Here is an 81,707-nt window from a genome sequence, read left to right as displayed (position 1 = left end):
ATTAATATTTGGCGCTTACCATTAACTTACACCTCCCTTTAAAATGACTGCATTGTAGCATAGAATCATTAAGTTTTTTCATGGTTGTAAAAAATCGCCCATGTTTTTGTCAAAATTAGACTTTTCATTTTGCATAAAAAAAGAGACTCCTAACAAGTCTCTTAGTTTTTAATCCGCGACATATACAAAAGAACCTGAACGCAAAATCTATTGGATGTATAATCTATTTTAATTTCTCCTCCATTGTCAATCACCACTTTCTTTACATTTTCTAATCCAATACCATGTATAGCAAGTTCTGTCTGCGTTGTCTGCAGTCCGTTTTTCTTTTCCAAAATTTTTCCCGAATAGCTGTTTTCTATAAAGATTAACAGCAGCTCTTGTTTTATTTGCATTTTTATAGTTAGTTGCTTTTCTTCCGATTTACTGGCTTCTCTTACTGCATTATCTACTAGATTCCCTAAGATCACGCAAATATTAAAATTATTCAAATACAGATCTTCCGGAATATTTATCTGAACATCTACCTGGTTCAGCGTCCTGTTTGCTTTCTGCAACATATAGTTCAACACCCCGTCTATTTCCCGGTTTCCTGTGTTTGAATATTCCTTTGGATTGAGCATAAATTCTTTCATGCCGCTTAAATATTTTATCATATCGTCATCATTATTATTTTTAGCCATTGCTGATAACTCAATAATATGATGTTTTATATCATGTCTTAGTGCCTTCACCCGCTCTTCCGATTCCCTTGCTACATCCAACTGATAAGAATAAACTTCCAGCATCTGTTTAAATACCTGCTCATTCATACGAGCAGAATAAAATTTAAGTAATGAATGATACAGATAAAAAATAAGAATATTAATAAAAAGAAGTGCCAGTGATGCAAAAATAACAATTCCTTTTATTTCATGCACAACAATAATCAGATAATATATATATGCAATACTAACAACAGGCACCATTAAAAGTGCAACCATATTTAATGCCGGTAATGTAATTTCTTTTTCGGGTTCTGTTGTCCTCTGGATAATAATTGCAATAAATAATAAAGCAAAGCTGGTAATACATTCATATACCTGATTCACCGGCTGTCCCATCGTATATTTTGTTAAAGATAAAATGACAATGCTGTCAACCAAAGCATTAATCACATATATAATAAATACAGCCAAACATTTCTTTGTTTTCTTTATGCGGTATGGAAAAAAAATCAAAAAAAGACTTGTAATGTTTGACAAAATATTCATAGCCGGAGAGGAAAATAACAAGCTTATCGCACTTGTCCATGCCCAGCCTATAATATATAAAATAGAGACATGCTTCCATACACTCTCTTCTTTTTGCACAAAAATACCAACAAAATACTTCAATGCGTAAAAACGTAATGCATTTGCCAGTAACGCTATAATACCATTAAATATTTTTAAACTCATCTGCAGCACTCTCCAAAATCTTTCTTCGTACATCTGCACGATTGATTTTACTTATATTTAGTACATCTCCATTCAGCATTTTTACCCACTCGTATGTAAATTCCTTTACATAATTTTTATTTACTAAATACGATTTATGTATTCTTAAAAAAACATTTTCTGGAATTCGTTTTTCAATCTCATTCAATTTTCCATAAAATGTTCTGATCTCTTTTTTCATTACAATATTAATTTTTCTTCCAGTACTTTGAAAATACAAAATATCTTTATACGAAATGCGATATGTACTATTTTGAGTTTGGAACTCAAATCCCACACTATTTTTTCCCGATATACGATAAATATTATCCAAAACATGATATATCTTCGCCGCTTCTATGGGCTTTACCAAAAAATCAAACGGGCGATTTTGAAAAAGCTGTAATGCATAATTTTCCTTTGAAGATATATATATCAAAAATATATTCTCTTCTTCAAGAACCTCTCTTATATATTTGCCCACCATAACTCCATCTTTCCCTGGCAATTCTATATCCAGAAAAAGAATGTTTATTTTCTCTCTTTTCAAATAATCCAACAAAGTATCTCCAGAATAAAAAACTTCTGTCACAAGTGAAACGCTCTTCTCTTTCGCATATTTCAGTATAATCTCTTCTAGCTCGGAACATGTGCTTTTTTCATCATCGCAAATTACAGTCTTCATTATTTTTCCCTCCTGAAAGTATAATACTCTCTCGGTATCATTCATGCAAGTCATCTCCCTATATTGTCAAGTGATTCTCCCTTTAAAATAAAGGTTTTTCAAGTTACTATCTCAGATAAATGAGCCAAGGAAAGGGGCATTTCTCTGTATCTGGTACGAAAATAGCTGGTTTTGGGTACACGAAGTAAAACGTCTTTGTATTTCGTCTTACATGGCCTTGTGTATACCCATCCATCTATGGCAGCGTACCTCCCGTGTCTACCAGGATCTCCCGCGTCTCCGCCGGGTCCTCACTTCCTTCGTCCCGCCTGCCCATATCCAGGGTGTCGGCTTAGCTCCTTTGCAGGGTCTTGCCCTATGGTGATGATTTCTGCCGACTACTGGCTCATTCTTTGTGTTTTATTTACTGACTTCCGGCACTCTTCCTCATTCCGGCACCTTGCGGCGGACGTTTCCCCGTAAATGATTCCCCGTACCTTTCAGCTGTCCTGTCACAGCTGAATTCAACCCACAGCACTGCATGGACTCAATTCAACTGTGACAAGCATTGATCAACGGTTACTGGTCTGTTCTCTTATGCTGCCTGTATCTGTGGCCTGCGGATATCCCCCATCATTTTCTCCGGGTCATAATCCACCCCTTTGGTCAGTATCACATAAAAGATCCTGATCACTTTGCACGCGACGGCCACCACGGACTGCATCTTCTTCAAAGGATTCTCTTTGCGTGTCCGGTAATACTCATGGATCTCTTTGAACTCCGCATTCTTCCCGATCAGCGACAGCGCCGCCTCATACAGCACATATCTCAGACGTTTCCTGCCCCTGTAACTGATCCGGCTTTCCCCTTTGTGCTTTCCCGATTCATTTGCCACAATCGCATACCCTGCCAGCTTCTGCAGCTGTTTCGGATCTTCGAAACGTCTGATATCTCCGGCTTCTGCAATAAATCCGCTGACGGTTAGCAATCCGACTCCCTTGATTGCCATCAGTTTATCGATGTAAGGGATCTCTTTTAGCTTTTCTTCTATCATTCCAAGCAGTTCTTCCACTCTTGACGCATATACATCCATGTCATTCAGCAGGTTCCTGAGTTCTATCCTTGCCGCTTCCGGCGCTTCCTTACTCCCGATGCTATGCTCCGCAGCCGATACCAGGGTCTTTGCCCTCTTCATTCCGGCGCCCCTCAGCTTTGCGCCCCTCCAGATCCGGTTTATACCTTCCACACCCAGTTTCCGGATATCCTCCGGCAGCGGCGCTGCCTGCAGCACGATCCTTCCGCTGACCGCCTTGAAATCCCTGTAAACGTCTTTATACTCCGGGAAATAGATGGAGAACCATCTGGCGATCCGGTTTTTGGCTCTGGTAAGCTCTTCCTGTGCCTGGAACCGCATGTTTGACAAACTCCTGATCTCTGCATAAACGCCGGTCGGTATATATGGATAAGAAAAACGTCCTTCATTCACAAGACTGGCGATCGTCTTTGGATCTTTACGGTCATTCTTATTGGGATTATTGTCGTCCAGTTCTTTCGACTTTTTTACGTGATGGGGATTTACATGCACCGGCCTCATCCCATTGTCCTGCAGGAATTTTCCCAGGGCGAACCAGTAATGACCGGTTGGCTCCATACCAGGAATCACAACGGATTTGCCATTTTTCTCTAAAAGATTCTCCACCCAGGCTTTGAATGACAAAAAACCTGCTTCGTTATTGCTAAATTCAAAAGGCTTTTTGGTGAATTCATAATTCCTCCAGTCGAAAGCACGGGCAAAATAAGTTTCACTTCCAACATCAATACCAACAATTAAAGTTTTTTCAGTAATGGATGCAATTTTTGCGTTTTGTGTGTTATACTTCATTTCGGATACCTCTCTGTTTAATAAGATTTTTACTAACCGGCAAAGTCAGCAAATCTTATTTTACTCTGAGGTATCTTTTTATCAACCACCTTTCTTGGAATTCCCTATGTTTGTATTATACAGGAAGCTCCTTTTTAACCTTCATTCAAAGCTGTCTTTAGATATTTATGGTATATTTTAAGCAAAATCATTGTCAAATAGATATTTAAAATCGAATAAAATTATTTTAAAACACTTACAATATGTATAGGAGGTGTCATGAATGAGGAAACTGATTTTTCAGCATTTATCAAAAATAGAATTACTGAATTACGTTGTCAAAAAGGAATCTCCGAATACACTTTGAGCTTAGCAATCGGTCGTTCGCAAGGATATATACAATCAATTAGTTCTGGCAGAATATTACCCTCTATGAATACTTTTTTAGTTATTTGTAAGTACTTCGATATTACTCCTACTGAATTTTTTGATCCATCTTTTCAGAACCCTACTTTGTTACATTCTATTATTTCAGATATTAGTAAATTTTCTGAAGAAGATTTATTATTACTTTCATCCGTTTTAAAGCGACTAACAAGGAATTAAATTCTATTATCCAATAGATGAACAAGAATTAACTTTATTTTAATCTTGCTCACCTATTTTTTCTGGTTTATATATATTTATAAGCAGCAATTTTTCAACACTATAGAGCAAGTTTCGCCTGCGTAACTCAAAACTCACTTCGTAACTTTTGCTTACTGGCAAACTTGATGGGGATTCCGCTCCCCATACCCTCGGCTTCAGCACATTTATTTAATGTGTTATCATTGCTCCTGTGAAAGACAGTCGCAGCGTGATCGGTTCCCATCACGAAAAAACAACATCTTAAAAATATTCATTTTGTTCTCTTTATGTTCTTTAAATCGGCTTATAGTATGAATACAAATTTTAGTAGAAAGGGATTTTATGGCTAGACCGAAAAAAGAAAAGGAACTGAGGCGCACCCATCCAGTGATGCTCCGCTTCACAGACGCAGAGTATGAACGTCTCCTATTCTATGCAGAAGCCGCACGGCTTCCTCTTGCAGAATATATCCGAAAACAAGTTACAGGAAAACCAGTAAAAGTAAAATATGAAATTGTGGCAGAGCTACCGGAATTGAAAAAGCTAATCGCAGAGTTTGGCAAAATCGGAAGTAACCTTAATCAGATCGCCCGCCATTTTAACAGTGGCGGTATCCATTCACAGGAAATGCGCAAAAGAATTAACCAGGGAATTTCTGACATTTATGAGATGAAGTACGAAGTTCTGAGAATGGCAGGAGACTTTCTATCCCACCCTCCGAGCGATAGTGCTGTTACGAAAGGAGATTTTTTTCATGGCAATCCTGAAGCATATCGCTAGTAAAAATGCGGATTACGGGGAGACCCAGCGCTATCTGATGTTTCAATATAACGAGGATACCATGAAACCGATTCTTGATGAAAATGGCAGACTAATCCCCAGGGAGGAATATTATCTGGACGGCATCAACTGTGATTCCTTTACCTTTGATATGGAATGTAAAGAACTAAATGCACAATACCGTAAGAACCAGACCTTTGATGAGATCAAATCTCATCACTATATTTTAAGTTTTGATCCGAAGGACACGGAGGAAAGCGGATTGACCGGAGAACGAGCGCAGCAGCTCGGTCTGGAGTATGCCCGGAAAAATTTTCCCGGCCATCAGGCTTTAGTCTGCACTCATACAGACGGACACAATCAGAGTGGCAACATTCATGTGCATATCGTTATCAATAGCCTGCGGAAACATGATGTGGAACGTCAGGATTTCATGGAACGGCCATGCGATTCCCGTGCTGGCTATAAACATCATCTTACGAATGATTATCTTTCCTATCTGAAACAGGATGTGATGGATTTGTGCCACAGAGAGCAACTGCACCAGGTTGACCTGCTCTCTCCTGCGGAAAGGAAAGTCACTGACCGAGAATATCACGCACAGCGCAGAGGGCAGAAAAAGCTGGATACATTAAATCGGGAAATGACTGCCGGCGGCATCACACCACGCAAAACGAAATTTGAAACCCAGAAAGATTTCCTCCGAAACGCCATTGAGGAAGCCGCCGCTTCCGCCCGCAGTCTGGAAGAATTTCAAAAGCAGCTTTTAGACAACTATCATATTTCACTCAAGATCAGCCGTAGGCGGTTCAGCTATCTCCATCCGGAGCGTGGGAAATACATTACGGGCAGAAACCTGGGAACACGGTATGAAAAAGAATATCTGCTGTCTGTATGGGAGAAAAATTCCAAATGCCACCAGAACCTGTCACCTGAGCCGGATACATCCGATAAACCATCTGCCTTTGCGAATCAGAACGACCTGCCTGCTTTCGTCTTTATCAAATCCGAACTCCGGCTTGTGATTGATCTGCAGAATTGTGCAAAAGCGCAGGCAAATTCTTCTTATGCCAGGAAAGTCCGGTTGTCTAATTTACAGCAGATGGCGAAAACAGTGGCCTATATTCAAGAGCATGGTTACGATACGGAAGATGATCTGAAAGCCGCTTTTGATGAGGCACAGGCACAGACCACCGAGATGCGAAAAACACTCCGTTCTACGGAAAAGAAACTTCGTGAGGTCAACGAACAAATTCATTATACAGGGCAATATCTGGCTAACAAATCAGTGTACCGGGAATTTCTTACCTGCAAGAATAAGAAGAAGTTCCGGCTGGAACACCAGACGGAGATCACTCTGTATGAAACTGCCCGGAAAATACTGAAAGAACATTCAGAAGATGGAAAACTGCCTTCCATGAAACTGTTGAAAGCAGAAAAAGAAAAGCTGGCTGCACGGAAAAGCAGCCAGTACGAAGCATACCGAAACCTCCGGGAATATGAAAAGGAACTGCATATTGTCCAGACAAACATCGACACATTTCTGGGGAAAGACCGCTCCCGGCAGACAGCGCAGGAACGAGAAAGTACACGCTCCTAAATCTCTGCCTTATATCAGAAGGCCCACTGAGATTTTTCTTTACTCCGTGGGCCTATCCTGTGTATCCTTTTTCAGTTGTTCGATTTTCTTGATATCTACATAGTGAGTCGCATATGCTTTCTCAATCTCTGGCTTTCCGCTCTTGCTGAAACGGAGCAGGATCACCGGCCTGTGTCCATGCTTTTTCTTTACGCCCCACCGCTTATAATAGCAAAAAGACGGCTTCAATCCTGTCTTTTGCGCATATCGCCGGATCTGCCCCATGATTACAGAAAGCTTCCGGAGATTGCAGGTGCATACCTGCTCCAAATACGGGATTTTCCCGAAACGCCATTCTTCATATTTCTGTTTTGGCAGTACGCCAATCTCCATCAGCACATCCACCGGTGCGGCATAGCCCCGCCGCTGGCATTGGTGGTAAACCGCAGCATGGGCTTTCCTGCTTAATTCACTATCTTTCAAGCTCACACTCTCCCATCCGGCCATTCTTTCAACTAGAGTTCATTGTAACACGAAATCCCATTTCTTCCCACAACAACTTCCTATTCCTTCTGATCCGGAATGGTATATGCTTCCACGGTGATTTTATTCCCATCCGGTTCTATCTCCACCCAATAATTCTGTATCCGACAGCCCCGGTGCCAGTCCTGAAGAGAATAGATTTCCAACGTTTTAAAATCCACCAGGCAGAGCGGAACTGCCTCTTTCTTTTCGTATTTCCATTTGCGGAACTCCAAAGATTCCAGCACTTTATTCAAGCATTTCTGACAGAGATGTCCCCGGATTGTCTCTGTTTTCATCTGATAATCCTACGGAAGTGTTACCTCTATGGAAGCCATTGTGCCTCGGAAATTACTTTCTGTGGAATAAATAATTTCTCCGGTATTTCCAAAACTTGTCGAAGTTCCATCTTCTCCATTCACTTCGTTTCCGTTTTCGTCATGGCATTTCAAGCGAAAGTCCAACACATACCAGTCATTAAGCGAAATCAATCCTATCGTATCAAATTTCCGGTAATAATCTATCAGACTGTAATCGCTGCTCCCGCAAAGATAACAGCTTCCCTGATCCTCAAGTGCGGATTGGACTCCCTCATAGCTGACATTCTCCATACCTCCGCTTCTGAGCCACTTTTCATACAGTTCATCCTTAAAATACACCCCCAAAAGCAACAGTACAAACCCACCGATCATCAGCCAGAACAGCCCCGCCCTGATCCGGTAATATTTCTTTTTCCCTTTCTCCTGCATCCTGTTTCCCCTCCCAAAATTTAGTGTACTTAAAACAAGTCCATTTATCACATCATATCACTACCTGTACTTAAAATGTACTTATCCTAACGAACTTATTTTGTACTTAAATGTACTAGACAGGAGGTATTATGGATAAAGATAAACATATCGGTTTACGCATTGACTCAGAAACGCACAAGAAGCTGAAAAGCCTTGCAGAGTTTGACGGACGCTCCATGAATGGTGAGATCCTATATCTGATCCGCCAGGCTATCGCACAGCACGAACATAAACATGGTGAATTAAAGTAAGCATTTCTGTATTACAATTTCCGTTATCATCTTCAAAAGTGGACTCATTCTAGTCCCATTGTATCATTCCATGCCGATAAGATAAAGGAAAATCGGACTCATTCTAGTCCACACAAGGAGTTTTATCGCATGGAACAAAAAATCAAGCAGACTGGTATTGACATTGGCGGGAATATCCGCCGCATCAGAAAAGAAAAAGGAATTGGACAGACTGAACTTGTCCGTATGCTCCAGCTCCAGGGCTTGAATATGACACGGGAAACGCTGGTAAAAATCGAAAGAGGAATCCAGCATATCACAGGGACACAACTCCGAGGCATCCGGGACTGCCTGGAGACAAGTTATGATGAGCTATTGAAATAGAGACTTCAATTTATGCATATGGTTCTCCCCATTTCATCATATTTTAAAAATAGTTCATTGCTATTTTTTGAAAAATCGACTATACTATGGATAAGAAAATAAGAAAGGAGTAGATGCACATGGCAACACAGAGTATTAAAAAGAACATTGTAATCCATGACAAAGACTCCGCCGCTGCTTTTGTGGAAGCACTGGAAAAAGCCGCAGCTATTGCGACAAAGCCTGCTTCCCGTAATTACAGCGTAAAGGAATTAAAAGGTACAAAAAATATCAAAGCTTTTTTCGGAGATAAATTATAATGGATTATATAGAGCTGAATCTTTTAGAAATGCTCGACACATACGGAGAGGATAAGCTACAGTCTATCCTCTCCCGTTTCATGTGTCCCCAAAATATAGATGTGGAAAATTTTATACAAACAAAGGCGATTGGCTTTGCCAGACAGCGGCTTGCAATGACCTATCTTGTTTTTTCTGATGAAGAATCACCTGATCTCGTTGGCTATTTTACACTGGCAAATAAATTTGTTTCTATCAACGGAAATGTACTAAGCAAAACTCTCCAGAAGCGTATAGGAAAGTTTTCACAATATGACAAAGAACTTGACCGTTTTCTGGTGTCTATGCCTTTGATTGCACAGCTCGGCAGAAATTTTAATCCTGCCTTATCTGCCTCGATACCCGGACAGGAATTATTATCTATTGCCTGCAGCAAAGTCCGGGAAGCTCAGTTTATTATCGGTGGGAAAGCTGTTTACATAGAATGTGCCAGCAATCCAAAATTATATGACTTTTATTCCGCTTCCCAATTTGTCCAGTTTGGTCAACGAGAGAGAGATACAGACGAAATTGCGGAAAGTCCGATATTGGTACAAATGCTAAAGTATTTCAGAGATTAAAAAAAGAGGAAGATGCCTGCCCTCCCGGCAAAACATCTTCCCTTTTCTATTTTCTTCTCCGCTCCATTTCTTCTTCCGTCGCCATCTGCGGCACAGGCTTCCCGCTCTTTCTGGCAATCTCCTCTTGCTTCAGATGGAGCCGATCCAGCACAGAAATCCGTCCTCCAATCTTCCGAGGCTTGTTCGGCAGATTATTCATACGCCCATCAATCATGTTGTAATTCTGCTCTTCCGTAATCTCGGCGCTGCGCAGATATTCCCCGTTTTCGTAGGCTTTCTGCCAGTTTTCCATCACCGGCTTTTTAGTTTTCTCCGGTTCCGGCTCTTTTGCTGGCGGGTGCAGGTACTCCCAAATCTGCTGTTTTACTGTCCCGTCAAAGCCGTGGAAAACATTGTCTGCCACCATATTCCCCGCACTGTCCAGCACCACATTGGCCGCCTGCGCCCCGTAAACGGTGTGTTCCATGAGGAAAAATTCCCGCCCGTCTATGATGATACTGTCATAGGCAAGCCAGCTTCCTTCTTTCCCCTCAATATGAAAATCTGTTGTATCATAGGAAATCAAGGCACTGGAGGAACCCAGGCGGTGAAAACCGGCAAGCACAACAAAGCCTTCTTTTTCCACATAATAGGCTGTGATCTCGCCACCGCTGTTTAAGACCAGCACATCACTGACGCTTAGGCTGTGGCAGGCAGATCTGCGGGGCGGATGCTCCCCCAGGCGCTTCCGGATCGTGTCCGGCGTATCCCCTTTCTTCATCCGTCCCAGGTAAACCTGTTCATAGTTCGCATACCGCACAGGGATATGCTGCTCCTGCAGCGTTTTATAAGAGCGGTAGCGGATCATCCGGTTTTCCGGGATATTCTTCAGTTGGTACAGGGCAAATTGGCTGATCTCCATCACGCTTCCTCCGCCGGTTCCTGCGCATAGGTTTCCAGATCCATCCCTGAGAACTCCTGATCCGTGAGCTGCTCCATTTTCTTCAGCGTACTGTTGACAAGTGCAAGCATCTCCCCATCTTCGCTGATAAATGGAAGCACCCGGCGGATTTCCTCCATGGTTCCGGTACGGGTATCCTTCTCAAACACAGCCATAACAAAATATTCCTCTTCCTCAAATCGTACTCTCATAACTCCGGTTCTCCTTTCCTGCGCCCCTGGGCTATCTTTTCAGTTTTCTCTCCCTCTTTTTGTACCTGCTGTTCCTGGGCTTTCTGTTTTGCCTGCCTCTCACGAAGCGCCGCAAGGACAGACTGGCGCACCCCGGCAGGCTTCGATGCTTCTGGTTTCTGTACCATATTCCCCGGTCTGTCCTGTCCGCCCGGTTCTGCCGCCGGCTCTGTCTGCACCGGCTCTTTCCTCTGTTGCTCCTCTGCCAGCATTTTCTCCAGGTCTGCCATGGCTTTCTGCACCAGGGGGCTTTCCTGATAATGGGGAACCAGGTCAATCGCATCTTTCGAGATGCTCCCGGCCCGCATCAGTTCATAATCCCCGTCATACATACTCCCGTCCTCCAGCCGGAAGCCGATCCCTTTGATCCCGTTCATCCGCTCCGCCGGGATCTCTTTGTATTTCTGAAAGGCTTCCCTCAGTGTCAGGTTATCGTGATACTCTCCCATCACAGGGAACTCCATGCACTCTGCCACATAGAACGTAATTTTTGCTTCTTCCACCTCCGGCTCATACATAACTTCCGCCCTGCCCGTCTCCTGTGCCTGCTCAATTCTTGTTAACAATTTCTTTGCATTTTCTACATCCTCTGGAAGATCGTCATTCTCCCCCTCGGCAATCTCTGCCACCCATTTCCGTATGGACTCTGCTTCTCCGGAAACAAGATCAGCATAAATCATTTCCACATTTTCTTCCCTGTCCTCAACTGTATCCCGGTATTCATACAGATCAAATTCGTTTAGAAACTGATCAATATCATATGCCAGCTTCTTCAATTCTTTATCATCCAGATATTTCTCCGCATTTTTCATATATTCTTCCATAGTATAGGTTCGATTCTCAGATACTGGGGTAATATCCAGCGGAATCCCTACAATCGCCATTCCAGCTTTATGAAGGGCCGAGAAAAAATCATCTTCCCGGATATTTCCTGTGTAGAAAAGAACCACATCCAAATCAGAACCATTGTTGTATAATCCCGCTCTTGTGCGGCTGCCATAAACACGGGCAGCGTTTAGTTTTACTTCGTCCTCCAGTCCCATATCCTCAAGCTGTGCCTGTGCGTAACACAACACCGTTTCCTCTATTGCTGAACGGCTCATATCACCCAGCGCTTTTTCTTTTTCTGTTATACCGGAAGTTAGTGGCATTTCTATTTTCCCTTGTATTTCTCGCTGCCCTGCCTCTGTTACTGCCTCCATAAAGTCGTTCCAACAAACCACATGACACTGAGCTAACATAATCTTTTCTTCATTAAGGAGAGCTTCCACCGCCTCTTGAATAGAAATATCCGTGTTCTCATAAGATCCTCCGTCCAGTTCCCGGTATTTCCGATCATAAAACGTATAATCAAACCAGCCCTCTGCGGATGTCTGAATATAAAAGTAACCTTTCATCGATGGAAGTTCATACACGATATTGGTATCTTTATTATCAAGATAAAACTGCGCATGGTTATACGCATCTGCCACTTCATCATTTATCCATTTTCCATCCAATGAAGCCTTTTTCACATCCTCCACATTTTCAATCCCATTCTCACATTTGAGCAGCGTCATTCTGGAAGTAACAGGCTCCCGGCTTTCCATCCCCAACCGTTTGTCCAGGTGGTTTGGTAACAGGTGATATGCCTGGATTGCTTCATCCAGGTTTTCAAAATACTGATATTCCCGCTCTGCTTTGTCACCATAGGCGTCATTCACCACATAGAACTGCTTGATAAACGGCTCTGGCACTTTCTCATAGAGATATTCTGTGATCGCTTCCATAGCACCATCGTCAAATCCATGCTCCAGATCCTCCGCCACCAGCTTCCCGTCTGCATCCACAATAATCCCTGCCACCGTATCCCCATACCCGTCATGCTCCATCCGGAAGAAAGTCTCCCCGGCGATTTCCTTCACTTCTGCCGTGTGCCAGGTGCCAAAATGCCCCTCTACCAAAAGCCCTTTTGTCTCCGGGCCGATCTGTCCGGCCTGTTTTTCTTGCTCCTGTTCCCCCATTTCTTTCCGGGCAAGGCCGATAAAACCGTCCATGACTGCCGGATGGCTCGTCACCACATAATCGGCATTGAGATCCATCCCACGGCTGATATTCTCCGGGATTTTGAAGCGATCCGCCCATTCCTTAGTCTCTTTTGAAAACCGCCCGTCTGATCTGAGGTGCTGGACGGTACAGGCCAGCACAAAAGACACCCGTTCTGCCCCGTATGTTTCCACCACATCTGCCGCAGCTTCATGGGCCAGATGATACCCGTCAAAGTGGCTGTCAATCGCTTCTTCAATCGCTTTCTTACAGTCCAGGTTCAGCTTCCGTGAATCCAGGTAAGCGTCTGCGTTTCTATGTTCCATAGCGTAAGTAAGATCCGACAGATAGAGCGGCGGATATTCTTTTATCTGGCTTTCCAGCAGTTTCTTTCTCTGTGCATCAAATTCCGGAAGCTCTTGATACCCAAAGCTGTCCACATAGTAGGCGGTCAGCTCCTTATCTTTTTTCAGGACAACCACATCACTCACCGACAGGGAATGCCCGGTATAGTCTGCCGGATGGTCTGTATTGAATTTTGTATACAAGGCTTCCAGGGTATCCCCTTCCTGCAGTTCATCTCCGTAAACGAACTGATAATCGGCGCCGTCCACAGTGATGCCCTGTTCCTGCAGGTAAGCCATTCCCATAAAACGATAATCCGTCCCGTCCCTGTCCTCACGGAGCTGATAAATCCCATATCTGTCCTGTTCGCTCTGGAAAAGCGCTGTTTCCTGATGACGCTGGGCTTCTCTCTGGATTTCCTGCATACGTTCTACCATCTGATCAATAAACTCTCCGGAAACTCTGCGAATCGTATCCATAGAAGTGCGAAGCTCTTTCATATCCTTATCACTACTCCATCCGGCAATATAGGGAAAGGAATATTCTGACGTATCCAGACCGAAATACTGGCAGACCGTATAGGCCACGCTTTCCGCTTCTACTTCCCTTGTCAGCTTATCTTTTTTCTCGCCCATTTCCTCCATAACGTCCCTGTCATGGAGCTTTGCGTGGGTAACTTCATGGATACCGGTTTTCATGGTCTGGCTTTCACTCATGCCATTCTGAATCACGATTTCTTTATCTATACTGCTGTAAAATCCCTTTGCCCCGCTCTCAATCTCGTCAAAACGGATCGGCACCGGGGAAATATCCCGGATCGCCTGCATAAATATCTCATAGTTTTCCACACTTCCCATCAGCTCCGGCGTAGCCAGTTCCGGAAGCGGCTCCCCGTCAGTCTGGGATACATCAAATACCGTAGTGATCCGGAAGCGTGGGATTGTATATTCCACTTCCTCCATCTCCGGCGTCCCATCCGGCTTCAGCACCGGCTCCAACGTCGCCGGATCAATCTTCTCCACTTCTTCCTTTTCCCGGATCGGCGCAGGGGCAATGATCTGGATGCCTTTCTCCCCACGCTTCACCTGACGATGGAACTTTTTCTGCCATGCCTGATAACCAGCCACTAAAGTTGCATCCGGTTTCTGCAGATGGATCAGGAGCGTATTGTTAAAGCTATAACTGTGGAATTGGGACATGGTTTTCAAATATTCCATGTACATTTCTGATGTGAAAATCTCTTTGACGCCCTGCTCCAGCCGCTGGGTAATCTCCTTCATTCTTTGGTTCCTGTCCTTTTCTGCCATACTGTCCTCCTTAAAGCTCCCGCCGCCTGCCACAGCAGGAACAGCCTGTTTTTCTTTTCTTTATAATTGCGGTTCTACCTTTCTCTCATGTTTTCCTATTTTCTGCTGTCCGGCAGCAATCCGCTCCTGGGCTTCTTTCAGCTTTCCAAGCACTGATGGCCTGCGGGGGGTGTCCGCCACAACCGCTTCCTCCGCCACTCTCCCGGCATCATTTATCATGCTTCCCGGCTGGTCTGCCGCCACTGTCCCGTCCTCTGTCCCAAGCACTTCCGCTGGGCCTTTCTCGTCCATGTTCAAAAGGGAATTTAACTCTGCCAGACGCTCCGACTTCTCCGCCAGCTCCTGCTCTCTCTCAAAAGGCTTTGCCACTTCTTCCTTCGCTGTCTCCAACTGTTGCTGTAAGGTTTCCAATTTCTGCTGTGTCTCTGCCGCTTTCTTTTCAATGCCGGACAAGGCGTTGCTGATCCTCTGCAGGTTCCCCAGGGCGTCCTTTCCAATCTCCACTTTATAGCTGCACTGGCGTTTCAGCGTCACCATATATTTCTGGTTAAAGCTGTCAAACTCCGCACTCATCTGAAAACCGTAAAATTCCCCGATCTGCCCGGAAGTTTTCACCGCCTTTAGTCCGGCACAGGCAGCAATCAGCGCTGTGCCGGACTCTTTCCGGTCAGTGTATTCTTTCCCGCCAACCGTCATGGAAAACTCGTCTTTTTCTCTGCCTTTTTCCAGAAGCGGCTTCACCGCCTGGAAGTCTGCTTTCAGCCCCTCCAGCCGCTCTTTCGCCGCTGTGATCTGCAAGGGATAATTCTTCGCTATATCCGTCTCCAGACGGTATTTCTGGCTGGTATGGTTGGCTTTCATCAGCTTTAACTTGCTCACCTGGATGTCCAAATCCATCTTTTCCTTGATATAGGGATTTCCAGTGGCCAGGGCTTTGATCTCCGCATAGGACAGCGCCGCATCGTCCACATCCTCACAGGCACGGACAGGACTTTTGCTTGTCATGATCTGGCTGATGAATTTCTGCTTATTCTCCAAAATCTGCCACATATAGGCATCGAAGGTGTTTTCCGTCACATACCGGAAGATCTTTACTTTCTTATTCTGGTTTCCCTGCCGGAGAATACGCCCCTCCTGTTGTTCCAGATCTGCCGGTTTCCAGGGGCAGTCCAAATGATGGAGGGCAATGAGCCTGTCCTGGATATTTGTGCCTGCCCCCAGCTTTGGCGTAGATCCAAGGAGGATGCGCACTTTCCCGGAACGCACCTTTGCGAACAGTTCCGCTTTTTTTGCCTCTGTACCTGCTTCATGGATAAAAGCAATTTCCTCCCTGGGGATACCTTTTGCCACCAGCTTTTCCCGCACGTCATCATATACATTAAAAGTGCCGTTATTCTTCGGTGTGGAAAGGTCGCAGAAAATAAGCTGGGTAGAACGCTTCTGTGCGGTTTCCTGCCAGATGTCAAAGGCATTTTTTACACAGCGGTTTACCTTGCTGTCCGGGAAATCCGGGAGCATATCGTTGATGAGCCGCTGATCCAGGGCGCACTTTCGTCCGTCATTGGTGATCTTGAGCATGTTGTCCTCACGAGGCTCCACCAGGCCGGAGCGCACCATCTCCGCCCGGTCAGCAAAGGTACTGACCAGATCTTCCTGCTCTGGACTGGGCTTCAGCACCTCATTGATATACTCCGCTTCCGGCACCGGAAGGTGGAGCATATCCGCTGTCTGAATGTCCGCTGACTCTTTAAACAGGGAAATCAGCTCTGGAAGATTAAAAAAACGGGCAAACCGTGTTTTTGCACGGTAGCCCGTCCCTTCCGGCGATAATTCAATCGCCGTCACTGTCTCCCCAAAAGCGGCGGCCCAGGAATCGAAATGCCCTAGCCCCATCGCCTGGAGGGTGTCATATTGTAAGTAGCGCATAATGGTATAAAGCTCCACCATACTGTTGGAAACAGGCGTCCCTGTGGCAAACGTCACCCCACGCCCGCCGGTGATCTCATCTAAATACTGGCACTTAGCGAACATATCTGAGCTTTTCTGTGCGTCCGTCTGTGCGATCCCCGCAATATTCCTCATTTTTGTATAAAGAAAAAGGTTCTTATAAAAATGGCTCTCATCCACAAACAGCCGGTCTACCCCAAGCTGCTCAAACGTTACCACATCATCTTTCCGGCTCTGGTCGTTGAGGCGCTCCAGTTTTGTCTCCAGGTTCTTCCTGGTCTTTTCCATCTGCTTTACCGTATAACGGCTCCCTTCCTGTTCCGCAGCTTCCTCTATAGCCATGGTGATCTCGTCGATCTGCTTTTCAATGGACATTGCCTGCCGCTCCCTGGACAGGGGAATCCTCTCAAACTGGCTGTGCCCGATAATGATAGCATCATAATCCCCGGTGGCGATCCGGGAACAGAACTTCTTCCGGTTGGCCGGCTCAAAATCTTTCTTTGTCGCCACCAGCACGTTGGCGTTTGGATAAAGCCGCAGGAAGTCGCTTCCCCATTGCTCGGTCAGGTGGTTCGGCACCACATACAGGTTCTTCTGCGACAGTCCCAGCCGTTTGCTCTCCATGCCGGCGGCGATCATCTGGAAGGTCTTACCTGCGCCCACGCAATGGGCAAGGAGCGTGTTATGCCCGTAAAGGATATGGGCAACGGCGTTCTTCTGGTGGGGCATCAGCGTAATCTCCGGCGTCATCCCGGCAAACTGGATATGGCTGCCGTCATACTCACGGGGCCGGATACTATTAAACAGCTCATTGTATTTCCTGCACAGCGTCTCCCGCCTGTCCATATCCCGGAAGATCCATTCCTTAAATTCCTCCCGGATCATCTCCTGTTTCTGCTGTGCCAGCATGGTTTCTTTCTTATTGAGGACTCGCTTTTCCGTGCCGTCCTCCTGCACTGTATCATAAATCTTTGTGTCCCGCAGGTTTAAGGCATCTTCCAACAAACGGTAAGCATTGGCCCCCTGGGTGCCATAAGTGGCCGTCACACGGGGATTGCGGTAGTCCGCATTTTTCCCGCTCACATTCCACTGGCCGTTGACCGGGGCATACTTCACCTCGATCTGCCGTCCAAGCAGATAATCCGGTGTGCCAAACAGTTCCCCCATAAACTGGGTGATATACGCCGGCTCGATCCAGGTAGCGCCAAGGCGCACCTCGATTTCTGACGCATCCAGGTCTTTTGGCTGCACCCGCTCAAGCGCCTGCACATTGATGGCATATTCCGGATGATTTTTCGCAAATGTTCCGGCTGTCTCCAGCTTCTCCCGCACATTTCCGGACAGGTATTCATCCGAGGTCTCCCAGCTTTCTGTCACCGGGTTTTTAAAGATCACCCCGGCCAGTTCCTCCGTCACTTCTTCCTCCGTTTTCCCGGAAAGCTGTGCCATAAAAGGCACGTCCACTTTGGCCCGTTCCCCGATAGACACCGCCAGGGCTTCGCTTGCCGTATCCACGGATGTTACCGCCTCCGGCTTCCGGATCGTCCGTTTGGTAAAGATGTCGGCTTTCCGTTTCAGGTTCCCTTCTTCGTCCAGGATCTCCAGGGAAGAGAGCAGGCAGTAGCTGCTGTCCTGGGAAAAGGCCCGCTTGTTGGCATTGCTGCTGATCAGCCCGTATCTCCCAGTAAACTTATCGTATGTCTGATTTAGCTTTTCCTGAAGGGCATGGACTTTTTCGTCACTTCCGTCCTCTAGCTGGCACTGGAGAAGCTCCTGCGTCAAGTCACGCAGCTCAATCATTCCCAGCACACGCTCCGTTGTCATAGCCGGCAGCTCCATCCGGTTCATCCGGGAATTTTCCCGGTAATACACAACACCGTCCACGTTGGCAAAACTGAAATTTTTAATGGACGGGTCTGCCGGGATGGACGTGTCAATCTCCCCTAAATCAGAATCCTCCAGTTCCATTTCCGTGATCGTGCCGTGGATATGACTGACCGCTTCCTTTAACTGCTCTCCAAGGTCTGCACCTGCTATGGGCTGGCAGACAAGCTGCGGCCCATAGGGGCCGGAAACGATCTTCTGCTCCCCCAGCACCATCTCTGGATGGTTCTGGAAATAGCGGTTGACCGTAATAAAGTTATAGGAGGTTTCTCCCTTGTCATTGGTATATTCTTCCCGCAGGATCTCATCCGTCTGTACCCACTCCGGCACTTCCTTCCCAAGTATCCGGGGAGCGTCCAGTTTCTGCAGGAACAAAATATCCGTGTTCATCCTTGTCCCGGCATTGGCCTGGAACGCATTGTTCGGCAAACGGATGGCTCCCAACAGGTCGCACCGCTGGGCGATATATTCCCTGGAACTTGCGTCTTTCTTGTCCATGGTTCCGCCGCTGCTCCCGTTGGATGTGACAAAAGCGATCACCCCGCCGGGGCGCACCTTATCAATGGTCTTTGCGATAAAATAATCATGGACAAAAAATTTCTGCCTGTCATAACGCCGGTCTATGAGCTTATAGCCTCCAAAGGGGATATTCCCTACCGCCACGTCAAAAAAGCCGTCCGGGAACTGGGTCTTTTCAAATCCATTGATGGTAATGTCTGCTTCCGGGTAAAGGAGCTTTGCGATCCTGCCGGAAATGCTGTCCAGCTCCACGCCGTACATCTTCAGGTTATCCATGCCCTCCGGCACAAGCCCCAGGAAGTTCCCGATCCCGCAGGACGGCTCCAACACATTTCCTTTCTCTAAACCCATATTTCCCAGGGCTTCATACATAGCTTTGATCACAACCGGCGGCGTATAAAAAGCGCTTAACGTGGATTCCCGTGCCGCCTTGTATTCCTCCGGGTCAAGCTCCGTATACAGTTCAATAAATTCGTCCGCCCAGGCTTCATTCCGTTCTTCAAAGGCTTCCTGCAGGCCGCCCCAGCCCACATAGCGGGATAGGACTTCCTGTTCTTCCGGTGTGGCGCTTGTCCGCCCTTCTTGCTCGATCTGATGAAGCAGCCGGATAGCGTCCATGTTGGCACGAAACTTATCTTTCGGACTCCCGGTTCCAAGGGCATCATCGGTGATACGGAAATTGACCGCCCTTTCCTGCCGTTCTGCAGCCGGGGCCGGCTCCTTTTTCTCCGGCTCCAGGGGGATATGGTAATACTGCCGGATGGTGTTGATGGTGTCCAGGGACATCACTTCTGTGGTAAGGTGCGAAAGCTCCCGCTTTACCACCGCCTGATTGTCCGTCTCCAGACGTTCCAGTACGTCAAGAATCAACTGCATCTGTTCCGGGGAAAACTCCGGATTTAAAACCGGCGCTATATCCTGCCCTTTTTCAGCAGCGGCATAAATCACATCCATCTGCTCCGGGGAAAACAGTTCAAAAGAGACGCCTGCCTGCTCCATAGTATCCTGAATGTTTTCTTCCATGGCGGCATAGGCTTCGTCCAGTTCTTCATCCGATAAAGTTGCCCCCGGCTGTCCCGGCTTTAAAATCTCTGCTCTCTCTGGCTCCTGTTTTTCTGGTTCTAATTCCGCTTCCTGCCCTGGTTCATCCATTTTCTGTGTCTCCAGAACAGGTGTGTGTGTTTCCTCCTCATTCTCTGCTGCAGTTTCCGGAAGCGTCTCCGCATTTTCTTCTTTCTCCGCCGCAGATTCCGGCGCTTCCGGCTCCTCTATGCCATCCCCCATAAAATCAAAAAGGGACAACTGCTGTCCTGTCCCCTCGATTTCAATCGCTTTCTTTTTCTCCGGGAAAATCGTATAGGTTCCCTCTATATAATCATGGATCACCGAGAGCGTCTCCGCCCGCTCCTCATACTCCGGGAAATCCAGTGGCAGGGCGGCAAGGGCAGCGTCCATCTGCGACACAAGCCTTTCCGCTGTCTCCGGTTCTTCTAAAATCCCCGGCAGGCGTTTCCTGGCATCTTCATTCAGCAGATCCGCCTTAAATGGGCGTTCGATTTCCTCCGGCATACGGGAATAAAAACCAATGACCCTCCTGGCCAGAACTTCCCGCTCATAGGCCGGCATACGGGAATAATCCCCGGCTTTCAGGTACATTCCCTGATCTATGAGCTGCTGGACACGCTTTGCCGCCTGGGGCCATTTCAGCAGTTCCGTGGCTGCTGGCTTTAAATAATCCCCCCGGCAGAGTTTAATGCCTTTCCCGTCATAGTCTGCATGGGAATCATCCGCCCCGCTCAAGGCGTGGCTGCACCCGCCGATCCCATACTGCTCTTTTAAGAAATCCGCCTTTTCCTTTGCAGTTTTCTCCTGGATAAAAAACGCATAAGTGGAAAGCCGCCCGTCAGAGTATGGGCCGCCCCTGGTGAGGAAAACGTCAATCTCATCCTGGGTAATAAAAACCTCATGTTCCTGCCACTGAAATTCCTCCCTGGCCTGGTAAGGAATGGCTTCTTTTGCAAACTTCTGGAACTGTGCCGCCACCTTATCCGGGCGATACCAAGGGAAACGCATCAGCTCTTTGTCCATCTCAAAAGCTTCTGCCAGTCCTGCAAGCCGCTCATTTAAGTCTGCCAGATACTCCGGCTGGTCTAACAAAGCGCTGACTTTTTCTGTTGCCTCCGGGAAACCGCCCCGGAATGGCTCCGTATCCGCAAATACTAATTCCGCTACCCCCTCCGCAAGGTCACGCTCCATATAAAGAAGGGTCTGGGCATGTTCTTTCAGGGCGTTATCCCTTGCTGCATCCAGTACAGACTGCGGGGCATATTCCCCTTGCTTTAATAGTTGTTGAATCCTTCCAGACACATCCTCCCAGGACAAAAATGTTTTATCCAGAATCCGATCATGTACCGTATGCCCCACGGCAATCTGCATCCCCAGCTCGTTATACCAGACAGAATACTCTTTCCCGCCGATCACAAGCCCAATACCGCCCGTACCGTATTCCCGGCGCACAAAATCCGTATATTCCTCCGGCGTCTGCTCCATCATAAAATTATAAATGATTCGCAGATGGCTCCTGTCACGGTTGCCGCCTTTTCTTAAAACTTCATCAATCACATCTGCTGGGATCGCTGTCTCCCCGGCATACAAAGCAGCCTGCCGTTCCTCAATGGTGCGGATCTGCTGTTCTACCGTAGGCAGTTCGGGCAAAGAAAAAGCAGAGGCTGCTTCTTCCTCTGCTTCACTCAAATCCTGTTCGGTTGTTTCTTTGCTTAGCTGTATACCAATTCCGTCAGCACGGTTTCCTCCGCCATCTGTGTCAGGCTGTTCATGTGTGCTGTCCACGCCATCTGATCTGTCTCTTTGTCTGGAGCCGGATACTTCATAAGCAGCCTTTCCATCATGTTCTCCATCCGATTCTGCGCTGCCTGCTCGATCTCCTGCAGGTGGCTGTCCAGCTTCCCGCTCATCAGCAGGCTCTGGTACAGGTTCTTCTTGTATTCTTTCAGGTATGTCCTCCGCAGCATCCCGTATTTCCCGATGGTCTGCGGTTCCTCCTGAAGCGTCAGGTTCGGAAACAGGTAATCTCCCTTGCGGTGATAGGTCAGTTCCATTCGTTTTCCCTCCTTCATCATTTTCACTTTCACGAATTAACGTGTTAAATTTATTATAAAGTACTTCCTTCTTTTTTGCAACTGTTTTTTCTGGTTTTCCATGGGATTCTTCCGCCTGCTTTCTCCATTCTTCCAATTCCGCCTGCCGGATCGTCCGTCCAATATCACGGAGTATCGGTTCCACAAGCTGGCTGGTGGCATTTCCCAGGAAAGCCAGGACAGACAGATCATTATAATCTGTAATGCTTGAGAAATCCGCTTCCTCCAGGTATTCCATAGGTTCTAACCCACAGCGCCGTGCCAGGGAATAAAAAGCGCTGTTTGCAAGAAGGGTACGGAACTCCACCCGGATGGTATCGTCATCCAGCCCTTCCAGGAATGTACCGGGGATGGCATACCCTATGCCGTCCATGGCTTCCTCCAGGCTGTCAGCTGCCATCTCCTCCGCAATCTGCCGCAGCGCTGCAGCCAGGTCAGAAGCCCCGTCTCCATCCAGCCCATAAGTATCTGCCAGATGGTTCAAAATCATTTCCTGCTGTTCTTCTTTCATCCGCCACAGGTACGGCGTCTTGCCGCCCCTTACCGGGTGGGTGTCTGATACGTCAAATACATACCGCAGGGCACGCCTCGGCCCGGTGTCGTCGATCAGGGCGATCCCCTTCGCTCCCCGGTTTACCCACCGGCGCATCTTCTCATTCCACACTTCCAGCTCCGCACAGGCCGTTGCGTCCGGACGCTGGGCGTGGATCAAAAGAGTATCTGAGAACGGATAGCGGTAGAGTCTGGAAGCCGTGTCCAGATACCCCATCCAGTCCCGTGGGGAACCGCTGACTTCTTTTGCCGTCTCCCGTGCCAGGAAACGGATGTCATTGATTTTTGCCATGTAGATCCTCCTGTAAATCATAAATTATCCCTGTATGGCGCTGGCTGGGGCGTCTGCTTCATACAGGTAAAAACTGTCTTGCCCCTCTTGTATAATCCCGCCCTCCCCGGTTCCCTGCCGGGGAGGATTTTCATTTTTTGTTTTTCTTTTTCGGGAACTCCAGGCGGAAACTGGCTTTTCCTTCTTCCGTATCCAGGCAGAGATACGCCGCAAAGGTTCTTCCCTTCTTCTGGGAATACAGATCCGGCACATACGTCCGCCCATCCTTTAAAAGCTCCGCCGCCATCTTTTTATCCATCCTTTTCTTCATCCCGGACAGATACCGGTTCTCTTTCCAGAGGGCAAAGGCACACTCACGGCTGCCACAGAAGAAGTTTCTCTTGCTTTCATAGACCGGGCTGCCGCACACCGGGCAGACGCCGATCTGCTCTCTGGGATAAAAACGGTTTTGCTCCTCCACGGACAATTCCCCGCACTCCAGAAGCATCCGGTCAATCAGTTCCTCAATGCCGTCCAGGAACTCCTGTCCGGGAAGCTCCCCTCTTTCAATCTGGAGCAGGCGGTTCTCCCACTCCGCAGTCATGGCGGCTGACCGCAGATACTCCGGAAGCACCGAGATCAGGTCTGCCCCGTCCTGGGTAGCCAGAAGCTGTTTCCCTTTTCTTACGGCATAACCAGAAGATACCAGTTTTTCAATAATGGACGCCCTGGTTGCCGGTGTGCCAAGCCCTTTTTTCTCTGTTTCCGCATCAAACTCCCGGTTTCCGGCAGTCTCCATGGCAGATAACAGGGTATCCTCGCTGTAGGGTTTCGGCGGTGTTGTAAAATGCTCGGATACGCTTACCGTAACCGGATGGAACGTCTGGCCTTCTACCACATCAGGAAGGAAAAATTCCTCCCCTTCTTTCCGGCTTTTTACGCCTAAATGCTTACGGAACTCTGCTTCTATCGCTTTCCATCCTATTTGCTGAATGACTTTGCCTTTTGCCGTAAATATTTCCCCGGCACAGGATACAGTGATCTCTGTTTCCTGATAAATGTATTTCTGCGCCCCGGCACAAAGCAGCCGGACACTGATGAGCTGAAGGATGTCCTGTTCCCCTTTGGACAGCTCCTGCAGCTCATATGCCTTTAGCTCTGCCGTGGGGATAATCGCATGGTGATCTGAGACTTTGCTGTTATCCATCATGCGCTCTACGTCCGGCTCCAGCGGATAGAGAGAAGAAAAGCCATATTTCTCACACGCCATTGCAACCGCCTGCCGTGCAGTCTGCCCCATATCCTCTGTCAAATACTGGCTGTCTGTCCGGGGATATGTCACCAGTTTTTTTTCATAAAGGCTCTGGGTAAAGTCCAGTGTCTCCTTTGCCGTATAGCCAAAATAACGGTTGCTCTCCCTCTGGAGCGTGGTCAGATCATACAGCTTCGGCGGAGAAACAGCCTTTTCCGTTGATACGCAGGATTCCGCCACGGCTGTCCCGCCCTCACAGGCTTCCTGCAGCCGCCGGACTTCTCCGGTGTCAAACAGCTTCTCTTTTACCGCCTCCAGCCCGCCGCAGTCGAAATGGAGGTTATAGTATTTCTCTTTCTGGAAATGGGTGATCTGCTCTCCCCGTTCCACCAACATTGCCAGGGTAGGCGTCTGTACCCGTCCTACTACCAGGCGTTTAAAATATTTCGTGGTGTAAGCCCTGGTAGCGTTCATCCCAATGAGCCAGTCCGCTTTCGCACGGCAGACCGACGCTTCGTAGAGGTTCCGGTATTCTGCGCCGTCTTTCAGGCAAGAAAATGCCTCCCGGATAGCAGAATCCTCCATAGAACTGATCCAGATCCGCTTGATGGGCAGACGGCTTCCGGACAGTTCATAAACCCGGCCAAAAATCAGCTCCCCCTCACGTCCGGCGTCACAGCCGTTGACCACATACTCCACATCCTTCCGGTTCAGCAGCTTCTTTAAGACTGCAAACTGCGTCTTTTTATCTTTCGCCACAGCCAGCCGCCATTCATCCGGCAGGATGGGAAGGTCAGTAAATTCCCACTTCTTATACTTTTCCCCATAGTCCTCCGGCGGCACATACTCCGCCAGATGCCCCAGGCACCAGCTCACCAGCCATCCGTTTCCTTCCAGATAGCCTTCCTGACGCTTCTTAGCCCCTAATACTTTCGCATAGGCCAGGGCCACGCTGGGTTTCTCCCCTAAAACCAAATACATCGGATACTCCTTTCCGGCTTTCGCCTGTATGAGAAAGGGCAGCCAATTCCCTGGCTGCCCCCTTCTAATACCTTTGCTTTCATCAACACTTATGCTTTATTATTTTCTTCCTCTGTGGAACCGTCCTCTTCCGGCTGATCTTCATTGACGTAAGTACCGCCGTCATAGAACTCCAAGTCCTCCCCGTCCTCCTGAGACTCCTCTTTCTTCGGCTTCACAACCTTAAAATAATAGCCGGCTCCAATCGCTCCCGCAGCCAGGACGCCAACTGCCAGGAGCGCCCCGGTATTCCTGCCGTCCTCCTCTTTCGGCTGTACCGGTTCTGATCCGGTTTCGCTCTCCGTCTCGCTTTCTGCCAACGCTTCCGTCTCCGGGATCACCACCTGAGGCACTTCTTCCGTCTTTGTCTCATCCAGAAACTCCGCCAGATCATTTTCATCCACCATGGAGAGCATATAGACATTTTCCGTATTGCTGGATCGGTCTAGCACTAAAAAGAACGTGTTTCCATTTTTTGTCTGTATCGTCAGAAATTCTTTCGTTCCATCCCCCGTCTTATCATCCAGCACTTCCCCGTTTCCCGGAATGGAAAAAGGCGTTTCCCCGCCCTGTGTTTCCTCCTGGGGCGTCCCTTCCGTCTGCCCCGCAGCCTCCTGCTCCGGGATCACTGTCCCTTCGTTTTCTGATATCGGTTCTGTGGCTGCCTCTGTCTGCTGTGGGTCTGGCACATAAGCAAAAGCTGTCGTGGCGGTGGAGGAAAAGATGCCTCCCGCCACCGCAAGCGCCATTACCCAGCGGTTAAATTTCTTCATGCTTCCTGTCCTCACTTTCCGGCGCTGTCTCCTGCGCCTTTTCTTCCATATCTTCTTCCGGCTCTATGCCGTCTTTCCCGTCTGTTTCTTCTGGCCCCTCTGCCATGATGGGAATAGAAACTGTCCCATCCTGAATCCCTTCCAGAAGCTCTAACATCTGGTGGCTGTCCAGCTTCATGGAGCGGATGGTTTTTATAATCTCCTCATTCTCAAGCTGTTCTGCCAGCAGTTTCAGTTCTTTTAAATGTTCCTGCCACTCGTCGATCTTCTTCTCCGTTTTCTGGATCTCATCCAAAACCCGGTGCAGCTTCCGGTTCATGCCTTACACCTTCCTTCTAAAAAAAATTTATCCATGGATGCGTCCAAAGGCCAGGAAATGCTCCTGCCAGTAGGACGATGCTATACTGGTATACTGGATAGGGTTCCCGCAGTGGATCATCATGTTATCGCCCACATAGATCCCCACATGGCTTGCCCCCGGCGTATCGTAAGTCCCCTGGAAAAAGACCAGGTCTCCCGGCTTTGCTTCCGACGTGGAAACCTGGGAACAGTATCCCATCAATCCGTCTGTAGTCTGCCTGCCGATATTCCAGCCATTGCCGCAGTTATTGATCACCCAGCTCACGAAGCCTGAACAATCGAAACTGGTAGACGGGGAACTGCCGCCCCACACATAGGGATACCCCAGATACTTTTCCGCCTCATGGATCATGTTGGCAAATTTCTGGTCGGTCAGGGCTTCTGCCGGAATCTCATAGCCAAAATCACCACCCCCGCCTGGAAGGGTTTCTGTATCGAACAGATAATCCCTGTTTCCATATGTGCCGTTATACAAGTCATACCGGCCTTCCTCATTCTCATCCATCAGCTCCCGCAGCACGGCGTCCAGCCCATGGTTAGTGAGTGTCACATCCAGACGGTTCACTTCCTGTGTGGTTGTCACTTCCACTTCCTGGCTTCCATTATCGTCCGCAATATAAGCTTCCCAGGTCTGGTGCCCGTGGGCAGATGCAGCGGCATGGTCGCTGTAATATACATCAAACTGTACCCCGTACCGGGCGAAAGCACCCGTATCCTCCACCACATACTCTACGCCATTCATAATGACTTTTGTTCCTATTGGCACAAAAGGATTAGAAGCATCCACGGCAATGGTATGGTTGGCTGTGGGATAGACACCACTTGCCGTAGGACCGCCGGCCCATTGCCCGCAGCAGATAGAACAACTGCAGTAACCGCTGGTTACGACCTGCCCCAAGGATTCCCCCACCCGCACCATTTTTGTTTCTGTCACGGTTTCCCGTGTGCTTTCCGTGGCAATGCTGTACTGGCGCTGAAAAATTTCCTCCACTTCATCCTTTACCTGTTCATAGGTAAATTCCCCATATTTTGCAGAAAAGTAAGAAATCAGGTGATACGGGTTGTGAGAGATTTCATCAATCTGATAGCGGTACTCGTCATATCCGGGATAGCGGCTTTCCATGCTGTTGATCTGTTCGTTCAGCGCCGCCTCCAGCGCAGAATACGCATCCTCCACTGCATAAATATCCTCGTCCGTACTCCCATAAGTGGTACTGGCAATGGTAGAAGCCGCTCCACCCTGGATGGAAGCGCCGCAGCTTGCCATCAGGGAAGCGATCATCACAAAGAACAGCATGGCTGCCGCCGCAATGCCCAGGATGCCTTTACTCCTTGCAAACACAGAAGAAGCCACGCTCCTTGCTTTAGAAGCAATGGTCTGCGTGGCTTTTACTGTCCCTGCCGCTGTCTTTTCTCCTTTTTTCGCTGCCCGGTACGCTTTCTGATACTGGCGTTTCTGCCAGAACTTCTGCAGGATTCCCTTTTTGGCCTGCTCTGCGCTCTTTACCGCCTGCGCTGTTATCTCACCGCCTTCCTGTGCTGTCTCATACAGAAGGCTTCTTGTCCCCCTTTCAAGGTAACCGGCTTCCTGAAGGCGGACGTTTCTCTTATGGAGGCCACGGCTTGTCCGGTGCATGGCATAACGGAGGGCGCTTTCTGTCATCAGCTCTGCCCGGTGGACTCCTTCCACGGCAGTGTTTTCCTGCTCTGCTTCATGGGTTTTTCCATGGACGTAAACAGCGGCGGAACCTGCCGCCGCTGAAACTGCCTTCTTTGAAATCCCCATACCGGCCCCACGCACCATGCCGTTTCCTTCATCCCCAAAGGATAAACGCTTCGCCTTCTTCTGTTCTTTCTGGATCTGCTCCCGTTTGGTTTTCCCTTTGATCTCCTCCCGGAAGTCCTCCATGGCGGCGGCATCCTCCGGTTTCCCTCGCCCTTTCCGGGCATACTCCTGCACCAGCTTTTTCTTCCGCAGGTGGGAAACCTCTGACACGGATTCCAACAACACTGACGTATCGGACGGATGCCCCCGGATGTTTCCGGAGCGGAAGGACTGCTCCCGGATACTGTCATGGGCGGCAGATGCCGGATTGTCCTCCCCGGCAGGCTCCGTCTGTCCCGGTTCTGCCGTATTCCCTGTCACAGAACCGGGAAGGATTGCAGGATTAGTTCCGGCTAAATCGCCTGTCTCTACGTTCTCCCTGCCGGCGGCATGAGGAGAAATATCCACTGGCCGCCCTGCCTCCGTCTGATTCTTTAATTTCTGCCTTCGTTTCCTGCCCTCTGATGGTTGCTCCGGCTCTTTCTCCTGCCGGGAGAAGGAAACATCCTCTGCCTGTTTTAGCAGTATCCGTTCCTCCCGCTCCCGGTGGCTGACACGGACAGTCTCCCCATTGTACAGGTTTTCCTCCGTCAGTCCGTCCCGGTTCATCTTGCGGACAGTTTTATCCCTGGCTTTGTATTCCTGATCCTGCATATACAGTTACCACTCCCCATTCTTTTCAAACACTGTTAATAATTCTTTATCATGATCTCCAGGTAATCTCCCATAGTGCTGCAAGAAGCCATGTTGTTCTGCCTTACCATTGGCACAATAGAGAATTGTTGATACAATGTCCGGATAAAAGGACAATCATTGTATGTCAGTAAAAATTTTCCTTTTAAACTTACAAGAACCTCTTTTAGCCGCAAATGGTCTTTTTCACTGAAAGAATCCCTATAATACTTTTCTGCTTGAAAATATGGTGGATCAAGATAGAAAAAGGTATCTTTTTTGTCATAAAGGATAAGCAGTTTCTCAAAGTCCATCTGCTCAATCACAGTATTTTTCAATCTTTCCTGAAACTGTTCTAAATTTCTGACCGTATTAACCAATGATACCCTTGCTCCGCTGAAATCCTGCAGCTTTGCCCCGAAACTACATTTAATTAGCACAAAAAACCGGGCTGCTCTCTGTATATCCGTCAAGTCTGGATTTTGATAATTGTGCAAGGCGTCCTCAAAAAATTCACGGGAAACAAGGCACCACTTTAGTTCCTCCTGCAGTGCCTCGCCATGATATTTTATGCACCGGAAAAGATTTACCAGGTTATGGTTCCTGTCGTTATATACTTCCACTCTGTTGTCTCTTTCTCTTGCAAACAGCAACCACGCAGCTCCTCCAAACACTTCCACATATCTTGTGTAGTCTTCCGGAAACTCTGCTAAAATCTGTTTTCTTAGAAGTCTCTTTCCGCCTACCCATTTAATACAACTGTTCATTCCGTCCGCTTCCTCCCTTCCTGTTGCTCCAGGTCAGATACTTTGGTTGTCATCAACGAATACAGACGCAGGGACTTATCGAACTTGTCCTTAAAGGGGATAATGGTGCTTCCATAAAAGATCAGCCCCTCTCCCTCCCCGCTGTTCGTCACATAAGATAGCTGATGAGGTGATATGTTGAGCTGTTTCGCTAAGATCTGCCGATCTCCCGCTGCCTGGTTAAGCATATAAATAAAATCCGAGTTTTCAAAAATGTTCTCAATTTCCCGGCTGGCAAGCAGGTCTTTAATGTTCTGTGTGATGCCTGTGGGAATGCCGCCCCACTTACGGAAACGCTTCCAGATCTCCACGGAATAAGCTGCTGTCTGCTCCTCTTTTAAAAGAAGATGGAACTCGTCTATATAGTACCGGGTAGACTTATGCGCCGCCCGGTTGACTGTCACACGGTTCCACACCTGATCCTGAACAATCAGCATCCCCAGCTTTTTCAACTGTTTCCCCAGGTCTTTGATATCAAAGCAGACGATCCGGTTGTTCAGCTCCACGTTGGTACGGTGGTTAAATACTTTTAAGGAACCGTTGACGTAGATTTCCAGAGCTGTAGCGATCCGCTGTGCCTGCACTTCTTTCTGCTGACGCAGACAATCATAGAGATCCCCCAGAATGGGCATATTTTCCGGCACCGGCGCTTCAAAATATTTCTGATACACCAATGGTAAACAGCGGTCAATCACCGACTTTTCCTCCGCTTCAATCCCGTTGCGGCTCCCCATGATCAGCTCACACAGGGATAGGATAAAATCACTCTTAAATCCCAGCGGGTTATCATCATCTGAGTAATCCAGGTTGATGTCCATGGGATTGATATAGTCATGGCTTGTGGGGGAGATATGGATTACCTGCCCACCCAGGGCATTGACCAGGGGATAATATTCCCCCTCCGGATCTCCGATAATAATATCGTCCTGGGTAACAAAAAAGGCGTTAGTAATCTCCCGCTTTGCCGAAAAGGATTTTCCAGAGCCAGGTGTTCCCAGGATCAGGCCGTTTGGATTTTTCAGCTTCTTCCGGTCAACCATAATCATGTTGTTGGAAAGGGCGTTCAAGCCATAGTAAAGGGATTCCCCTTCCATAAATAATTCCTGGGTTGTGAAAGGCACAAAAATAGCCGTAGATGTGGTGGTCAGCGCCCGTTTTATAGGGATCAGGTTCAATCCCAGCGGGAGACTGCTCATCAGCCCCGGCTCCTGCATATAATCCAGACGGCGCAGGGAACAGTTATATTTCTGCGCAATGCCCGCCGTCTGGAATACCGCATTGTCTAATTCCTGCTTCGTCTTTGCCGTATTCAGAAATACAATCGTCACCAGGAACATCCTCTCATTTCTGGACTGGAGATCTTCCAGGAGGCGCTTTGCTTCCCCGCCGTAAGTATTCAAATCCGACGGGATAATGTCCATATCGTATCCGGAACGCACTGCCTTTTTCTGCTCCTCGATCTTCATCCGGTTAATGTCCGTCACCTTGCTTTTCACCAGTTTGATGGCTTTCATCTGGTCTAAAGACTGGATATGCAGGTTGACGATCAGGTTCCTGTCCATATCCAGAAATTCCGCCAGCATCCGGTCAGTCAGCTCCGGGGCCAGGATCTGCAGGTAGGACACTGCCCCGATGGTATTCCCCATCATAAAATCTTTCCCACTCTTAAACAGGAAACTTGTAGGGGCGATAAAGTCCTTTGTCCCCATGCCGGAACGCATTACCTGGTCGAAAGAAAACTGGAAAGGCACTTTCTCCTCCGGGTTAAATGTCTCGTACATGATCTGCAGACGCTCCCGGCCATCCAACGGGTAAGCGGACACGCCAAGCACTTTGAAGTTATTCAGGATGTCTGTCTCGATCCGCTCCAGCTTCGGCTTTGCCTCCCGGATATTTTCCGCTTCCACGCCAAAGGTAATGTACTTCGTCCGCACCAGGCCGTTATTGCCTTTGGCAAGCTGATTTTTCAGCATTTGTGCGTATTCCATGCGCACATCATCAAAAGCGTCATGCCGGGGCTTGATCTGGATGACCGATTCAAATTCCTTCATGTTGCTGTGGTGGTTGATGAACGACAACTGGAAATGGATACTGCTGTCAAAGTAATTGAGGAAATCACACCAGTTTTCAAAAATAGCATTTTTGTCCTCATTCTGTGCCAACTGATAGTTAATGTCGTAAAAACGGATGGTTTTGGAATAATATTTATCCTGCACCCGGCAGATTCCATCCCTTGCCATTTCCCGGTAGGGAATGGACTTCTGGGCGGACAGACGCTTCTCCTCTGCCTTTTTATCTGCTTTCTTCTTTGCCCCGTTCACGGTACTACTCACAGCTTTCTGGCGGGCAGCATGTTCCGGATAGGGCTTTCCCGGTCTTTGGACACCCCGCTCAACGGATGCGCTTTTCTGTCGCTGCGCAGGCTTGCGTTTCTCTCTTTTTTCTGCTTTCTTCCGGGCCTTTTCCTCCCTTGCTGCCTGCTTTTTTGCTGCTTTCTTTGCTTTTTTCTCATAGCGGGACAGCCTGCGGTACTTCCTCTTTCTCCGCTTATCGACTACGATTTCTTCTCTTTTTCCCAAGATGATCCCCTCCTTTCCTGTCTTTCCAGACAGTCTCCGGCGGCTCCATTTCATAAAAGTTCTCCACCTCATACCTGCGGACAGCAGGCTTTAAGAATTTCACCGTCACGATATTCCACAGGATTTTCTCCAGGGGAAGCCCGTCTCTCTCATACATGGCAAACATAAATGCCGGAAGCATGAGAAGCACCATGCCGGTGGCGGCGTTGGTGGTTCCGATCCACTCCCGTGTGAGAAAATAAAAAGGCAGCCCGATGGCCGCCGCTGCTGACAGACAGATGAGCTGTCTTTTTGTCAGGTTCAAGACTACTTTGTTTTTTACTTTCGTCAGGTCTTTTGGTACACTGACAAACGCCATAAAATCACATGCCGGAGAAACTTATCCGCTGCAGTCTGCACATTTCTCCGGCTGCTCCTTTCCTCTGTTTTCCTGCAAATTTTCCATATCCAGGGAGCTTTCTACTTCATTTCCCCATACATCCCATCCACCGGACTGCCGCCTTGCAAACAGTTCAATCCGGGGAAGATCCCCCATCAGTTCTACAATACGCTTCCTGGCTTCTTCCGGTTTCTTGCTATGCTCCTGCAAAGGGCTGACAATAAGCTGGAATACTTTTTTTGATATTCTTTTCGGCTTTCCTCTTACTGCCAAAAGACAGATTTCCGCATTGGATCGAGTCCAGTATCCTAAGCCAAAGAAATACCCTTTTCCTGATTTATTCTGCTTGATCCAGACAAAGGCAACTGTCTTGTAGCAAAATCCCCATGCTTTGATTACTTTGAACGCTTCTGGTAATTGAGGGAATGTCACCCACAAAAACAGCGCACAATCCTTATCGCAGATTTCCTGTACCGGCAGACTGCAGATTTCTTCTATCCCCATTGTAGAGTAATGATTCTCCGCAACTCCCTGCCCTTTTTTCATCTCATATCGCCATGGCGGATCGGCATAAATAATGTTGTATTTCTTCTGTTCCATCCCGTCGCCTCCTAATGCGCATTGAAGATCGAGCGGCTTAAACTTGCCGTTTTCATCAGGCTGAAACAGAGAATTACCGTATAAGCCGCTATTCCGAAAAGGGCTGAGTGCATGTTGTCGGAGATTTCAATGGTAGATACCAGCACCGCATAAATGCCGACGCACACCATCATGAAAAATCCCTGGAATCCCAAGGCTAAAAGCCCACGGAAATAGTTGTTTCCCACCTGCCCCCATTCCCGGTTGGAAAGGGTGGCAAAGGGGATCGGCGCAACCGAGGTGTAAAGGTAGATCTCAATCATACGGCCATACAAAATGACCGTGATCAGGACAGATAAAATCTTCATGCACAGGCTCACCAGCATACTTTCCAGGGCAAGCACTACCAGCTCCCCGATGTTCATAGATTCCATCGCCGTCTCCATAGCGTCCAGCATGGTTTCCACGTTGATCGCTGTATCGGAACTGATCACGCCTCCCGCCGCATTGACCACATATTGGCCCACGTCAAAGACAGCCATAGTGATCGTAAACGTATTGGATACCATCCAGACCGCTACCCACATCTTGAAGAAATACTTAAAAAACATCCAGGTGTCAATCTCGTGCATGTTATTCTTTTCCGTCAGCATGGTAATCAGCTCATAACACAGGACAAAAGTAATAATCATCCCCGCAATGGGAATGATCACCGAGTTAGAAAGGTTCTGTATCAGGCTGAAAATACTGCCGTTCCACCCCTGGGGCGTCTGTCCAACCTGAGACGCAATCTGCCCGGTCTTATCATTGACATCGGTAAACATTGTCGTCAGGTTGGACGTCACCATCCCGGTCAGGAGATCCCTCATCCAGTTCTCGATTGCCTCAAAAATGCCATCGAACATACATGAGTCCCCTTTCTACATCAGAATAGCCCTCCAAGCAAGGGGATCAACTGTGTTCCAATGAGGACAACCCCACCTCCGGCCATGAGCTGCTTAATTCCCTGTGACTTAGCCCCTGGATTGTCATTTCCGTATCCCTCCAGCAAGTTAATAACGCCCCATACTGCAAGGCCGGCTCCAATAGCCACCACAAGTGTCTGCAAAATAGAAATTGCCGAGCTAAAAAATGCCATATGCTACCTGGAAACCGGATTCCTTTCTGTCTTACCGGCAGAGACAAAAAAAGAGCCGCCATCTTTCCATAGCCGCTCAAATCTTCCGGGAATCCGGTTCCCTTATCCTTTCTCTTTTATTTTGCTGTTTCATTTATAATCTGTCTCTGCCTGCCGCTATCTTTTCCCGGCTCCGCCCGGATCGGCGGCCATAAGTGTATGATTTTTACCAGCGGCAGAACAGTCTTCCTTGACTTCACCAGGCGCATTTCCCAACATCCTTCAAAATAATCTTCTGGAGAATCCGGCCGGGAAAGCGCACGGACAATAGCCGCCAGAACATCAACCGCCTCTGTAAAAAAATCCATAAACTCCCCTTTCCAACTTTGCGACATTGTGTCGTAAAGTTCTGATGCTGCAAACTTTGCGTCATGGTGTCACAGAGTCCGTCGCTGCCTCCAATCGATCCATGACTTCTTTTAAAACGGAATATCTCACGCCAAATACATACCGGGCGAAATTCTCCAACTGTTCCTGACCATATTCCCCCAGGGGCATCCGGCGCAGTTCATACCAGACCGCCCGCTTATAATAAGGGAGATCTGAAAGATACTGACAGCCGATTTTTGCCTGCATTTCTTTAAATAAATCACTCATTCACTTTCCTTTCCCTCTACTTCAAAGAGGTCAAATGCCTCTTTCATCCGCAGTTTCAACGTATGCTTCATATACGCCTCCACATCAAAACTGTTCTTTTTGTCATAGTCCGACAACAACTTATATCTCTTGTGCCGGGTAATATCGAACTTATCGCTGAAAAACGGGCGTACTCCACGAAGCTGCAGGATACACTTATTCCCGTCCATCACGGCAAGTTCATCCCGGCTCATCAGTTCTTTTCCGGTTTTCTGATAATTTAGGCCGTAAGACCGGCTCTGCCCACGGGTATCCGAGGTGTTATAAAGATCAATCGTTTCTTTCCCCAGCGTCTCTGAGATTTCCTTTAACGTGGTGCCCTCTTTGCCTCCCAGGAACAGCATGGTATCGCAGTTGCCGAGAATTGTTTCTGCGGCATCCTTATAAATGGTCTTTAACTGGCTCTGGGACTGTAGAATAATAGAAGCCGAGATTTCCCGGCTCCGGATGGTTGCGATCAGCTTATCAAATTTTGGAATCTGCCCGATATTGGCGAACTCATCAAGCAAAAGCCTTACATGATAAGGGAGCCGTCCCCCATGCACATCATCCGCCCTATCGCAGAGCAGGTTGAAAAGCTGGGTATACATAATCGCCACGATAAAGTTAAAAGTATCATCCGTGTCAGAGATAATCACAAACATGGCTGTCCGCTGATCCCCCAGCATATCCAGTTCCATCTCATCATAACTGGTCAATTCCCTAAGCTCCGCTATATCAAAGGGGGCAAGCCTGGCCCCGCAGGAAATAAGGATGGATTTTGCTGTCTTGCCCGCCGCCAGCTTATATTTCTTATACTGGCGCACAGCGAAATGCTCCGGCTTCTCCCGTTCCAGTTCCTCAAACAGTTCGTCCACGGCATTTTTAAATTCTTCATCATCTTCCCTGGCTTCCGACGCATTGATCAGCTCTAAAAGCGTGGAAAAGTTCTGCTCTTCCGCCGGCGCTTCATAGTAGATATAGCCAATCAGTGCGCAATACAAAAGCCTCTCGGCTTTCACCCAGAAATCTTCAGAAGATTTCTCGCCTTCTCCTTTGGTATTTGCAATGATGGTATTCACCAGTTTTAAAATATCCTTCTCACTGCGGATATACATGAAGGGATTGTAGTGCATACTTTTCTTGAAATTGATGGTATTCAGCACCTTGATCCTATACGGTTCATACACTATCTCCCCGTTTTTATCACGCTCCGGCTTCCCATCTTTCATCTTCGGGGAACCTCTCTGCAGCATCTTCCCGCATTCCACCAGGATCGTGCCTTTCGGGTCAGTGACTACATAGGAAACATTTGGTGTCATCTGCATTAAATTCGGCTTCACATAAAATCTGGTCTTGCCGGAACCGGAGCCGCCAATTACAATCACGTTTTTATTTCTGGCATACTTTGACAGCTTCGGACGGCTGTTCATGGTAAGCCGCTCTGTCTGCGTTAAAAGGATATTGTTCTCAAAGACCGGATCAATGAAAGGCGCTATATCCTTCTGCGTCCCCCACCGGGCGGAGCCGTACTCCACGCCCTGCCGGTATTTCTTTGCATTTTTCCCTTTCAGATACACCGCCAGCTTCACAAGGACAGCGCCTATAACGCCAATGCAGAGATCCTGGGGATGAAAGCTGGGAAAGACGTTCTGAAATGCCAGGGAAAAATTCAGGAAAAGCACCCCTAACTTTTCGATCAGGGAATCCCCGACACAGTACCGGTACAGCCATGCCACCTTGTCTACGAGATAGAATACAATTCCATAGGGAAGGTTCCGGATCAGGAGCCGTTTCCAATCCACAGACGGCAGATTGCCCTTGACTGTCTCTGATAACTTCTTCCTGCCTTTTTCCAGAAACAACGTTACTGTTTCTTTTACAGACCTGTTATTTTTCCGTTTTACAGTTTTCTTCTTACTCAATGCTCCGGCCCACGCTCCTTCTGACGGTTCTTCTCCCGCTCCCGGTGCTTTGCCTGCCGCTCTTTTGCCAGGGACAGCTTTTTCCGGACAGATATTTTCTTACTCTTTTTTAACTGCCAGCCTGTATATTCCTTAAACGCAGCCGTCATAGACGCTTCATCTTTTGCCCCAAAAAACACATAGTATCTGGGCGGCTCCATGGAACAGTCTTTTTTCAGGCAGTAATCCACCTCATATTTCCGGGCATATTTCTCAAAGGATTTTATATTCTTATCCGTAATCTCAATATTGGAGAGTTCCTTCTTTTCCGCCTTAAGCTGTTCCATGCTGATTTTTCCACGGTAAGAAATACTTTTATCCGGATCTCCCTTTGCGGCAGATTTCTCCGCCTGCTGTTTTTCTCTCCTTTCAATTTCCTGCAGATATTTCATCAAAACATTTTTTAATATCCGGGCAGAAATTTTTCCTCCGCTGATACACAACGACACAACCTTTTCATTGACTTCATCCTGCATATCGGATCACCTTCTTTCCCTTACTTTTATCGGCACTGCCGCAGATCCAGAAGAATCTTCTGCAGGCAGTAGCCGATACAGGGGGAGTGCTGTCCATAAGGGCAGACCTTACAATCTCCAAGCATCCCATTTTCTCTGCAGATACTATCCTGTCTTTCTTCCGGCAAAAGATAATAACAGCGCTTCTTTGTACATTTCTGTTTCCTGCTGTGCCAAAAGTAACAATAAGCACAGTCCTGGGGCTTATCCGGCGCATATTTCCCTCTATCCGTTTTCCCCGTCTGCATCCTGCCTGCCTTTCCATTCCAGTTCTTCCAGGAGCCTGTCCTCTCTTGCACCGACCAAAATACAGCAGTACAGTCCAAATAAGAGCAGGAACACCAGTATCCCACCTGCAGCAATCAACCATTTCATTTCTATCCACCTCTTTTTCAACTCAAAAAAGGGCGCTCATGGAAAGCCCACGGCTGTCCACAAACGCCCAATCCTATCGTATCAATCCTGTTTCTTTTTTCTTGCTTTCATCCAGACAACGGCGGCAATGGCCCCCGCAAGACCCAGACCGCTGGAAATCATAAGCGCCGCAATCGGTGTGTGATCCCCGGTTTTCGGTGCATCTACCGTGGTTGTCGGTGTTTCCGGCGTCTCCGGCGTTTCTTCCGGCTCCGCCTCATCTTTCATCACAACTTTCTGAATCTCACCGGTATCTTTTACTTCAAACTCTACATCCTCCGCAATCAGATAACCTTCCGGTGCGGATTCTTCATGGAGTGTGTACTTCCCAATGGGGAGCATCTCGATATAATGCGGTTCCTCCGTGGAAGTCCAGCTCTCTACTACCTCGCCATTCTCGTCCAGGATGGTGAGCTTCGCTCCCGGCAGCTCCTTCCCGGCAATATCTGTCTTAGAAATCTCTACCTTTGTCACATCATCTTTCATCTCGATCTTCTGGGCTTCGGCGGTATCCTCCACAGTAAACTGGATGCTCTCCGCCGTCACATACCCCGGAGCCGGAAGCACTTCCGTCATGGTATAAGTCTGTCCGACCACCAGCTCCTTAATGATATGCGGCTCTTTGCCGGATACCCATTCATCCACAACTTCGCCATTTTCATCGGTTACAGTCAGCTTCGCTCCCTCCACTTCTTTTCCATCTGTCAGGGAAGTTTTGGTAAATTCAAAGACGGTCGGTTCATCCTCAAAGATAAATTCGTAAGAAACTGTCGCTTTATCAGAAGATTCCGCTGTAAAAGTAAACTCCTGCACCTCGTCTGTGGTGGCAAATCCCGGAGCCGGGGAAGTCTCTTTCACTACATAGGAAAATCCAATGGGCAGATCCGCCTCAAAAGTCAGTTTTCCATCCTCCCCGGTTGCTTTTTCCTCGATCACGGTTCCCGCTTCCAGAACCACATCCCCGTCTTTATTGGTAATATCCTCTTTTGCGGAAAGGGCAAACACAGCGCCCTCCAGTACCCGGTCAGTATCCTTTTCTTTCTTCAGGACAGATACTTCCGCCTTCTGGCGGTTATTCTGCCAGTCTCCATTCCAGGTAACTTCCGCTGTCTCCTGATCCACATAGGTCAGGTCAATTTCCCGGATTTCCCCGTCCAGCACATAGCCTTCCGCAGTCTCCTTTTCTTTCACATAGTATTTTCCAAGGGGAAGGCCAGACAGCTTCGCAATGCCTGTTTCATCTGTGGTAATCGTGGCAATCAGCTCATCCTTCTTATAATAATCCTCGCTCTCTCCGTCTGCCGCTTTGATGTCCTCCAGGGCATATACCTCAAAGGTTACATCTTTTAAAGCGCCGGTGATATATTCAAAGATATGGCTGATCCAGCCGCCAATGGTATCAACAAGTGTCACATCTTCCAGGAACTCGCCCTTCTTATTGATGATCAGCGTCCCTTCCGGAACATCGTCTTTCATTTCCACTTTCTGGATTTCCGCTGTATCCTCCACAGTAAAAGTGATTTCTTCCGCTTTCAGATACCCATAAGGGGCCAGCTCTTCCCGAAGCGTATAAGTCTCGCCTACGGTCAGCCGCTCAATCAGGTGTTCCTCTCCTTTCACGGAAGTCCAACTGTCTACGATATTCCCGTCTTGATCCAGGACGGTCAGTTTTGCGCCTTCCAGCTCCACGCCGGTTGTGAGATCCGTCTTTTTCACAGAAATCTTTGTCGGCTCATTTTCATATTCAGAGGCCAGTTCCACCACGGGAATCTCCTGCCCCTGATACTCTGCAGTCACTTCTACCACTTTATCGGAAGAAATATACCCGTCCGGTGCGGCTTCTTCTTTGATATAGTAGCGGCCAAACGGTAAGTCATTCATAAATACAGCTTTGCCGTTTTCATCAGACAGCGCTTTTCCAATCAGCGTGTCCGCTTTCACAATCACTTCGCCGTGTGCCAGAATATCCTCTTTGGCATACAGCCCAAAGACTGCTCCTTCCACAGTCGCCTGCGTTTCCGCATCCTTTTTCACTACGGATACTTCCACTTTCTGGCGCTCATTCTGGAAAACAGCTTCCTGTTCGATTACAGGCGTCTCCTGGTCTTTATATGTAAAAGTCACTGTCTGCGCTTCCCCATTTAGTACAAAGCCCTCCGGGGCGGTAGCTTCCACAATCTTGTAACTTCCAAGAGGAAGGTCAGTAAGATATGCTTCCCCATTTTCATCGGTAGTCACAGTTCCCACAAGCTCTCCGGCAGAGTATTCCAAGATACGGTTCCCCTCTGCGTCTTTCTGGAAGTCAGCGGTATAAATGTCCTCCGCAGCATACACCTCAAAGACTGCGCCTGCCAGGTTTTCTACTTCATAAACAAAGTCCTTGCTGAATCCGTCCAGGACTTCGCCCTGTTTTACGATTTTCAGCTTTCCTTTTACCGGATGGTTTTCATAAACCGCCTCAATCACCACATCCCCGGACACCGGGTCGATCTGGTAAGCGGTATCGGAATCCACGGCAATTTCAACATAGTTCTCATTCAGTGTATATCCGTAAGGCGCTGTGACTTCCTCAATCCGGTAATGCCCGATTTTTAAATTCTGGGGCAGGATCAGGTAGCCTTCCTCATCGGTGAAGAATGTCTTGTGAACCGTTGTTGTAGGATAGGTTGTCACCTGCTCAACGTATTCCTGCTTATCCAGATCATAGATCCGGAACTCTGTACCTTTGTGAAGCACCGGTTTTTTCGTCTCATCATCCTGCTTGATGATCTTCAGCTTTGCTTCAAATTCCTCGTCCAGAAGCACCCGCCATACCTGTGGCGTAGTTGGATTATGCTCTGTAATCCGCACGATAAAGTCGTCCACCGGCTTGTAATTATGGGGCGTGGTGGTCTCCCGGACAAGGTATGTACCATAAGGAAGGGCAATACTGCAGGCATATCCTTTCTCGTCCGTAAACATTTCTGTCGCCCCGTTCTCCCCGATCACCACCGGTTCTGCGGAATCGAAATCATAGCTGCCATCTTCCTTTACTGTAAGGTCAGAGAGCAGGTAGACGGTAAATCCGGCCCCAGACAGGAGATCAGCGTCTGTCTCCCCATTATTGGCTGCCTTGATGATCTCAAAAGGCTGCTTCTTTACCTGTTCCAGTGATACACACTCCCGCTCCACGGTTGCGGTCAGATCTCCTTCATAGCTGCACACAAGATCATGTTCACTCTCATCTGCCAGATACCCCACGGGAGGCGTGATCTCTTTGACAAAATACTCCCCAAGATACAGGTTTTCTACAGACGCTTCCCCGTTCTCGTCCGTGGTCAGCGTTGCCACCCGCTCGCCGGCTTTGTAGATCACCCCGGTTGCTCCATCCGGGTGTACAATATCTTTACGGGCATACAGGCCATACACTGCATTTTCCAGTGTGGCATCCCCTTGTGGAACTGCCTGGTTCGTCTCTGCGTCTTTTTTCTGCAGCTTGATCGTGGCATTCACACGCTCATTGACAAAGGTATGGGTAAATGTCACTTTCGCTTCGCTGTCATTGGTGTAAGAGAAAGTAAAGGAGTATACATCCTCCTGATTTCTCACATACCCTTCCGGTGCCTGGATTTCTTTCACATCATAAGAAAATCCAATGGGCAAATCCGCCGTAAAGACAGCTTTTCCGTCCTCTCCAGTCACCGCTTTTTCAATCAGCGTTCCCTTCGATACCACAACACTTCCATCTGCATTTTTAATATCGCTTCCCGCATACAATCCAAACACGCCGCCATCCAGAGGATTTAAGGTGTCCTTGTCCTTTTTTAATACAGAAACTTCCGCTTTCTGCCTGTCATTATGGAAGGTACTCTCGCTGAATACAGTTTCCACGTTCTGTCCGGCATAAGACAGTGTTACCGTCTTTTCCTCCCCGGCATTATAGAAATTCTCCGGGGCCTGCACTTCTTTAATGACATAAGTTCCAAGATGGAGGTTTTTCAGCACTGCGGCTCCGTCGGAATCTGTAGTCAGGTTCGCTTTTACCAGATCCCCTTTACTGTAGACTTTCGCTCCATAGGCTGTTACAATATCTGCTCCCGCATAGACGTTATACACAGCGCCCTTCTGCCTGCGGCTTTCATAACGGAAGGTTACACCATCATCTGTTATATCCGCTCCGGCCAGCACTTCCCCTTCTTTATAGATAGTCAGTTCCCCAAGCTGCTCCTGATCTGGAACTGTAACAGAAGTCTTCTGGTTTGCCACCAGGTTCACGTTATAAGAAGAAGTATTCAGGCGGTATCCGGTTGGAGCCGTGATCTCTTTTAAGTACACAGTATTCTGCGTCTTAATGATTTCTGCTACAGAAGAACCGTTTTTATCCGTTGCCGGCATCTGCGTGATCAGCTTTGTACAGTCTTTATCGCTGTAAATGCCAAACACAGCTCCAGCCAGCTTTGCGTCCGAGTGCTTAGAATCTACCTTAATCACTTCCACCTTTGCCAGCTCAATCCACTTCACCGAAAGGCTCACATACTTCTCATCTTCTACGCCTTCTCCAAACACCAGTGCCAGATCCTGTGTGTCACTTCCTGTCGTAATCTTATAGGCAGAATAGTCTTTGGTGATACTTCCCTGCATCTTTGCTGACCAGGAACCGGACACATCCTGCGTCTGTGTCAGCGGGGCAGTCAGGTAAAACCGGGTGCCTCCGGAGATGGTGACGTTTGCCCCCGCAGCACTGGCTTTTCCAGTACTGACGTTATGGAGTTTTACCCCATCCGGCAGATCCAGGGTAATCGTCTGCTGGCTGGATGCCTTGAACGTGATTTCTTCTGTCCTCTGCTGTTCGCCGTCCACATAGGCACTTACATTAGCATTGGAAAAGGACATCTCCACATCCGGAATATCCGGCTGGCTCACAGCATAGTTATAAAGTTCCTTTGCCAGCGCTTCCCCGGTACTGTTGGTTCCATAGAAGGCATCTACGCTTCCATTCGCATAGGAAGCTGCCAGATGGGTAACAATAAACCTTTTTCCGGCAGAAAAATCGGTGTGGTAGTGGTTAAAGAAATACGCTGATCCGGCCGCTTCCGTTCCGTAATAACACACCTTTGCCAGTTCCCGGTTTCCTTCCAGTTTTGTGATCTGGTATGTGCCGCTCCCCGGCCCCGGTTTTGACGGCTGGATACAGTAAGCTGTCGCCGTCACGTTCCCAAAAGACACGGTAAAGGGTGCTGTCACATAAGAGCCAAGCCCATAGTCTGCATAGTAATAATAGCTTCCCTGGGTAATGGTGACAGACTGTGACGCCCTGGCCGCCTGTGCCATGGGAGCCTGTGCCGTAAAGGTAACGCTCTCACCGTTTTCCAGTCCCTGAATATCAATGCCCTGATCCTCCGCCTGGAGAAGCACTTCCCCCAGCGTCAGTCCGCTTTCTTCATCTACTGTTTTCTGATCTTCTGTTTCCTCTAACGCCGCATCCAGAGCGTCCTCCGGCAACACTTCTGTTCCCTCCGGCAGTCCTGTCTCCGTTTCCTCCATGGTTTCTTCCACTGGCTCCGTCACTGCCTCCGTTGCTGTCTCTGTCTGCGGCTGTGGATCTGCGTCCCCGTCCTCACTATCTGGTTCTTCGCTCTCCCCGCCGGTTCCACTGCCGTCTGCATAGCTCTCCGCCTGTTTCTCCGCCACCGGCTCTTTTACAATAATGTTTCTGCAGATATGGTAAGACGGATGGCCGCTTAACGGCTCCACAAAATAGACCACTTTGTAAGTATCTGCGTGGTTCCCGTCAAAATCCTGCCCGGCTTCATTTTTTGCTTCATGGAAAGTCACCCGGACTTTTTCATCATGGATTTCCAAGCCGGAAAAATCCGATTCCACATCAAAACTGCTTCCTGTTTCCACTTCATAATCTTCCGCTGTTACCACTTCTTCTGCATCCAGATACTCCCGCACCGTCTCCAGTGCCGGATACTGTGCTTCATATCCTGCCGGCTCCGGCTCTGCGGCATAAGTAACCACCGGCTGTACCACGGAAGTCAGGATCGTCAAAAGCGAAAGCAGACCGGAAAGTATCCTTTTTCCTTTCCCTTTCATCAACTAAACCTCTCTTTCTTTGTTCCTTGACAGTCTCACTGTGTCCAAAAAGTTCTCCTTACTTTTATCTGTCCATGGCTCCTGTCCTCCTTTCCCCAAGTTGCGCTGATAACAGCACATGAATACGGAGAAGCCCATCAAGGGCTTCCCCGCATGGTATCTGCTGTTATCCAGCCTGCACCTGGCAGGCTGAAAACTTATTTCTGAGCGTTACGCCTGTTCTCTCTCCAGACCCGTTCCTGCTCCGGTTCACTTTCCGCAGCGTTTTCTTCGGCAGGGTACGCAAAAAAGGCATACTCAGCTGCCGGGTATCCGTCTGGACAGGCAATGAAATTTTCAAGGTTCAGCGAAAGGGGAAAATAAAAGAATGTGTCTTAGAACTTCGCCCTCTCACCAATAGGAGGTTTCAGAGGGGAAAATATAGGTTTAAATTTAAAATTTGAGAAATTAATCATAAAAAAAGACCCACGCTAAATCGCATGAGCCTATATAGCATAATTCATTATATCCTCAAGTTGAGGAATTTAGCTTTGTTTTGCAAAATATACTTTTTCTCCATCTTTCAAGTTTTTAACCAAAAAACTAATTTGCATTTTCTTGATTCTATCAAATCCTTCTGTATTTATATTCTCTATACATTGTCTCAATTTAGGTAATAGCATACGTTCTTCCTCTAAAGCCTCCCCTAAAATACCTCTTGTATATAAATTTATAATACAACTTCTAAATGCCTGCAAATCTTTTGACGTAGCTGCTTCAATTCGCTCACATAACATATCAAAATCTAATTCTCTGAGGAAACCTCTAGATGAACAAATTTCATTTTTGTTATGAAAAACATAGTTTTCTATTTTTTCTCCCCATCCTTCTTTCATAGTTAGGTATGAATCTAATGTATTTGAATAATTATTTTGAAACTTTTGATCAATATCATTCTGTAAATCTGTTACTATCCTCTGATATTTATTTCTTCTGTCCCCCTCATACATTACTCCATAACCATTATCAATTTCTATATAGCGAGACAGCTTAGATAAGCTAATTTTCATATTTTCAATCATTTTTATTGTATTATCCTCTGGGAAACCATGCTCTTGCAATTCAAGGAAACGATTAATGATTCGAGGATAGTCCTTAACATCATATGCATCATTTTCCAATCCTTTTAAAATTATATCTATTTTTTTCTCAATTACTATATCTGTTAGCTCATACCAGTGGGAATCTAGTTCAGCGAATGCTTCTTTCTCTGGACTACTTTTTCTAAGATATTCGTTTGCAAATAATTCAAACATATCTTTTATACGTCCATCTTCTAATATACTCTTAATAATAAAATCATCTACAAATCGAAACGATAATTGATTCCCCAAAATGTCAATACTTCCTATACTTTTAAAAGCATATTCTTCTGTGCCTTTCCACTCGTATTTATAATCTCCATTTTTGAAGGAAACACTTATTTTAAATGAATATTTAACTATATATTTTAAGAAAGCCTCTCGTCCCTTATCTTCTAACTGTATGAGTTTTTTATATAACTGATTTATTTTCGATAAAAAGAACTGGAATGTTCTTATGTTAGCGTGTGCTTCATTTATCATATATTCTTCAAAAAAAGCTATATCATCATATAAGTATTTTTTAAGGTTATCATCCAATTTTGCTGAAGTAATAAGTTTTTTAAAAACAGTCTGCAAATCTGGCTGGTAATAGATTGTTACTCCAATTAATTTTTCTTTTACTTTGTCATATAAATTATCCTCTACGAATAGTTTCTGAATTCTATTTTTTACAGTCTCTATGTCCACAGGACTTGTATTTTCATTTTTCCTTTCCGAATTCGAATATTGATTTATCACTTCACTTTTTTGATCTTTTTCAAATAGAATATTATTATGAGCCGCCACCAGATATTTCAACTCTTGATTTGCAGAACTTACCCCTTTACCTATTTCTTTTTGATTTGCAACAATAATAACTTTCATATTCTCATGTTCCACAAACGAATTAATGTACCCTAAAATTTCATTTGCCGGGCAATCACATCGCTCTAAATCATCAAAAATTAAAATACTCTCTCTTATTGACATCAGTTTTTCTGTTGTTTCTGTTATTTTTTTTAAATTAATATCAATTCCTTTATTTTTCAAAACATCAAACACTACTGGAAGCATCGTAGTGATAGCTTTTGTTCTTTTTTTCAAAACCCTTTTTGCTTTTCCAGATTTTGCTATGAGGCTTTCCATAAATAGCTGCTTTGTTACTTCGTCTAAGGATTTTATTCCATATAGAGAGATATATATAACTTTTCTCTTCTTATAATCTCTCTCTGATTGCCAACGATTATTCTCATGTGTCTCTAATGCTTTATAGAGTCTTTCTTGAATAAAGTATGTTTTACCACATCCCCATTCTCCATCAATCATTACGGCATAGTTATATAAAGTTTCGTCAACATAATTTATTATTTCCTTAACGATATCATCATCCGTTAATTTCATATTTTTCACTCTGTCTACCATGCAATTCTTCCCCCTTATGTTATAGAATAAAATAATTCTATCACCCTTTTACTAAGAATTATATCCCCATTTTATCCAAAGAACCTTCTATAATGCAACAGCCACTTTGCGACACCGTGTCGTAAAGTGGCTGTGCTGTATTCTGGCAGGAACCTTTTAGAAGTATCCTCCCATGATCCCCATCGCTTTCAGTTTTTCGTTCAATTCCTTTAAAATCCGCTTTCTCCGGTTGGCAATGGTTTTCCGGCTGCACCCGCAAAGCTGCGCCGCTTCTTTTACCGTCACTTCCTCAAAAAACAGGAGATACAGAAGGTAGGCGTCTGCCTCCGTCAGATCTTCTATCACAGAGCGCAGTTTTTCCACACAAAGCTCCCGGATCACCATCTCTTCCGGGCTGTCTGCCCTCCCATCTGGTAGAACTCCTTTCTCCGACAGGGCTTCCAGGCTAAATACGCCGTATTTCTGCTTTTTCTCATTCTGGTAGCGCTCCCGCCGCCGGGACTGATACCATTCCAGATAGACCTCCCTGGTGACTTCCACCACAGTCCCATCCCCGGCACAAAGAATATAACATTTCCGCTCCTTTGGGCGTTTCCCTCTCATACGGCGCACCTCCCGGAACGGACTTCTTTACCGGAAAAGATTTCTTCCTGCCCTTCCCGCATCCGCCGCAGCGCCGCCATAAGCGCCTGGGAAACCGCAGGCTGGGAAATTCCCAGTGACCTTGCAATCTCCCACTGGGTTTCCCCGTAGTAAAAATACAGGATCACAATATCCCTCTGCCGCTTTGTCAGAAGCCCCATCAGCTCCAAAATCTGTTCTTTTTCAATCAACTGCTCCAAAGGCGGCAATACCGGGGAAGACAGGAAAAACCATTCCTCGGAAACCGCATGGTAAGAAACGACCTTTCCTTTCCGGCTTGATTCCCGGTTTTTCATCAGACGATCCTCTCCCTCTAACATCAGGCGCACATACCACTCCCGTTCCTCAAAGAAAGCGGCATCCACAAAAATCTGCCGTCCGTGGCTCTCATAACAATAACTGCCGCAGCCATGTACGGAGAAAACTGTAGTATACTTCCCTACCCGGTAAAGCGCCCAGCCTTCCAAAAACACCAGAAGCTGCACATCCCCTCCATTTTCCATGCTTACCACTCGTTTCCCATGCTCCAGCAAATGCCGGGCCGTTGGAGCCTTTTCCTCTTTCTCCGGTTGTTTTACGATCCACTTTAAATCCTGTAATGTCACCATAACAGCCACCTTTCTGCCCGCAGGCTACGGGCGGCCAGATGGCAGCGCACAGGAATCCAGGTAAAAGGCAGCAAAAAAGGTTTCCGGCACACCCGTTTTTTTTAACGGGAGCCTGAAACTCCTTCTGCCGCCAGATTATCTCTGCGTCTATGTACTTACCGGTACTGCCGGATCGGATCTTTTTCTGGTTCCGTTCGGTTCCGCTTTTCTTCCAGATTTTTTACCCTGTCCTGGTTTTCTTCCATCAGGATCGAATAATCTCCCATAGCATCATAAGGACAGCTTCTCCGGTAAATCAGGTTTTCTTCCCTGGTCAATGTTCCTTCCCTCCTTCCACAATTCCTGTGTCTGTGTTTCCAGTGTATCAGCCGTGCAGAAAAAATCCCTTAGCAGATATGGGGAAATTGCAGCCGGTTCCCCTCATATCTGTGGAACTTTCCATCCGTCCTTTCCCTCCATCCCGTCCATTAGGGCTTTCATGGTTTTAAGCACAATCTTCTGTTCTTTTGGTTTCAGCCGCCGGATACGGGCAGCCGCTGTTTCCACCGGATCATTCTCTTTTTCCTTTGCCCTTCTCCCCAGCAGTTCATCAGCGTCCGTGTCCAGGACTTCCACCAGCTTTGCAAAAATCTCCACGGACATCGCCGCCTGCCCTCCCTCGATCCGGCTCACTGTGTTGACACTGATACCGGCTTTCTCCGCAAAAGTCTCCTGGGATAAATGGCTGTCTTTCCTCTTTTGCCGTATGCGTTCCCCCAACTGGATCAGCCTCTGCGATCCCGCACGGTTCCCCAACACAGTCCCTCCTTCCATGATAGATTTTCACTTTGCGACACCGTGTCGCAAAGTGCCCCTGCCATAAAGACAGAAAAAAGCAGCCAGGTATATGGACTTAGCTGCTTTCGTAACTCTCTCATTCACTTGTTCTTCTTCTGTAAAATTTCACACGGCTTTTGCCCTCATAAGCCTTGAGATCCAGGCGAAAACCATTTTCACCAGATAAAAGGCTGCCATCAAAAGACGCCAGGCCAGGACAAACCCGCCAATCACACCGCCGACCAGCAGGTTGAATACAAACATCCCTACTGTACCGCCAATATCAAAACCTTTCGGGATGATCCACAGGAACATCTTATGTACGCCAAAGGGAATTCCCATAAATATCCACAATTTCAGGTAATCGCACTGCCCGTTCTCCACACAGAGGGGATAGAACAGCGCCGCCAGGATTGCCGCCGCCCCTACCGGAGCAATCACTTTTCTGAAAAACTCATACATCTCAGCCACCTCCGTACAGATCATGGTTCACTTCCGCCTGGTAGTAATGATTCATCGTCATAGACGAATTATAAAGTGTCGTCAAAAGATACGCCCGGATATTCGCCACTTTGGACGTATTCCGATGCAGGCTGAACAGGACATACTCGATATGGGAATACGTCAGCTTTAAAAACCGGCTCTTAACCACGGATACCGGCTTGTCTGCCCCTCCGATACGCACCACAGTATCATCCGGCAGCATCAGGATTTCCACCATCAGCTCAATAAGCTCGCCCACGTCCTCTCCTTCGCCTTTCTCTACAAAGCCCTCATAATCCACATTTACCCGTAAGATTTCCCGGTAGGTTTCCATCCGCTCCATCATATCACTGCTAATAGGGTACACTTCGCCTGCGGAGAGGGATAGATTAGATTGGATAGGATCAGTCTCACTATAATCAGTCTTGTTAATATCAGTCTTATTACAGTTTGATTTTGGAACTTCTTGAGTTTTGATTTTCATACTTCCAGAAGTTCGGTTTTCACATTTCTTGAAGTCTGATTTTGGAACTTCTTGAAGTTTGGTTTTCATACTTCCAGAAGTTTGATTTTCATACTTCTGGAAATCCGATTCTGGAACATCCTGAAATCCGCTTTTCATACTTCTTGAAGTTTGATTTTCATACTTCTGCATATTTCCGGCATTTTCCGCCTCTATTTCTTCACTTTCCGAGTCCAGGCACTCCTTTATCATAAAGTTTTTCACATAGATCACGTTAGGCTTCCCAAGACCAAGCCGCTTTTTCTCGATCAGACCGATCCCCTTTTCCGAGTCCAGTTCTGCAATATTTTTTATCGCTTTCTGACGCCCGCAGCCCAAAAGTTCCATGATTTCTTCCACAGTAAAAATAATATATACCCGATCTTCCTCGTCAAACCAGCGGTTCTTAATGCTAAGGCTCATACGGTCTAACATCAGACCGTATAAAACCTTTGCTTCACAGGAAAGGGATTTAAAACATTCTGCGGTAAACAGCACTTTCGGGACACGGTAAAAGCTATACTGTTCCGCTTCCATTCCACGGAAATAATCAAACTGTATTTCCTGCATCTGTTTCCTCCTCCTTTTCCTGTTTCCATTGTTCCAGAAGCGAATAGATCACTTCCTCAATCTGCGTTTTCGTATATGCCGGCGGGAAGTAATCCCGGATCTTCTTTGAAGAGATCGTTACGCTCTGGCCGCCGTTCTCTTTCTTTACCAAAAGCGCATAGATACTTCCTTCTGACAATGTTTCTTCCTCACTCATAGCTTTGAGCTGTCCTGCCTGTGCCGGAGATGGATAAGCGCCAATGTTCCCCGCTGCTCCCAGCACCATCTCCTGTTCTTCCGGCTTCAGAAAGGATAAGCGTTCCCCGGCTATCATCGCAATCTTGCCTGTATCCAACAGCTCCAGAAGCCCATCAATCAGGCTTGCAAGCCGGATATATCTCTGCACTGTCCGTCCGCTGTCCCCGGCTTTCTCTCCCACGACGTCTGCCGTGTGTTTGTCTCCTTTGCTTCCCTGGTGTTTCAGCGCCTCATATTTCATCTTATAAGCCCTGGCTTTCTCGCTGGGCAGAAGGTTTTCTCTCTGGATATTGGTGTCTACCATCAACACCGTGGCAGCGTCATCGTCCAGATTCCGGATAATCACCGGCATTTCTGCCTTTCCTGCCAGCTCGCAGGCCCGCCATCTCCGGTGTCCAGCCACCACTTCATATCCATCAGCGCAAGGACGCACAATCCCCGGCTGGATTACGCCGTGCTGAATGACACTTTCCACTGTCTCCTGCATTTTTTCATCATCCAGTACCTTAAACGGATGGTTTTTAAATGGCCGGAGCTGGCTCAATGGAACAGTGGTATAAGTTCCCTCCACATTGTTATCTTCTGCTTCAAACAGTTCGTCATAGGAAGTCAGCCTGATCTTCTCTGCGCTCTTACTTTTCATCCCCTAGCACCTCCCCGGTCAGATAGCGGTATCCCTCTGCCACAATCCCTTTCGGATCGTGAAGATAGATACTCTTTCCCTCCGCTGTTGTCTCCGCCGCCCGCACAGACATCGGAATACAGTTCTCGAAGATATGGATGTTATTTCCGTAAACCTCCCGGATCTGCTCAGAAATATCCCGTGCGAAGTTTGTCCGGCGGTCAACCTTTGTCAACAGAATCCCCAGAATGGACAGCCTGGGATTCAGCCGTCTATGTACCTTGCCGATAGTCTTGATAAGCTGCTGCAGACCTTTTACCGGAAGATAAGCCGCCTCCACCGGGATCAGCACACTGTCCGCCGCTACCAGGGCATTGATGGTAATCATTCCCAAAGAAGGCATACAGTCAATCAGGATGTAATCATAGTCTCCTTTTACTTCGTCCAGATACAGGCGAAGTACCTGCTCCCGGCTCATCACATTTACAAGGGAAGTTTCCAGTCCGGCAAGCTCAATATTGGCGGGGATAAAGTCAATCCCTTCCTCATGGTGGATAATCCCCTCTCCCGGTTCCACATCCTCGTCATTGATAACCTTCTCCATGATATTGACTAAGGTTACATCCAGTTCATCCGGCTCCCGGATGCCTAAACTCACTGCCATGCTGCCCTGGGCATCCGCTTCTACCAGAAGCACCTTTTTCCCGGCTCTTGCCAGACCGATACCTAAATTTACACACGTCGTTGTTTTTCCGACACCGCCCTTTTGGTTTGCGATTGCGATAATTCTGCACATATATCTTACCTACCTTTCTTCCTCTTTCTTTTCTGTCTTTTCCACTTCCGCATAGGAGCGGAAATATCGGTTTGTCCCTTTATTAGAAAATATCTCTGACACCTGGAGAACCCGGATTTCCGGGTGTCTCTCCAGAAGCCGTTTAAACCAGCGAATATCCTTCACGGTTCCCTGCAGCCTAATCTTCAGCATAAAACATCTCCTCCCAGTCTACATAGAAGCAGTAATCCGGATAGCGGATCTTAATCGCTTCCCAAAAATATTTAGCATCCCCTGTGCAGAATATATCGCTGACGGAATAAAGCCGTGTCTCTGTAATCTGTCCCTCTGTATCGTCATATTCATCCGTTGTAGGCGTCCCATCTGTATAAAGATTAAATGCAATACGGACAATCTTTTCGCTCCCGCTGGTCTGCCAGCCTTCCTGCAGACACTCCGGCTTTATAAATCCCGTCTCAAAGTCATAGATCCGGTTTACATTACACCTGGTATCTTCCGATAATCCCAGGCAATAGACCAAAGCCTTATGGTACGAATCCTGATACCGGCATTTTGAAAGATAGGTGTTGTAAAATTTTTCGTGTTCCTTGTTTTTGAAAGTGATTTTTCTTTCCTGTTTTGCTCCTGTCGCTGTGTTCTTTGCCATTTGTTTTTCCTCCTGAATTTTAAAATTTTGTATAAAAAATAGGGACACTCTGCTGCAAGTATCCCTATCTTCTATCAATGTATTGATAGCTCTATATTCACTTTCATAATCCAGGATTTTTTGTGTTCCCCGTACCGAGGTCTAAGGCAACCACAACGGTTACTTTGTTTACAAGTACCTTTTCCTTGTGATTTTCCTCTAATCTGTTGAAACTGAAAAAGTCAACAAAGTGCGTAAATTCAAGGATTTCTAGATATGTTTCCTTTGTAGTCTTACCACAGTCTCCACATGATAAGTCCCCGGGAATAAATCCACGCATCCCATCCGTTCTACCTGATACCCTCTTCCCTGCAGCATCTCCAGATCCCTTGCCAGACTGGTAGGCTTGCAGGCAATATATACCATCTTCTCTACGCCGAATCGGATGATCTTCTCCAGGGCCTTGGGATTCACGCCGTCTCTTGGCGGATCCAGCACGATCAGATCCGGCACTTCTCCCAGCTCATCAATCACTTTTAACACATCTCCGGCCCAGAAGGTGCAGTTTGAAAGGCCGTTCATCCGGGCGTTTTCTTTTGCCGCCTCCACGGCTTCCTCCACGATTTCCACGCCGACCACTTTTTTTGCCACAGGGGCCAAAATCTGTGCGATGGTGCCGGTACCGCTGTACAGGTCAAAGATCACCTTATCCTTTGTCTCGCCGATATAGCTTCTCGCCTTTTCATAAAGGACTTCCGCCCCCAGCGAGTTGGTCTGGAAGAACGAAAAAGGCGTGATCTTAAAACGAAGTCCTAAAAGTTCTTCATAAAAATAGTCCTGTCCGAATAAAATATCCGTCCCTTCGTCTTTTACCACATCCGCCACACTGTCGTTTCTGGTATGCAGGATGCCCGCGATCCTTCCGGAAAGTTCCAAGGATCTGAGCGTTTCCACCCATCCCTGACTGTCAAAATGCCCCAGGAATTCCTCCTGCGTTGTCGTCACCAGGTCGATCAGGATCTCTCCTGTTTTCACAGCCTTTCTGACCAACAGATGCCGGTAGAATCCCGTGTGACGCATCCGATGATAATAGGGAAGTCCGCTGTTTTTCGCATATTCCAGCGTGCAGGAAAGGATTTTCCGGAAGTCTTCATCCACGATCCGGCACTCCTGCACGTTTACGATATCATGAAAACTGCCCCGCTTATGCATCCCAAGCACCAGGGGGCCATCCTTATACTCATCCCCGAAGGAAAATTCCATCTTATTGCGGTAGGCTTCTTTCCGGGGACTTGCCTGTATCCCCTCCCAGATATAAGGCCCGTCCACTGCCTCATCCATCATGGCTTTGATCTGCCCTTCCTTCAGCTTCAGCTGCTCTTCATAGGGAAGATTTTGATACGTACAGCCTCCGCATTGTCCGAAATGAGGACAGCTTGGGGGAATCTCTTTTTCAGAAGGTTCCAGCACTTCCAGGATCCGCCCCTCCGCCTTTCCTTTCCGGATCTTATTCACAGAAAAGCGTACCTTCTGTCCCGGCACGCCGTTTTTTACAATCACTGTTTTCTCTTCTTCCGGCAGATAGATCTTTCCTTTATTTGGAAACTCCACTGTCTCGATCCTGCCTTCGTATACCTGCCCTTTCTTCATCCATACTCTCCAATTCTATTTCTGATATTTCGCATTCAGGATAGTTCCATCCTGCTCTACCTTGATATGTTCCAGGCTCTTTACATACTGATTGAACTGGGCATATCCATAATCACTGATCTTAAAATCCTTATACTTCTCGTAAACCCGGTTCCCAAGCGTGCTGAGTTCAATCCCGCTCTTTCCCGCTTTCCTTACCATGGTAATAACATAATTATCGATATCCGCCTTGCGCCCCTGATCCTCTCTTAACGCCACTGAAACAATGTGTCCCCTCTTTTCCAGCTGGATCCTCGGGAACTGCTCCAGGAATTTGGACAGCATATTATAGCCATAGCTTCGCACGTCAAAATCCGGGTACAGGCTGACCAGACGGCTTCCCACCTCTCCAAGTCCAGTTCCTTTATTATTGTCCTGATTCTCAATGATCATATCGATCACGGCATCCTCGATCTTTGAGGTGCTCAATCTCTCATGCTGATCTCTTGTCTTTCCTGATCCCGGCTCCTGTTCATTGAGCAGGTTCTCCAGAATAGTGAACTTGTCACATGCCTTGCGAAACGGCTCCGGCGTCTTATTTTCCCCCATGCCGATCACCATCTTTCCGCTTTCCCTCAGGCGGCTTACCAGCCTGGTAAAATCGCTGTCGCTGGACACGATACAGAACCCGTCCACATCATTGCTGTACAGAATGTCCATAGCATCGATGATCATAGCCGAATCTGTCGCATTTTTCCCTTGTGTATAACTGAACTGCTGGATCGGCGTAATGGAATTGCTCAAAAGCTGCTCCTTCCAGCCGGAAAGCTGTGTGCTGGTCCAGTCTCCGTAGATCCGCTTATATGTGATCACCCCATATTTGGAAAGCTCTGTTAAAACTGGCTTAATGTATTTTACTGACACATTCTCCGCATCGATCAAAAGCGCAAAACATTGTTCTTCCATATATTTCCTCCAAATAAAACTCTCTGCCAAGATAAAAGCAGGTAGGTTACCCTTTCTTACACAGATGGGCTCCCAACCTGCTCTCTATTGCATCTTAGACTGTTACCTTCTTATACCTGGTCATCATCATTGAAGAAGTCATCATCAAAATCGTCCTCAAAGTCTTCTTCAAAATCCTCCAGGTAATCCGGTGTAAAGAAACAGTATACTGCGTAAGCAATCGCCGCAACGGCTGCCACAGCTCCAACGATGGCAAGTACCCAAAGTACCGTCCTGGACTGGCTGCTTTCCTCCTTTTTATTGATCAGTTCATTCAACTTTGTTGCAGCAATGATATCCTCTACCTTACTCATGCTCCCACATCCTTTCTTCTGCTGTCACAGCAAGTTCATTAATTAAAATCATTATATCACTAACATTTTCAGATTACTATAACTTTATGCCAAATTAGTCAATTTTCTGTAATTTTGCAAATGCGGCAAACATCTTTTTTGTGCCTGGGCCGTCAAAATCCACGGTCACTTCATAGTCTCTGCCGCCTTCTACCATCGCAGTTACCGTGCCTTCTCCGAATTTCACATGACGCACCCGGTCGCCCACCTGGTATCCCGGGCCTTCTCCTTTTGGTGAACCAAAGCTTCTGGCCGCTCCCGGCTGTACAAAAGCTTTTGCCCGAAATGCCTGTCTGGCCTGCTGATAAGCGCTTGGCTTTCTTTCTTCCTCCGGCTCGGGCTTCTGGAAAACGGCTCCTGTAGACAGCAGTTCCATCGGGATTTCCTTTAAGAAACGGGACATCTTGTTATACTGCGTCTCTCCCCGGATCATACGCCGCCTTGCACAGGTCAGCGTCAGTTCTTCCTCCGCCCGGGTAATCCCCACATAACAGAGCCTTCGCTCTTCCTCTACCTCTTCCGGATCGTCTGCCGTAATGGTCATGTAGCTGGGGAAGATTCCGTCCTCCATCCCCGCCAGGTACACATGCGGGAATTCCAGACCCTTCGCACTGTGGAGCGTCATCAGCACCACATAGTCATTCGATTCATCCAGACTGTCGATATCCGCCACCAGCGCTACCTCTTCCAGAAATCCATTCAGTGTGGCCGGTTCATCCCGATCCTCGCAAGTCTCCTCATAGGCCGTGATCTTACTGATCAATTCATCAATATTTTCAATCCGGCTCTCTGCCTCTTCACTGCCTTCTTCCTTCAGGCTTTCTATGTATCCTGTTTCTTCAAGGATTTCCTGCATCAGCTCCGAGATCGTAAGCTCTTTTGCATCTGTTTTAAAATGCTCGATCAGCGCCACGAAGGACTCCAGTTTAGAAGCCCCGCGCCCGATATTCGGGATCAGATCGACCGCCCGGAGCGCTTCGTAAAAGCCGATCTCCCGGCCGGAGGCATACTCCTGGACACGGTTAATGCTGGTAAGGCCAATCCCTCTCTTTGGCACGTTGATGATCCGGCGCACCGCCAGGTCGTCTCTTCCGTTGTCGATGGTTTTCAGATAGGCCAGCAGGTCCTTGATCTCCCGTCTGGCATAGAAATTGATGCCGCCCACGATCTTATATGGAATATTTGCAGTCACAAACTTCTCTTCAAACATACGGGACTGTGCATTGGTCCGGTACAGGATCGCATGATCATTATAAGCCGCCTTCCCGGACTCTACCCGCTCCCTGATATCCCCTACGATATACTCTGCTTCATCAAACGCCGTATCAAACTGGCGCACGTTGATCTTGTCACCCTCACCGTTATCCGTCCAGAGGGTCTTGTCCTTTCTCCCGTGATTGTGGCGGATCACCGCATTGGCAGCATTTAGGATGTTGCTGGTGGAGCGGTAGTTCTGCTCCAGCTTGATCACCTTTGCATCAGGAAATACCTGTTCAAAATCCAGGATGTTCCGGATATTGGCCCCGCGGAATTTATAAATGGACTGGTCGTCGTCTCCTACCACACAAAGATTCCGGTACTTGGCGGATAAAAGACGCACCAGTTCAAACTGCACCGTATTGGTATCCTGGTACTCATCCACCATGATATAACGGAACCGCTCCTGATAATAGTCGAGCACGTCCGCCTGGGTCTGAAAGAGTTGCACCGCTTTTACCAGAAGGTCGTCAAAATCCAGCGCATTATTGGCGCGCATCTGCTTTTCGTACTCCTCGTACACCGACGCGATCTTCTGCCGGCTGAAATCTCCCTGGGCCTGGATACGGAATTCCTCTGGCGTGACCAGTTCATTTTTCGCCTGAGAGATGGCCGCCAGAAGGGACCGTTCCCGAAAAAGCTTCGTATCAATCTGTAAAAGCTTACAGATATCTTTCATCAGTGTTTTCTGATCGTCAGTATCATAAATTGTAAAATTGGTATCAAATCCCAAAAGATCGATATGCCTTCTTAAAATCCGGACACACATGGAGTGGAAGGTGCTGACCCAGATGCTTTCCGATCCGAAGCCCACCAGATTATCCACACGTTCCCGCATTTCTCCCGCCGCTTTATTGGTAAAGGTAATGGCCAGGATATTCCATGGATTGATCCCTTTTTCCTCGATCAGATATGCGATCCTGTGAGTCAGAACTCTGGTCTTTCCCGATCCCGCCCCGGCAAGAATCAAAAGCGGCCCCTCCGTGTGAAGCACCGCCTCTTTCTGCTGTTCATTCAATGTATCGTAAATGCTCAACTTTTCTGTTTCCTTTCTTGTTCCTGCTGTTTCATAAATTCATGTTCTTTTTTGATCTCCTCATAGAGGGCCAGACTGTCCCAGTCACGATTTGTCTGGGTCACCATCGCCTTTAAGTCTACCCGGACCTTCTCCTTTTTCATCAAAAACAGAGCTCGGTCCAGCATATCCTCCGTCTCTGCATGGATCACCAGCATTTCCTCTGAAACTCCACCCGCGTCCGGACTTTCAGAAGGCTCTTTTTCTAATGCCGCTTCTTCCTCCGTACCCGCCGGACTGATGCCAATCAATGTCCCAAGCGGCAGCCGGTATTCTTCTGCTGTCACATGACGGACTTTATATCCCAGGAATCCAAAGATCATCCCGATCTTCTTTCCTTTTGGAGTTCCTTTCAGATTGTAACATAATACTACTGATTTCATAGGTTTCGACTCCCTTCCTCAAAAAAGTCTGGTTTCATTATATGGGTTTTAATATAGAAGTGCAAGCTTCAAAAATTAAAGAAATATTTCTTGTCATATAGTTATGAAAACTATATAATGATTATGTTGAGGTGATTTTATGACGATTGACACAAAAGATTTACTAAACAGTATTTTATCCAGTATTTCACGGATTGACTATATCAGACCGAATGAAATTCCAAACATTGACCTATATATGGATCAGGTCACCACTTTTATGGAGGAACAGCTGAAACGGACCAAACGGTACGAGGAGGACAAGATCCTGACCAAAACCATGATCAACAATTACGCCAAGAACAATCTGCTTCCTCCCCCTGTGAAAAAGAAATATTCCAAAGAGCATGTTCTGGTGATGATCTTTATCTACTATTTCAAAAATATCCTTTCCATCAAGGATATTGAAAGCGTCCTCACTCCTATCACAGAGAAAACCTTCGACAAGGAAGAATCTCTGGACATGACGTCTGTCTATGAGGAAATCTGCCAGATGGAGAAATCCCGCATCGACGATCTGAAAAAAGATGTCACAAATTCTTATGAACTTGCCATGGACAGCTTTTCAGAGCTTCCCCCGGAGGAAAAAGAATATCTCCAGCTTTTTGCTTTTATCTGCAATTTAAGCTTTGATGTATATGTGAAAAAGCAGATCATCGAGAAAATGATCGATGATCTGGCTGACGCTGACAGCAGTGCGAAAAAGAAGAAATAAGCCCGGCTTATTTCTTCTTTTGTACTCTTAAGAATCTTCTTTTTGGTTAATGCGTTCAAATACCATGTCATAACCATCGTTTCCATAATTCAGGGAACGGTTGACACGGCTGATCGTTGCAGTAGACGCTCCTGTCTTGTCCGCAATCTCCAGATATGTCTTGTGCTCTCTTAACATTTTTGCCACTTCAAATCGCTGAGAAAGAGACAGCAGTTCATTGATCGTACAGATGTCCTCAAAAAAAGTGTAACATTCTTCTTTATCTTTCAAGCTCAGTATTGCAGAAAACAGATAGTCCACTGCTTCTGTCCTGATCTTCTTACTCATAGCATACTCTCCTTTGTAACAGATTCATTACTGTTACATTTTAACACAGTGAATTTTTAAAGTCTATACCTTTTTCCTGTGTTTTAACAGGGAAATCAATTTCCCGTAAGAAGTATTTGCCACCAGCTCTTCCGGAAAAGCTGTCTTCCTTACCAGTTCCTCTGCAAAAGGATATTCTGCAATGTCCAGATCAAAATGAGCGTCACTTCCGAACACCACCATGGTTCCTTCCTTTTTACAGGCTTCCAGCATCTTCAGACAGTTTTCCGTGGTATTCGCCCGGTATCCGTCCGGCCTGAGAGAAGAGTTATTGACTTCTAAAAGGGTGCCTGTCCGCTTTGCCTCTCTTGCCAGCACTTCATAATCTGCAGGAAATCTGCCATCATCCGGATGCCCGATGATATCTATATATGGATTCTCCATTACAGAAAGATACGCCTGCATCACATTTTCCTGGATCCTCTCATCCTTGAAGCAAGGCGTGTGCAGACTGGCGATGGCTATATCCAGATCCCGGATGACGCCCTGGGGAAGATCCACATTTCCCTCCCGGTCCATGATATTCAGCTCTGTTCCCAGCAGCAGATGGATATTGTAAAGAGTACGGGGAACCACCCGCAGATTCTGAAAATAATATAGTTGGCAGGATCCCGGCATTTCCGGGGCGTGTTCTGTGACTGCCAGGCCTTCCAGACCTTTCTCCGCCGCCATGGCCGCCATCTCCCGCAATGTATTATAAGCGTGTCCGCTGGCCAGAGTATGTGAGTGTGTATCAATTCTGATGTTCATATGTCTGTCCTTCCTTTTCACATTTCCAAAAGTTTCCGCAGTTGCAAAACTCATTATAATGCATAGATTTTCCTTTTTCTACATATTTTAATGTTATATTTTTATGAAGTTTTATCGCTATATTCCACAAAACAGGAGGAGTTTTCATGAGAAAAGACAGAAAGAACCAGGAAATCATAGACGCATACGATTACCTTTCCAATGCTGCGTCCAGTCAGGACCTGACCGGCCTGATCCCGTCCGCCCCCTCATCCGCCGAAGAACTCGAATCCTACGAAAAGCTGTATCATTTTCTCCCGCCTGGCGGAAATACATCAGCCATCCATCCCGAATCCGGCGTCTGTAAAGAAGGCGAGAAAGATGATAGAGTATAGGGATCCGCCTCTACAGGGCAAATTCACCAAAGAAAGGAACCGATCATATACTAATCAAAAACGGAGTTTTGATTATGCCTTCTATGAATCTGGTTCCCGTAAACGGAATCATCCTTAGTATTACTCCTTTCGGAGATGACTGCTGCGAACAGCAGGTCAGCATCCGCACTTCGAATGGCATCAACCATTTTATCGTTGGTCCCGAGACCTATGTGATCAATAACGTCCGTCTGCGGCCAGGCATGAACGTGACCGCCCTCTACGACGCAGATCAGGCCGTCCCGCTGATCTATCCGCCCCAGTACCGGGCTGTGCTGATCGGCCGGCGGAATCCCAGCGAAAATGTCTATGCCGGCTATTTTGACGAAAATCTAATGTCCGCCGACGCGTCACTTCAGCTGAACATCGACAATTCTACCAGCGTAGTGACCGCCAACGGCCAGACCTTCCAGTGCTCTCCCGGCGGGCACACCCTCGTCGTATACTACAGCAGTTCTACCCGGAGTATCCCGGCACAGACCACGCCGCGGAAAATAGTGGTGGTATGTTAAAATGGGGACGTACACTTGTTGCACAAGTGTACGTCCCCATTTGCGTTAGTGGGTGTCCCCATCTGCATTTCCCTATGTCCCCAATCGCAAAAGCCCCTGTCCCTTTAAGCGCGGTTCTGTGCCTCTACCAGATGCAGTGCGCCGTAGCGCTCCCGGAGCTTGGGCTTTTCGATCTTTCCGGTGGCGTTCCTTGGCACGTCTGCAAAGAATATCTTTCTTGGCCGTTTATACCTGGGCAGCTTTTTGCAGAAAGTATTAATATCTTCCTCATCGCAGGTGACTCCTGGCTTCAGCGCAATGATCGCTGCCGAGATTTCACCAAGCCTGTGATCCGGCAAACCGATCACAGCCACATCATGTACAGCCTCATGGGTGCGGAGAAAGTCTTCGATCTGTACCGGATATATATTCTCTCCTCCGCTGATAATCACATCTTTTTTGCGGTCTACCAGGAAAATGAAACCATCCTCGTCCTCTTCCGCCATATCTCCCGTATACAGCCACTCTCCATGGAGAACCTCTTCTGTGGCTTTCGGATCGTTATAGTAACAGACCATGACTCCCGGGCCGCTGACAGCCAGCTCCCCTGTTTCTCCGGGTTTCACATCATTTCCGTTCTCATCAATGATCCTTGTCTTCCAGCCGTAGCCGGCTTTCCCGATGGCTCCCACCTTGTGGATATTTTCCACTCCCAGATGCACGCAGCCCGGGCCGATGGATTCACTCAGTCCATAATTGGTGTCATACTGGTGGTGAGGGAAATATTCCTTCCAATGTTTGATCAGACTGGGCGGAACCGGCTGGGCGCCAATATGCATCAGTCTCCACTGATCTAACTGGTACATGTCAAGATTGATCTTACCACTGTCCAATGCCAGAAGCAGATCCTGCGCCCACGGTACCAGAAGCCACACAATAGTACACTTTTCTTCTGAAACAGCCCGCAGGATAAACTCCGGATTGGTTCCTTTTAAAAGCACTGCCTTTCCCCCGGTCAGAAGGCTTCCGAACCAGTGCATTTTTGCTCCGGTATGATACAGCGGAGGGATGCACAAAAACACATCGTCCTTGGTCTGTCCATGATGATTCTGCTCTGTCTTGGCAGAATGCATCAAAGCCTGATGCGTGTGCAAGATCGCTTTCGGGAATCCCGTAGTTCCCGAAGAAAAATAGATCGCCGCATAATCCTCATCCGTCACGTCGATCTTCGGCGACTGACTGGAGCAGTTTGCAGAATGCATCGTATAATCCTCCGCAAAGCCGGGGCACCCGTCTCCTACGAAAAACAGCAGCCGATGCCTGCTGATCTCATCGGCGATCTCTTCGATACGCCCGATAAACTCCGGTCCGAACACCAGCACGTCAACTTCCGCAAGCTCCACACAATATTTGATCTCTTCGGCAGAATACCGGAAATTTAACGGCACTGCCAAAGCTCCTGTCTTCAAGATCCCAAAATATATCGGCAGCCATTCCAGACAATTCATCAGAAGGATCGCTACTTTATCACCTTTGTGCACCCCACGCTCCAGCAAAAGATTGGCAAAGCGGTTAGCCTTTTCATTAAAGACATTCCAGGTGATCTCCCTTCGATAATAAGATGCCCTTACCGGTTCGATCAGCTCATATTCCTTCCATGTAACTCTCCGGGTCTCCGGCATCTCCGGATTGATCTCTACCAGCGCAACATCGTCCCCGTACAGCCGGCAGTTCTTTTCCAAAATATCTGTGATAGGCATAAAAAAATCCCCTTTCTGGCTCATCACTTTAGCACGTTTAATCGCTAAAGTAACTATACCTTTTTTGAAAGGGGATGTCAACCATTATCTTCTATTCTGCTGCTCTTTCGGCATATTCGGTAGTAACCAGATCTTCATACGGCGCCCGCTTTGTCAGTTCGCCTGCTTCTTCCAGGATATCCTGCAGAAGCTCAAAGCTTTCTTCTTCAAAGATCAGATTTTCTTTCCACGTATCCTGGTCATAATATCTGGTCACGATGGTCGTGATCGTTTCCAGATCCGTCTCCGTAAACTGGGGTTCTATCACCTTAGCGATTTCCTCTGGCGCATGGTTCTGTACGTAGTCCATTCCCTTCTGCAGTGCGTTGGTGACTCCCTGGATAATCTCCGGGTTCTCCTCGATGTAGCTCTGCTTCGCAGAAAATGCCGTATAAGGCACATAACCGCTGTCCGTACCTAAGGAAGCCACGACAAAGCCCTTGCCTTCATTTTCAAGACTGGTAGCATTTGGTTCAAACTCAACCGTAAAATCTCCTTGCCCTTCTGCAAAAGCCGCCGCAGTAGACCCGAAGTCAATATTCTGATCAATCTCAAGATCCGCCGCCGGGTCAATCCCGTTTTTCCGGAGAATATACTCAAACACCATCTGCGGCATACCGCCCTTGCGGCCTCCAAGCACATTAGTCCCTTTCAGATCCTCCCATGTAAAATCCGGCATCTCCTCCCGGGCCACCAGGAAATTTCCTGCCCGCTGGGTCAGCTGTGCAAAATTCACCACATAATCCGCGGCTCCTTCATTATAAGTATAGATGGATGCCTCCGAACCCATGAACCCGATATCCGCTTCTCCGGAAATGACTGCAGTCATCGTCTTGTCTGCGCCAAATCCACACACCAGATCCAGCTCAATTCCTTCCTCTTCAAAATATCCCTCCTCTATCGCCACATACATCGGCGCATAGAAAATAGAATGGGCCACTTCGTTTAAGGTGACTTTGGTAAGTTCCTTCTGCTGGTCAGCCGAAGCCTCAGAAGTCCCGGCGCTGGCTTTCCGCACCTCCTCATCTTCGGATTCCCCCGTGCCGGAACATCCGGCTGCCAGGGCAAACATCATCACCACCGTAAGGCAGATGCCCAGTAAACGCTTTTTCATATGGATCCTCCTTATGACTCTTAACGATACCAGTATATTCATAAAGAGAAGGATCCGTGACATCAGGCGTTTTCCACACTACAGGCAAACAGCCATTCACAGCTGATACCAAGTCACTGCATGATCCGGTGAATCTGCCGGTACTCTCTTGGCGATATCTGATAAACCCGCTTAAAGGCTCTGGAAAAATGAAGTGCATTCGGATACCCGACCAAAGCGCCGATCTCACTGATCTGCCGGTCTGACGTCGTAAGAAGCGCCGCTGCTTTAGCCATTCGGTAATGCACCAGAAATTCCTGGGGCGACTGTCCGATCACTCCTTTGAAGATTTTCCCAAAGTAACTACGTTCCAGCTGGCAGTTTTTTGCGATATCCTCTACTGTAACATCTTCTTTATAATGTGTCTCAATATATCGGATAGCTTCTTTCGCATAGAACTCGCTCAGTTTTCCGTCCTGAGGTGCTCTCCTTGTACTGGAATACTGGATCATCCGGTCCAGCAGCAGATAAAATTGCCCGATCAGTGACATAGAGGAATGATCCTCACTGAAAACAAAATGCCTCAGCTTTTCTTCAATTTCCTTTCCATGCTCCTTCGTATCCGGAACATAGACCGGATGTAGCTGAGAAACGCCCATCGCCTCCACACATTCTCTGGCCCTGAGTCCTGCAAATTCAATCCACATATAAGTCCATGGTTCCTTCTCATCCGCCATATAAGTATTTACATACCCCGGCTCTATTATGAACCCGGAACCTCCTTCAAGCGAGTATTCCTGCATCTTGTCCTTCTCGTCATTGGCACGCAGCGTTCCCTTTCCTGAAACAACATAATGAAAAAGATAGTTATTCCTCACATACGGCCCGAATGAATGGAGAGGTTTGCACTGCTCAAACCCATACTGCATGATCGTCAGATCAATATAATGCTCATCCTTGAAAATAGAAAACCTGACCTCACTCATAAAAAGTCTCTCCTGCTTTAATCATTATACTTTTTAACCAAATTTTAATTTGCAATTTATCAATTTTTCACAAAAATCTTTCAATATACACTATTATATACCATAATGCGTTTATACTTCAACTATATACTGTAAAAAACGCATTTGGGTAATATCGAGACACATATATACATTTACCGTTTTTTGTTAAAATGCTATCATTTTAAATAGCTTATAGCAAAATCTTCATGCAATTTGTACACTGCATGGGAAAAGGAGAGGTGTGGAATGAAAAAGAAAGTGATTGCTGTATTTCTCGTATTGACAGTACTCCTCAGTATGGTTGCAGTTGCCGGATGCGGCAGCGATTCTTCCTCTGATGGAAAAACCGAAATCGAGATCATACAGTACAAAATGGAAGCAACAGACTATTTTGACGCACTGGAAGAAGAATTCAACGCAACACATGATGACATTCATCTGACCATTGATTCTCCAAATGATGCGTCAACCATTATGAGGACCCGGTTTATCCGCGAGGATTACCCGGATATCATCGGTATCGGCGGAGATATCAACTACTCCTATTATGTAGATGCTGAGATCCTGGCTGATCTGTCCGACTGGGACGGCATGGCCGATATCAAACAGTCCTATATTGATATTGCAGAAGGACTGGAAACCATTCCGACAGACGGAACCTATATTGCTCCTTATATGGCAAACGCCGCCGGAATCCTTTACAACAAGGATATGTTTGAAGAACACGGCTGGGAAATTCCTACTACATGGGATGAACTGATCTCTCTTTGCGAGGAAATCCAGTCAGAAGGCATCCTTCCCTTCTACTTTGGATTCCGTGACACCTGGACCTGTCTGGCTCCATGGAACGCCATTGCAGTAGACCTGGCACCGGCAGATATCTGCAAGCAGGTTAACCGGGGAGATGCAACCTTCACAGAAGCTTACCGTGAAGCAGCAGAAAAATATATCCAGCTGATGGATTACGGCCCGGACGACCCTGCAGCATATGGTTACAACGATGCTTGTACCGCTTTTGCAAACGGTGAAGCCGCCATGTATCCGATCGGAAGCTATGCGGTTCCTCAGATCCAGTCTGTAAATCCGGATATGAATATTGACTCCTTCGTAATGCCTGCTAATGACGATCCGGACGGCAACACTTTGAACTCCGGTATCGACCTTGGCTTCTGCGTAACTGCAGCCTGCGAAAATAAAGAGGCCGCTTACGAAGTGCTGGATTTCTTATATGAAGATGAAAATATCCAGGCATACATTGATGACCAGAACTCTATTTCCTGTAAAGAGGGCGACTACGAGCTGGCTTCTATGCTGGATGGCATGACCGAATACATTGAATCAGGCAATATGACCGACTACCAGGATCACTACTATCCTTCCGAAATGGCTGTCGATGCAATCCTGCAGACATATGTTCTCAACAAAGATACCGATGCTTTCCTGAAGAGATTCGATACTGACTGGCAGCGGTACAACCGTGACACCATTCGTACCGTACAGGAATACGAAGAAGAGCATGGCAGTTTAGAAGAATAGGAAAGGAGTGGGGATGAAATGAAAAGTAATAAAAAACGTACATATTTACTGATCACAATACCGATCCTGGCATTATTTGTATGTTTCAACACAATACCTTTGATCCGTGGTATTGTTTACAGTTTTACAAACTTCAAAGGATTTGGAACTTATGACTGGGTAGGGTTCAGAAATTACATGGATCTGTTTACTGATTCCCGCATCGGCGGCTCTTACCTGTTCACCTTCAAGCTTGCGATCGTAGCAACGATCCTTACTAACGTGATCAGTCTGATCCTGGCACTGGGACTGAACAGCAAGATTCGGGCAAAGAGCTTCTTCCGGGCAGCTTATTTCCTGCCGAACGTACTCGGCGCCCTGGTTGTAGGCTATATCTTCCAGTACCTGTTTACTTACATTCTTCCTGCACTGGGAGAGATGGTCGGAAGTCCGACATTGAGCCAGAGCCTGCTTTCCAACGAAAACCTGGCATGGTTCGCCATCGTTATCGTATGCTGCTGGCAGAATATTGCAATGAACACCATCATTTATATCTCCGGTCTTCAGACAGTTCCGGAAGATGTATATGAGGCTGGCGATCTGGACGGAGCAACCGGCTGGAAACGTTTCCGCCACCTGACCTTCCCTCTGATCATTCCTTTCTTTACCATCAATATGGTTCTGTGTGTAAAGAACTTCCTGATGGTATTCGATCAGATCATGGCTATGACCCAGGGAGGTCCTGCACAGAGCACTGAATCCATTTCCTTCCTGATCTACAACAATGGTATGAAGGGTGGAGCGTTCGGTTACCAGAGTGCCAACGCGGTAATCTTCTTCATCGTGATCGTAGCAATATCCGCGGCACAGATGAGTATATCCAGTAGGAAGGAGGAGCAGTTATAATGAAAGCAAGAATTGGACAAAAAACAAACTGGCCCGTAGTAATCCTGCTGATCCTGGGCCTTAGTACGATCATATTCCCGTTATACATGGCAATCGTGATCGCCTTTAAACAGCCTTCCGAGATGACCAACAGCATTTCCGGTATCCTGTCACTCCCGTCAAGCTGGAGCTTAAGCAACTTTGCCGAGGCTATGGAAGTCACCGACTTCTGGCACTCCCTTGGCAACAGTATTATGATCACCGTTGTGACTGTTGTACTCTCTATCCTGATCCACTCTCTGATGGGCTATGCGATCGGACGGAACCGTGCACACAGTAAATTCTATAAATTTGTATACTTATTTATCGTAAGCGGTATGTTCGTTCCATTTGCGATCCTGATGATGCCTCTGGCAAAACAGACCGCTGAACTGGGACTTGCAAATTGGGCTGGCGTTATCATCCTTTATGTGGTATTCTATATGCCGATGAACGTGCTGTTGTATTCCGGATACCTGGTAAATATTCCGATCGCACTGGAAGAAGCTGCCGAGGTAGACGGCGCGACCACATGGGGCACCTACTGGAAGATCATCTTCCCTATCATGAAGCCCATGCATGCAACAGTTGCCATCATCACCGCTTTGGCTGTATGGAATGACGTTATGACACCTTTGATCATCATGGCTGGTACCGGACAGAACACACTGCCTCTGGCACAGCTTAATTTCCAGACTCAGTTCGGAACCAACTACAACCTGGCATTTGCTTCTTATCTGCTGGCGTTGATCCCGATCCTGATCTTCTATGTGATCTGCCAGAAACAGATCCTGAACGGCGTTGTAAACGGTGCAGTCAAATAATCAGATATCAAACTTTGAAATGAGGACAAACTTATGGCAATCTTACTTGACAGCGAAAACAACGTTTTCACATTGCAGACAAACCATAGTATGTACCAGATGAAAGCAGACAGGTATGGAGTTTTACTCCATACCTGGTTTGGCGAAAAGGGGAAAAATTTTGATTACTCCTATCTGATCACCTATGCAGACCGTGGTTTTTCGGGAAATCCTTATGATGTAGATGATGAGCGTACCTACTCTCTGGATGCTCTCCCTCAGGAATATCCCACATACGGAAGCGGCGACTACCGCGGAAGCGCCCTGAAGGTACGCTATCCGGACGGGACTACCTCCTGTGAACTGCGCTATGTTAAGCATGAAGTCCTGGAGGGAAAATATTCCATCCCCGGACTTCCCGCGATCTATCAAATGCCCGAAAATAAAGCAGACACCCTGGTCATTACGCTGGAGGATACCCGGAAGGTGTTCTATGTACACTTGTATTACGGGGTCATGGAGGACCTGGACATCATCACGCGCTCTGTCCGTATCGAGAATCACAGCGACGCCCCCATTTACCTGGAAAGTGTGCAGAGCACCTGCGTGGATTACCTCCACGGGGAATTTGACCTGCACACCTTTTACGGACGTCACGTAAAGGAACGGAATTACCAGCGCGCGGCAGTCCATCACGGCATCCAGTCCGTGGGAAGCACCAGGGGCATGTCCAGCCACCAGTACAATCCTTTCCTGATCCTGTCGGACAAGGATACGACAGAAACCTCTGGAAACTGTTACGGCTTTTCCTTCCTGTACAGCGGCGATTTTATTGGCAGTGCAGAATTTGACACCTATAACCAGACAAGGCTTTTGATGGGAATCCACCCCGGGAACTTCCAGTACCGGCTGGAGCCTGACGAGACCTTCTGTTCTCCTGAGGTGGCTATGACCTATTCAAATAAAGGTCTGGAGCATCTGTCCCATACCTATCACCGGACCTACCGCAATAACCTGTGCCGGGGCAAGTTCAAAAAAGCCCGCCGCCCTGTCCTGTTAAACAGCTGGGAAGGCGTATATTTTGACTTCAACGGTGAAAAACTGCTCCAGATGGCAAAAGATGCCGCTTCCATGGGTATCGAACTCTTCGTCATGGATGACGGCTGGTTTGGAAAACGTGACAAAGACGTATCCGGCCTTGGTGACTGGTTTGTAAATGAAAAAAAGCTGGGCTGTACCCTGGGTGAATTATCGGAACAGATCCATGCCCTGGGGTTGCAGTTCGGTATCTGGTTTGAGCCGGAATGTGTCAGCGAAGACAGTGATCTGTACCGCGCGCATCCGGACTGGGCCTTAAAGGTTCCGGGCAAAGCCCCCACCAGATCCCGCTATCAGCTGGTCCTGGACTTTTCCAGAGCAGACGTGCGTGACTATATTTTCAAGCAAATGTGTCAGGTCCTGGATTCCGCAAGGATCGAGTATCTGAAATGGGACTTTAACCGCAGTATCTCAGATATTTACAGCGCAGTCCTCCCGGCCGACAAACAGGGCGAGGTGGCTCACCGCTTTATCCTGGGACTCTACGATATGCTGGACAAGCTGGGAAGACGCTATCCCAACATGCTGATAGAAGGCTGCTGCGGAGGCGGTGGACGATTCGACGCCGGTATGCTCTACTACTCCCCGCAGATCTGGGGCAGCGACAATACCGATGCCGTTGAACGGCTGACGATCCAGTACGGTTCCTCCTTCTGCTATCCGATATCAGCCATCGGCTCTCATGTATCCCAGTGCCCTAACGAGCAGACGGGGCGGTATACCCCTATCAATACCCGGGCTACTGTGGCCATGTCCGGAACATTTGGGTATGAGCTGGATGTGAACCATATGACGCCGGCGGAAAAAGAAGTGGTGAAAAGCCAGATCTTTGAATTCAAGAAATATTATGACCTGATCCAGTACGGCAGATATTATCGTCTGACGGATCCTATGAAGACCAAGGATTACCACTGCTGGCAGTTTGCCGCCGAAGATAAGAGCGAGGCGCTTCTGTGCGTGGTGGCTCTTCAGATCCGTCCAAACGGCCCTGGATGCTGGACAAAGCTCCGGGGACTGGATCCAGACGGCATTTACGAGATCAACGGAGAAGAATATCCCGGTGATGTGCTGATGAATGCCGGTATTCCACTTCCAAAGGCTACAGAGGAATACGAAAGCTTCCGGATCCATATCCAAAAGAAATAAGCAGAGTATCCATAATAGACAAAAATAAGACCAGCGCCTGTGAGAATAACCTCACAGGCGCCGGTTTTGTTTATACTCTATTCAGCATTATTTTGTTTCGTACCCGATCCCGCTTCTTGCCATCGCATCCAGATGGTCGGTATGTAACAGCATATGCGCTTTGTGGGATACAGGCTCTCCGAAGTATTCCTCGTAAAGCTTGATAATATCCGGATTCTCATGTGAGAACCGAAGCTTTGCATTCTGATCCAGGCAGTAGAGGTTCTTTCCTCTTTCAAACGCCCACTCTTCTCCGTCATGGATCGGCTGTCCGCCACCGCCTACACAGCCTCCCGGACAGGCCATAACTTCTACAAAGTCATACTTCACTTCACCGCTCTCAATCTTCTCCAGCAGTCTTCTGGTATTTCCAAGGCCGCTGACTACAGCAATCCGAACCGTAATATCGTCGATGGCAAGCTCTGCTTCCATAACCCCGTGGTTCTCCTGGAATCCAGGGCTTCTTACCATCTTGAACGCGTCTGCCGGCGGATTTTCCTTTTTAATAATATGATATGCGGTACGGAGCGCTGCCTCCATAACTCCGCCGGTTGCTCCGAAGATCACACCGGCTCCAGTGCCTTCCTGCATCGGACGGTCGCTTTCAATATCTTCCAGTGTCTCCGGGCTGATATGTGCGGAACGGATCATTTTCACCAGTTCCCTGGTTGTGATGACTGCATCGATATCATGTCCTGCATACTCTCCATAGAAGAGTTCCATCTCCCGCTCGCCTTTTTTTGCCACACACGGCATGACAGACAACGTATAGATCTTCTCCGGCTCCACACCCAGTTTTTCTGCGAAATAGGTCTTCATAACAGCGCCAAACATCTGCTGCGGGGATTTTGCCGTTGAAAGCTGTTTTACCAGATGCGGGTACTGGGACTTGATAAAGCGGAGCCAGCCCGGACAGCAGGATGTAAACATCGGTCTTTCCTTCAGCTCTCCGGAAGTAAATCTTTGTACAAACTCGTTCGCTTCCTCCATGATCGTAAGATCTGCAGAGAAGGTCGTGTCAAATACATAGTCTGCTCCCATCTTTTTCAATGCATCCAGGATCTTTCCAACCGGAGCATCCTCAAGCTTAAGCCCCAGCTCTTCCGCCCAAGCGGTACGCACAGCCGGCGCTACCTGAGCCACTACGATCTTTTCCTTATCTTCGATCGCCTCCCAGACTTTTTCCGTATCGTCACGTTCACGAAGCGCTCCCACCGGACAATGTGTGACACACTGACCGCACAGGGAACAATCCGCCTCTTCAATATTCCGGTGTCCGGCCACATTAACACTGGTTCTTGAACCGGTTCCTTCCACATCCCATACACCTAAGCCCTGCACCTTCTCACATATCTGGATACAGCGCATACACTGGATACATTTGGAGGAATCCCTGATCAGCGGGAAATTCTTGTTCCAGGGAGTTTTCTTTGGCTCAAGCTTAAACGGAATATCAATAATGTTTAAGTCATTTGCAATTTTCTGCAGGCTGCAGTTGCCACTTCTTGCACAGGTTACGCACTCGCAGTCATGCTGGGACAGGATCAGTTCTACCGTCGTTTTCCGGTCCCTGCGGACCTTCGGACTGTTGGTATAGATCACCATTCCTTCCTCAGCTACATTGTTACAGGAAGTAATCAGTCTTTCTTTTCCCTCCAGTTCCACTACACAGACACGGCAGGCCGCGATTTCATTGATTCCTTTCAGATAACATAACTTCGGAATCGGAATGCCATTTATTCTGGCAGCCTCCATAATGGTAGTGTTTTCTTCTACAGATATCTGTTTTCCATCTATTGTAAGATTTACCATATCGTCTCTCTGCCTCCTTTAAATATACCGAATCCGAAGTGATCACAGCGAAGACACCTGGACGCCTCCTGCTTCGCTTCTTTTTCTGTCATGCAGTTCTCCACGCCATTAAAGTCGCAGACTCTTTCGCATGCCTCCCGCTCTGTCATGTTGACTCTTCCGCATGGTGTACGGTCATGAAGGCTTGCTTCCGGAATATCCACGTCACAGGATATCTGATGATGATATCCCAGATATTCGTCAATATTTGCTGCAACTACCTTGGCCGCCGCAATTGCTTTGATTACGGATGCAGGGCCGCTCGCACAGTCTCCTCCCGCGAAGACGCCAGGCATATTTTCAAAGGCTCCCGTGCTCTTGGTCACGATTTTTCCGCGTTCAACCGGGATACCCGCCTCTTCAAAGTGTTTGGTCTCGATATTCTGTCCGATTGCTACAATTAATACATCGCAAGGTATGTAAATATCCTCTTCTCCTGTCGGGCGGATACTTGCACGTCCGTTCTTGATCGCACTGACCATCTGCGGTGTCACATAGATACCGCGGATATGATGATTTTCATCCACATCCAGGGACGCAGGTGCTTTCAGAGTCTGTAATTCAATCCCCTCTGCCACTGCTCCTTCGATCTCATCCGGAAGTGCAGTCATATCTGCCACTCTTCTTCTGTATACAATGCTTACCTTCTCGGCTCCCAGACGCTTTGCTGTACGGACCGCATCCATAGACACGTTTCCGCCGCCGATAACAGCCACCTGTTTGCCGGTCAGATCCATGATCTCCTGCTTTCCTACATTCCGCAGGAACTGTACTGCCGAAAGGATTCCGTCTGCATCTTCTCCTTCCAGCCCCAGCTTCTTATCCGTGCTGGCTCCGATGGTGATCAGTACTGCGTCATACTGGTCTCTCAGATCCTGAATGGAGATATCCTGTCCGATCTTCAGTCCATATTTCACATCTACACCGGTCTTCAGGATCGCATTAATATCATCATCCAGCCGCTCCTTCGGCAGACGATAATTCGGGATTCCATATCTGAGCATTCCCCCAAGCTTCGGAAGCATCTCGTAAACGGTTGCCTGATGTCCCATCAGCTGTAAGTAATAAGCTGCGCTCAGGCCTCCCGGACCTCCGCCCAGAACCGCAATCTTTTTGCCTGTAGAAGGTGCACATGCCGGCGGGTCTACCTCTCCTGCATAGTCTGCCGCCATTCTCTTCAGGCCCCGGATATTGATAGAATCATCCACCATATTCCGGCGGCATCTGGCCTCACATGGATGCTCACAGATAAATCCGCAGGTTGTCGGGAACGGATTGTCCTTCCGGATCAGCCGGATCGCATCCGCATATCTTCCGGCGCCTACCAAAGCGATATATCCCGGAATATCCACATGTGCAGGACATAAGGATACACAGGGCACCGGCTGGCTGTATGCACAGGTACACCGGCCGTTCTGGATATGCTCTACATAATCATCTCTGTATCCGATCAGTCCTTTATAGACCATATTGGCTGCCTCATACCCGATGGCACAGTCTGCAGACTCCATGATAGACTTTGCCGTCTGCTCCATCACATCCAGAGTCTCCATGGTCGCCTTTCCTTCCAGTACGTCCTTAATAAAATGGTTCAGCTGCCCAAGACCGATCCTGCATGGCACACACTTTCCGCAGGTCTGTGCATGGCACAGTTCCAGAAAAGCGCGGGCCATATCTACCGGACATAATCCCGGAGGGCTGGATTCGATTCTTCGTTCCAGGTCTTTATACAGACCCTCCATCACGACTTCCGCTCTCTTCGGCAAATCGATTTCCAATCTGCTCATACATTTTCACTCCTTTTCACTCTCTTATGACAAAACATTGACAAACCATTTTAACTGACACGGGCGCAGGCTGATATCAGCCCACGCCCCGCACCAATCACTTATTGATAAAATTTCTCGGTCTGTATTCATTGCTCTTCGGCAATTATAACAGATATCTATGCTAATCGTCAACATTTTCTATCATTTCTAACCAAAAGCTTTTTCCATCCCCCCGGAAATCTATGGCAAAATCCTCTGCAATTGTCGCTGCAACGTCCGAAAAACTGTGCCTTATTCCCAAATCAACACCCTCTTTCAGTTGTTTTCCATAGCAAAGGCAGGGCACATACTCTCTGGTATGATCTGTTCCCGGAAATCCGGGATCACACCCATGATCTGCCGTTATGATCAAAAGGTCTTCCGGCCCGAGCTTTCCCATCAACTCCGCAATCTGTCCATCCACATCATTTAATGCTTCCACATAGCCGTCCACATCGTTGCGATGTCCGTACAGCATATCAAAATCCACCAGATTTACAAAGCACAGGCCTTCAAAATGCTTCTCTGCCAGGTCAAGAGTACGCTCCATATTTTTGCGGTTCCCTTCATTCGGATAGGAGTCGGTAAGTCCCCTTCCCGCAAAGATGTCGGATATCTTTCCCACGCCGATAACCTCTTTTCCCGCCGCTTTCAGTGCATCCAACAGAGTTTCTCCCGGTGGCTCCAAGGAAAAATCATGACGACGCACCGTTCTTGTGTATTCCGGATATTCTCCGGCAAACGGTCTGGCGATCACACGCCCCACGCCATGCTCTCCTGTCAGCAGCTCTCTTGCGATCCTGCAGCAGCGGTACAGTTCTTCTACCGGCACTACATCTTCATGTGCGGCAATCTGGAACACACTGTCCGCCGATGTATAGACGATCAGCTTCCCTGTGCTGACCTGTTCCCTGCCGTAGTCCCTGATCACTTCTGTCCCCGAATAAGGCCGGTTGCACAGTACGCCTCTTCCTGTACGCTTTTCAAATTCACGGATGATCTCCTCCGGAAATCCTTCCGGATACGTCGGAAGGGGCCTTTCCGATATAAGGCCTGCGATCTCCCAGTGCCCTACCGTTGTATCTTTTCCCGCGGACTTTTCCTGCATTTTCCCATAGCATCCTATCGGTTTCCCTTCCGGGTGCTGAAACGAAGTTCCCTGAAGATGCCGGAGCCCCAGGCTCTCCATCACAGGAACGTTAAGTCTTCCGCTCCTCATACAGGTTCCCAGGGTATCACATCCCTGATCGCCAAAAGCCGCGGCATCCGGAGCCTCACCCGCCCCCACGCTGTCCAGCACGATCAAAAACACTCGCTTTGCCATTTGCTGACCATCTCCTTTTTATATTGACTGCCATTACCGATCCTGGCTTTATTTACAGATCAATCTTTCTGTCCTTATAGTAATAAACCTCATCCCGCTCTCCAATGGGACGAAGGATACGGCAGGGATTCCCCACCGCAACCACATCCGCCGGAATGTCCTTTGTCACCACACTCCCGGCGCCAATTACCGAATTATCTCCAATAGTGACTCCCGGCAGGATAGTGACTCCTGCGCCGATCCATACATTTCTTCCGATATGGACCGGTATATTGAACTGATAGACCTCTTCTCTCAGTTCAGGTAGAATGGGATGTCCTGCCGTCACGATATTGACATTCGGACCGATCATCGTATAGTCTCCGATATAAATTTCCCCGTCATCTACAAGGGTCAGATTAAAATTAGCATATACATTTTTCCCCATATGCACATGATATCCGCCCCAATTAGCATGGAAAGGAGGCTCCAGATAAACACCCTCTCCGATCTCGGCAAACATTTCTTTCAGCAGCCTTTCCCGCTCTTCCTTCTGAGACGGCCGGGTATGATTATAATCGTATAGTCTCTCCAGGCAGATTTTCTGCTCTGCCACGATCTCTTCATCCGTGGTTAAATAGAGTTTTCCTGACATCATCCTCTGCTTTTCTTCTTCTGAGCTAAACTGTTTTCTCATGACCGTCCTCCTGCTCCTGATTCCCTTTTACGATCTCTTCCTGAATAATCTCTTCCAGCTTCCTTTCCTGGGATTTCGCCTGGCTTCGCCGGATATTCAGAACTACGTTGACCCCCAGCGGATTGACTGCCACCCCGGATACCCCTTCCAGAATGATGTCCGGCAGCTTGGCCGCTTCAACAACAGAGACGCGGAACTTCTTCTCTTTGTCGAACTTACGGAATTCCGCAATATCGGTAAATACCGGCTGATACACCCTTCCATCCTTCTGCTTTAATACCGGGATGCCTTCTTTCTCATGAACAGCTACAAGATAACGGCCCTTCTGAAAATGAGCCAGCATCTCCTCATTTAATTCCTGTAGTTTCCCGGTCATTTCCGTTCCTCTTCCAGGTTTTCTGTGCTCCTGGACAAAGTAAAGGGCGGTCAGATGCATCTGTGGATTTTCGACCCTTGCCTTCCCTTCCGGCACATCCGGTCTTCTCACCAGTTCATCCAGCTGGATCCTGATCTCGCCTTCTGTCCCCTCATCCACCAGGAGTGCATTGACCCCCATAGGAAAGAGCCCTGTATAAAAAGGCAGGAACATCTGATTCTTCATCTCAATGAGCTGGACCTGCTCTCCGGCTCCTGTCAGCTTCTTAACTCCTTCTTCGGCAGCTTCCTTATCAAAATACAAAAGCACCTGATCGTCAAACGTCTCCGGATCACAGGCTACAAAAGGCATCCTGGAACATTTGGAAAACACCAGATAGATGCTCTGCGAAGTTCTTAATTTCATCAAAGTTTCTTTCTTATCAGCTTTCATTTGGTTATGTCCTTTCCGCGCCATCGGCACTTCGTTCTTTCTCCATCTTACCACGCCGGCGCGGGATGTTCAATCCTCTAACGCAGGCTGGGATTCAATCGGGGACACCCTGCTTTGCGATTGGGGACACCGGCAAATGCGATTGGGGACGTACACCTTTTGCAAAGGTGTACGTCCCCAATCATATCGCTTTCAACGCCTCCAGCGTCGCGTCCAGGTTCTCCTTATGCCAGTTTCTCATGAAAAGTCTCTTCCAGTTTTTGCTGCCTTCATATCCCAGCAGCCCGGAACTGCGGAAATCGCTGAGTTCTTTTTGCTGTGTCGACAGCGTGATCCTGCCGCCCGTCGTATCGATAAGCAAGTGATAGTTCAATCCTGCCGGTTCTACCTCTATCTTTTGAATATCTGAAAATGGGATTGACATTGTGACTTCTTTTTTCAGTCCCCACGATATCTTCCCATATGGCACCAGTACTAATTCCTCCCTGCAGATCTGCAGTACAAAAAACTCCTTGGCCTCTGTAAAGAACTTTATGATCGCATCGCTTAGATTCGACGAGGCATAGGATACCACAATGCTTCGGTTCTCTATCGGCTCATATCCTGCTGCTTTGATGATTTCCCAAATATTTGTCTCTCTTGGCATTTCTTTCTCCCTCCAGATGCTCTGATGATTTTTCTTTCTGAATTATCTCACATCTTTCTACGGCAAAGAAAAAAACTGCCCAGACGGCAGTTTTCATGCCTGAACGGCCTTAAGCCGCAGCAGTTCTTTTTTGGCGCTCCTGGAAAACCAACATTCCTCACCATTTGTAAAGATCACCTTCCGTTCTTTCACATTCAGACATTTGATCTGACGGACATTGGCCAGATACGCCCGGTGCACCCGCACAAATCCTCTTCCCAGACTTTCTTCCAGTTCCTGGATACTTCCGGTAAAATCAATCCGTTCCCGCAGCCCGTGTAAAATGATGCGGTGGCTTTTTGCTCCTGTCTCAAAAAACAGAATTTCATCCACCGGAATATGCCGCACGGTATCCATGAACTTTACTGTAAAATATACCCGGTCATCTTCCTTTTCGTCCTGCATCCGCTCCACCACTGCTGCCAGGCATTTCCGGATCCCGGCAAACATTTCTTCCGGGTTCTCTTTTACGATATAGTCCAGCGCTTCCAGCTGATAGCGGAATGCCTCAAAGGCCAGCTCTCCAAAAGCCGTCACATAGATCAGAAAGCCTCTGGGATCCATCTTCCTGATGGCCTGCCCCAGGGTAAATCCCGTATACTGTTCGTGCTTCAGATCTACATCCAGGAAATAGATTCCCCTGCGTCCGCTTTTTTGTATTTCCTCAAGAAGCTCTTCCGGTCCGGCACACGCTGCCGCCACCTTCATATCATAGCCCTTGATCAGGATTTCCTTTTCCAGCTCTCTGCGGATTGCAGCTCTGATCTGCGGGTCATCATCACAAAGATAGATGGGAACCATAGGTTTTTCCTCCTCTTTTCATGATCTTTAATTCCTGTATAAAATATCCATCCTCCTGTCTGGTAAAGGAAGCTACATTCTCATAACGTTCCACGATCCTTTGGAAGCTTGTAAGACCGGTTCCTCTCCCTTCTCCTTTGGTGGAATAGCCATCTTTCCATATTCTGGAAAAAGGAACTTCTTCTATCACCGGGTTTCGGATCATGATTCGGACCACCTCTTCCCCCTCTTCAAATACCGCTGTCACCTCTCCATCCTCCAGAAGTTCGGCCGCTTCCGCCGCATTATCCAGGAGGATACCTGCCGCCCGGCACAGTTCCCGCTCCGGAATCCCGGGATGTTCAAACGGAAACGGGACTTCCAGCCGAAAAGGAATCTCTTTCTTTTGAAGCTCTGTCATTTTCAGGATCAAAAGCCCTTTAAGTTCTGTGAGCCCTACATTCCCAATCTGGGAAATCTGAAAAATCTGCCGCCCTACCTGCTGCTCGAAATCGCCGGTTACTTCGGAAATAAATTCCTGCACCGCCGTCAGATTGCCGTCCCTTGCCTGCAGGCTCGCTCCTGCCATCATATTTTTAAAGTCATGCCGGAACAGGCGTACTTCCTTTTGCACAGACTCCAGGTTCTGGATATAAAGCTTTTGCTGGCTTAAGTTTAATTTCTGCTCCTCCAGCTTTCGATCCTGCATTTTACATCGGAACATATAGTTGAAAACACCATAGATCAGCAAAAGGAGCAGTATGGAGACCATAGGATTTGAATTGTTCAGGACCATATGCTCATTTGAGATCTCCACTGCCAGATTTCTGGCCGCCGGAATCAGAAAGAGCAAAATTTTGCCTGTCTTTCCTCCGCTGTCTTCCGAAAGAAATCCTGCATATTCTTCAAAGAGCCTGCTTCTTATGATAAACCACACCACAAACACCGCCGGGATCAGAACGCCTATGCACTCTCCTGTCATATATGCCGCAAGATCCCCCGGTACTGTCAGATCATAATTCCCAGTCAGGAAAAATCCGGTCAGCTCCTGGAAGGTTCCGTACAAAAATACTGTCAGAGCCGCTGTTGCAAAGGCGCTGCCCCACCTGACACGATAGATATGCTTCATTGCCAGGGCCCACCCTGTCACCTCCAGATAAGTTTCCAGTATAAAGGCCCCGAAATACCCGACCAGATCCTGCAAAAACAGCCATGTAGCCGGAATAGCCACAAATAAAATGTAAGGGTTCAAAAGGACTGCTGCCCTTTGCAGATCCGGCTTCCTGTAAAGGAGAGCCCCTGTCAGAGCCAGATTGACCAGATAAGAAGCCAGCAGGATCGGTACATTCATGAGAAAAGCTGAAATAAATGTAAATTCCATCGCCGTTTATTCCTCTGATAAAGATTGCAGATATTTCTGTGTATAGGTACAGACTGCAAAACATTTGCCACACAGGTCTGTCCGGATGCCCGTCCGCTCATACATGATCTCCAGCTGCTTCTGGTAACAGGCTTCTGCGTCCACGATCTCTTTTCTCGGCATGCCAGCCTCCCACAGAGTCCCTTTCAGCGCCTGCGCCGGACAGTGTTCCACACAGGCCCTGCATCCGCCGCACCGGGATTTCAAGATAGGCTCCTCTTCGCCAAGGGGCGCATTGGTAAGCAGAGAAGAGATTCTCACTGCCGAGCCATACTGAGGCGTCACCAGAAGGCAGTTTTTGCCGATCCATCCAAGGCCCGCCCGCGTTGCCACCGTCTTGTGGGGAATAGGCGAAATATTTTCTTCATTTACCACCACCCGGTCTGTGGTCTGCGCATAAGCTTCATAGCCCTGCGCTTTCAAAAATGCTTCCCCGGCCGTCACGATCTGATTTAACTTTTCATTCAATGTGCCATATAGATGATAGTATTCCTCCGTAGGCCCATCCTGCAGGTCCAGGATCACATTCCCCGGCAAAGCTACAGCGACCGAAACTCCGGTCTGAAACTGGCAGTTCTTCACTCCCTTCAGGCTTCCCACCCCTGCCAGGTCAGCACCTTTTTCAAACAATATCTTTTTTAATTCCTCTGTCAGATTCATAATGTCCCCTCCCCTCTTTTCTAGCTTTCCAGGAGATTCCCTGTAAATTTCTCACGGATTTCCGGAAATATCCTGACAGGCTTTGGGTTTTCCGGATGATCTCCGATCATCTTTTCCATCCAGACCACATTATACCAGCGGCCGAACTTGTACCCGCTGTCATGGAACTCACCTGCCAGGCGAAATCCCATGTGTTCATGGAACTGTACACTGTTCTTTGTCAGATACTCATCCTCTGCCTTTGGCCAGCTGATGCAGGCATTCATATTCAGGATATGCATTTCCTTCAGAATCTCTTCCATCGCCTGATACAGCCGTCCACCAATGCCCTGCCGCCTTATTTCCATATCCAGATAAATGGACAGTTCCACAGACCAGTTATAGGCCGCCCGCCGGGCAAAGGCAGATGCATAGGTATAGCCCAGGATCCTGCCGTTTTGCTCTGCAACGATATAGGGATATTTTTCCAGAGTCTTTTCAATCCTGCTGCGGAATTCTTCCACCGAGGGGACTTCATACTCAAAAGTAATCGCCGTATCCGTCACATAAGGCGCATAGATTTCCACCAGGCGTGCCGCATCAGATGGCCTGGCGGTACGCAGCAGGATCTGTGTATGATCTTTTGCTTTTTCAAAGAGCATTTCTTCCATAATCTCTCCTTTGATCTTCTGGACTTAAATATCAAAACTTTCCGATTTCAGATCACAGTAATGTCTTCCTTTTTCTGCTGTAAATTTTAGCACACAGTAGTCTGGATCATCAACGCCTTGTTTGTAAAACATGGTATCGCCGGAGCGCCAAATCTCTTTCTTGATCTCCGGATCCTGCAAAACCTCCATCTTTCCCGTCAGCATCAGTCCTTCATACCGGTACCGGCTTCTCTGATAAAAATAAATGCTTGCCTTTTCATTTTTCAGAAATTGCTGCGCCCGCATGGAAGAAGTATTGGTAGAAAAATAAAAACAGTTTCCTTCGATCTTTCTAGGCATGAACATGGCTTTGATGTTCGGAAATCCTTCCTCGTCAACCGATGCCACAAAAGCCGTCTTTTGCTTTTGAATAAATGCAGTCATTTCTTCCTTCATCTGAAATCCCTCCTATTTTTTCATTCTTAATTACAGTTCTTTGTCAGCGTCTTAAGTATCCTTGCAAGGAAGCTTTCAAATTCTTTTTGTTCCTGCTCCGAAAATCCCTGGTAAAACAACTGGTTCATCTGCTGGGACACCGCTTCATACTGTTCACGCATAGACTGTGCATAATCCGTAAGCGAAATAATGGTCTGCCGCCGGTTGCTGGGGTTCGTTTCTCTCTCTACGATCCCTTTGCGGACCATTCCATCCACTACGACGGATACTGTGTTTTTTGCCAGAGAAGTCTGTTCACTGATCTC

The 81,707-nt window shown here is 47.6% G+C and carries 74 protein-coding genes (1 of these 74 running past the window's edge); 14 read left to right on the top strand and 60 right to left on the bottom strand.

The genetic code is table 11. The features are described 5' to 3' along the window. Positions 1 to 161: 161 nt before the first annotated feature. The 3 genes from BKD12_RS07960 to BKD12_RS07950 form a co-directional block, all read right to left on the bottom strand. Positions 162 to 1,472, bottom strand: coding sequence for a sensor histidine kinase (locus BKD12_RS07960; RefSeq protein WP_083262897.1), 1,311 nt, complete (start codon positions 1,470 to 1,472; stop codon positions 162 to 164). Continuing rightward, positions 1,420 to 2,142: a LytR/AlgR family response regulator transcription factor gene (locus BKD12_RS07955; RefSeq protein WP_070088796.1), complete on the bottom strand. Its 723-nt coding sequence runs from the start codon at positions 2,140 to 2,142 to the stop codon at positions 1,420 to 1,422. Before BKD12_RS07955 ends, BKD12_RS07960 begins: the two co-directional genes overlap by 53 nt. 574 nt (positions 2,143 to 2,716) lie before the next feature. Continuing rightward, positions 2,717 to 4,003: an IS110 family RNA-guided transposase gene (locus tag BKD12_RS07950; RefSeq protein WP_070088779.1), complete on the bottom strand. Its 1,287-nt coding sequence runs from the start codon at positions 4,001 to 4,003 to the stop codon at positions 2,717 to 2,719. A 258-nt stretch (positions 4,004 to 4,261) separates the two neighbouring features. Between BKD12_RS07950 and BKD12_RS16480 the strand changes: the two genes are divergently transcribed. The 3 genes from BKD12_RS16480 (at position 4,262) to BKD12_RS07940 (ending at position 6,989) form a co-directional block, all read left to right on the top strand. Then, positions 4,262 to 4,588 carry a helix-turn-helix transcriptional regulator gene (locus tag BKD12_RS16480; protein ID WP_083262895.1) on the top strand — a complete coding sequence of 109 codons (327 nt, stop codon included), beginning with the start codon at positions 4,262 to 4,264 and terminating at the stop codon, positions 4,586 to 4,588. A gap of 363 nt (positions 4,589 to 4,951) precedes the next feature. After that, positions 4,952 to 5,389, top strand: coding sequence for a plasmid mobilization protein (locus BKD12_RS07945; protein WP_070088778.1), 438 nt, complete (start codon positions 4,952 to 4,954; stop codon positions 5,387 to 5,389). Then, positions 5,364 to 6,989, top strand: a complete 1,626-nt coding sequence (locus BKD12_RS07940) for a relaxase/mobilization nuclease domain-containing protein (RefSeq protein WP_070088777.1) — start codon at positions 5,364 to 5,366, stop codon at positions 6,987 to 6,989. Before BKD12_RS07945 ends, BKD12_RS07940 begins: the two co-directional genes overlap by 26 nt. Positions 6,990 to 7,028: 39 nt before the next feature. Here the strand turns inward: BKD12_RS07940 and BKD12_RS07935 are convergent, their stop codons facing one another. From BKD12_RS07935 to BKD12_RS17240, 3 genes are all read right to left on the bottom strand, one after another. Beyond that, a complete protein-coding gene (locus tag BKD12_RS07935) occupies positions 7,029 to 7,451 on the bottom strand; it encodes a hypothetical protein (protein ID WP_164496680.1) in 423 nt (140 codons plus the stop codon). A gap of 80 nt (positions 7,452 to 7,531) precedes the next feature. Beyond that, on the bottom strand, positions 7,532 to 7,789 hold the full coding sequence (locus tag BKD12_RS17245) for a hypothetical protein (protein WP_083262894.1): 258 nt from the start codon (positions 7,787 to 7,789) through the stop codon (positions 7,532 to 7,534). 9 nt (positions 7,790 to 7,798) lie between these two features. Beyond that, the gene (locus BKD12_RS17240) at positions 7,799 to 8,239 is read right to left on the bottom strand and encodes a hypothetical protein (RefSeq protein ID WP_083262893.1); all 441 of its coding nucleotides are present in this window, start codon (positions 8,237 to 8,239) and stop codon (positions 7,799 to 7,801) included. A 131-nt stretch (positions 8,240 to 8,370) separates the two neighbouring features. Here BKD12_RS17240 and BKD12_RS16465 point away from each other — a divergent pair, with 131 nt between their 5' ends. The 4 genes from BKD12_RS16465 to BKD12_RS07915 all read left to right on the top strand — a co-directional run bounded on the left by BKD12_RS16465 (position 8,371) and on the right by BKD12_RS07915 (position 9,793). Further along, on the top strand, positions 8,371 to 8,532 hold the full coding sequence (locus tag BKD12_RS16465; RefSeq protein WP_083262892.1) for a type II toxin-antitoxin system antitoxin: 162 nt from the start codon (positions 8,371 to 8,373) through the stop codon (positions 8,530 to 8,532). Positions 8,533 to 8,661: 129 nt separating this feature from the next. After that, a complete protein-coding gene (locus BKD12_RS07925; protein WP_070088775.1) occupies positions 8,662 to 8,895 on the top strand; it encodes a helix-turn-helix domain-containing protein in 234 nt (77 codons plus the stop codon). Between the two features lie 119 nt (positions 8,896 to 9,014). Continuing rightward, the gene (locus BKD12_RS07920) at positions 9,015 to 9,194 is read left to right on the top strand and encodes a hypothetical protein (RefSeq protein WP_070088774.1); all 180 of its coding nucleotides are present in this window, start codon (positions 9,015 to 9,017) and stop codon (positions 9,192 to 9,194) included. After that, entirely contained in the window at positions 9,194 to 9,793 is a 600-nt protein-coding gene (locus tag BKD12_RS07915; protein WP_070088773.1) for a hypothetical protein, read from the top strand. Before BKD12_RS07920 ends, BKD12_RS07915 begins: the two co-directional genes overlap by 1 nt. 46 nt (positions 9,794 to 9,839) lie before the next feature. On the opposite strand, the gene BKD12_RS07910 is transcribed toward BKD12_RS07915, so the two are convergent. The 37 genes from BKD12_RS07910 to BKD12_RS07740 all read right to left on the bottom strand — a co-directional run bounded on the left by BKD12_RS07910 (position 9,840) and on the right by BKD12_RS07740 (position 58,107). Continuing rightward, positions 9,840 to 10,694 (bottom strand): YodL domain-containing protein, encoded by an 855-nt coding sequence (locus tag BKD12_RS07910; RefSeq protein ID WP_070088772.1) that lies wholly within the window; start codon positions 10,692 to 10,694, stop codon positions 9,840 to 9,842. Beyond that, complete coding sequence (locus tag BKD12_RS07905; RefSeq protein ID WP_070088771.1) at positions 10,694 to 10,924, bottom strand: transposon-transfer assisting family protein; 231 nt, start codon at positions 10,922 to 10,924, stop codon at positions 10,694 to 10,696. Before BKD12_RS07905 ends, BKD12_RS07910 begins: the two co-directional genes overlap by 1 nt. Continuing rightward, positions 10,921 to 14,640 carry a DUF3849 domain-containing protein gene (locus BKD12_RS07900; protein ID WP_070088770.1) on the bottom strand — a complete coding sequence of 1,240 codons (3,720 nt, stop codon included), beginning with the start codon at positions 14,638 to 14,640 and terminating at the stop codon, positions 10,921 to 10,923. Before BKD12_RS07900 ends, BKD12_RS07905 begins: the two co-directional genes overlap by 4 nt. A gap of 60 nt (positions 14,641 to 14,700) precedes the next feature. After that, the gene (locus tag BKD12_RS17560) at positions 14,701 to 22,992 is read right to left on the bottom strand and encodes a helicase-like domain-containing protein (RefSeq protein WP_070088769.1); all 8,292 of its coding nucleotides are present in this window, start codon (positions 22,990 to 22,992) and stop codon (positions 14,701 to 14,703) included. 130 nt (positions 22,993 to 23,122) lie between these two features. Next, the gene (locus tag BKD12_RS07890; RefSeq protein WP_070088768.1) at positions 23,123 to 25,204 is read right to left on the bottom strand and encodes a type IA DNA topoisomerase; all 2,082 of its coding nucleotides are present in this window, start codon (positions 25,202 to 25,204) and stop codon (positions 23,123 to 23,125) included. Positions 25,205 to 25,293: 89 nt separating this feature from the next. Continuing rightward, positions 25,294 to 26,016 carry a CD1107 family mobile element protein gene (locus tag BKD12_RS07885; RefSeq protein ID WP_070088767.1) on the bottom strand — a complete coding sequence of 241 codons (723 nt, stop codon included), beginning with the start codon at positions 26,014 to 26,016 and terminating at the stop codon, positions 25,294 to 25,296. Further along, positions 26,003 to 26,335, bottom strand: a complete 333-nt coding sequence (locus BKD12_RS07880) for a DUF4315 family protein (protein WP_070088766.1) — start codon at positions 26,333 to 26,335, stop codon at positions 26,003 to 26,005. The genes BKD12_RS07885 and BKD12_RS07880 overlap by 14 nt, the downstream gene beginning before the upstream one ends. A gap of 27 nt (positions 26,336 to 26,362) precedes the next feature. Next, on the bottom strand, positions 26,363 to 28,855 hold the full coding sequence (locus BKD12_RS07875) for a C40 family peptidase (protein ID WP_070088765.1): 2,493 nt from the start codon (positions 28,853 to 28,855) through the stop codon (positions 26,363 to 26,365). A gap of 35 nt (positions 28,856 to 28,890) precedes the next feature. Continuing rightward, on the bottom strand, positions 28,891 to 29,640 hold the full coding sequence (locus tag BKD12_RS07870) for a DNA adenine methylase (RefSeq protein ID WP_070088764.1): 750 nt from the start codon (positions 29,638 to 29,640) through the stop codon (positions 28,891 to 28,893). Next, a complete protein-coding gene (locus tag BKD12_RS07865) occupies positions 29,637 to 32,012 on the bottom strand; it encodes a VirB4-like conjugal transfer ATPase, CD1110 family (RefSeq protein WP_070088795.1) in 2,376 nt (791 codons plus the stop codon). Before BKD12_RS07865 ends, BKD12_RS07870 begins: the two co-directional genes overlap by 4 nt. 214 nt (positions 32,013 to 32,226) lie before the next feature. Beyond that, positions 32,227 to 32,616 (bottom strand): PrgI family protein, encoded by a 390-nt coding sequence (locus tag BKD12_RS07860; protein ID WP_070088763.1) that lies wholly within the window; start codon positions 32,614 to 32,616, stop codon positions 32,227 to 32,229. 21 nt (positions 32,617 to 32,637) lie between these two features. Next, positions 32,638 to 33,237 (bottom strand): MT-A70 family methyltransferase, encoded by a 600-nt coding sequence (locus BKD12_RS07855; protein WP_070088762.1) that lies wholly within the window; start codon positions 33,235 to 33,237, stop codon positions 32,638 to 32,640. An 11-nt stretch (positions 33,238 to 33,248) separates the two neighbouring features. Next, on the bottom strand, positions 33,249 to 34,121 hold the full coding sequence (locus BKD12_RS07850) for a VirB6/TrbL-like conjugal transfer protein, CD1112 family (RefSeq protein WP_070088761.1): 873 nt from the start codon (positions 34,119 to 34,121) through the stop codon (positions 33,249 to 33,251). Between the two features lie 20 nt (positions 34,122 to 34,141). Beyond that, complete coding sequence (locus tag BKD12_RS07845; protein ID WP_070088760.1) at positions 34,142 to 34,354, bottom strand: Maff2 family mobile element protein; 213 nt, start codon at positions 34,352 to 34,354, stop codon at positions 34,142 to 34,144. 116 nt (positions 34,355 to 34,470) lie between these two features. Next, complete coding sequence (locus BKD12_RS07840; RefSeq protein WP_070088759.1) at positions 34,471 to 34,701, bottom strand: hypothetical protein; 231 nt, start codon at positions 34,699 to 34,701, stop codon at positions 34,471 to 34,473. A 61-nt stretch (positions 34,702 to 34,762) separates the two neighbouring features. Further along, positions 34,763 to 34,990 carry a hypothetical protein gene (locus BKD12_RS07835; protein WP_070088758.1) on the bottom strand — a complete coding sequence of 76 codons (228 nt, stop codon included), beginning with the start codon at positions 34,988 to 34,990 and terminating at the stop codon, positions 34,763 to 34,765. After that, the gene (locus tag BKD12_RS07830; protein ID WP_242872740.1) at positions 34,987 to 36,822 is read right to left on the bottom strand and encodes a VirD4-like conjugal transfer protein, CD1115 family; all 1,836 of its coding nucleotides are present in this window, start codon (positions 36,820 to 36,822) and stop codon (positions 34,987 to 34,989) included. Before BKD12_RS07830 ends, BKD12_RS07835 begins: the two co-directional genes overlap by 4 nt. Before the next feature lie 107 nt (positions 36,823 to 36,929). Continuing rightward, positions 36,930 to 37,448: a PcfB family protein gene (locus BKD12_RS07825; protein ID WP_070088757.1), complete on the bottom strand. Its 519-nt coding sequence runs from the start codon at positions 37,446 to 37,448 to the stop codon at positions 36,930 to 36,932. A gap of 26 nt (positions 37,449 to 37,474) precedes the next feature. After that, complete coding sequence (locus BKD12_RS07820) at positions 37,475 to 37,735, bottom strand: hypothetical protein (protein ID WP_235853201.1); 261 nt, start codon at positions 37,733 to 37,735, stop codon at positions 37,475 to 37,477. Next, entirely contained in the window at positions 37,713 to 37,862 is a 150-nt protein-coding gene (locus tag BKD12_RS16910; protein ID WP_164689914.1) for a hypothetical protein, read from the bottom strand. The genes BKD12_RS07820 and BKD12_RS16910 overlap by 23 nt, the downstream gene beginning before the upstream one ends. An 81-nt stretch (positions 37,863 to 37,943) precedes the next feature. Continuing rightward, a complete protein-coding gene (locus tag BKD12_RS07815; protein ID WP_070088755.1) occupies positions 37,944 to 43,979 on the bottom strand; it encodes a SpaA isopeptide-forming pilin-related protein in 6,036 nt (2,011 codons plus the stop codon). A 524-nt stretch (positions 43,980 to 44,503) separates the two neighbouring features. Then, entirely contained in the window at positions 44,504 to 46,504 is a 2,001-nt protein-coding gene (locus BKD12_RS07810) for a P-loop NTPase fold protein (protein WP_070088754.1), read from the bottom strand. A gap of 156 nt (positions 46,505 to 46,660) precedes the next feature. Then, positions 46,661 to 47,107 (bottom strand): RNA polymerase sigma factor, encoded by a 447-nt coding sequence (locus BKD12_RS07805; protein ID WP_070088753.1) that lies wholly within the window; start codon positions 47,105 to 47,107, stop codon positions 46,661 to 46,663. Further along, positions 47,104 to 47,754 carry a sigma-70 family RNA polymerase sigma factor gene (locus BKD12_RS07800; protein ID WP_070088752.1) on the bottom strand — a complete coding sequence of 217 codons (651 nt, stop codon included), beginning with the start codon at positions 47,752 to 47,754 and terminating at the stop codon, positions 47,104 to 47,106. Before BKD12_RS07800 ends, BKD12_RS07805 begins: the two co-directional genes overlap by 4 nt. 155 nt (positions 47,755 to 47,909) lie before the next feature. Then, on the bottom strand, positions 47,910 to 48,071 hold the full coding sequence (locus BKD12_RS16905) for a hypothetical protein (protein WP_164496678.1): 162 nt from the start codon (positions 48,069 to 48,071) through the stop codon (positions 47,910 to 47,912). 103 nt (positions 48,072 to 48,174) lie between these two features. Beyond that, positions 48,175 to 48,549 (bottom strand): helix-turn-helix domain-containing protein, encoded by a 375-nt coding sequence (locus BKD12_RS07795; RefSeq protein ID WP_330385559.1) that lies wholly within the window; start codon positions 48,547 to 48,549, stop codon positions 48,175 to 48,177. Between the two features lie 147 nt (positions 48,550 to 48,696). Further along, positions 48,697 to 49,056 carry a DUF6050 family protein gene (locus tag BKD12_RS07790; RefSeq protein ID WP_070088751.1) on the bottom strand — a complete coding sequence of 120 codons (360 nt, stop codon included), beginning with the start codon at positions 49,054 to 49,056 and terminating at the stop codon, positions 48,697 to 48,699. Then, positions 49,034 to 50,125, bottom strand: coding sequence for a replication initiator protein A (locus BKD12_RS07785; protein WP_070088750.1), 1,092 nt, complete (start codon positions 50,123 to 50,125; stop codon positions 49,034 to 49,036). Before BKD12_RS07785 ends, BKD12_RS07790 begins: the two co-directional genes overlap by 23 nt. Next, positions 50,106 to 51,005 (bottom strand): ParB/RepB/Spo0J family partition protein, encoded by a 900-nt coding sequence (locus tag BKD12_RS07780; protein ID WP_070088749.1) that lies wholly within the window; start codon positions 51,003 to 51,005, stop codon positions 50,106 to 50,108. The genes BKD12_RS07785 and BKD12_RS07780 overlap by 20 nt, the downstream gene beginning before the upstream one ends. Next, a complete protein-coding gene (locus BKD12_RS07775) occupies positions 50,995 to 51,780 on the bottom strand; it encodes a ParA family protein (RefSeq protein WP_070088748.1) in 786 nt (261 codons plus the stop codon). Before BKD12_RS07775 ends, BKD12_RS07780 begins: the two co-directional genes overlap by 11 nt. Positions 51,781 to 51,789: 9 nt before the next feature. After that, entirely contained in the window at positions 51,790 to 51,972 is a 183-nt protein-coding gene (locus tag BKD12_RS07770) for a hypothetical protein (RefSeq protein WP_070088747.1), read from the bottom strand. Next, entirely contained in the window at positions 51,959 to 52,426 is a 468-nt protein-coding gene (locus BKD12_RS07765) for a DUF6075 family protein (protein WP_070088746.1), read from the bottom strand. Before BKD12_RS07765 ends, BKD12_RS07770 begins: the two co-directional genes overlap by 14 nt. 249 nt (positions 52,427 to 52,675) lie before the next feature. Continuing rightward, the gene (gene rlmD / locus BKD12_RS07760) at positions 52,676 to 54,055 is read right to left on the bottom strand and encodes a 23S rRNA (uracil(1939)-C(5))-methyltransferase RlmD (RefSeq protein WP_070088745.1); all 1,380 of its coding nucleotides are present in this window, start codon (positions 54,053 to 54,055) and stop codon (positions 52,676 to 52,678) included. A gap of 15 nt (positions 54,056 to 54,070) precedes the next feature. Next, positions 54,071 to 55,000: an NYN domain-containing protein gene (locus tag BKD12_RS07755; RefSeq protein ID WP_070088744.1), complete on the bottom strand. Its 930-nt coding sequence runs from the start codon at positions 54,998 to 55,000 to the stop codon at positions 54,071 to 54,073. A 110-nt stretch (positions 55,001 to 55,110) separates the two neighbouring features. Next, positions 55,111 to 55,353 carry a DUF4366 domain-containing protein gene (locus tag BKD12_RS07750; protein WP_070088743.1) on the bottom strand — a complete coding sequence of 81 codons (243 nt, stop codon included), beginning with the start codon at positions 55,351 to 55,353 and terminating at the stop codon, positions 55,111 to 55,113. A gap of 94 nt (positions 55,354 to 55,447) precedes the next feature. Then, on the bottom strand, positions 55,448 to 57,685 hold the full coding sequence (pcrA, locus tag BKD12_RS07745; protein WP_070088742.1) for a DNA helicase PcrA: 2,238 nt from the start codon (positions 57,683 to 57,685) through the stop codon (positions 55,448 to 55,450). Next, on the bottom strand, positions 57,682 to 58,107 hold the full coding sequence (locus tag BKD12_RS07740; protein ID WP_070088741.1) for a DUF3783 domain-containing protein: 426 nt from the start codon (positions 58,105 to 58,107) through the stop codon (positions 57,682 to 57,684). The genes pcrA and BKD12_RS07740 overlap by 4 nt, the downstream gene beginning before the upstream one ends. A gap of 139 nt (positions 58,108 to 58,246) precedes the next feature. Between BKD12_RS07740 and BKD12_RS07735 the strand changes: the two genes are divergently transcribed. Continuing rightward, positions 58,247 to 58,861, top strand: coding sequence for a DUF1836 domain-containing protein (locus BKD12_RS07735; RefSeq protein WP_070088740.1), 615 nt, complete (start codon positions 58,247 to 58,249; stop codon positions 58,859 to 58,861). Positions 58,862 to 58,888: 27 nt separating this feature from the next. Here the strand turns inward: BKD12_RS07735 and BKD12_RS07730 are convergent, their stop codons facing one another. After that, on the bottom strand, positions 58,889 to 59,188 hold the full coding sequence (locus tag BKD12_RS07730; protein ID WP_070088739.1) for a YerC/YecD family TrpR-related protein: 300 nt from the start codon (positions 59,186 to 59,188) through the stop codon (positions 58,889 to 58,891). A gap of 63 nt (positions 59,189 to 59,251) precedes the next feature. Beyond that, positions 59,252 to 59,977 carry a phosphatase gene (locus BKD12_RS07725; RefSeq protein ID WP_070088792.1) on the bottom strand — a complete coding sequence of 242 codons (726 nt, stop codon included), beginning with the start codon at positions 59,975 to 59,977 and terminating at the stop codon, positions 59,252 to 59,254. Between the two features lie 146 nt (positions 59,978 to 60,123). Between BKD12_RS07725 and BKD12_RS07720 the strand changes: the two genes are divergently transcribed. Continuing rightward, on the top strand, positions 60,124 to 60,351 hold the full coding sequence (locus tag BKD12_RS07720) for a hypothetical protein (protein WP_070088738.1): 228 nt from the start codon (positions 60,124 to 60,126) through the stop codon (positions 60,349 to 60,351). A 74-nt stretch (positions 60,352 to 60,425) separates the two neighbouring features. Beyond that, positions 60,426 to 60,902: a hypothetical protein gene (locus BKD12_RS07715; protein WP_070088737.1), complete on the top strand. Its 477-nt coding sequence runs from the start codon at positions 60,426 to 60,428 to the stop codon at positions 60,900 to 60,902. 104 nt (positions 60,903 to 61,006) lie between these two features. On the opposite strand, the gene BKD12_RS07710 is transcribed toward BKD12_RS07715, so the two are convergent. The 3 genes from BKD12_RS07710 to BKD12_RS07700 form a co-directional block, all read right to left on the bottom strand. Next, the gene (locus tag BKD12_RS07710) at positions 61,007 to 62,641 is read right to left on the bottom strand and encodes a class I adenylate-forming enzyme family protein (RefSeq protein WP_070088736.1); all 1,635 of its coding nucleotides are present in this window, start codon (positions 62,639 to 62,641) and stop codon (positions 61,007 to 61,009) included. A 91-nt stretch (positions 62,642 to 62,732) separates the two neighbouring features. Further along, on the bottom strand, positions 62,733 to 63,794 hold the full coding sequence (locus tag BKD12_RS07705; RefSeq protein ID WP_070088735.1) for an ABC transporter substrate-binding protein: 1,062 nt from the start codon (positions 63,792 to 63,794) through the stop codon (positions 62,733 to 62,735). 113 nt (positions 63,795 to 63,907) lie between these two features. Then, on the bottom strand, positions 63,908 to 64,759 hold the full coding sequence (locus BKD12_RS07700; RefSeq protein ID WP_070088734.1) for an AraC family transcriptional regulator: 852 nt from the start codon (positions 64,757 to 64,759) through the stop codon (positions 63,908 to 63,910). A 267-nt stretch (positions 64,760 to 65,026) separates the two neighbouring features. Here BKD12_RS07700 and BKD12_RS07695 point away from each other — a divergent pair, with 267 nt between their 5' ends. From BKD12_RS07695 to BKD12_RS07680, 4 genes are read left to right on the top strand one after another with little or no spacing between them, the layout of a single operon-like run. After that, complete coding sequence (locus BKD12_RS07695) at positions 65,027 to 66,316, top strand: ABC transporter substrate-binding protein (protein WP_070088733.1); 1,290 nt, start codon at positions 65,027 to 65,029, stop codon at positions 66,314 to 66,316. A gap of 18 nt (positions 66,317 to 66,334) precedes the next feature. Next, on the top strand, positions 66,335 to 67,201 hold the full coding sequence (locus BKD12_RS07690; RefSeq protein ID WP_070088732.1) for a carbohydrate ABC transporter permease: 867 nt from the start codon (positions 66,335 to 66,337) through the stop codon (positions 67,199 to 67,201). Further along, on the top strand, positions 67,201 to 68,043 hold the full coding sequence (locus BKD12_RS07685; RefSeq protein WP_070088731.1) for a carbohydrate ABC transporter permease: 843 nt from the start codon (positions 67,201 to 67,203) through the stop codon (positions 68,041 to 68,043). The genes BKD12_RS07690 and BKD12_RS07685 overlap by 1 nt, the downstream gene beginning before the upstream one ends. Before the next feature lie 33 nt (positions 68,044 to 68,076). Then, on the top strand, positions 68,077 to 70,266 hold the full coding sequence (locus BKD12_RS07680) for an alpha-galactosidase (protein WP_070088730.1): 2,190 nt from the start codon (positions 68,077 to 68,079) through the stop codon (positions 70,264 to 70,266). Positions 70,267 to 70,353: 87 nt separating this feature from the next. On the opposite strand, the gene BKD12_RS07675 is transcribed toward BKD12_RS07680, so the two are convergent. The 12 genes from BKD12_RS07675 to BKD12_RS07620 all read right to left on the bottom strand — a co-directional run. Then, complete coding sequence (locus BKD12_RS07675) at positions 70,354 to 72,117, bottom strand: [FeFe] hydrogenase, group A (RefSeq protein WP_070088729.1); 1,764 nt, start codon at positions 72,115 to 72,117, stop codon at positions 70,354 to 70,356. Further along, on the bottom strand, positions 72,111 to 73,943 hold the full coding sequence (locus tag BKD12_RS07670) for an NAD(P)-binding protein (RefSeq protein ID WP_070088728.1): 1,833 nt from the start codon (positions 73,941 to 73,943) through the stop codon (positions 72,111 to 72,113). Before BKD12_RS07670 ends, BKD12_RS07675 begins: the two co-directional genes overlap by 7 nt. Positions 73,944 to 74,106: 163 nt before the next feature. Beyond that, positions 74,107 to 75,288: a phosphopentomutase gene (locus BKD12_RS07665; RefSeq protein ID WP_070088727.1), complete on the bottom strand. Its 1,182-nt coding sequence runs from the start codon at positions 75,286 to 75,288 to the stop codon at positions 74,107 to 74,109. A 52-nt stretch (positions 75,289 to 75,340) separates the two neighbouring features. Beyond that, a complete protein-coding gene (locus BKD12_RS07660; RefSeq protein ID WP_070088726.1) occupies positions 75,341 to 75,964 on the bottom strand; it encodes a sugar O-acetyltransferase in 624 nt (207 codons plus the stop codon). Then, positions 75,948 to 76,772 (bottom strand): SseB family protein, encoded by an 825-nt coding sequence (locus BKD12_RS07655; RefSeq protein ID WP_083262901.1) that lies wholly within the window; start codon positions 76,770 to 76,772, stop codon positions 75,948 to 75,950. Before BKD12_RS07655 ends, BKD12_RS07660 begins: the two co-directional genes overlap by 17 nt. Before the next feature lie 181 nt (positions 76,773 to 76,953). Next, complete coding sequence (locus tag BKD12_RS07650; protein ID WP_070088724.1) at positions 76,954 to 77,418, bottom strand: hypothetical protein; 465 nt, start codon at positions 77,416 to 77,418, stop codon at positions 76,954 to 76,956. Between the two features lie 93 nt (positions 77,419 to 77,511). After that, on the bottom strand, positions 77,512 to 78,258 hold the full coding sequence (locus tag BKD12_RS07645; RefSeq protein WP_070088723.1) for a LytR/AlgR family response regulator transcription factor: 747 nt from the start codon (positions 78,256 to 78,258) through the stop codon (positions 77,512 to 77,514). Beyond that, entirely contained in the window at positions 78,236 to 79,588 is a 1,353-nt protein-coding gene (locus BKD12_RS07640) for a sensor histidine kinase (protein ID WP_176730938.1), read from the bottom strand. The genes BKD12_RS07645 and BKD12_RS07640 overlap by 23 nt, the downstream gene beginning before the upstream one ends. 36 nt (positions 79,589 to 79,624) lie before the next feature. Further along, positions 79,625 to 80,317 (bottom strand): 4Fe-4S double cluster binding domain-containing protein, encoded by a 693-nt coding sequence (locus BKD12_RS07635; RefSeq protein WP_070088721.1) that lies wholly within the window; start codon positions 80,315 to 80,317, stop codon positions 79,625 to 79,627. A 20-nt stretch (positions 80,318 to 80,337) separates the two neighbouring features. After that, entirely contained in the window at positions 80,338 to 80,967 is a 630-nt protein-coding gene (locus BKD12_RS07630) for a GNAT family N-acetyltransferase (RefSeq protein WP_330385558.1), read from the bottom strand. Between the two features lie 24 nt (positions 80,968 to 80,991). Continuing rightward, positions 80,992 to 81,402, bottom strand: coding sequence for a pyridoxamine 5'-phosphate oxidase family protein (locus BKD12_RS07625; protein WP_070088720.1), 411 nt, complete (start codon positions 81,400 to 81,402; stop codon positions 80,992 to 80,994). A 26-nt stretch (positions 81,403 to 81,428) separates the two neighbouring features. Continuing rightward, on the bottom strand, positions 81,429 to 81,707 hold the 3' portion of the coding sequence (locus tag BKD12_RS07620; protein WP_070088719.1) for a MarR family winged helix-turn-helix transcriptional regulator. 153 nt of this gene lie beyond the right edge of the window; the window shows 279 of its 432 coding nt (coding positions 154-432); its start codon lies off the right edge, out of view; its stop codon occupies positions 81,429 to 81,431.

Origin of the sequence: Merdimonas faecis, from assembly GCF_001754075.1 — a bacterium.
In the GTDB taxonomy this organism is placed as follows: Bacteria; Bacillota; Clostridia; order Lachnospirales; family Lachnospiraceae; genus Merdimonas; species Merdimonas faecis.
This window is presented reverse-complemented; position numbering and strand designations above follow the sequence as displayed.

Bases quoted from the DNA above. Each gene is read 5' to 3' on its own strand.
- BKD12_RS07960 (WP_083262897.1), bottom strand. From the start codon at position 1,472: ATGTACGAAGAAAGATTTTGGAGAGTGCTGCAGATGAGTTTAAAAATA.
- BKD12_RS07955 (WP_070088796.1), bottom strand. From the start codon at position 2,142: ATGAAGACTGTAATTTGCGATGATGAAAAAAGCACATGTTCCGAGCTA.
- BKD12_RS07950 (WP_070088779.1), bottom strand. From the start codon at position 4,003: ATGAAGTATAACACACAAAACGCAAAAATTGCATCCATTACTGAAAAA.
- BKD12_RS16480 (WP_083262895.1), top strand. From the start codon at position 4,262: ATGAATGAGGAAACTGATTTTTCAGCATTTATCAAAAATAGAATTACT.
- BKD12_RS07945 (WP_070088778.1), top strand. From the start codon at position 4,952: ATGGCTAGACCGAAAAAAGAAAAGGAACTGAGGCGCACCCATCCAGTG.
- BKD12_RS07940 (WP_070088777.1), top strand. From the start codon at position 5,364: ATGGCAATCCTGAAGCATATCGCTAGTAAAAATGCGGATTACGGGGAG.
- BKD12_RS17245 (WP_083262894.1), bottom strand. From the start codon at position 7,789: ATGAAAACAGAGACAATCCGGGGACATCTCTGTCAGAAATGCTTGAAT.
- BKD12_RS17240 (WP_083262893.1), bottom strand. From the start codon at position 8,239: ATGCAGGAGAAAGGGAAAAAGAAATATTACCGGATCAGGGCGGGGCTG.
- BKD12_RS16465 (WP_083262892.1), top strand. From the start codon at position 8,371: ATGGATAAAGATAAACATATCGGTTTACGCATTGACTCAGAAACGCAC.
- BKD12_RS07925 (WP_070088775.1), top strand. From the start codon at position 8,662: ATGGAACAAAAAATCAAGCAGACTGGTATTGACATTGGCGGGAATATC.
- BKD12_RS07920 (WP_070088774.1), top strand. From the start codon at position 9,015: ATGGCAACACAGAGTATTAAAAAGAACATTGTAATCCATGACAAAGAC.
- BKD12_RS07915 (WP_070088773.1), top strand. From the start codon at position 9,194: ATGGATTATATAGAGCTGAATCTTTTAGAAATGCTCGACACATACGGA.
- BKD12_RS07910 (WP_070088772.1), bottom strand. From the start codon at position 10,694: ATGGAGATCAGCCAATTTGCCCTGTACCAACTGAAGAATATCCCGGAA.
- BKD12_RS07905 (WP_070088771.1), bottom strand. From the start codon at position 10,924: ATGAGAGTACGATTTGAGGAAGAGGAATATTTTGTTATGGCTGTGTTT.
- BKD12_RS07900 (WP_070088770.1), bottom strand. From the start codon at position 14,640: ATGGCAGAAAAGGACAGGAACCAAAGAATGAAGGAGATTACCCAGCGG.
- BKD12_RS17560 (WP_070088769.1), bottom strand. From the start codon at position 22,992: ATGGCAAAAATCAATGACATCCGTTTCCTGGCACGGGAGACGGCAAAA.
- BKD12_RS07890 (WP_070088768.1), bottom strand. From the start codon at position 25,204: ATGTATTTGGTTTTAGGGGAGAAACCCAGCGTGGCCCTGGCCTATGCG.
- BKD12_RS07885 (WP_070088767.1), bottom strand. From the start codon at position 26,016: ATGAAGAAATTTAACCGCTGGGTAATGGCGCTTGCGGTGGCGGGAGGC.
- BKD12_RS07880 (WP_070088766.1), bottom strand. From the start codon at position 26,335: ATGAACCGGAAGCTGCACCGGGTTTTGGATGAGATCCAGAAAACGGAG.
- BKD12_RS07875 (WP_070088765.1), bottom strand. From the start codon at position 28,855: ATGCAGGATCAGGAATACAAAGCCAGGGATAAAACTGTCCGCAAGATG.
- BKD12_RS07870 (WP_070088764.1), bottom strand. From the start codon at position 29,640: ATGAACAGTTGTATTAAATGGGTAGGCGGAAAGAGACTTCTAAGAAAA.
- BKD12_RS07860 (WP_070088763.1), bottom strand. From the start codon at position 32,616: ATGGCGTTTGTCAGTGTACCAAAAGACCTGACGAAAGTAAAAAACAAA.
- BKD12_RS07855 (WP_070088762.1), bottom strand. From the start codon at position 33,237: ATGGAACAGAAGAAATACAACATTATTTATGCCGATCCGCCATGGCGA.
- BKD12_RS07850 (WP_070088761.1), bottom strand. From the start codon at position 34,121: ATGTTCGATGGCATTTTTGAGGCAATCGAGAACTGGATGAGGGATCTC.
- BKD12_RS07845 (WP_070088760.1), bottom strand. From the start codon at position 34,354: ATGGCATTTTTTAGCTCGGCAATTTCTATTTTGCAGACACTTGTGGTG.
- BKD12_RS07840 (WP_070088759.1), bottom strand. From the start codon at position 34,701: ATGGATTTTTTTACAGAGGCGGTTGATGTTCTGGCGGCTATTGTCCGT.
- BKD12_RS07835 (WP_070088758.1), bottom strand. From the start codon at position 34,990: ATGAGTGATTTATTTAAAGAAATGCAGGCAAAAATCGGCTGTCAGTAT.
- BKD12_RS07825 (WP_070088757.1), bottom strand. From the start codon at position 37,448: ATGCAGGATGAAGTCAATGAAAAGGTTGTGTCGTTGTGTATCAGCGGA.
- BKD12_RS07820 (WP_235853201.1), bottom strand. From the start codon at position 37,735: ATGCAGACGGGGAAAACGGATAGAGGGAAATATGCGCCGGATAAGCCC.
- BKD12_RS16910 (WP_164689914.1), bottom strand. From the start codon at position 37,862: ATGAAATGGTTGATTGCTGCAGGTGGGATACTGGTGTTCCTGCTCTTA.
- BKD12_RS07815 (WP_070088755.1), bottom strand. From the start codon at position 43,979: ATGAAAGGGAAAGGAAAAAGGATACTTTCCGGTCTGCTTTCGCTTTTG.
- BKD12_RS07810 (WP_070088754.1), bottom strand. From the start codon at position 46,504: ATGGTAGACAGAGTGAAAAATATGAAATTAACGGATGATGATATCGTT.
- BKD12_RS07805 (WP_070088753.1), bottom strand. From the start codon at position 47,107: ATGAGAGGGAAACGCCCAAAGGAGCGGAAATGTTATATTCTTTGTGCC.
- BKD12_RS07800 (WP_070088752.1), bottom strand. From the start codon at position 47,754: ATGGTGACATTACAGGATTTAAAGTGGATCGTAAAACAACCGGAGAAA.
- BKD12_RS07790 (WP_070088751.1), bottom strand. From the start codon at position 49,056: ATGATCTGTACGGAGGTGGCTGAGATGTATGAGTTTTTCAGAAAAGTG.
- BKD12_RS07785 (WP_070088750.1), bottom strand. From the start codon at position 50,125: ATGCAGGAAATACAGTTTGATTATTTCCGTGGAATGGAAGCGGAACAG.
- BKD12_RS07780 (WP_070088749.1), bottom strand. From the start codon at position 51,005: ATGAAAAGTAAGAGCGCAGAGAAGATCAGGCTGACTTCCTATGACGAA.
- BKD12_RS07775 (WP_070088748.1), bottom strand. From the start codon at position 51,780: ATGTGCAGAATTATCGCAATCGCAAACCAAAAGGGCGGTGTCGGAAAA.
- BKD12_RS07770 (WP_070088747.1), bottom strand. From the start codon at position 51,972: ATGCTGAAGATTAGGCTGCAGGGAACCGTGAAGGATATTCGCTGGTTT.
- BKD12_RS07765 (WP_070088746.1), bottom strand. From the start codon at position 52,426: ATGGCAAAGAACACAGCGACAGGAGCAAAACAGGAAAGAAAAATCACT.
- rlmD (WP_070088745.1), bottom strand. From the start codon at position 54,055: ATGAAGAAAGGGCAGGTATACGAAGGCAGGATCGAGACAGTGGAGTTT.
- BKD12_RS07755 (WP_070088744.1), bottom strand. From the start codon at position 55,000: ATGGAAGAACAATGTTTTGCGCTTTTGATCGATGCGGAGAATGTGTCA.
- BKD12_RS07750 (WP_070088743.1), bottom strand. From the start codon at position 55,353: ATGAGTAAGGTAGAGGATATCATTGCTGCAACAAAGTTGAATGAACTG.
- BKD12_RS07740 (WP_070088741.1), bottom strand. From the start codon at position 58,107: ATGAAATCAGTAGTATTATGTTACAATCTGAAAGGAACTCCAAAAGGA.
- BKD12_RS07735 (WP_070088740.1), top strand. From the start codon at position 58,247: ATGACGATTGACACAAAAGATTTACTAAACAGTATTTTATCCAGTATT.
- BKD12_RS07730 (WP_070088739.1), bottom strand. From the start codon at position 59,188: ATGAGTAAGAAGATCAGGACAGAAGCAGTGGACTATCTGTTTTCTGCA.
- BKD12_RS07725 (WP_070088792.1), bottom strand. From the start codon at position 59,977: ATGAACATCAGAATTGATACACACTCACATACTCTGGCCAGCGGACAC.
- BKD12_RS07720 (WP_070088738.1), top strand. From the start codon at position 60,124: ATGAGAAAAGACAGAAAGAACCAGGAAATCATAGACGCATACGATTAC.
- BKD12_RS07715 (WP_070088737.1), top strand. From the start codon at position 60,426: ATGCCTTCTATGAATCTGGTTCCCGTAAACGGAATCATCCTTAGTATT.
- BKD12_RS07710 (WP_070088736.1), bottom strand. From the start codon at position 62,641: ATGCCTATCACAGATATTTTGGAAAAGAACTGCCGGCTGTACGGGGAC.
- BKD12_RS07705 (WP_070088735.1), bottom strand. From the start codon at position 63,794: ATGAAAAAGCGTTTACTGGGCATCTGCCTTACGGTGGTGATGATGTTT.
- BKD12_RS07700 (WP_070088734.1), bottom strand. From the start codon at position 64,759: ATGAGTGAGGTCAGGTTTTCTATTTTCAAGGATGAGCATTATATTGAT.
- BKD12_RS07695 (WP_070088733.1), top strand. From the start codon at position 65,027: ATGAAAAAGAAAGTGATTGCTGTATTTCTCGTATTGACAGTACTCCTC.
- BKD12_RS07690 (WP_070088732.1), top strand. From the start codon at position 66,335: ATGAAAAGTAATAAAAAACGTACATATTTACTGATCACAATACCGATC.
- BKD12_RS07685 (WP_070088731.1), top strand. From the start codon at position 67,201: ATGAAAGCAAGAATTGGACAAAAAACAAACTGGCCCGTAGTAATCCTG.
- BKD12_RS07680 (WP_070088730.1), top strand. From the start codon at position 68,077: ATGGCAATCTTACTTGACAGCGAAAACAACGTTTTCACATTGCAGACA.
- BKD12_RS07675 (WP_070088729.1), bottom strand. From the start codon at position 72,117: ATGGTAAATCTTACAATAGATGGAAAACAGATATCTGTAGAAGAAAAC.
- BKD12_RS07670 (WP_070088728.1), bottom strand. From the start codon at position 73,943: ATGAGCAGATTGGAAATCGATTTGCCGAAGAGAGCGGAAGTCGTGATG.
- BKD12_RS07665 (WP_070088727.1), bottom strand. From the start codon at position 75,288: ATGGCAAAGCGAGTGTTTTTGATCGTGCTGGACAGCGTGGGGGCGGGT.
- BKD12_RS07660 (WP_070088726.1), bottom strand. From the start codon at position 75,964: ATGAGAAAACAGTTTAGCTCAGAAGAAGAAAAGCAGAGGATGATGTCA.
- BKD12_RS07655 (WP_083262901.1), bottom strand. From the start codon at position 76,772: ATGAAAGCTGATAAGAAAGAAACTTTGATGAAATTAAGAACTTCGCAG.
- BKD12_RS07650 (WP_070088724.1), bottom strand. From the start codon at position 77,418: ATGCCAAGAGAGACAAATATTTGGGAAATCATCAAAGCAGCAGGATAT.
- BKD12_RS07645 (WP_070088723.1), bottom strand. From the start codon at position 78,258: ATGGTTCCCATCTATCTTTGTGATGATGACCCGCAGATCAGAGCTGCA.
- BKD12_RS07640 (WP_176730938.1), bottom strand. From the start codon at position 79,588: ATGAATGTACCGATCCTGCTGGCTTCTTATCTGGTCAATCTGGCTCTG.
- BKD12_RS07635 (WP_070088721.1), bottom strand. From the start codon at position 80,317: ATGAATCTGACAGAGGAATTAAAAAAGATATTGTTTGAAAAAGGTGCT.
- BKD12_RS07630 (WP_330385558.1), bottom strand. From the start codon at position 80,967: ATGGAAGAAATGCTCTTTGAAAAAGCAAAAGATCATACACAGATCCTG.
- BKD12_RS07625 (WP_070088720.1), bottom strand. From the start codon at position 81,402: ATGAAGGAAGAAATGACTGCATTTATTCAAAAGCAAAAGACGGCTTTT.